Here is a 115,343-nt window from a genome sequence, read left to right on the forward strand (position 1 = left end):
AATTTTTCATTCCACGGTTTTGATTGCAGTTTGCCGGAGGGCCAATAACAGTAGTTGATTGAATAGGAGAAACCGCTTGTTTCCATTGTTGTTCATTGAGGCAGTAAGTATGGGCCATCATATGAGCAGGAGTTAATCTTAAAATATCAGAACCGAAAATAACTTCTGGCGCTGGGGCATTGAAAATAGCTAATAAATGAGTATTATCAGCTGTAGCAATTTCATAATGCCACCACGCTTGTGGAATGTTGGCAACTTGCCCCGGTTTTATCGGTAAGTTTAATATTTGATTCGTAAATGGATTAAGTAAAGAAACAACAGCAGACCCTGAAATACAATAAACAAGTTCAGCTGCATTTTGATGAATATGTGGTTCTACAACATTTCCTGTACTTAAATAAATATCTAATAAAGAAGTATTTTCTAAAGTGTTTAATTGTTTAATACCAAGTACATTTATATAATTTTGGGCATCTTTCCGAAAAAAATTACTTTTATTTACATCATAAGTAAAATTGGTTGAGGGGGAGGTATAGTCGATGTTGGCAGTCAATTGTATTACCCGCCTTTCTATAGGTAAGTTAGGTTACAAAATTAGGATATGTGTCTAGTCTTTGTTTTGTGCTGTTGTCGGTAGCTTAATAAATTCACTTATTCCATAAAGAATAAAGTATAAAGATTAAACTATATTCGTATTCCCATTCATACTTTGGATTGATGGAAAAAAGTAATGAAAATGTTAATTTAAAAGTACATCAATCATTTATAAGGAGTGAATGTTCATGTCATTTAGTGAAATGATTAGAAATGAAGTACTCAGCTGGGCGGGTGTTTCTGAAAAACCGCATCGATTTGGTGGTATTGAAATAAATTATGGTAAGAAAGAACTTGGCCATCTTCATGGTGATAAATTAGCTGATTTACCATTTCCGAAGTTAAAGCGAGATGAATTAGTGAAGCAAGGATTGGTAAAACCACATCACGTATTACCTGAATCAGGATGGATCAGTTATTATATAAAGAGTGAAGAGGATATTCCATTTGCAATTGAGTTATTTCGTATGCAATATGACCGAATTAAAAAGTAATGAAATAAAGTAGGGTAATAAAAATTTATTTTCATGTCACATCCCTCCTTAATCGTTCGTCTTGTATGTAGAACGATAAGGAGGGATTTTATTATGAATACATTTGATGTAGCAATTGTTGGCGGTGGGCTTGCTGGATTAACAGCATCTATATATTTAGCGAAAGCTGGAAAGAAAGTGATTGTATTAGAAAAATCCAGTCAATTCGGTGGCCGAGGGATGACTATAAATAAAAATGGAATCTGCATGAATCTTGGTGCACATGCTTTATATAGAGGCGGGGCAGCGTTTATAACTTTTAATGAGCTCGGTTTGAATCTTCCAGGTGGAATACCATCTACAAAAGCACATGGAATATGGAAAGGGGATATATTCACCATCCCAACAGATTTTCGCTCAATTTTATCAACACCACTACTTTCGTGGTCTGCAAAAGTACAATTCTCACGTCTTATGATTCGTTTAGGAAATTTAGATGTAGGAGAAGTTCCGAAAATGAGTCTAACTACATGGGCAGAAAATGAAATAAAAGATCCAATGGTTCGTAATATATTTTATGCGCTATGCCGGACAACAACATATACGTTTGCTCCTACAATACAATTAGCATCATCTGTACTAAAGCAAATACAGCTTTCTATAAAAGAAGGAGTGCTTTATGTAGATGGTGGTTGGGAGACGATAATAACAAAATTAAGAGATTTAGCGAATGATGTCGGGGTAAAATTTTTGGCTAAAAAGCATGTTTTGGAAATAGAGCATTATGAAGATAAACAAAGAATACATTGTGTTGATGATGAGGTTTTTGCAGTAGATACAGTCATCGTGACGACTCCGCCAAAAGAGGCTTGTAAAATAATAAAAGGTGCAGAAGGAACAAATTTGCATAGATGGAATGAACAATCGGTACCGGTTACTGTTGCTGCATTAGATATTGGCTTGAGACAATTACCCAATCCTACACATCAATTTGTATTAGGATTAGATCAACCTATATTTTTCACAAATCAATCGAGAGCAGCTAAATTAAGTGAAGATGGATCAATTGCAGTGAGTCTAATTAAGTACCATAATCCTATGCTAGAGATGAATCATATTCATGAAGATAAAGAACAGTTGGAAAGTACGATGGAGTTGTTACATCCAAATTGGAAAAGAGAAGTTGTTGCACAGCAATATTTACCGAAAATAACAGTAGTACATGATTTTCCTCATATTGACCGTGTTGAAAAGCCGGGTCCTAATATACCTGAAATGCCAGGTGTTTATGTTGCAGGAGATTGGGCAGGGCATGATGAAATATTAGCTGATGCTGCGGTAGCAAGCGGGAAACGAGCAGCGTTACACATTTTAAAGCAATATGAAAGTGAGGCAGTTCATCATGGAAACGGAGCAGTTATATGAAGCGTATCAACCATTATTATTTTCGTTAGCATACAGAATCCTTGGGAGTGTTATGGATGCTGAGGATATTGTTCAGGATGTATTTATCTCGCTAAATAATATAGAAGATCCTCAATCTATAGAAAATATGAAAGCATATTTATGTAAGATGGCGACAAATCGTTCAATTGATAAATTACGATCGGCAGCGCATAAACGTAACGTGTATGTAGGGATGTGGTTACCAGAGCCACTTGTAGACGAGAGTGATGAGCCATCAAAGTCATTTATAATGAAAGAATCCCTTTCCACCGCATATTTATTACTTTTACAACAACTATCTGAGGTAGAAAGGATTGTTTTCATATTAAGAGAGGTTTTCAGTTATGAATACGAAGAAATAGCTTCAATTGTTGATAAGAGTAGTGTGAACTGCAGGAAGATCTTTCAACGTGCAAGAAAAAGCATTTTGGAGAAACCGAAGCAATCAAAATTAAGCACGGAGAAAATGGCTTCTTATGTTGAAAAGTTTGTATCATCATTACAGTGTGGGGATGCGGAAGGTATGTTAGAAGTATTAAAAACAGATGCTATACTCAAAGCTGATGGTGGTGGTAAAGTTACGACTGCGATTAATCCGATTTATTCTGCGGATCGAATTATACGTTTGTTCTTTGGGATTGCACAACGATTGACAGAAGAGTACACTGTTGATTTCAAAATGGTAAATGGTATACCAGGAGTTATAGTTACAATAAATAATAAAGTAACGTATGTTCTTTCGTTTGCATTTGAGGATGAGAAAATTTCAAATATTTATATGATGGTTAATCCTGAAAAACTTATGCATTTAAATGTAAAAATATAAAAAAGCGCATTTCTTCAGAAATGCGTTTTTTATTATTTTTCTAACATTTCAAGAGGTACATCTTTTTCGCCCGCTACCTCAAATTTAATTTCCCCGTCTTCTTCATAAATACGTGTAATAATCGGTATAGTAATCATTAATTTTTTATGCTGCTTTCGTTTTCGAGCAGCATCTAAGCTAATCACGTTCATTTGTAAGCATCCTTTCTTCTGGAAATATATAAACAAAGAAAATGCGTCCGAAAAGGGCGCTTAATTGAATTTGAAATACCGATTCATTTAAATGGGGTTTATATAATTTAATAACTGCAATTTTAATATGAAATAATATGAATGGAATAATTGCACGTAGAAATTAACTTTACCAAAAAACGAAACAATATGCTATAAAAAATTATAAATCTTTGTCATATAACAGGAAAAAGGTTTTTGTTTCGCATATAATAAAAAGTAGACGGGCAGCAAGAGCTTTTTCATCATATTGCTTGGAAAGGCGATGAAAAGAATGGATACAGTAGATTCATTATTATTGCAACTTGAACAATATGGAGAAGAGCATGATCGAAATAAAAAAACAAGGGAAGAAAAATTACGGAATGTTTCTCGTGAGATGGGGCAATTTTTATCAATTTTAGTAAAAGGGTGTAATGCAAAAAATATCTTGGAAATTGGAACTTCTAATGGTTATTCTACATTGTGGTTAGCTAATGCGGTAGAAGAAACAAATGGAAATGTAACAACTGTAGAGCTTTCTTCAGAACGAGTTGGAGAGGCACTTGTCAATTTTGAAAAGGCAAACCTGTTACAAAGAATCGATATTCATAATCAAGAAGCCGGGGCATTTTTAGATTCGCAATTAGATCATTCATTTGATTTTATTTTCCTAGATTCAGAGCGCACGCAATACATGTGGTGGTTTGAGCATATAAAACGTATGTTACAACCAAAAGGTTTTCTTGTTGTTGATAATGCAACTTCTCATGCGAGTGAATTAGATGAGTTTATAAAAATGATTGAAGAAGATGATACGTTTGAAACGGTGTTATTAGCGTTTCAAAAGGGAGCATTTGTAGCTCGCAAAAATAAATAGAAGTGAGTGTAATAGAATTATCACATTGAAAACAGGTGAATGTCAAAAGATTGAGTGTAGCACGATTGAAAGAACGTAAATTATTTAGGAAATATATGAAGAATCCGCCTTCAGCATGTTGTTCTCTAGGTCTTAAGTCTGAGGAAAATTATGTTGATTACAGGTATACTTATAGTAAGAAACAGGGAATGACTGCATAAACAGGCATTTCTAAAAAAGTCGATTTCAAGCAGTCAGAATGTATATGAAATACGATATAATTGATGAAATATAGTGCATATAAATTCGCACATATAAATAAAGGAGCGATTTTGTTGACTGAACTCGAGAAAAAAGAACCTGTATCCATTGTGAAAGATAATAATGTAGAAGTAGTAGTTGATACAGTTATAAAAGATGCAGAATTAGAGGAACTAAATAAAGAAGCGGATCTTTATGTACAAAAGTTAAATAGCGAGCAAAATACAGATTTATCAAAAGTATTGTCTCAGCTAGGAGATTTAGGGGATAAAGAGCAACAAGCAGCAGGACAAACGTTATCAGCTTTAAAACGCCCTGTAACAGCGATGATGAATGGGAAAAATGAAGAAATTCCAAATACATTGTTAGAATTACGAAAAGTGGTATCAGAGCTTGATCCCAATTCACTTAAAGCAAGTGGTATGAAGAAAATAATGTTTAAAGTATTCAAGAAAAATCCACTTGAAACATACGTGCATAAATACCAATCTATAGATAAACAAATCGAGGAAATTATTAGATCCCTTCTAATTGGTCGTGATAACTTACAAGAGGATACAGTTGGTCTTGAAATGTTAAAAGAACAATCGCACGATAAAATTCATGCTCTTGATAAACAAGTATACTTAGGGAAAAAGCTTGCTGGCATGCTTGAAGCTGAGAAACAAAACCCAGAGCGTCAAAGGGATATTCCGTTAATTAACGATGCATTAGAAAAGATACTTGTACGTACACGTAATATGCAGCAAGCGAAAAGTGTATTATTACAATCTATAGCTTCTGTAGACATCATTAAGAAAAATAACGAAAAATTAACAGAGGCAATACGTAATGCGATTACGATGACGCAAAACGTTGTAACAGTTTCAGCTGCTATTCAGCTTGCATTAACGAATCAACGGAAAACAATTGATGCAGTAAATGCGACGAATGAAGCAATTGAATCGATGGTATTAAGTAATTCTCAAGCGTTAAAACAAAATACAGAAGAAACGACGAAATTGCTTGAAAACCCTGCTATTAGCATGGATAAATTACGTGAATCATTCCAAAATGTGTTCGCTGCAATTGAAGCATCTGAAAAATCTTCAGAACGTATTATTGAGTCAAGTAAGAAGTTCGTTATTGAACTAGACACATTTAATGATGAGATGAAGCAGAAACTCATTCAGCGTCCAAGGAAATAACTGATTATTAGAGGAGGTGAACAAATGAGTTTCATTCAAACAGTACTATTACTACTCGGTACATTGCTTTTAATAGCATTTACTGTCGTTGTTTTAGTAGTATACTTCGGGCGGAAACTGTATTTTTCATGGACGAAGCCATATAAAAGAGCGCAAGATTCTCTAGATAAGATATCAAACAAATCAATACCGTTTCTACAAGAATTTACACAACATCCACTGTTTTATCGCTGGATTCGCACCGAAGGAAAGAAAGAACAAAATACATTAAATACTCTATTTTGTACATCAGGTCAACGTACGAGAGAGCAAGTCTTCTCGATGTTACCGAAAGAAAAGCAGAAAAAAGTGCATGTAATGGCAAAAACTACGAAAAAGCTTACGAATGAAGATATTGATGTGGCTGCGATGAAAGTGAAAGATTTCTTAAGACAAGAAACGCAGCAAACTGTAAAACCGACAGACTTATCATTTTACAAATTGTATTTTTATGACCGTTATCCAGACGCATTAAATGCAATTCAAGCGTATAAACGCTCAATAAATCCTTCATTACAAAGAACGGTTGATGATATTACAATTTCAGTATTAAATGCACTTCCGTACTATCAAGAGCAACGCATGTTTGAACAACAACATAAACTTGAAACATTCTTAATGAAAGATTTAACGGCCATGTTATCGTTGGTAGTACAATTACCACCTTCACAAAGACCAGAGAAGGAAGAAGAACTGAAGATCTACTTGGAAAATTTCAAAAAAGAAATGGAAGTAGTAGAGCGAGATATTCGCGACTCGATTGATCACGATTTAAATGTGAAGATGAGAGCAGCGACTGAGAAGTTTAAGAATAAATAACAAAAAGCGCCTTAAAAGCTAAATATCACAGCTTTAAGGCGCTTTTTTTATGAGGTTTTATTTTGCTCTAACGGTAGTATGACTAGAAGCCACACTTTCATTATGCAATCGATCAACTGCAGTTACGACATACGTATACGATTCTCCAGAAATAGCGGTTTTATCTACATAAATTTCTCCAAGTTTTGTTTTTCTTACAGTAGTAAGTAAATTTTTTGGGTTTTGTATATCCACTTCATTTTTCCCATTCGCGCGGTAAATAGCGTAATAAGCAGAATCATTATCTCTATTGTCAATGATGCCAATTGCAATACCTTCATTTCTTGGAATGGCACCTTTTAAAGTCGGTTGTTTTGGTGGATTATGATCAATCCAAGGCATAGGCGGGATTAATGCAGGGTGTTTATATATGTCTTTTGAGAGTCTATCTTTAACTCCAAGTGGATTGTTATTAATATCTTTTAAGCTAAAATGCATACTACCTTTGATTTCAGGATATAGCCGGTTTAATGCAATTTGTCTTGGATATTCTTCTGGATCAGACCAAGCAGGGACGGAGTTATTATTAATTTTATAGGCCGCTTGACCAATGTATAGGTGAATCGGTTTGTTATTTGTTTCTTTAACCCACCAATCTACTAATATGTCATATGAAGCTGGGGTGAAACCTATATTCCAATATATTTGCGGTGTAATGTAGTCAATATATCCTTTTTGTATCCACTCACGTGTGTCAGCATAAAGGTCATCATAGTTTCTTTGGCCTGCGGTTGTGTTAGAGCCAGTCGGATCGTCAGCTATATTTCTCCATACGCCGAACGGACTAATGCCAAACTTTACATATGATTTTTCTTGTTTTATAGCATTATTTAAATCTTTTACAAGTTCATTTACATTGTTACGTCGCCAATCTTCTATATTTGTAAATCTACCGTTATTATATGTTTCGTACGTTTTCTGATCTGGAAATTCTTCACCGGCTACTTTATATGGATAAAAATAATCATCCATATGCAGCGCATCAATATCGTAATTTTGTACGATTTCTAAAGCACCTTCTGTTATAAATTTTTTCACTTCTGGAATACCGGGATTGTAATATAACTTTCCGCCATAAGGGACAACCCAATTGGGATGTTGCCTTGCAGGGTGATAGTTTGATAATCGATTTATATCGGTGTGATTCATCGTTATTCGGTATGGATTAATCCAAGCGTGGAATTCTATATTTCTTTTATGAGCTTCTTCAATCATAAATGCGAGCGGGTCATAACCAGGATCTTTTCCTTGTGTACCCGTAATGTATTCAGACCAAGGACCGTAATTTGAAGGATAGAAAGCATCAGCGGTTGGTTTAATTTGTACAACAACTGTATTCATACCAGTGCTTTTTACATTGTCTAATAACCTTATAAATTCTTGCTTCTGTTTTTCAATAGGTAAGCCAGTTTTTGATGGCCAATCAATATTCAGAACTGATGCGATCCATACAGCACGTAATTCATGTTTTTTGTACGTAGTATTTACTTCAGCATAAGTAGAGTGAGGGGGAATGAAAGAGAAAGGGATGAACAAGATAACGATACAACATATCATTAATAAACGTTTAACGATCATTTATACGCCTCCCTATCATATGATTATTTAAAATAATATCTGAGGCAAGGTTGACCTTGCAATAGAGAAAATTGCATATTGAAACATTAATTTAATAGGAAAAATATTTTTAATGAAATTTACTTTCATTATAACTAAATTCATTTACTACTTCATATGCTTGTTAGTAAAGTGAAACTTCCTTTCATTTGAAGGGTAATAAATTATAAGTATAGGAGGATTAATAAATGAAGGTTTTGTTCGTCTGTTCTGGAGGAATGTCCAGTGCAATTGTTGTAAACGCTTTAAAAAAAGAAGCGGAGAAAAATGGTGTGAACATGGAAGTGCATGCAATTGGAACGAATGAGGTAGAGGAAGAAGTAAAGAATGGCTGGGATGTCGTAATGGTGGCACCTCAAATAAGACACCGATTTGATTCTGTAAAAAAATTTGCAGAGGAGGAATCTATTCCGTGTGGCATCATTCCACCGCAAGCATACACGCCACTTGGAGGCCCGACTTTATTAAAAACTGTAAATGAATTAATCAGTTAGGGGGAAGCGTTATGAATAAGTTTGTCACGTTTCTTGATAAAAACTTATCTGGCCCGATGGCAAGGCTTTCTGAGCAGAGGCATCTACAAGCAATCCGTGATGGAGTTATTTCGGCGTTACCATTTATTATAGTAGGAAGCTTCTTTTTAATAGTAGCATTTCCACCACTGCCGAAAGATAGTTTCATATCGGTTTGGGCATTAAAGAATCAAACAAGTATATTGATACCATATCGTTTAACTATGTTTATTATGTCCTTATATATAGCATTTGGAATAGGATATAATTTAGCGAAAAGTTATAAATTAGATGCTTTATCAGGAGCACAGCTTGCGGTATGTTCACTACTTTTAACATTAACGCCTGAGTTAATTGATAAAAAAGGGTTCATGCTTCCGATGACAAATCTCGGAGGTCATGGATTATTTGTGACGATGATTGTTTCTATTTTATCCGTAGAGATTTTAAGATTTTGTAAGAAGAAAAATGTAATGATTAAAATGCCAGAACAAGTACCGCCATCTGTGTCGCGTTCGTTTGAAGCACTTATACCTGCTGCATTCGTTATTATTATAATGAGTCTAGTAACTGTCGTTTTTAGCATTGATTTACACCATGTTGTTGATAAATTAGCAGCACCATTAGTAAAAGCTGGGGATAGTTACTTCGGTGTAATGATTCCAGTGTTTTTAATTACGTTTTTTTGGTCATTCGGAATCCATGGTGTGTCGGTTGTTGGAACTGTTGCTCGGCCATTATGGGAAGTATACCTAGGGAAAAATGGTGAAGCAGTTGCTAGTGGAGCAGATCAGTTGCCATTTATTTCACCAGAGCCGTTATATCAATGGTTTATATGGATTGGCGGTTCTGGTACGACGTTAGGGCTTGTATTAGCTATGATTATATTTGGTCGATCGAAATATTCGAAAGCATTATCAAGAACTTGTATTGTTCCGGGTATTTTTAATATTAATGAACCAGTCATATTCGGATTACCGATTGTACTAAATCCAATTTTAATTATCCCATTTATCATTACACCACTTGTAACAGCAACTGTTGCATATTCAGCAACTGCGATGGGATTTGTAACACCAACGCATATTATGCCGCCATGGACATTACCTGCTCCAATTGGTGCATATTTAGCAACAGGTGGAGATTGGCGTGCGATTGTATTAGTATTTATAAATATAGCAATATCGTTCCTTATTTATTTACCATTCTTTAAAATGTACGACAAAAATATGCTTGAAATTGAAAAGAATGGTGACGGGGAATCTGTTAATCCTTAATCTGCACGCTGTTATTTTGAGTGATAGACTTTTTGTCTATCACTTCTTTCACATTAAAACTAGAAAGGGGGAAATAGAATGAATATAAAATTTAGTTATAAAGGCGTATTTTTATTATTATTTGGAGTGATTTGTGCAAATTTACTTTTTGTCCCTTTATTAGGCATGCTAAATCTATCACAAATGCATAGTATATGGCTCGTTACAAGTATTGCGGCAAGCGTTTTGCTTACGGTAGTTGTTTCTTTCATTGATGGATCGTTTGCATCGAAAGCTCAGTTGTTTTTTAGATTTATATTGTTTTCGATTGGTTGTACGTTCGTTACTTACATGATTGTTTTTTAGTAAATAGGAGGTCATGCACGTTATGTATATTGCAGGGGTAATGTCTGGTACTTCATTAGATGGAATAGATGTAGCGCTCGTTCATATAGAAGGAAGTGGTGTAGATTCTAAAATCGAACTCATCCATTTTACTACTGTTCCATTTTGTAATGATATGAAAAATGAGATCCAACAAGCGTTATCAATTGAAACTTCGAATGTCCAACTTATATGTAGTTTAAATTTTAAACTTGGTTTATGCTTCGCCAATGCTGTAAAGGAAGTTTGTAAAGAGGCCAATTTTCCTTTGAGACAATTAGATTTAATAGGCTCTCACGGACAAACGATTTATCATCAGCCAAAGCAAGAAGGTAATATTCTTTCTTCATCTTTGCAAATTGGGGAACCAGCAGTAATAGCGTATGAAACGAATACGACAGTTATTTCTAATTTTCGAACGATGGACATGGCAGCTGGAGGACAAGGTGCACCACTTGTACCATATTCAGAGATTATTTTATATCGTCACCAAACTAAAAATAGACTACTACAAAATATCGGCGGGATTGGTAATGTGACTGTAATACCAAGTCAACTAAGTGAGAAGAGCGTTATAGCATTTGATACAGGTCCAGGTAATATGGTAATGGATGAAGTATGCCAAAGGTTATTTCAGTTGTCATATGATCAAAATGGTAAGATTGCAAAACAGGGGGTAGTTGTAGAAGAAATTTTGACATATTGTATGAACCACCCATTTTTGAAAATAAATCCACCGAAATCAACTGGTAGAGAACAGTTTGGAGAAGCGTTTGTGACTGAATTATTGAATCGATTTGAAAAGCATAGTAGAGAAAATATATTGGCAACTGTCACGATGTTTACAGCAAGTTCAATTGTTCATCATTATCAGGAATTTATTTTTCCGTATTATGAAATCGATGAAGTAATTTTAGGCGGGGGCGGAAGTTATAATCGTACACTTGTTGAAATGATACGATTTGGATTAAAGGAAGAAAAATGCAAAATATTTATTCAAGAAAATTTAGGCTATTCCTCAGCGGCGAAAGAAGCGATCGCCTTTGCGGTTTTAGCAAACGAAACGTATTATCGTAATCCGAGTAATGTGCCGAGCGCAACAGGTGCTAAGAATTCCGTGGTTTTAGGGAATGTAACATTCCCTCCAATATGTAAATGAAAATGAGGCGAACATATGAAGTATATGATCGGAGTAGATGGCGGGGGAACGAAGACAGAGGCAATTGCATTTGATCAAAATGGAAATGAAGTTGTAAGAGGTATGAGCAGATTTGGAAATGTATTAATAGATTTTGATGAGGCACTTTTGCATATTATGGAAGCAATTGATCAATGCCAGAAGAGTTTAATAAATGGGCATTGCGTTTGTGTTTGTTTAGGGTTAGCCGGCATAAGTTGCGCGAATACAAATGAATTAACATTACGTTTAAAAAAGAAATACGGAACAGAAATTGAAATTTTTAATGATGCAATGATTGCGCATGCAGCTGCTTTAAAAGGTAAGGATGGAATATTAACTATAGGTGGTACAGGGGCAATTTGTATCGGAAAGAAAGGAGAAGTGTATGAGTATAGCGGTGGATGGGGACATATTTTAGGTGATGAGGGCAGCGGATATTGGATTGCATTACAAGCTTTAAAGAAAATGGCAATTCAATTCGATCAAGGAATCAGTCTTTGTCCATTGAGTTTGAATATTCAAAGTCAGTTTCAACTGTTGACACCGTCTCATATAAAAAGCTTAGTATATACTTCTTCTAAAGATAAAATTGCAGCAATCGCGCCATTAGTTATTCAGGCAGCGAGAAATGGCAATGATTATGCGCATGAAATTATAATGCGAGCTGGAAAGGAATTAGCAAGAATTACGGTAGATGTTTATAACAAGATGCAATTTAAGCGCTCAACTCCAATTGCAGTAAGTGGCAGTATATTGCGTTTAGTTCCTGAAATATTTGCTGCATTTAAGAAATGCTGTGAAGAAAGTATTAAAGAAATTGTATTTGTATCACAAGCAGAAATGGCAGTGAAAGGAACATATTATTTAATGAGGGATATATATTTTTAAAAATAGCGTATGAGAATTTTTGTATGATTTGTAAAAATATGATGTTAAAATGTATAAAGGGATGTATGTTAAAACGTACAATATACGTAGTAATTGAATATTGTATATGTAATCCCATGTAGAAAGTGAATGATTACATGATTAATAGTATGCAGTTTTTATATTTGATGGCTTCTTATTTAATTGGAAACATCTTGACCGCTTATATAGTAACAAAATTGAGACATAACGTTGATATTAGGGGTGAAGGAAGCGGAAATCCTGGTGCAAGAAATATGGGGCGCGTATATGGAAAAGGGTATTTCATCGCTACATTTTTAGGTGATGCGATTAAAGGGGCAATCGTTGTTACTGTTGCAAAATATCTTTTTGAAGATCCTACATTCGTAATGTTAACATTATTGGCCGTTATTATTGGACATATTTACCCAGTTTTATTTAAAGGTAAGGGCGGTAAAGGTATTTCAACATTTATTGGAGGATTAATCGCATTTGATTATTTGATAGCGCTTACCCTCATAGGCATTTTTATTGTATTTTATTTAATATTTAAAGGATTTACGAAGCCAGGACTAATTACGATTGCTTGTTTACCAATTTGTATGATTTTTTATTCTTATTCTATTGTTACGACTATTTTAAGTGGAATGATTATTGTACTTATTCTATATGTAAATCGAGAATAAAATAAATGTTTAATAAGTGGGGATAATCTCCACTTATCATTTTTTATTAAATAGATAAAGGAGATAAGGCATGGGGTTAATTTATAAAGTTGCTGATCAAGATTGGGAATTTGAAAGTATACATAAATTAAATTATAAAACTTTTGTAGAAGAGATTCCGCAACATGAAGAAACGAAAGACCGGTTTCGTATAGATCGGTTTCATGAAGAAAATACATATTTAATTTGTTTAGATGAGGATAGATTAGTAGGTATGGTCGCGGTGCGGGGAAAACGACCATTCTCGTTAGATTATAAAATTTCAAATTTAGATGTTTATTTGCAAGAGCATGGAGAAAAAGTGTATGAAATTCGTTTACTTTCAGTAGAACGTGAATATAGGAATGGAAGAGCGTTGTTAGGATTAATCCGTTTTCTACATCGTTATTTGCTTCTAAATGGATATAAATTAGCACTCATTTCTGCAACAACACGTGAACTAGCTTTATATGAGCAAATGGGATTCAAAGTTTTCCATACGTTAGTTGGTACAGAAGAAGCGGCCTTTCAGCCAATGTATGTTACCCCTGCTATGTTTGAAGAATCGAGCGTTGGGGGGATTATGACGAAAGAATATACGTTTTTACCTGGTCCAGTAGATATTGAAGAGAACGTTCGAAAGGCATTTTCTACGCGGCCTATTTCGCATCGCTCTAAGTCATTTCAAGTGATGATGGACAATGTGAAAAAACGGTTACTTTACATGACAAAAGCAAAACATGTACAGCTTATGTTAGGAACAGGGACGTTAGCAAATGATGCGATCGCTTTACAGTTACGTTCTTTAAAAGGGAAAGGACTAGTATTAACAAATGGGGAATTTGGTAATAGATTAGTTGGACATGCAAAACGAGCACAGTTACATTTTGATACTTATAAAAAGGAAATGGGAGATCCATTTATTTATACCGAATTAGAAGAAATCATGACAACTGGAAATTATGAATGGCTTTGGTTTGTTCATCATGAAACATCTACTGGAATGTTAAACGATTTAAACGAGCTAAACACTCTTTGTAATGAGAATCAAATAAAACTATGTGTAGATTGCATAAGCTCAATTGGCGCAATACCATTAGACTTAAAGGATGTGTATTTTGCAAGTGGTGTTAGCGGTAAAGCGATTAAATCATATACAGGAATTTCTTTCGTTTTTCATAACCACATTGTAAAAATAAACGAGGCTGTGCCGGCCTATATGGACATTGGTATGTATGAAGAAAATGAAAGCATTCCATACTCACAATCATGGAATTTAATTTATGCATTGCAAGAAGCGTTGAAGAGATTTGAAGATGAAAAGGTATTTGTAAAAATTAAAGAGACATACGAGTATATTGAAGAAGTTATTACTGATATGGGGTTAAAGCTTGTTTCACCTAAAGAACATGCCGCGAAAATTATATTTACAATTCAATTAAGCGAAGGTCAGTCTTCTAAAACGGTAGGTGATGCGTTAGCTTTACAAGGATATATTGTCCATTATGAATCAGCGTATTTACAAAAGAATAACTGGATCCAAATTGCATGCCTGAATCATTATAAAGAACGTGATATGAAGAGGATGTTAAATTGTTTGCAAATGTGTTTATTTCAGAGTGGGGTACATATATAGAGACTTTTTCTTTTCGTATAAAGGAGCTACGACTTACGAAAACTTAGGAATAGAACATTGGAAGAGGTGTAAGTATGATAACTAGAAAACTACCATTACATATAGACGATATTAAAAAAGCTCACAAGATTCTAGATAGAAATGCTCGTAAAACGCCATTAGTAAAATCTTTTTACTTGACTAGTAAAACGGGCGGAGAAATTCATTTGAAATTAGAAAATATGCAATTAACGGGTTCTTTTAAATTCCGTGGCGCATTTAATAAAATGTCGCGGCTCACGGATCAAGAAAAAGAAAAAGGTGTAATTGCATGTTCAGCAGGTAATCATGCACAAGGAGTTGCATTATCTGCTCATTTACTCGGTATTAAGAGTAAAATTGTTATGCCAATTTCTGCACCGCAGGCGAAAGTTGAAGCAACTAGAGGATATGGATCTGAAGTGATTTTACATGGTGAAACCTTTGATGATGCAAAGGCAAAATGTGAAGAAATTATAAGGGAAACAGGTGAGACATACTTACATCCATATGATGATGTAGAGGTAATGGCTGGTCAAGGTACAATTGGATTAGATATTCTTGATGATATGTGGGATGTAGATACTGTTATTGTACCAATAGGTGGAGGCGGAATTATTTCTGGTATTTCTGTAGCATTAAAATCTTTTAATCCATCGATTAATATAATTGGTGTCCAAGCAGATAATGTTCATGGAATGAAGGCATCTTACGATAAAGGAGCAATTGTAGAACATTATGAGGCGCCTACTATTGCAGATGGTTGCGCTGTTAAAATACCAGGGGAATTAACATTTGAAATTGTAAAAGAATTAGTAGATGATATTGTAACTGTATCAGAAAAAGAACTGGAAGTAGCGATGAAAGATTTATTACAACGTGGGAAAGCTGTTGTAGAAGGTGCAGGTGCATTAGCAACTGCTGCACTTCTTGCAGGAAAAGTTAATAGTTATATAAAAGGGAAAAAAGTAGTAGCTGTTATATCCGGTGGGAACGTGGACTTACAGCGCATATCAAGTGTATGTGAGCACTTTTTTGTCGCTAATGAAGTGAAATAGTTTTATAAAAGAAGAGCTAAGAGAAATGATCTTAGCTCTTACTTTTTGTCTACCGTTTACTGTAAGTAGCAATAAATTTGCTGTTTAATGAATTGTTTTATTTAAGCGCCAATTTTTACATATATCTTGAATGTTACAATAATTATTTCAAAATTGTCGAAACATAAGCAGAAATTTAATATAATAGTTTTAATGTGCTAATGAGCGGTGAGGAGGGCAGGTCATGAATAAAGAAGAACAGGTCATGAACGGTTTCAGGGAATTATATAATAAGCTGGTTTGGCTTAATAAAGATAAGATGGAAGAAGGTCTTAAAGGTTTTAAGTCTTCTGAAGTTCACTGCATTGAATATATTGAAAACAATGCAGATTCTAACGTGACACAACTCGCAGAGGCTTTTTATGTGACTCGCGGTGCTATAAGTAGAATGACTAAGAAGCTCATACAAAAAGGTCTTGTTGAAAGCTACCAAAAGTCAGAAAATAAGAAAGAAATTTATTTTAGGCTTACCGAACAAGGGAAAGAAATTTATAAAATCCATGAAAATCTGCACAAAGAGTTTCAAGAGCGGGATAAAGCTGTATTTGAGCAAGTAACTGAAGAAGAATTCGACAGTATAATTCGTTTCGTGGAAAAGTATAGTAGACATTTGGATGCAGAAATAAAGAAACAAGGTATACATATTAAATCGTAATACATTTTAATAATGAAATGGCAGCCTTACTCTAATGAGAATAGGCTGCTTTTTTATCATGTTTTTTGTTGACTAATCAACAAAACAGAGTTATCATTTTGTTGACGAAGCAACAAAGTATTTTAAGGAGAGAAGTTAAATGTCTATATTTAGATCACAAAATGAAAGGAAAACTGAAAAAAACATAGATAAACATGCTTTACTATTCGGACTTATTTCTGTATTTCTTTGTGGTATAGGTTTCAGTATCATCATGCCTGTAGTGCCATTCTTAGTACAGCCATATATAAGTAATCCGGAAGAACAAGCATTAGTTGTTACACTACTAACTTCCGTATATGCGGCTTGCGTGTTTTTAGCTGCCCCAGTACTCGGGGCTTTAAGCGATAAGTATGGCCGTCGTCCATTACTTTTAATATGCTTATTTGGTTCTGCAATTGGGTACTTAGTTTTTGGAATAGGAGGAGCTTTATGGGTACTATTTGCTGGACGCATAATAGAAGGAATAACAGGCGGGAGCATAAGTACTATCTTCGCATATTTTGCAGACATCATTCCAAAAGAACAGAGAACGAAATATTTTGGATGGGTGAGTGCAGTTGTAGGTGCGGGAACTATCATTGGCCCAACCATTGGGGGGATACTTGCCAAGTTTGGTGATACTGTACCTATATATTTTGGTGCAATCATAACGTTAATAAATGTTGTATATGGGATCAAATATATGCCTGAGAGCCTTGAAAAAAATAATAGGTCGAAAGAGATTACTTTTGTAAGGTTAAATCCTTTTGCACAGCTAGCAAACATACTTTCCATGAAAAATTTAAAGTGGTTACTTGTTTCAGCGTTTTTACTTTGGATACCTAACGGATCTTTACAAGCAATTTTCACGCAATTTACAATGGATACTTTCAGTTGGAAACCTGCATTAATCGGACTTATGTTTTCAATTTTGGGCTTTCAAGACATTGTTTCACAAAGTTTTATCATGCCAAAGCTTTTGATCAAGCTTAGTGATAAACAAATAGCAATTCTTGGGATGGTTTCGGAGATTATAGGATACAGTTTTATTGCGGCATCAGCTTTGTTTTCACTCTATCCACTACTTATCGTTGGGATGCTGATGTATGGTTTTGGGGATTCAATTTTCGGACCTTCATTCAACGGGATGCTTTCAAAGTCTGTTAGTTCTAGTGAACAAGGAAGGATTCAAGGTGGAAGCCAATCTATTCAAGCTTTAGCAAGAATGATTGGTCCAATTATTGGAGGGCAAATCTATGTATCGCTTGGTCATGCTGCACCTGCTTTTATGGGTGTGATCCTTATAGTCGCGGCAATAGCAGTTTTGTATAAGGGGACACATGCAACTGTATAACAGATAGAAATAAGAACAAATAAAAGGGTGCCAGAACTTAGGAACAAGTGCTGACACCCTATTTGTTTACGGTTTGAGGACTAAGAGAAATTCTTTTACTGTTTAGGAATTTATTCTGCAATGCTCTCATGGTAAATGACTAGATAGTTTAATTATGCTTGTGCTGAAGTAAATAATGACTCCATCTTTACTTTGCTCTTCTCTCGAATTTCAGCATCTGCGTGTCTCATAACGTATTTATGCGCTACAGCGATTGCTAAAACATCATCTAATAAGCCAATCCCAATAATAGCAGCTATATCTGGAATGAAATCGATTGTTAATACGTAATAAGATAAAGCGGCTAATATTATGAATTTTGCTTTAGTAGGTAATTCTTTCTTTTTCATTGTGTAGAATAAAATAATACTTTCATATACGCTGGATTTACCGAGGTTTACAGAGCTTTTTTTGAACTTTTTCCAAAGTGTCTGTTTCTCCATATAAACACTCCTTTTACAAAAACATAGATTTTTTAAAAGGATGGACAAAGAAGTGAGAGATTAATCAATTTTATTGTTTTTCTTAATTATATATTTCCATAAAAATAGGGGAATACCTGTTCAAAATAATATAATTTGGATTATGAAACGATTCACAGTGTTCCGTTACATATTATATATATTGTAAGATGTATGTGGGTGATTTAGTTATTATTATGCATTTTATAAGCGGTATGGGGGAAGAAAAATGAAAATAATAGAACTACCAATTGAATTCGAATTTAACGGGCAAAAACAATGTATTTATCCAAGTTTAATTATATTACATAATGAATTAACGTTAGTTGATACAGGATATCCAAGTTTTTTACCTTTAATTGAAAATGCAATATTAAAACATGGATATGAGATGAAAAACTTAAAGAATATAATTATTACCCATTATGATGACGATCATATAGGGGCTGTATATGATTTTAAAGTGAAATATCCAAATATTAATGTTATTGCTAGTGAAATTGAATCTAACTATATTAATGGTGATATAAAATCAGAGAGGTTAGTTCAAGCTGAAGAAATGTTAGAACGTATGCCAAATGAAGAAAAAGAATTTGGCAAATGGTTTATACAACAGTTAAAAAATATAAAAGATATTTCCGTCGATGAAAAAGTACATGATGGTCAAATGATTTTGAATAATGAATGTCAAGTAGTGGCAACGCCAGGACATACCTCGGGGCATATTTCATTATATTTTCCGAATTTAGACTGTGTAATTACAGGAGATGCAGCGGTTCAAGAGAATCGAGAATTAGTTATAGCTAATCCGAATTTTTGTTTAGATATAGAAAGGGCGGAACAGTCTTTAAATAGGATTAAAAGTCTTAAAGCAGCACAGTATTATTGCTATCATGGAGGAAAACTTACTGTATAAAATAATAAAAAACCAATCTTTTTGATATAGAAAAGATTGGTTTTTTAATTCATAGATTCTGCAATTTGAATTAAATCCTTTACGTTATATTTACCTTGTATATAGCGTTTGTTACCAATTGCAATTGTATATTGAAAACCATTCTGCTGAAAGATAAGCTCATATGCTGAATCAAAATGAGGATTATATAATGCTTTTATATTATTTTTTAAGCTGTAGAACTTAGCTCCACTAGGTACATAGAAGCCTAATTTGTTTTGAACTGGTGAAACAGTGATTTTAAAAATCCCATTAATATCTTCATTGTAGTAATGGAAGCATTAATAAAATCTGAGAAAAAGCAAAAAGAATTTGTTCATCTAGTACAGGATGAATATAAAAAAAGAAGATAAGAATTTTTTTATTTTTCATATTTGGCGAAACAAATGGTACAATGAAAGCTAATGTGAAAAATAAGGAAAAGAAGTGGTCTATTTGAAAAACTTTTTAGAATTAGGAATTAGTGAAACTTTTAATCATACATTACGTGAAAATGGAATTACAGAAGCAACACCAATTCAAGAGAAGGCAATTCCAGTTATTCTGTCAGGTAAAGATATTATTGGGCAGGCGAAAACAGGAACGGGTAAAACGTTAGCATTCGTGTTACCGATTTTAGAAAAAATTGATCCAGAGTGTAGTGATGTCCAGGCTTTAATCGTTGCGCCAACAAGGGAATTAGCCCTGCAAATTACAACTGAAATTAAAAAAATGCTTGTTCAAAGAGAAGATATTAATGTACTAGCGATATATGGTGGACAAGATGTTGCGCAACAGTTGAGAAAATTAAAAGGTAATACACATATTGTTGTAGCAACACCGGGACGATTATTAGATCATATACGCCGTGAAACAATTGATTTAAGTAATCTTTCAACAATTGTATTAGATGAAGCGGATCAAATGCTTTATTTTGGTTTCTTATATGATATTGAAGATATTTTAGATGAGACACCAGGTAGTAAACAAACGATGTTATTCTCAGCAACGATGCCAAAAGATATTAAAAAATTGGCGAAGCGTTATATGGATGAACCGCAAATGATTCAAGTACAAAGTGAAGAAGTAACGGTTGATACAATTGAGCAGCGTGTCATTGAGACGACAGACCGTGCAAAGCCAGATGCACTTCGTTTTGTTATGGATCGTGATCAGCCATTTTTAGCTGTTATTTTCTGTCGTACAAAGGTTAGAGCGAGTAAGCTTTATGATAATTTAAAAGGATTAGGTTATAATTGTGCTGAACTTCATGGTGATATACCTCAAGCGAAACGTGAAAGAGTTATGAAGAGTTTCCGCGAAGCTAAAATTCAGTACTTAATCGCAACGGATGTAGCAGCTCGTGGACTTGATGTAGATGGTGTAACGCACGTATTTAACTTTGATATCCCTGAAGATGTAGAAAGTTATATTCACCGCATTGGCCGAACAGGACGTGCAGGTGGATCAGGTCTTGCAATTACGTTCGTTGCAGCGAAAGATGAAAAACATTTAGAAGAAATTGAAAAAACGCTTGGTGCACCAATACAAAGAGAAATAATCGAACAACCGAAGATAAAACGTGTAGATGAAAATGGAAAACCGGTACCAAAGCCGGCTCCGAAGAAATCAGGTCAAAATCGTCAAAGAGATAGCCGCGAAGGTTCAAGAAGTGAATCAAGACGTGATTCGAGAAATAGCTCGAGAAGTGATTCAAGAAATAGTTCTAGAAATGAAAATAACCGATCATTTAATAAGCCAAGTAATAAAAAAGGTAGTACAAAGCAAGGTCAGCAAAGACGTGGCCGTTAGATAGTTATAATTGTAAAAGAGTCGCAAAATATTGTGGCTCTTTTTTTGTTTGTATACAACAAGGATGATGGCAAGAAAAAAACAAAAATTTCATTCACCGTATTTGAAATTTATAAAGGAAATTTTATAGTCCAAAACCATTAGAGCGAGGGTATTACTATCATTCAGCAGAACACTTTGGTTAAAAAAAGTTATTGAAGCGAGCGAGTATTTTCATTACACATTCCGCAATTATCGAAATAGAACAAGAGAAGTTTATGAAGGATTAAACTCGTATTGGTGTACGATCGTTGGAAACTGGAAAACTAATTTGTTAGTTTTGATCGATGAGGAACTCGAGAAGCAACACTGCCATCCTTATGAGGAAATTGCTTATGACGATGAAGGTAATGTAGTGATAATATGCGAAATAAGAAAAAAGGACTAGCAGTCGTACCTGCCGTCCTTTAATAGGAGAAAAAGTAATCTTGTTTAGAACTACGCATAAACAGAAAATCTGCTTGTAATTAGTTTTACCCTAAATATACGTGTCTATACAAAAAAGGGATAAGTAAAAAATACTTATCCCCGGAAGGGAAATCCCAAGCACAAAAATGGCTCGTATTGGTCTGCAGGTTCAAAAGTAGTATATGTAAAACGAAAAATCTCATACAAAAAGCAGACAACGATTTTGGTTGTCTGCCAGTGAGTTCAATGAGTTAGCTAATTGTGATAATTTGCATCCCCATTGCGAGAAGAGTGAAGCTGCTAGTTCAAACAGCTTGTTGGTATTATTTTCGATTTCTTAAAAAATATACAGAGAAAGCAGATAAGTGAAGAACCTACCTGCTTTTGCTGTAACAAAAGAAAGAGGTATTAGCCGTGGACACGGCGGCTTGAAAATAGTATGTATTTTTATTTGAAAAATATTCACGGGGTGAAGAAACGTGGAATGTTTGATAAAGGTGTTTGTGAAATTAATCGGCTAATTAGTAAAACAAAATAGTTATTTGGGAGAAAGAGAAAATGAATATGAGATGAATTGAAGCTGTTGAAGAATTACTTGAAGTGATGAAAGAATGCTTTTGGAACGGAACATCTTTAAAGGGTGAAGCTAATGATTTTAATATTGTATCTTGGCTGATTGAAGAAGCGACGCGTAAAACAAAATAAAGATTTCATCTTGTAGCAATGGGGAATAGATATGTGTACTTATTGGGGGAAAGTAGATAAAGAGTTCTTTAAGAGGCAAGAACCGGAACAAAATAAAAGAGCGGCTAGCAAAAGCTAACTGCTCAATACAAGGAGATACAGAGAAGACTACTTTAAATGAATGTTGGCATACAGCCTACATACAGTATTGACCGAATATTTATTTTAAATTCAATTTATTTAAAGTAAACATTCCAACAGATAAAATGGTTGCGCCTGCTATAGAACCTAGCCAGTCTCTCCAGCCTAATGTATTTAAAGATGCATCTGTTAAATCCGTAATTAAGAAGATAGCAAACATTAATACACCAAATGCTAAGCATCCCCAAAATGTTTGCAAATATTTAATCATTTTCTTTCGGAACTTGCTCATATAAATCACCCTTATTAATAATTTATATTTTTATAAATAAATTATCGCATGTGCAAAAATTAAAAGTACAAAATATGCAATATTACATATTGGAACTCAACAAAATACTCCATTGATAAGAACATAGATCGAACGGAGGGAAACCGTGTCGTATGAATCAATTGTCATTTTTTGAAGTCATCGATGTAAAGGAGATGCGCTGACTTGTGGTGAAGGAGCTGAAAAACTACAAAGTGTTGTGCGTCTGGATGAAGAATCGAGAAAAATAGGATCAAGCGGAGGGCATCGTTCTTTTCCTAAAATGAAAGATGACGATAAAAAACATGAGATACGTTTTAAACAAATTGAGCGTACGTTAAAAAATAAAAATTTATAAAGGAAATAGAAAGTAGGATGTTGTATATACAATAATAGGAAACTTTTTGCAAACTAAACATATAATTTTAATAGACCGACAGTCGGTCAGGTGGGAAGGAGAACTTGAATGCGAATTGTAAAGGAGTATGAGGAGCGTAGAAAGGAAATTTTAGAAACAGCTGAGCGTTTGTTTCTTACGAAAGGTTATACGAAAACAACCGTAAATGACATTTTAAAAGAAATAGGTATAGCAAAGGGGACGTTTTATCATTATTTTAAGTCGAAGGAGGAAGTAATGGATGAAATCATTATGAGGATTATTAAAGAGGATGTCACTAAGGCGAAAAGGATTGTCTCCAATCCCGATATCCCCGTTTTAGATAAGTTATTTAAAATTTTAATGGAACAATCACCAAAATCGGGAGATGTAAAAGAAAAAATGATTGAACAATTCCATCAACCAAATAATGCAGAAATGCATCAGAAAAGTTTAGTGCAGTCCATTATACATTTATCTCCTGTATTAACGGAAGTTTTAGAGCAAGGAATAGAAGAAGGCATATTTTGTACCTCATACCCACAAGAAACGATTGAACTGTTAATTTCCTCAGCGCAAGTCATATTTGATGATAGTTTATTCCAGTGGAAACCTGAAGAAATGATAAACAGAGCTAAAGCTTATATCAAAATGATGGAAGCATCTGTCGGAGCGAAAGAGGGATCTTTTGATTATATGATGGAAGTTTTAATTAAACAGAAATAGTGATTTTCTGTTTGAGTATTATCGACCGACAGTCGGTCTAGGTTAAATGAAGGATGTGACGAGGATGCCAGCAAGTATTCAATCTTCCTTGAAAGATTTTCACTTAATGGTAAGTGGTCAAATTATTACTATTTTAGGTTCAACACTATTACGTTTTGCTCTCTCACTATATGTGCTAGATATAACAGGGCGTGCAGATATATTCGCAGGGTTATATGCGGTAACGAGTATTCCGTTTCTGCTAGCACCTCTTGGCGGAGCAATAGCAGATCGTTTCAACCGCCGTAATGTAATGGTCATTTTTGATTTTATAAACGCTGCTATTGTATTAAGTTTTATAGTTTTGTTATTAACTGAATCGGTATCTATTTTAATGATTGGAACAATTATGTTTTTACTAGCAGTCGTTAGTGCAATGTACGCACCAGTTGTAATGGCGAGTATTCCTCAATTAGTTCCAGAGAAAAAGTTAGAACAAGCAAACGGTATCGTAAATGGTGTGCAAGCATTATCTAATATAGTTGCACCTGTACTAGGAGGAATATTATACGGCATAATTGGTTTGAAAATGCTCGTAATAATAAGTTGTCTCGCTTTCTTTTTATCTGCAATTTTAGAAATGTTTATTACAATACCATTTATAAAAAGAATACAGGAAGGCCATATCGTACCGATAATTGTAAAAGATATGAAAGAAGGTTTTCTTTATGTTTTAAAGCAACCTTTTATTTTGAAGGCTATGTTACTTGCAGCTTTACTAAACTTAATTTTGACACCGTTATTTGTTGTTGGAGGACCTATTATATTACGAGTAACTATGCAGAGTAGCGATACGATGTATGGAATTGGAATGGGATTAATTGATTTTGCAACTATATTAGGTGCATTGTCAATCGGTTTCTTTGCTAAAAAGTTACAGATGAAAACATTATATAATTGGATGCTTATCATAGCTTTATTAGTAATACCAGGGGCACTATCAGTTACACCGTTTACTCTTAATTTAGGATACTATCCACCATTTATCCTCTTTATACTTTCTTCTCTTCTAATCGCAATGATTATGACAATTGTATCCATCTATGTGATTACTGTAGTCCAAAAGAAAACACCAAATGAAAATCTAGGAAAAGTAATGGCAATTATAACAGCGGTATCTCAATGTATGGCACCAATTGGGCAAGTCGTATATGGTTTTATGTTTGAAGGATTCAGTGCGAAAATTTATTTACCTATATTTGCTATTAGTTTCATAATGATAATAATAGCTATATTGACGAAGAAAATATTAAGAAATGAAGGGAACTAGCTTCATATGATTAGGAGAATGTTAAAAAGAGATTTCTCTAAAAATAAAATGATAATTATTATTTTATTTATGTTTATCAAGTTATCAAGTTTTTAATGGCTAGTGCTTCAAGTAACGTTATAAATCTATGATCGATTGTTTAAAGTATCAAGCGCACCGCACGTTGTACAGATGCATGCCGGAGAAATAAATCAAAAGTCAATAGATTCATTTGTAGAAAAAACTCCTTTTGTAAAAAAGTAGCAAACGGCAGAGATGATCCAAGTACAAGTAAACGGGTATAACATTTTTATACAAAATAAAAATAAGGCGAACATAATAGTGTAATAGATATCAGTTCCGTGAAACAAAACGCTAATTTTGATTTTTTATTAGATTTAAATAATAAAGTGATACAGATTAGTAAAAGGGAAATAGGTGTACCGATTTATTTTATGCAAAAATACAATTTGCATATTGGAGATGAAATATGGATTATAAAAAATAATATGGAACAAGAATTTACAATATCAGCATGTGTTCGTGATGTTCAAATGAATCCATCAATCGTTAGTTCAAAGCGATTTGTAATAAGCAATGAAGACTTAGAAAGATTAAAACGAAATTTGGGAAAAGAGAATATCTTATTGAATTTCAGTTAACAGATGTAAATTAGATAAATGAATTTGAAGATTTATACCAGTCATCGAACTTACCTCAAAAAGGTCCCTCTATTACTTATCCTCTTTTTAAAACACTTAATTCATTAACTGATGGAAGAATACTATCGGGAAATTAGTGTTATGAAAGCTATCGGCATTACAAGTAAAGATATTCAAAAACTATATGTAACAAAATATGTTGTTATTTCAGCTGGCGGATGTATATGTGGATATATTCTTTCACGATTTGTTACAAAAGTATTCACCTCAAATATCGCTCTTTATATGGGGGCAGGAAAAAGTGATATACGGATAGATTTACAGCAATCTGAAAATATAGAGCAACGATTTAAGGGCGTTATATCAAGAATATAACATGTTAGGTCAAACAAACCTTGATATAACAATGTTTGTTTAACTTGAATTTGTAAAACATTTACATTTTATAAATGCAAGTTATCCAAATCAACGTAATTATAAACATAAACATGATTAACACCAATCGGTTTACGTGACATTCGTATATTTTAAGTCTTTGATAAATAATACAATTTAAATTTTGCAGATCAGTAGAATGAGGAAATATGCTTAGAGTATTAGCGAAACCCAACCCTAATCAATTCTTCATCATTTATTTCAATTACGAATCTATATTCTTTGTCTAATAGCCAGTAATAAAAACTGACTGCATCAACGTCAACTAGTGATTGGAATACTTTATCAAGATTTGTACTTACTACAGGGATTTCATAGTTATCCCATATTATAAAAATCTGTTCGTCAAAATCTAGTTGGTTTGCTCTAATAAGGGAAATTATTTGTTCTTTGTTCGAAGCTATGAATTGGTTATCTATCTGTTCCCAATCTATTCTTCCCGAGACAGTTATAGGAAATGAATTCATAAAAATAGTAGCAATCTGTTGGCTTTTTTCTTGGGAGAAAATGAGAGTTTCGTTTCCTAGGGATTCAAGGCATTCACTAAACAAAGGGTTTGTGTCATTGTTGTTTTTGGTTTTCAGTGCTCTTAACTTTTGTCGCAATTTCCATTGTCTTGACGATCTATCATCCATTTTTAACATTCCTTATACAATTATTTAAGAATGAGTATAGCATATAAGGGAAGTCTTTATGAAAAGGAACTTTTTAAATATAAATTAAATAAAAGCGTTATTTGAAAAAAAGCCTTTTAAGGAAAGATAAGAGGCCATCAAAAAATATAACAACATGAAAATTTTATATTATGTATATACAATTTAAAGAGTTAGTGGAAATAATAAAATGTATAAAATTCTTATAAAAAAGCCCTAAGATTAGGGGATCTAGGGCTTCCTCTGTTGGTATATCTCACACGACATTATAAAAAGAAAAGAACTTAATGAAGGTAACACATGAATGTTTCGTAAATGTATCAAAAAAGTGAACAAAAGCGTTATTTTATTAGAAAAGTATGATTGTATGAAATAACATGTATGAAAGAAGAGGCGTTAGCAAAAATATCCCTTAACGAAATCGGCTTTATTTTTCAGCAAAGTAACCTTCTTAAGTGACTCATGTTGTATAGGTAGCAGAGAAAACAAAAAGAGTTCTTTTTATGGAGGACGGAGAAGTTGTTAGTGAAATACAACTAGGCAAGTTTAGGAATGATGATTTAAAAGCGCGAGAAGAGAAATTGTTAAAATGGTTAGCTGTACTCGGATTTTAAAGACAAAAACTCCTATTGAATATAGGAGTTTTTTCTTTGTTTGAAAGTTCGAAAAGATATATAATAATTTTCTGACTATTAATTTATGGAGGGGTATTAATGAAAACTGAAACGTTACACACACAAGAAGACATTTTAAAAATGCTTGATTCATTATTAAGACCTGCAGAACCATTTTGGAATGAGTTTTATGAGAATAAAGAAAAAGATGTTCCGTTTTTTGAAAATATTCCAGATGAGAATCTAGTTTCGTATATAAAAAAAGAGAGAGTTTCAAAAGGGAAAGTATTAGAACTTGGATGTGGTCCAGGTAGAAATGCCATTTATTTAGCGACTCAAGGATTTGATGTAACAGCAGTGGATTTATCTGTAGAGGGCATTAATTGGGCTAAAGAGAGGGCATTAGAAAAAGGAATAGGAATTCATTTTATTTGTAATTCAATTTTTAATTTAGAGGTTCAAAACGAATTTGATTTTGTATACGATTCGGGCTGTTTGCATCACATTCCACCGCATAGAAGAATAAATTATGTGGATTTAATTAAAAACTCATTAAAATCGGGTGGTTATTTCGGATTAACATGTTTTGCGGCAGGCGATTTAGATGAGCGAAATGGATCAGAAATAACAGATTGGGACGTATATAGAGAATGGAGTCTACAAGGTGGTCTTGCATACTCGGAAGAAAAGTTAAGAGAGATATTTAAAGAATTTGAGGTAATTGAGATTAGAAGGATGAAACAAATGAAACAACCGAATGAAATGTTTGGAGAATCATTTCTTTGGACAGCATTATTTAAGAAGAAATAATAAAGTAGATAATTGACAAACTCATCGTTTTTATAGACAATATATTAATAGGAATATACGTTCGGTTTTTGAGTGACGTATGTTTTACATAAATACATAACAAGGGGCTGTCTCCATATGAGTAACGCAAATCAAAAAATTACTACGTTTTTAATGTTTGAGGGCAAAGCTGAAGAAGCAATGAATTTTTATACGTCGCTATTTGATCAATCGGAAATTGTAAGTATTTCTCGCTACGATGAAAATGGACCTGGTAAAGAGGGAACTGTAATTCATGCAACTTTTACGCTAAATGGCCAAGAGTTTATGTGTATTGATAGTTATGTAAATCATAATTTTACATTCACTCCAGCTATGTCTCTTTATGTAACTTGTGAGACAGAAGAAGAAATTGAAACGGTCTTTCATAAACTAGCGCAGGATGGAGCAATTCTCATGCCTTTAGGTTCTTATCCGTTTAGTAAAAAGTTTGGCTGGTTAAATGATAAGTATGGTGTATCTTGGCAGTTAACTCTTGCGGAATAAAAAAGAAAAAGCATAGCTTATTTGTTTAATGGATTTAGTTAAAAGCTTGAAAAACTAAATAACATAAAAAAGCGTTCCAACTGTCAACAGATTTGGAATGCTTTTTTTGTGTCTTTTTAGAATTTTTAGTAATTATTAGTGTTTATCTGTTAATATAAATATAGACAACTATGTATGAACTATCAGACGGGTTAATAGAAAAAGGAAAGCATAAATAGTTAATAAGTTTACACTTAAAATCCAACTAGATCGTTAGGAGGACTAATCGCAATGGATATTACACAACAAAACAGTAATGCATGGGATAAGAAGGTTGAAGAAGGTTCTAGATACACGCAACCTGTAAGTAGCGAGGTTATTGAGAAAAGCAAATCAGGTGAATGGGAGATTACAGTCACTACGGAAAAATCAGTTCCTAGAGAGTGGTTTCCAAAGTCATTAGATAGATTAAAGATACTTTGCTTAGCATCAGGTGGCGGACAACAAGCACCAGTTCTAGCTGCTGCTGGAGCAGATGTAACAGTTACTGATATATCTAAGAAGCAATTGGAACAAGATGAAAAGGTAGCAAAACGGGATGGTTTGACTTTAAAAACCGTACAAGGAGATATGTCAGACCTTGGTGATTTTGAAGATGATTATTTTGATATTGTTGTAAATCCTGTCTCTAATTTGTTTGTAAAAGATGTTCATCTTGTATGGAATGAAGTTTCTAGGGTTTTAAAGAATAAAGGTATTCTTATTGCTGGATTTACAAATCCGTTACTATGGATCTTTGATGATAACCAAGAACAAAAAGGTATTCTTGATGTTAAACATTCAATTCCTTCATCAACATTGGATTATTTACCAGAGGATGAAGTTCAAGATTACATCGATTCAAATCAAACAATAGAATATGCGCATACTTTAGAAGACCAAATTCAAGGCCAAATTGAAGCTGGTTTTGCTATAACAGGTTTTTATGAGGATGATTTTGGTGGGACAAGGATATTAGATAAGCATATTAAAACATTTATTGCGACAAAAGCTATAAAGTTAAAGATGGATTAAGAATTTTTGCTTGTCATACGGGGCGTTAGTCGAAGAATGCTCTTAAAATAGAAAAGGATGGTGCTTTCCATCCTTTTCCTTATGTATTTTGAGTGTCGAAACTATTCTCAAAACAAGTTTTACACTACCAATTGTATAATTAGGTTATGCTTTTATATTAAGAATTTTGCTGACCAAATCTTTTCCCGAGTTTAGCTAACAATTCAGGTTGATCGCTTTGGCTCATTATAACTTCAATAAAGATAAGTTGATTCTTATAAAAAGTTATATTTGTTAAGACTTCTGCTAATTCTGCTTCATTTTCTACTTTAAATGTTAGACTTTTTTCTTCTGACCCAAATACCATTGATAGTTTATTGTAATTCCACATTTGTATATCATTATAAGGTTGGTTTTGGCCGTGAATGGCACGTTCAACGGTGTATCCGTTGTTATTGATTAAAAATATAATCGGTTTTAAATTTTGACGTAGTATAGTTGATAACTCTTGGGCAGTTACTTGGAAAGAACCATCACCAATAATTAAAATGTTGCGCCGTGCTAAATTGGCGAGCTGTGTACCAAGTAGAGCGGGCAATGTATATCCGATAGATCCCCATAACGGTTGTCCTACATATGCAGTGTTTTTAGGTAGAGGGATAGCAGCACTACCAAAGAAAGGTGTTCCTTGTTCTACAATTAAGATGTCGTTTTCTTGTAAGAAATGGTACATTTGCTGCCAAAAACGTTTTTGTGTGACCATTTGTGCTTTTGGATTGAACTCTTCAGTAAAAGGTGATGGTGCTGAAATAAATGGCTTAATTTCAAGAGTATCTTTATTACGATGCGCAATTGAATCACTTAAATCTTGTAAAACATCCTGCATTACAACTGGACCGTATTTTTTATCTATAATTTTCACAGTGTAGGGATGGATTTCTATAACTTGTTCTTTTGTAAAACCTTGTGTGAAGCCGCCTGTAATAGTATCAGTTAACTTCACACCAATACTAATAATACAATCAGATTCATCAATTCTTTTTCTCAAGTACGGAGAACTTACATCACCAGTATAAATCCCTATAAATTGAGGGTGTTTTTCTGGGAATATTCCTTTTCCCATACTTAACGTCGCGATGGGAAACCCAGTTTTTTCTACAAATTGATGTAAATTTTCTTTAGCGTGAAATCGATCTACTTCAAAATCAGCTAAAATTACAGGTTTTTTGGCGTTATTTATTATTGAAGTGGCATGTAGTAGCATTTTATCCAACGCTTCTTTATTACTTAAAATCGGTTTATATAAAATTGGTTCTGTAGGTTTATTAATTGGTTTATTATACACATCAATCGGCAAATTAATATGAACAGGGCGTTTTTCATTCCAACATGCACGTAAAACACGGTCAATTTCCTCAACTGCATGCTCAGGTGTTACATTTGTTTGTGCCACAGTGATTTCTCGATACATATTGGAAAAGTGGTCGAATTTTCCATCGCCTAACGTATGATGGACGATTGCTCCATTTTCCATTACTTCCGTTGGTGGCGTACCTGTAATTTTTATAACTGGCACGTTTTCCGCATATGAGCCAGCAATACCGTTAATAGCGCTTAATTCTCCAACACCGAAAGTAGTAATAAGAGCGGCGATTCCTTTTATGCGAGCGTACCCATCTGCTGCATATGCAGCATTTAATTCATTACAATTGCCAATCCACTTTAAATTTTTATGTGCTACCACATCATCTAAAAAGGCAAGATTATAATCACCAGGAACCCCAAATATATGTTCAATTCCTAATTCGTGTAGTCTATCCAATAAATATGTACTTACAGTATATTGTTTTTTCAAATGAATCATCTCCTAATTATGCAATGAATGTTTCAATAGACTAAAGAAGTTCTAATGCGTTGATTAAAATATTCATTACTAGATTGTGGTATAATTTACATACAGGGGGAAAGTAGATGACACAACATAAAGAAGAACAGATGAATGAGGCATTAGCATTATTTTATTTTGCATATAAAACATTTACTGAAAAGCCAGATGAAATTATAAAAGAATATGGCATTCAACGAGTACATCATCGAATTTTATTTTTTATCGCACGTTTTCCAGGGATAAGTGTAAATGAGTTATTATCACTATTAGAAATAAGTAAACAAGCTCTCCACGGGCCGCTACGTCAACTTGTGGAAAAGGGCTTAATTGAGAGTAATGAAGCTATGCATGATCGACGTGTGAAACAGTTGTCTTTAACAGAAAAAGGTACAGATTTAGAGAAAAAACTGAGTGATGTACAAAGACAACAAATGGGTGCTATTTTTTCAAAATTTGGTGAATCATGTGAGGACAATTGGCACCAAGTTATGAATGAAATGGCAAATAGCCGATCAGGTTTTGATGCTTGGATATCGAAACGGGAAATACCAGTCGATCAAAAATAATGAAAAAGCTTCTGTTTTTATCGTTTGAAAAAGAACAAATTTTATCCATACATTTGGCAACTATCGATTGGTCATAGAGTGAATGGATAAAAAGATACATTACTAGATACTTTATACGTGTACGTAATGGAACAATAAAATTCACATTTCCGAAAGGGGAATTATAATGATAAAACTTGTACTTATTCGTCACGGACAAAGTTTATGGAATCTTGAAAATCGCTTTACTGGATGGACAGATGTTGATCTATCAGAGAATGGATTAAGTGAAGCGGGAGAAGCAGGAGCAATATTAAAGAAAAACGGATATACTTTTGATGTGGCTTATACATCTGTATTAAAACGCGCAATTCGGACGTTATGGATTGTACTTCATGAGATGGATCTTACTTGGGTCCCAATACATAAATCTTGGAAGCTAAATGAAAGACATTATGGTGCATTGCAAGGGTTGAATAAAGATGAAACTGCTCAAAAATATGGTGAGGAGCAAGTTCATATTTGGAGAAGAAGTGTTGATGTAAGACCACCGGCTCTTATTGAAGACGATCCTCGATATGAAGCGATCGATCCAAGATATAAAACACTCAAAAAAGGTGAATTTCCATTAACTGAATGTTTAGAGGATACGGAGAAGAGAGTACTTGCTTATTGGCATTCAGAAATTGCGCCGACATTAAAAAGTGGTAATAAAGTAATTATTTCATCACACGGTAACACAATTCGCTCGCTAGTAAAATATTTAGACAACCTTTCAAGTGATGGTGTAGTTTCATTAAATATTCCAACTAGCATTCCGCTTGTTTATGAATTAGACGAAAACTTACGTCCGATTCGTCATTATTATTTAAGTATGGATGGAGAAGTACCTGAAGGGGAAATTCCGAAACATATTTCTTTTTAATACAAAAATTTGAAATGAATGCTTGTCTACATATACAATATAGACTCATGGTAAAGTGAAATTTTAATCAGTGGGGTCTTACTGCCCACAAATAGTAGGATAAAAGACGTGGTACCTTCTAATATATATGCGATGTAGCTAATTTTAGAAGCTTGTCCACGTCTTTTGTCATAAAGAGAGCAGCTTGCGCATGTAATGATATCGTGAGTAGTTTTTGAATGGAGGGTGATGTGATTAATGATCTCTAACATTCGAATTGGCTTATTTGTTTTAGCGATTGTCTTTGTAGTCCTTGTTTTCTTTTATTGGAAAAATGAGGAGTTGTACGAGGAGAAAAAGCAACGTATTAGAAAGACTTGGTATGGTTTGTTTATCATATCTGTCACCGTGTATTTCATGATAAAAGGAATCGATTTAACCCTCTGGAAAAATCTTTTAATGTTTACTGCAATGGTTATTTTTGTTGATATTGCGTTCATTTTAACGCCTAATATTTCAGAAATATGGGGTGCGAAATTTAGCGATATTGGCAAGACAGTTCAATCCATAAAACGATCATTAATTGCGTCTAAAGCGAGAGGGGAAATATACACGACAATTATTCAAAATGTTAATCCAGCAGTATTCGGTACGATGGAATGGCATACGGAAGAGGAATATACAAAGAGCTTAAATGCATTTTTAGATTCATATGGGGAAAAGATTGGCGCGAAAATTGTTGTTTTTGAAGCTGCGAAGGAATTAAATACAAACTTTCGTGGTATTCGCTCACAATTTAGTATTATCGTCCCGTTAGAACATATCGAGCAATTGAATGAGCAGAAAGCGGTGCAAGTAGAAAATGTCGGGATTATACCAGCAAAAATAGTAAGTGACGTTTTCATTGTTATTGATGGAAAGAAAAATAACCTGCAAGATCGGGATTTTGAAAATGTATATAATTTAACAATACATCATAGTTATTTTAGTAAATAAGGACAGAATCTTTTTCTGTCCTTTTCTTCTATACATAAATTAAAAACAAAATCCGACAAAGTTGAATAAAATTGGACAATCATTCCTACACTAGCATGTAGAGGTGATTGTAGTGGTAAAAGATTATGACAATGATTTTTTTAAAGAAGATAACGAAGATACAACAGATTTCTCTTTAATAAAAGGGGATACGTTGCAGCAAGTAGAAGAATTAGAAGAAGAATTAAAAAGAAAATCATAAGTGTACACTCTTTTTACATTTGCTATATAATATAAATAAAAGGTTGTATCTTTTTGAAAAGGGGGAGAAGAGATGGCTGAAGTCAATGTACAAAAGTCTTCGTTTTTTAAAGAAAAAAAAGAAGAATCCAATACAGATTTCTCTCTTGTGAAAGGTGCATTAACTCAAAATGTAAATGGATTAGAAAAACTTATAGAGGCGATCCCATATAAGTATATAAAAGAGGGTAATTTAAAAGAGAATGCGTAAAAGCATTCTCTTTTAAATTACATCTTTATGATTTGTTTATCCGTTATTTCTTTTTTTGTTTAAAAATAATTTTATACATATAATATCCAAGAGCTGCAAAAATAAATCCAATAGCAGCACCAACTATTTCTCGCATAAACAATAAGTATAAAGAAGCAATAATTAGGGCAAATAAGATTAAAAGTAGTACATACTTTGAAATAAATTCTAACCCTTTGTACACTAGTAGAATTACACCTGAAAGAACAGTGATGATAGGTAATATCCTATTTTCGAAAAGACCTTCCTTTTTTTTGTTAGAATTCTGATGTTTATTCAATATAAATATACTCCCGTCTTAGAGGATTAATGTTTTATTAGTTTTGCTATTTCATTTTCGAAAAGATTTTTGGTTAAATAGGTTATATCAAAGGAATCATTTATTATATTTTGAGTTAATAGCCATTGAGTGTTTGGTGATTCAATAACAAAGAATCCATTGTCAGAAATAACCTCATTCTTTTCTGTTGTATCTAGACGCATAATAGTGTAAATCGACTGCGTTGTTTTTAAATCCCTTATAAAATTTTCAGCATATAAGGAATTAAATCCATTCTCGATTAACATTGTTTTCCCTTCTTGAATAGACAATGGGAATAACTTTTCGATATTTTGTACGATGTGGTTTGGGAGAGTTCCTACAATGTTACTTTCTTTTTCCTCTTCTTGAAATCCTAGCTGTAATAAATTTTTAGATTCTAAAAATAATCTATCGTCTGAAATCTCTTCGATTTCATGTATAATACCATCTAAACTCTGATATGTAACGTTTGAAGTGTTATCAATATAAATGTTAGCAGTAATCGTTGTTTCGTTTGTAAAATCGACTTTTTGAAGTAATAATGAAAGGTGCGGATTACACATAGTGCTGAATAATTTCTTTATACCCGGTTGTAATTGCATTTCTTTAGTTTGTTGATTAAAGTTTAATAATCCTCTAGCAAATAGGGAATGCGCTGCAGTTAATAATATTTTTTCGACATCTGCTTTCTCTAGTTCATCATAGATAAGACTTAGTAATTCTTTTGCATAAGGTTGATTTTCTATAGAGTTCATTAGAAATGCTAATTCCTCTATGGAAACAATTTGTTTTTTATTCATAGCTCATAAAAAGTCTAATTAGAGACTTTTTTTACCTCATTTCTTCAATTGATTTTTAATTTATTTTAAAAAATTAGTGAAGCTATCTGTAAAACTTGAAATACTCTCTTTAAACTTTTGACGAGGTACAAATTTATCTGCCAATTCATTGAATGCGGTGCCACCAACAGTAGAACCAATAATGCCACCTGCAATTGCACCAACAGCTGTACCAACTGGAGGGAAAATGAATGAGCCAGCTAATGCACCCGCTTCAGCACCCGCTACTCCACCTGCATAAGTTGAAGCTAAATTTCCAACTACCTTTCCTGTAGAATAAACTGTATCCATAGCAATATTAACACCAGCTTGAGAGCCATCATATTTTTTAAAATCACTTTGTATGGCTGATGTTAATGAATTTACTTCACCTAATGTAGTAAGGGTAATGGAAGCTATACCAAAGGGTTTCATATTTTTTATAATATGCTTAGAAATATTAGATTCTTTAATACTATTTTTAGGAAGAGATTTATCTAATTTTCCTAATGATGCAGCGGTTTTTTCTAATGTTGAAAAGTCTTTCAAGGGAATTAATTTATTCCATAATTCTCCCGCCTTACCATTAACCCATTTACGAGTGACGATATCTACTAAATCATTTCTTTTTTTGTTTGGAATAACATTTAATACACCTGCCATTATACCTAATTTAACGGTGGGAGATAATGCGGTCATCAATCCCTTTTTGAGAGAATCGAGTAAACTCCCATTATTTGTGGATAACTCAGCTCCTGTTTCATCATCTACTTTTCTGAATTTTTCGGCTGCCCTTTTTAGTTGAGTTTCAATCTGCTGAAGGTAATGAATATATTTATTCATTACTTGGATAGATTGTTGAAAATCATAATAAAACTTTTCTTTGGTAGAACCATACCAAATTGATTCAAGATATGAGATATCTTTTCGAAGGTTGGTAAATTGTACTTGTGCTTGTTCTTGAGCACTTTTGAATTTTTCGGCTGAACATTCTAATAATTCTGGAGTCACGATAATATTCAATATGGTTAACCTCCTTGTATGAAAAATTATTTTAACCAAAAATATATTAGATGATAATTCCATTAATTTACTACTTAATAATATCAAATATTATTAAGTAGTAGTAGATTAATGTTGTTAATTTTATAATAATTAACAAAAATAAAAAAGAGATAATGTGAGATAGGAGTTGAAGATACAACAGATTTCTCTTTAATAAAAGGGGATACGTTGCAGCAAGTAGAAGAATTAGAAGAAGAATTAAAAAGAAAATCATAAGTGTACACTCTTTCTACATTTGCTATATAATATAAATAAAAGGTTGTATCTTTTTGAAAAGGGGGAGAAGAGATGGCTGAAGTCAATGTACAAAAGTCTTCGTTTTTTAAAGAAAAAAAAGAAGAATCCAATACAGATTTCTCTCTTGTGAAAGGTGCATTAACGGAGAATATAAATCGGTTAGAGAAACTGATGAATAATAGTAGTTCAAAATATATACAGGTGAAAAGAAAAAAAGAAAATGCATAGAGCATTTTCTTTTGTTTTTTTATTTAATAGTAAACTTTTCTCTTATTTTTTCAGGCAAATCTGCTTTCTGAATCTCTTCATAGGACTTTACTTCAATTGATGATATTTCATTTTTATTATTATCATCTTGATCTACATAAAGGCGTAAAAACGCGTCTGCATTTAATTTATGATTGTTTTCTTTTTTTGTACTTCTAAATGTAATTTGTTTTTTGACGCCATCTTCATCATATGCGGGCAGCGTATAGTTTCGTAAGTTTCTACCATCTACCTTTTCGATAGTTCCTTCGCCTTTTATCTGCATGTAATATACATCTTTGCCAATTCTATTTAGTGACGCTCTCTCACAGCCAATAGTAAAACTAGAAAATAATAAACATAGTGTAATAATTGCTAAAAACTTTTTCATTTTCTTTATCTCCTTTAATGTGTTTCTTTAAAAAGTATACGGCTATTATTAAATGAGAAAAATCGATATAGATTACAATGCCCTTACAATGTTGTAAGAGTGTTTTACATAAAATGAACAATAAAAGTTAAAAGAAAGGTAAAATAATGAATCATGGTATAATGATAAAAGACTTACATACTATTTTTTCATTTTGAAAGGAGCTTGAAAAATGTATTCTACTTTAGAACAATTAACAAAGCACCCTGTATTTTATCATTTTGCAGAAATTTCAAAGATTCCTAGAGGATCAGGTAATGAAAAGGAAATTAGTGATTATTTAGTGGGCTTTGCAAAAGAGCGTAACTTAGAAGTCATTCAAGATGAAGCATTAAATGTCATTATTAAAAAAGAAGCAACAGCTGGTTATGAAAACGTACCAGCTATTATTATTCAAGGTCATATGGATATGGTTTGCGAAAAAAATCAAGCAACAGTACATGATTTTGAAAAAGATCCAATTGAATTAAGAATCATTGGGGATATGTTATATGCAAATCAAACAACTTTAGGTGCTGATAATGGTATTGCAGTTGCGTATGCATTAGCTTTATTAGATTCAAAAGAAATTACGCATCCAGCACTTGAAGTCGTTATCACTACTGAAGAAGAAACGACAATGGGCGGGGCTTTTGCTATTGATCCAAATCATTTTGAAGGAAAGATATTTATAAATATTGATTCTGAAGAAGATCATAAATTACTTGTAAGTAGTGCAGGTGGTGCGAAAGCTGTTGAAACAATTCCCGTAATTTGGGATGAAACGCCAGCGAATATGGATGCATACCGTCTATATGTTGGTGGTCTAAAAGGCGGACATTCTGGTATGGAAATTGATAAACAACGCGGTAATGCGAACAAAGTATTAGGACGAGTATTACGTGATTTATCAGCACATACGGAGTTTAACATAAGTGAAGTTCACGGCGGATTAAAAACGAATGCAATTCCGCGTGAAAGTGTAGCTACAATTTTAATTCGTACAGAAGATGTAGGACAAGTAGAAGAAAAACTAGAATCATGGACACGTGTATTACAAGAAGAAATGCGTGCTGTTGATCCAGATGTTCATGTTACACTGACAAAATTGGATGAAAAAGTTGAAAAAGTATTCGCTAAAGAGACACAAAAGCAGCTTATTTCATCATTATTCTTAATTCCAAATGGCATTCAAAGTATGAGCATGGATATTAAAGGTCTTGTAGAAAGCTCAACAAATTTAGGCGTTATTGAAACGTTGCAAGATGAAATTAAATTACGTAACGAAGTGCGAAGTTCTGTAAGTAGTTTAAAACAACATGTTGCAGAAGAAATCAAATATATTGCTGAATTAGTTGGTGCTACATTTGAAATAGAGTCAGAGTATCCAGAATGGCCATACAATCCAAACTCACAAATTCGTAATTTATTTGAAAAAGTGCATCAAGAAAAATACAATAAAGAAATTGAAATCTTCGCTGTGCATGCGGGGATTGAGTGTAGCGCATTCGTTCAAAAAATGCCTGAATTAGATGCAATTTCATTCGGACCAGACATTTTTAACGTCCACACTCCAGATGAACATATCAGTATCTCTTCTGTAGTGAATAACTGGGGATTCTTCATTGATTTAATGAAGGGTACAAAAGAATTAGCTAAGTAATAACGACGAAATAAAAAGGAGCCTATAAAAATTTATAGGCTCCTTTTTTGTATTGGAATTTATCCCGCTATTTGCAGAGCAGCCCGATTGGTTTAACTAACAATCAGTGGGGGATGAATAAAACCACTACTGATCAAAGTTTCACTTTATGAGAAGTCATTTTTCGTTAGTATGTAATATTAAGCTTGAACAATTAATAAGGATGAATTGTTGATGTTTTTTAGTACTGATGAAGGGGTGGAGAAATGAAGGGAAGAAAGCATTTTATTGTTTGTATGTTTTTATTGTTCTTCACATTTAGTTTTATTGGTGTTCAGAAAATAATAGCAGAGGAAGTTGAATTTACAGGAACAACAGCTCCATTGAATGTAAATGTTAGAGAGGCAAAAAGTTTGAATGCAAATATTGTAGATGTGATTCCCGGAAATACAAAAGTATCTTTTAAAGGATGGGAGTATGGTGAAGCGGTTAAAGATTACTGGACAGGAAATTTAGATAATCGTTGGTTTTATTATTTTAAAGATGGAAAAAAAGTATATGTAACGTCAGCGTATATTAATGGAAATCCTCCAAATACATCAATAGATCGTAAATTATCTGTACCTAACATATTACAAGAAAGATCAAATTGGTGTTGGGCAGGCACTTCGGTTTCAGTTTTAAATTATTTTGGGAAAACTCCTTCACAAGATCAGTACGTTAGGTATGTTAAGGGTGGATCATATAATAATCCTGCAACTTCACGTGAAATACAATATGGATTATCGGGATATGGTGTTAGCTCAGCTATAAGTTCTGGAGCAAAATCGTATGATTGGTTCAAAAGTCAAATTAATAGTAATCAGCCGATGATTGCACTCATTATGTGGCAAAATGGAGCTAACATCGGACACTTTCTAGTACTTGATGGATTTTATAAAGGGACAAATGGAACAGATTATATAACGTACATGGACCCTTGGTATGGTGATCATTATAATCATAATTTCAGTACGTTCCATAACAATAATAATTTTTGGTGGAGTGAAACTGTTTATAATATCCATGCAAACTAATAATATTAAAAGCGGGGGTTCATAAATGGGAAAACTACTTAAGCTTGTGATACCGTGCATGTGTTTAATGACCGTTATTATTTTCGCTAGTAAAATTAGTTATGCATCAAAAAATAAAAGTGAATCGGTACAATCGATCGCATTAAAAGATTATCAATATAGTAAGGGAAGTTCTTCTGAAAATTTAAGCTTTGAAAAAATAACAACATCTCCATTTTCGTTACCAATCTATGAAACAATTCCAGCACAGCAAATTTTAAATAGCTCTGAATTTAAGCATTTACTATTACCAACAAATGAAAAGTTGTGGTTTATTATGAAGGGTGAGCAGCCAGAAGGACTAATTGTTGCGAATGATATTGAACCGATTCGAACGGGCGGAGAAAATAGAAGTAAAGATTTATATGGATTATATACAGCAATAAAGAATAATACAAATGAAACAAAAGATATTAGTTATTTCGAATTTGAAGGACAAGGAATATTGGTAGTAAATCAAAATAATGATCAAGAAATATACCTTAGTAAAGGTGCCGCTGCCATATTAAAACTTCCTGCTGGTCAAAAAGTATTGAGCAGTGAAGTATTACAGAAAATGAAAGAGAGAATTGTAACTGCTTTTGAATAGTTAAATATAAACTGAATAAACAAATCAATAAATAAATGAATATGTATTTAATATGAAATTTCATGTACTGTATTATTTTCGAAAATAATACAGTACATAGTATAAAAAGAATAACATAAGAAAAGAGTGTAAGATTTTATGAAAAAATGATGATTATAGTAGAAATAGTTGATTCTTACTTGTTTTGTATAAAGTTCGATTCAAATTACACTTCACATTTAAAATATTTAAATAATTCAAACGGAAAAGCTTGACCTTCACACTATGTAAAGGTTTACAGTAAGACAGAAAAGGAGGTTAAGAAATGAAAAAAATAACGAATTTGTGTATGAGTGCTATACTAACCACATCTATTTTCAGTGGTTATGCTCTAGGGAAAGGGATTGAGAAAGTTCAGGCGAAGGAAATTGAAAAAACGCAAAGAAAAGATATGAAGAAAGTAGAGGTACGAAAACAAGTAGGAAAGTATACAATGCCAGATGAAAAAAGCAAACATGAAGGAACATGGCTACAATGGCCTCATGAATTTACATATGGGCAAAAATATCAGCAAGAAGTAGAGCCAATTTGGATTCAAATGACAAATGCTTTAAGCAAAGGCGAAAAAGTTCATATTGTTGCATATGATCAAGAAGAAAAAGAAAGAATTACTGAGGTTTTAATAGATCACGGGGTAAATATGGGGAAAATTGATTTCTTTATCGCACCTACTGACGATGTATGGGCGAGAGATACTGGACCAATTTTTGTTTATGATAATGACAAAAATCTAAAGATATTAGACCCAGGATTTAACGGATGGGGAAAGAAAACACCATATAAGAAAGATGCTCGTCTTCGTGAGAATCTTAGTAAACAGTTAGGAATTGAAAGAATTGATTGGAATAAATTTGTTCTTGAAGGTGGCGCATTTGAATTAGATGGTAATGGAACTGCTTTACTAACTAGAAGTGCTGTAACGAATAAAAATAGAAATGCAAAATTGTCAGAAAAATATATTGAAAAATATATTAGTGACCTTGGGGTAACAAATTTTATTTGGTTAGATGGAGTACCTAACTTAGATATTACTGATTTTCATATTGATGGATTTGCAAAATTCCACGATAAATCTACTATTATAACATTAAACAAAAAAGATTTAGCTGAATGGGGAACGTCTGATAAAGATATTAACAAGTTGTTGCAGGCAAAAGATGCTGAGGGTAATAAGTACAAGTATGTATATCTGCCGCTAAGCAAGAATAATGTTACATTAGAAAACGGAAAGCAACTTGATTATAAAGGTTCATATATTAATTATTATATAGCGAATCAAGTTATCTTAGTACCTAACTATAATGACCCTAATGATAAAATAGCAAATGAGACGATTCAAAAACTTTATCCTGATCGTAAAGTGGTGGGGGTTGATGTAAGAGAGCTTTATAAAAATGGTGGTATGATCCATTGTATTACTCAACAACAACCAATTAATTTAAAATAATATATTTATAGTGTTTAGGGAAGTTTTCTATTTCTTATGAGAACCTGTTTATCTATAGGATAGGTAAAGATGCGATGGCATTTTTACCTATTTTATTTTATTTTATTTTATTTTTTATCCTGCATTAACGGGCAGCTCTAATGATTAAAGTTTCAGTTTATAAGTTAAGTATACCTTTCCTATAAACTGAAGAAACCCACCCTTTTTGAAAAAGCTTAATCAAAATGGATGGATTTTCTACATTAAAAGCTATACTTGCTGTTACGGAAGAAACATTGTCTAAAGGTATGTTTTTACCTTTTAAAAGTTCCTGGTACAATTAGTCTTACTAAAATATCTAAATACAATCTATATTTTTTCTTTTAGCAAGCCATACATGCCCATTACCTTCAGAATACAGAATTACCTTAAATAATAAAAGTTCAGCGACTTTTCTGTTTTTATTTGTAAATGAACCACATTATACTTGGTCAATTATTGTGCAACCTTTTCGAATAAATGATTTTCTTTATTTGAAAATAAGGGTGCATCTATAAAACCATAATGATAAACTAAAATACCTAATTCTACTCTAGAATTAATATGCCATTTTTCTTTAATATGATTAATTATCGTTGAAATTCTTCGAGGGGTAACATATATTTTTTTTGAAATTTCTACATCTGTAAATCCTTTTGCTACATAAATAGCCACTTCTAACTCTCTTTCGGTCAACATTCTTTTCATAAAATACGCTCCTTCGAAATGATTTATATAAAAATCAAAAGAAACTATTAAAAGAAATAAAGGTGGAAAATCATATTTAGTTCTTTTAATTTCGCTATTTGCGGACAGTAAGATACCCACCTCAAAATTTAGCTGTGGCAAAGAAGTCGGACTCTCTGTAAATGCCTGCCTGGAGTGGACTAATAATCAGTGGGCATGAATAAAACTCCCATTGATTATTAGTGAACCATATTTTAATAATTTCTCGTATTGTGATACAAGTTTGTAAAAGAAACTATAAATCCATATAATTAGTAATTGTAACTATATTAATTTTTACATTACATTAAAAGTTGGAAAATATTCTTATACTCATAAAGTGTTACATTTGAGGGAGGAAAGATGGAATTCTACAATCTTGGTATTATTATTAAAGAACTTAGAAAGAAAAAAAACATGTCACAATCTGAATTATGCCATGGAATATGTTCACAAAGTCAAATTAGTAAGATAGAAAAAGGTATTATTTATCCATCTAGCATATTGTTGTATCAATTATCTGAAAGACTTGGTATTGATCCAAATTATATATTTGCACTAACCAAAAACAAAAAAATAAAATATATTGAAAATGTAAAATATGTAATGAGAGATTGTGTGAAACAAAAACAATATAATGAGCTTTACGAAATAGTGAAAAAAGAGAAAAACGAAAATAATTTCCAATCAAAAGAAGATAAACAATTTCTATTATGGCATGAAGCGATTGCTATATATTATGTAAATGGAGCAACAATTAATGCTTTTGACATTTTAAATAGAGCACTAAAACAAACCTTAAGTAGTAGTAACTTTTTATCAGAAAAAGAAATAAGCATAATGAATTCAATTGCTATAATACATGCAGAAAATAAAGAGTATGAGAAAAGTATAAATATATTAAAACAAAGTTTAATTAATTTTAATAAGATAGAATTTCCTAGAGAAAAAGAAATCAAATTAAGACTCATTCATACGTTAACAAAATGTTTACACCTTGCAAATCAATATGAAGAAGCAATAAAGTATAGTGAAATAGGCATAAAATTAGCCATAAATATGAATACTTTATACTTATTAGGTGAATTATTCTTTGAAAAAGGTGCAATTTTATTAAAAGTTCAGCACTCTAATGAAGTTGGTTTAACATACATAAAAAAGGCATTATTTATATTTGAATTAACAGAAAGAAAACAATATATAAAAATGATCAAGGATAAATATATTAAAAATCAAGAATAAACAAGAAATAATTCTAACATAAGTTATTCCTAATTGGTATTTATTCCTAAAAAAAGTGCTGTAATACGAACTATTCCTAATTGTTGTTTATTGCTAAAATAAGTACCGTAATATTAGATAAAAATAAAGGGTGGCATTTTATGAAAACAAGAGGGATTACTCGTAAAGCAGATAGCATGGGGCGTATTGTTATTCCAATGGAAATAAGACGGAGTTTAGGAATTGTAGAAAAAGATTCTCTTGAAATGTTTATAGAAGAGGATCAGATTATTTTACGAAAATATCAATCTCCAAGAGCTTGTGCACTTACAGGGGATATTTCAGACAGCAATATTTCGTTAGCGAATGGGAAGATTATTGTAAGTCCAAACGGCATGGAACTGTTAATAAAGAAGTTACAGCAATATCTTTTAAAATAAAAGGTAAGTAAGAAATTTAAAATAGAATATACTTGGAAAAAGGTCCTCTATCACCATTTAGGGGACCTTTTTATTGTTATCAATAAAATTGAGAGGCCGTAGTTGGTTCAATGAAATACGAATTAACTCATAAATAGTCTGACTATTTTTTATAAAAAAACTATTTATTTACATTTTTTGGTTTCGTGTTATATTTTTAGTGTCAATATATTTATCTTGAAAATTCTGATTTTAAACTCAGGAAAACTTTAGAAAATGAAATACTCTTACTTGAATTGAAAATCATATAAACATAGTTTGAAAGTAAAGTATGAAAATGAATCAGATTTTCAAATTAAATTTGCCAATTTAACGGAGATTCGTGGGGGAAATGTGACTAAGAAGAAATCTCTTATACTCCACGTTTTTTATCTGTAAATTGGTAGTTCTAATAGCTTTGAAGAAAAGCAAAGGAGCAAAAAAGAAGTAGGTAGTTCATTTAATAGAAGATATGGTGTGAAAAAATAAAACAACGGAGGTTTTATAATGAATAAAGGAACACTGCAGATTACAGAAATTGAAGAAATTAGCATTCCTAATGTATTGAAGGATAAAATCAAGAATCTAATAGACTATGAATTAAAAACTCATAATCCGTATACTTGTGATCAAGAAATAGCTGCAAGCTTTTCGAGAGAGTGGCTTAATTGTTTGATTGATTATTCAAAGAAAACTTCGAATTCAGACATAAAAAAACTACTACATATGATAAAAGTAGCGAATTGTGGTGGGAACGTACCACCTACTCTTATTAAAAATATTCCATGTGATCCTATGGAAACACTATTACCTGGGGAGAATCGCAAAGGTTTTAATTATGGTGAAGACGAAGACGATAGAATGAAAAAATATTTTTATGCAGAATGGGTCACATGGCTTTTTGCCACACTTTTTAATTATGATGCTTTAATTCACCCATCCGAACATGCAGGGAAAAATAGATTTCACCTCATTTCCCCTTTGAACAACGATGAAGTTTTGCGAAATGTCGGTGCAAGCACCGGTGGTGGGAATTTTTATCAACATAACGATGCCACAGTGTTTACAGATATGAAAGACCAATCAGATATTGAAGCAAGATTGAAAACATTCAATACAAATTTAGAAATTGTATCAAATAGACTTAATAAATCCGTGGAACGAATAGTGTCTGAAATTACTTGTGGAAAATTTACTAGAGTTGATGCTCTTTTATTAAAAGGAGTGTTAAATTTAAAAACTCAAACTCATATTGGAACGCCAAAATTACTTCAAAAGCATCTTGAAGAAAATCACTTCAGTAAAGATGATATATTGGCGATAAGTAAAATGCCTATTGCTCATATCGCAGGAATGGCGGATGGTGAAATATCTGGATTTGTAGGGGAAATAAACCAAATTATATTTTTGGATGATAATGGTGATATTATTGCAACTTGTTTGAATGGAGCAGAAAATAGATTGATTTATGTGGGAGAAAGTGAAGAAGAAAAATTGAAATTTGACATGTTTTTAGAACTCTTACGAACAACGCCTACTTATAAGGTTCCACTTACATCTGAAGATTTATTAATTATCCCAAATTCATACTATGGTAAACAAACAAATGTAACTCATGGTAGGGAAAGGTTATCTGAGGAAGAATATAAAATCCCGATTGGAGATAATAAGTACGGAAGAAGAATTGTTTGCAGGCAGTACGTTTCCAGCCGATTACGTGATCAGAAAGAAAGTTACTTTACAGATATCATTAACTAGTTTAAAGAGAGGAGGGGCGATGGGGAGGTTTGGGTTATAATAGCTCAAGCCTGCCCCTATTCTTTGTATGGATTTTACTATTGAATTACTCATACTACTATTTTTAGTAGCTGTATTAGCAGGATGGATAGATACAATTGCTGGGGGCGGCGGTATGATAACTATCCCGATAATGTTATTAGTAGGTATGTCTCCTTCTGTAGCGATAGCAACTAATAAACTACAAGGGAGTAGCGGAACCCTCATGGCAACAATGATTTTTATTAAGAAGAAAGAAATTAATCTCAAAGATATGCGTTTGTCCATCTTAATGACCTTTTTGGGATCCGTTTTCGGTGGATGGCTTGTTTTACAGATACGGGCAGAATATCTAATCATGATATTACCTTTTTTACTTATTATTATTGGTCTTTATTTTCTATTATCTCCAAATATAGCAAACGAAGATCGACCGAGAAAAATAAGTATGTTGTTGTTTGCGTTAACAGTGGCTCCATTCCTTGGATTTTATGATGGCTTCTTCGGCCCAGGAACAGGTAGTTTAATTGCTTTAGCATTCATTCTTTTATGTGGATATAGTGCTACAAGAGCAACTGCAAATGCTAAGATCTTGAATTTTACAAGTAATTTCGCCGCTTTGTTATATTTTATTATTTTTGGCCAAATCGATTGGACAATTGGGTTGATTATGATGCTTGGTCAAATTATAGGATCATATATTGGAGCGAAGATGGTGCTTACAAAAGGGACGTCATTAATACGACCAATAGTGGTTATTGTTTGCTTTGTCATGGCAATTAAAATTTTTTTACAAAATATGAACTAAATGTAATCAAAATATTATTTGGATCAAAGTTAGAGTGTTTTCATGTTCTTATTGCAGTATTACGCTGTTTAAGATGTGTTCAAAATTACACAATTTGACTAGTGTAATGTATTGCGTTATGCTTTTTTTAGTATAAAAGAAAGGCTTGAAGATAATGATTCGTCGTTTGAGAAAGCTAAAAAATGTAGCTGTCGTAGTAAGCTTCTAAGTAAATAGCAAAATATATAATACTTAGAAGCGAGGAATAAAGTTATGAAGTATCCATTATTTAATCATTGGTCAGAAACACAGTATATAAAAGATATAGTAACAAATCCACTCATTGAAGTGGGAGAGTACTCCTATTATTCAGGCTATTATAGTCATCAAAATTTTGAAGATGGCTGTGTAAGGTATTTGTGGGGGGATGCTAAGTCTCAAGCACTTTTCAATCCAATTGAACAGATGGGATGGCATCTTGATAAACTCATTATTGGGAATTATGTTTGCATTGCAAGTGGAGTAGTCATTTTAATGGGTGGTAACCATAATCATCACTCAGAATGGATTACAGTATATCCATTTGCTGAGCAAATTGAACAATCATATGAACCTAAGGGCGATACAGTCATAAAAAGTGATGCTTGGATTGGAATGAATGCTATAATAATGCCTGGCGTTACTATTGGTGAAGGGGCAATTGTTGCTGCGGGATCTGTCGTAAGTAAAGATGTTCCGCCGTATACAATAGTTGGTGGAAATCCTGCTAAGGAAATAAAGAAACGATTTACTGATACAGAAATAAATATGTTAATGGAAATGCGTTGGTTTGATTGGGATAGGAAATTGATTGAGAAGGCAATTCCGCTGTTATCTAGTCCATCCATCGAACCATTATTTGCTTTTTATAAAAATAAAGTGAAAAATAAATAAATCAGTTAGAAAAACTACATCCAGTATAGGGTGTAGTTTTTTTATTACAAAAAACTAATAGTTTAGACTAAAGAAAATTCATCTCTAATATAAGTCTAGCAAATAGCTGAATTGAATAATTAAAATCCTTGATAGCTAATAAAGCATTAACGGGCAGTAAGACCCCCACTGATTAAAGTTTCACTTTATTTTTTGTAAATATGGAACAAATGTAATATCTAGATTGTCTATTAATTGTAATCTTAAAAAATATGAAAGTGCGAATCATTTTGAAAAATATAAGGGGATTAAAAATAGGGATATGTGTGGGAATACAAAGTATCAGGGCATCTAAAAGTGTCGGGTGAGATGGTCTATATGAAAGCGATTCTAATGTCTTATATGTATATACAATTTGAGAACACTGTCTGTTTTTTTGAGATTATGTTAGAATAACGCTTTTTTGAGTACAAAGATATTGGAGGTAACAGAAGTGAAAGGTATGTTTTGCAAGAGATTTATTGCAATAGTAACAGTGCTTACACTATTTTTTAGCATGTTCGTTACATTTGGAAGAGCAGCAGCGGAAACAGTTTCTGCTATAGACGTTGAAGCGGGATCAGCAATTTTAATAGAAGCAAATTCCGGAAAAATTTTATATGAAAAAAATGTAGATGAATCATTGGCAATTGCTAGTATGACAAAAATGATGAGCGAATACTTAGTTCATGAAGCGGTGGATAAAGGAAAACTTAAATGGGATCAAAAAGTTAAAATCTCTGAATATGCACATAAGATTTCGCAAGATCGTTCATTATCAAACGTTCCATTAGAAAATGGTGGCTCTTATACGGTAAAAGAGTTATATGAGGCAATGGCAATTTACTCTGCAAATGGTGCAACAATTGCTTTAGTTGAACAGATTGCTGGTAAAGAAGTTAATTTTGTAAAAATGATGAACGATAAGTCGAAAGAGTTTGGAATGAAAGATTATAAATTTGTAAACTCTACAGGCTTAACAAATCAAGATTTAAAAGGATATCACCTAGAAGGGACAACTCTAGACGAGAAAAATAAAATGTCTGCAAGGGATTGTGCAATTTTAGCACAACGTCTTATTCAAGATTTCCCCCAAATATTAAATACAGCAAAAATTCCTAAAAAAACATTCCAAGAGGGTGGTAAATATCCAATTGATATGGCGAACTTTAACTGGATGTTAAAAGGTTTAATTAAGCAATATGAAGGTGTAGATGGTTTGAAAACAGGAACGACTCCAGAAGCGGGAGATTGTTTCACTGGTACAGTAGAAAGAAATGGTATGCGCCTAATTTCTGTAGTGATAAAAGCAAAATCTCATACGGCACGTTTTGATGAAACAAAGAAATTATACGATTATGGATTTGCGAATTTTGAAGTGAAGAATGTCTACGGAAAAGATTCAGTAATAAAAGGATATGAAACAGTTCGAGTGGCAAATGCAAAAGACAAAGATGTAGTAGTTCAAACGAAGCAAGCTGTTTCACTTCCAATGCCGAAGGGCAATAAAGACATTTATAAAAAAGAATTTAAAGTATTGAATAAAGAACAAGAAGCGCCTATTAAAAAAGGTGTAACAATTAGCAAAATGATTATCTCGCCTAAAGATAATACAGATCCTGGGTTCTTATCAGGTAAATCATTACAAATAGACCTTGTAACAAAATCTGATGTGGAACAAGCAAATTGGTTTACACGTTTTATACGTAAAACAGGATCTTTTTTTAGTGGTATGTGGGATAGTGCGATTGATATAGTAAAAAGCTAATTTTATAGGATACAACTAAATGTTTCACTTTATAAAAATTTAATAAAATCTTTTCTTTGTATTAAATATTTTGTTTTAAATTATGTATATAAAGAAATGGAGGTCAAATTAACTTTGTACTGCTTATATTAGGAATTTAAAGAAACAATATGTACAATTCTCCCACTACATTCTTATAGTGGCCTTTATGAACAGCAAAATTTACAATTTACAAGGAGAACATTTTATGAGTAACAGAATAAAAGAATTAGATTCCATACGAGGGTTAGCGGCACTTACTGTGGTATTTGGACATTTTTTTTTAATGCTACCATCGTTGCCTAATTCTATTAAATTTTCCCCGCTTAGGTTTTTATGGGCGGGTGGGGAAGCTGTTATCGTTTTTTATGTACTAAGTGGTTTTGTGTTATCTATGGCACTTTATCATTCAAAAACAAATTATTGGGGATATTTAATTAAGAGATTTGTAAGAATCTATATTCCTTATTATTTTTGGATAATCGTTACCTTTGTTTTATTTATTTTATTTTCGTCGTATGAAGTGGTAGGATTACGGGATTGGTTCTATGATAGGTGGCAAGGGTCTATAACAAAATTAGATATTCTAAACCACTTTGTGCTTCTTAATAACTTTTTTACGGAAAATTATAATCCAGTTATTTGGTCATTGGCTCAAGAAATGCGTATATCTATTGTGTTTCCTTTGTTATTCCTTCTTTTTTATAAACTGAATTGGAAGAAAACGATACTATTTGCTTTGAGCTTTTCATTAATTAGTGTTGTTCTTAATATGTTGCATATTGGGAAAGCTGAAGGGTTTTATAATGGTTATGCTGATACACTGCATTTTACATCTATGTTTATGGTTGGAATGTTACTTTTTAAGTATCAGGAAAAACTTATCTACTCATATAGGAATATGAAAAAAATTAAAAAAGGATTTCTTATTACATTAGGGGTTATTCTATATTTATATTCCATTTTAATTTATGGTTTTTCCCGTAATGATACAACTTTCTTAATAAAAGATTGGGGTGTCGTAATGGGGGTTAGTATATTTATTATAATGGCTATGAGTAACCTAAAAGTAAAAGCATTTTTAAATAAGAGTGTATTTGTATATTTAGGAGAAATTTCATACAGTATCTATTTATGTCATTTTCCAATCATGATGGTACTATTTAAACTTTTGTATACAAAGATACCTATCTTTTTCCTTCTTACTTTGTGCATTGCAATGACACTACTTTTTTCTATAGTTTCATATCATTTAATCGAAAAGAAATGTATCAACTGGGCAAAACAAAGAACAACAAATTTTTTGAAAAAAGTATAATTCCTAGATAGATTGTATTTCTTTAGTAAATATATGAATATGACCGATTCCTAAGTATACTTAGGAATCGGTCAATTTTAGATTCTAAATGTAAATATAGTAAAGTGGAATATAATTGAAATCGAAAACCACTTAGAAATAACAATTACGGTGTGAGCTATTGTATAGTATAGATATGGTTAATAATAAAGGGGGAATACATATGTGGAAGCGATTTGTAGCAATTGGCGATAGTTTTACAGAGGGGATAGGGGATGAAGTTGAGGGAATTGTATTAAAAAGCTGGGTAGATCATTTTGTTCAACTGTGTGAAAACGATGTAGAATATGCCAATTTTGCAAAGCGTGGGTTAGTAACTGAAGAAATTCGCTCGCAGCAATTGGAAAAGGCGCTAACTTTTAATCCAGATTTGGTTAGTCTCATTGCAGGGGCAAACGATGTTTTAAAAGGACGTTGGAATCATGATGCATATAAGAACGATATGGAATTTATGGTAGATACATTAAGTAAAGCAGGGGCTGATATTATTATAGCAAACCTTCCGGATTTTACAGTTAGGCTTCCTTTTGCTTTTGAAAAAAACAAGTAATAAAAGAACAAGTAATAAAAGAACAATTATTAGAGGCAAATGAAGTTATACGTTCATTGAGCAGAGAGTATAAGCTTCATCATGTTGATTTTTGGAATCATCATTTAGTTAATGACAATACGCTTTGGTCTAAGGATTTAATTCATCCAAACTCAAAAGGATATGTAAAAGTTGCTGAATTAATTTTTAGTAGTTTGCCTGTACAGAAGACAAAATAATAGTTTGCAATGTAACGAATATGGTATTAATTGTATTAAGCTATGTTTTTTAGTAAATGGAAAGAACTAAACATTTAGCAAACAAAGCGTATCTACGATATATTTCTACAGTAGTGCATAAATGTAGAATCACAAAGAAAGATCACTTATGGAAATAGGTGATCTTTAAACGTTTTTATAACTAAATTAAAATATATACTGTATTACTAACAATTTCGTACTACATAAAAATTAAGTTCTCTTATAGAAAAACTGATTTTATATTACCTTAAAATATAATAACATATTCAAATCATATTTTGGGTATGTATCCTAATTGTGAATAATGTGTAATTTTTTTGAAGTATAAATATCCAATAAATAAAATAGGTAGTAGGTGCAGAAGTATTAATACTATATTATTCAATTCTGTTATGAGTACATTAGTAATTGGTAGTATTATATTTTTATTATCAATTTTAGTTATTGGAATTAATTTGCATAGAAAATATGTAGGATAAGAAAAGATAAATATACTTTATTGTATATTTATCTTTTTGTTTAGTAGGATTTATAGCCTCTTTAAACTATTATGTTAATAAAATTAAAAAACTTAATTTTTGATATCCTTATGGCTAAAGCCATCTATAAAATGGCAATATAACTAAATAATTGTTTGGTATGATTTTTGGATTTGGTTTTTTTATCCGAATTTTCTGATTCAAATATTTCAACTTTATGAATATAGTAGGTGAAATATTTGTGTGATAGTATTTGAGATAGAAAAAAGCCAACTTTAAAAAGGATGTGAATTGAATGTGCAAACGACTGTAAAGGGTTATATTAAGGCAACGTTTAGCTGTTATTAGTGTAAGGGAAAGATATATTTTGTAACAGTTGATATAAAAATGAAGAAATGGGTACGCTTTATTTTATCTGACTATTTTAAAGATATAAAAAATAATAGTTTAAGTTTTGACGAAGTTAAATTTTAGGTGAGATGTCAATAATGATTAATTTGGTTTAATAAAGAGGTACCTTATACGCAAAAGCGTTTATATTAGTAACCTAAGGAGCTTGCTTTTATGAAAACTACCGATTCAAAAGGCCTATTAGGAAATAGGGTATATTTACAAGTTTTCTCTGCCTATTCATTGCTTATGCTTGGTGTTTTTATTGATATGTTAGCGATTATGACTATAGTTGGGTTTGAATGGGAAGTAGATCCTACTATGATTGGATTGATTCCTGTTGCATATGCACTTCCAGGAATTATTTTTGGCTCATGGGCAGGTGTTATTGCAGATCGTTTTAGAAAAATTCCAATTATGATGTTCTGTAATCTAATGGTTGGTCTAATAACGATTGCTCTTTTATTTGTACAAGATATCCACTGGCTCTTAGTGGCATTAATGATTCGTTCCATTTTTATTGTTTTCTATTATCCTGCACAGCAAACACTAACAAGACAGATTGTATCCCCGGATTTGCTTACTAAAGCAGTAAGTATCAACGGAATAGTAGAGCAGGGTACCAAAATAGTAGGCCCACTTATAGGGGGTATGTTGCTGAGCTGGTTTCAACCAGAGTTCTGCCTCATTATAAGAGCTATAAGTTGTTTATTAGCTACCTTAGTTCTCATACCCACAATAAAATTTAAAGAAACTATATCGAAAGAATTTGTTGAAAAGCAAAAACAAAGTACTTGGACCGCTTGGGTACAAGGGTGGGGTTATGTGTTATCTAATCGGATAATATTATCAACCATGATTTTCGTTACAATAGCCATGGCAGTATTACAATTAGTAGACTCGCAATTCCCAACTTTATTTAAGAGCCTATTCCCACATGATAAAAGTAAAATGGGATATATCATTTCTATTATTGGTCTTGGCGGGATACTTGGTGCATTACTAACTCAGAAATTAAAACAATTTCAATATGGCTGGGTAGTATGTGGAGGTATGGTTTTAATGGGAATTGGTTTTGGGGGGATTGGTTTGATAACGCCCGGTACGGTCTTCGTTTTAGCCTATTTAATTAGTTTTATCGCTGGTATCGGAAGTGGGCTGATGCTTGTATCTAATCAAGTCATATTACAAATAGAATCCGATCAAGATCAAGTAGGAAGAGTATTTGGTATTCAAAGTAGTTTAACAAACGCAGTTTTAATTATTTCTCCTGCTATGAGTGGCCCATTAGTGCATTTGTTTGGAGTAACTCAACTCTATGTTTATGGAGGGATTGGGCTTGTTATTATTGGAGTAATTGGAGTTTCAATGCAGAAATATTTATGGGGTAAACATAAACACGAACCTATAAGAGCAAATAATTTTTGAAGGGAAGATTTTTATGACCAATGAGGAATGTTATCCATTAAGCCATCCGCAGCGAAGAATATGGTATACAGAAGTTATTCATTCTGATAAAGGAATATGTAATTTAAGATTTTTATTTAAACTTCATCGAAAAATGAATTATTCAAAATTAAACCAAGTTGTGAATCGCGTTATCAGTGAAAATGACGGTCTGTGCATTAGGTTAAAAGAAAATGGGCATCAGGAACCGAAACAATATTTTATTAAACATGAAGAACAAGAATTTGAGTTTTTTGATTTCAGTAATGTGGAGAATACAAATTTGCTTGAGGAATGGATTGAGCAGAAAACAAAAGAAACGTTTACATTATTTAATTCGAATTTATACTATTTCGCTTTAATAAAATTAAACGATAATGAATGTGCAGTCTTTGGAAATGTTCATCATATTATTATGGATGGTTTATCAATTCAAATATTTACTGAGCAGATTGCAAAATATTATTATGACATGCATAACGAGAATGAAGAAGGCGAAATTAAAAATTCATATGTTCAATTTCTGACCAATGAACAAACATACTTGAATAGTAGTCGCTTTCAAAAAGATCAAAAATTCTGGTTAGAGGAATTTAAAACACTGCCATCTGCGACTGGATTGAAGCCTTATAATACGTACCAAGTTAGTACCAAAGCATCACGTGAGACGTTTATATTAACGGAGCATTTGAAGAGAAAGATAGAGAAATTTTCTGAAGATTCAAAATTTAGTTTATACACCCTTTTTGTTGCTGCTTTCTCGTTGTCCATGTATCGGTGGACCTCATCGCTTAATATTGGTTTAGGAATGGCTTACGGCAACCGTATGACTAAAATGGAACGAAAATTGATTGGAATGATGGTGAGTACAGTTCCTTTAAGAATGGATATTGATCCAGAAGAAGAAGTACTTTCATTTATTAGTAGGGTGTCCAGAAAACAAAGTAAATCATTAAGACATCAGAAATATCCATTTGATTTGTTATTAAAGCGGATTAATAAAGAGAATAACAGTAATGTGAGACTTTTCGGAACTACGATTGATTATAGGGATCGTGATGAAAGTGGTGACTCACTATGGATTCCAAACCGTGAAGAAGTACAAGATTTTGCAGTGCATATTGAAAATCTAATTGATATAGACTCTTTACATGTACATATTGATTATCGTGAGGAGCTATTTTCTAAGGAAGAGATAAAACAGTTTTTTAACGTGATGTTAGCGATAATGGAAAACACTTTTGAAAACCCAAAGCAGAAGGTGGCTGAAATAGAAATCATTTCTGAGGAAGATAAAAGAAAAAGTTTAGTTGAGTTCAACAATCCTAAACTGGATGTCCCGCCTCAAGTAACTATTCATGAAATGTTCGAACGGCAAGCGATGATTTATCCAAATGCTATTGCAGTTACGTATGAAAAAGAAAAAATTACTTATAAGGAGCTTAATGAACGTGCAAACCAGTTAGCTCATTATCTGCAGAAAAAAGGAGTAGGACCTGATACTTTAGTTGGACTGTGCGTTGAACGTTCCCACGAGATGATTGTAGGTATTTTAGGGATTTTGAAGGCTGGTGGGGCTTATGTCCCACTTGATCCAACATATCCAGAGCAACGACTTCAATATATTTTAGAAGATGCTAGCATTCAGTTATTCGTAACGCAAGAAAGTTTAAAAGAATTGAACTGGTTACCAGAAAATGTTGAGTCGATTTGCCTGGATCGTGATCAAGATGAGATTGGGAAAGAAAGTAAGACTTTGCCGGTTTCTAGTGTCGGTCCCCAAAATCTGGCATATGTAATCTATACTTCGGGATCAACGGGAAATCCAAAGGGCGTTATGATAGAGCATCACAATGTCATTCGGTTATTTAAATCGACGGATTGTTGGTATCAGTTTAATGAAAAAGATACTTGGACGCTTTTTCATTCGTATGCATTTGATTTCTCAGTATGGGAAATTTGGGGAGCATTATTATATGGTGGAAAATTAGTTGTTGTTCCGTACTGGATTAGTCGATCACCTAAGGATTTTTATCAATTATTGGTGGAGGAAGAAGTCACAGTTCTAAATCAGACACCTTCCGCATTTCGACAATTAATACGAGTGTGTGAACAAGAAGATAAGAATAAAAATTTGCAGCTGCGTTATGTCATATTTGGCGGAGAAGCGTTAGAACCTACTAGCTTGTTACCGTGGTTTCAAAGGTATGGGGAGAAAAATCCACAGTTAATTAATATGTATGGAATTACAGAAACTACAGTTCATGTTACATATTATCCAATTACTCTAGATGATGTGCAGCATGCTTCAAGAAGTAATATTGGAAAGCGGATTCCCGATTTAGAAGTGTATATACTAGACGCTTATCAACAACCTGTTCCTATAGGTGTCGATGGTGAACTTTATATTGGCGGGGCAGGGCTTGCACGTGGGTATTTAAATAGACCTGAATTAACAGCAGAGCGTTTTATATCTCATCCATTTAGTAGTGATCTGAAAGCAAGATTATACCGGACAGGAGACTTAGCGAGGTATTTGCCAGATGGGAATCTAGATTATCGTGGAAGAATTGATCATCAGGTTAAAATACGTGGTTTCCGAATTGAGATTGGGGAAATTGAGTCTACTTTACATACATATGCATATGTAAAAGAGGCAGTTGTAATTGTAAGAGAAGATCAGCCGGGCGATAAAAGATTAATAGCATATGTTGTAGGAGATGGAAATGTAGATGCGTGGAGAGAGTATCTTAAAGCGAAACTACCAAGTTATATGGTTCCTTCGGGATTTGTGGCGATGGAAGCTATTCCACTTACAGCTAACGGTAAAGTTGATCGTGAGGCCTTACCTATGCCAGAGGAAAAGCAGATTAATAGTGAATGTGTTGGCCCTCGGAATAGTAACGAACAGATACTGACTACCATTTGGAAGCGAGTATTAGGTGTTAAAAAGGTGGGAATCTATGATAATTTCTTTGAAATTGGTGGCGACTCGATTCTCAGTATTCAAATCATATCTCAAGCAAGTCAAGTGGGGTTAAAACTTACTCCAAAGCAAATGTTTGAATGCCCAACTATCGCTGAGCTGGCACAAGTGGCTATAGAAACGCAGGGAGTACAAGCGGAGCAGGGAATTGTGATAGGTGATGTGCCTCTTACTCCAATTCAGTGCTGGTTCTTCGAGCAAGAACATCCACATACAGAGCATTGGAATCAATCAATGCTTTTAAGAGTAAAAGAAAGATTGAATGTGAAATTACTAGAGGGAGCGATATTAAATTTACTGAAACATCATGATGCTTTACGTTTCCGGTACGAACAGTTACCAAACGGAACGTGGAGGCAGAGAAATGAAGGGACTGATGAGCTGTCAGTACTCCATGTTGTAAAACGTAATCAAGTTAATGAAAAAGAGTGGAATAAAATAATACAAGAAGAGATGAACATTAATCAAGCTAGTTTCAATTTAGTTAATGGTCCGTTAATGAGAGTAGTGTACTTTGAAGATAACTTGACTAGAAATGATCGAATATTCTGGGTGATTCATCATTTAGTAGTAGATGGAGTGTCATGGAGGATTCTATTGGAAGATTTACAGGTGGTATATAACCAGATGAAACAAGGTCAAGAAGTTCGCTTACCTGCGAAAAGTACATCTTTTAAAGAGTGGTCTGAACGACTCCAGACATACAGTGATTCGGGTATTTCAAAAGAAGTACAAAATTATTGGAATGAACAAGTAGAAAAAGAAACGATGAAAATTCCAATGGACTATCCAATACAAGAAACAACAGAAGAATCGATTGATCAAGTGACGAGGACTTTAGGAATAGAAGAAACACAAACATTGTTACACGAAGTTCTAGTCACTCATAAGACAAGGATTGATGAGGTACTATTAACGGCATTAGGACAAGCTATCGTCGATTGTACAAATCAGCAAACCGTTTCTATTCATCTAGAAGGACACGGAAGAGAAGAGATGATTGAAGGTATTGATTCATCAAGGACAGTGGGCTGGTTCACGAGTATTTATCCCGTTCATCTCAATTTTCAAGGAACTCAGACACCTATTGAAGGGTTAAAGGCTGTCAAAGAACAATTACGTCGAATTCCAAATCGCGGAGTTGACTATGGTATTTTACGTTACTTGAATAAAGGATTACTTCCGTTTTATCAGCAAAAGCCTTCAATAAGCTTTAACTATTTGGGCCAATTTGATCAGGTGTTTTCAAGGGACTCTTTGTTTATGCAAGAGACAGGATTTACATTTTTAGATCATGCTCCAGATTCCAAACCGTCTCATCTAATTGATGTTATCGGAATGGTGAAAGATGAAAAGTTACATTTTATTTGGATGTATAGTAGGGAACAGTTTTCTAAATTAAAAATTCAAGTGATAGCAGATGGTATGTTAAGGCATCTCCGTCAACTTATAAATAAACCAACAACAGAGTCTGCTTTTACGGTATCAGATTTTGCTGATGCAGAGGATCTTACGGAAGAAAGCTTAAGCAAAGTATTACTTAAATTAACAAAAAAGAGGGTGTAAAAATGGGAGACGTTATTGATATATATGGTTTATCACCTTTGCAAAAAGGAATACTGTTTCATACTTTATACGATCAAGATGATGAACATTCTTTTTCCTATATTGTACAAGTAGGTTTCTTGCTCGGGGGGCAATTGGATGTTGCTACTTTTGAAAAAGCTTGGGAATATGTTATTCAACGACATGAGGTTCTGCGCTCAGTATTTGTTTGGGAAGAAGTAGAAAAACCTCTACAAGCAGTTTACGAACGTCTTCCTTTTACTATTCATCAAGAGGATTGGAGTACCTATTCGCATGAGGAGAAGGAGAAGAAATTACAACAGTTTTTGACTGCAGATCGTAGGAAAGGATTTTTATTGGATGAAGCACCATTGATGAGAGTCACTGCGATTAAAGAAGCAAAAGAGGAAACGAGAATTATCTGGACACATCATCATATTTTGCTAGATGGATGGAGTGTGTCATTGGTCTTTAGTGAAGTGATGGAAGTTTATCTCAAGATGATAAAGGGAGAATTGTTGAATCTTCCTAAATCTCTTCCTTATAAAAAATATATTCAATGGATAAATAAACAAGATCAAAGTCAAGCAGAGGAATTTTGGAAAGAAGAATTAAAAGGGTTCTATGCACCCACTCCATTAGCAATGGAAAGAAAGGATCAAGGACAAGAGAAGGGTTATGGAGAGTTTGCTTATCAAGTATCTGAGGAACTTACTGAGAGTTTACAAAAGTGGGTACGAAATAGTCGATTAACGTTGAATACGTTAGTACAAGGTGCATGGGCTTATTTGCTGAGTAGGTATAGCGGTGACAGTGACGTCGTATTTGGCGTAACTAGCGCTGGACGTCCTACTGATTTAATAGGAGCAGAGAATATGGTGGGGCTATTTATTAACACATTACCTACCAGAATTCGATTAACGGATAATGCATCAGTAGTAGATTGGCTTCGTAAAATACAAATGAAAGAAATGGAACGAAGACAGTATGAGTATAATTCGTTGATAGATATTCAAGGCTGGAGTGAGGTTCCGCGAAATTGCTCCTTATTTCATACCTTGTATGTGTTTGAAAATTATCCAATTCAAGGTGAGAGAAATGATGATTTAAGATTACTAGATGTTAAAAGCACGGAACAAACAAATTATCCTTTAACACTCATTGTAATGCCCGGTAAGAAAATTACTTTAAAGTTGATGTATGATCGAAGCTATTTTAATGAAGAAGCAATAAATCGGATTCAGAATCACTTATTGCAAATATTAATTCAGATGACGAAGAGCCTAGATTCAAAACTATTTGAAATTACTCATTTAACAGAAGAAGAACAAATACAGTTACTAGAGGAATGGAATCATACTCAAGTTAATTATTCGGCTGAAGGCATGATTCATACGATGTTTGAGGAGCAAGTAAAAAAAACACCGGAAGCAATCGCGGCTAGTTACGAAAATGAACAAATTACCTATAAAGAGTTGGAGAAGCGTGCAAATCAGTTAGCTCATTATTTACAAAAGCATGGTGTAGGCCCAGAGTCTCTAGTTGGGGTATATATGGAACGTTCATTACAAATGATGATAGCGTTATTAGGTATTCTAAAATCAGGAGCAGCGTATGTTCCACTTGACCCTACTTATCCAGAGAGTCGACTTCGATATATATTAGAGGATGCTGGAATCGAAGTACTAGTGACGGAAGAGAATTCTAAAAATTTGTTTGTATCTGAAAATATAGAAACGATTTGTATGAATAAAGATTACACTGCAATTGAAAAAGAAGAAACAACCCCATGTATAAGTGGTGTAACAGGAGAAAATTTAGCGTATGTTATGTATACTTCAGGATCTACAGGGAATCCAAAGGGAGTAATGATTGAGCATCATTCAGTAATTAATTATCTAGAATGGATGCAACATAAATATCCGCTTTCTGAAAAAGATGTGGTCTTGCAGAAAACGCCATTCTCATTTGATGTCTCTGTTTGGGAATTATTTTGGGGCATTCACGTTGGTGCAAGTGTATCTTTCCTACCTCCAGGTGGAGAAAAAGATCCTTCTATTATAGCTGAAGTGATTAAACAACATCAGGTTACTATAGTTCAATTTGTACCTTCGATGTTATCTGTTTTCTTAGATTACTTCAATCATATTGAATTGAACATGAATTGTTCGTCCGTACGCCATGTATTTTCTGGTGGAGAAGAACTAAGTTCAGGGTTAGTTAGACGTTTTCAACAGAAATGGGATTATAGTGGACAAGTGAAATTAACCAACTTTTATGGGCCAACTGAAGCCACTATTTATGTGAATGCATTTGATATTCAGCCTAATCAAGAATTTGTTTCTATTGGGAAGCCAATACAGAACACGCAATTATATGTATTAGACCAAAATCAACGCTTGCAATCAATAGGAACTGAAGGTGAGTTATATATTGGTGGTGTTGGTTTAGCGCGTGGATACTTAAATCGTCAGAATCTTACTGCTGAAAAATTCATTTCGCACCCATTTCAATTGGGGGAACGACTATATCGAACAGGAGATTCAGTAAGATATCTAAATGATGGAAATATAGAATTTATAGGTAGAATGGATCATCAAGTCAAAATGCGTGGTTTTAGGATTGAACTAGGAGAAATTGAAGCAACTTTAGAAAAATGTTCGTTTATTAAAGAGGCTGTCATATTAGTTAGAGAAGATCGTCCAGGTGATCAACGATTGGTTGCATATGTAATAAGCGATGGAAATACCGAAGAGTGGAGAGAGTATTTACAAAACCAATTACCGAATCATATGATTCCAGCGCACTTTATAGAGTTAGAACATTTTCCGCTTACTCCGAATGGGAAAATTGACCGAAAGGCCTTGCCAGCACCTGATGAGCAAGCTATTGAAGATTTAAATGTGCTACCTCGGACGCCATCGGAAGAGCTTATTGCCTCGGTTTGGAGTCAAGTGTTAGGAACAGAAAATATTGGCATTCAGGATTCCTTCTTTGAACGTGGTGGGCACTCACTACTTGCTACTCAAATCGTCTCTCGATTGCAAGAACTGTTCCAAATTAAAATTCCATTACGTGAACTTTTCAAGCACGATACAGTGGAAGCATTGGCGAAACGAGTGGATCAGTTACGAAAGGAAGATAAAAAACGAAAGGTTGCTCCTCTTGTACCTATGAAACGAGAAGAAGTTATCCCACTTTCCTATGCGCAGAAACGTCTATGGTTTATTGATCAATTAATGCCAAATAGTGCTATGTACAATATTCATGCAGCGTGTCGCTTAACAGGTAAATGGTCAATTGAAGCATTGGAGGTCGGATGGAATCAATTGTTGGAGCGTCATGAATCATTAAGGACGACAATTCTAGAACAAGAGGGTGAACCTTTTCAACAGGTTCAATCTCTTGTGTTCAGGCATATTCCTCAAACGAATCTAACAGATCTTTCTTTGGAAGATAGGGAAAGAGAAATGAAACGCCTTATTCAAAACGAGGCGGAGGAACCATTTTATTTTGGACAAGGTCCTCTGATTCGAACACGAATATTGAAAGTGGACAGGGAAGAATGGGTTCTCATTTGTACGATGCATCATATTATTTCAGATGGATGGTCAATGGGAATCTTACTTGAAGAATGGATGGCTTTTTATGAAGGAGCACTAACCGGAAAACCAGTGGAATTGAAGGAGTTATCTATCCAATATGCAGATTTTGTCATGTGGCAGAAGGAATGGCAAAAAGAGGAGAGTTTGAATCAGCATCTTCAATATTGGAAGGAAGAATTATCTGGGGAACTACCGGTTTTACAATTACCGATGGATCGTCCTCGACCTGCAGTTCAAACCCATCGTGGTGCAAGTCAGTCCTTAATAGTGGCGAATTCCTTACAGGAAAAGCTCAAAGATTTAAGTTTGCAAGAAGGATGCACTTTATTTATGACATTGATGGCAGCGTATCAAAGCTTCCTTTCTCGTTATACAGGACAGGACGACATTATAGTTGGAAGCCCAATCGCTAATCGAAATGTGAAAGAGATTGAGGGATTAATAGGATTCTTTGCAAATACGTTAGTTTATCGAGCTGATTTCAGTGGAAATCCGACGTTCCAAGAACTATTGTCGCAGGTAAGAAAAAAAGCGCTAAAAGCATTCGAGTATCAGGACATCCCATTTGAGAAAGTGGTAGAATCCGTAAAACCTGAACGGAATACAAGTCATTCACCAATATTCCAAACTATGTTTACTTTACAGAATACGAAACAAGAATTTCTTCAGCTATCTGAAAGACAAATGGAACTCATGAAAAGCCATGCTTCTGTTGCCAAATTTGATTTGAGTTTATTTGCTTCTGAGACGGAAGAAGGATTATCACTAACCTTTGAATATAATACTGATTTGTTTAATGATACAACCATTGAACGTATGGCAAGTCATTTTAAACATTGGTTAAATCAAATTGTCTCTCATCCAAAATGTATACTATCAGAACTGAATATGTTATCGAAAGTAGAATATAAGCAACTACTAGAGGAATGGAATGAATCAGCCGTTATAGATATAGAAGATAGTACGATTCATACAATGTTTGAAGAACAAGTGGAAAAAACACCAGAAGCAATTGCAGTAGTGTGCGAAGATGAAGAACTAACATATCGAGAGTTGGACGAACGCTCAAATCAGTTGGCACATTATTTGCAAAAAAATGGTGTAACATGCGAATCATTAGTTGGGATTTGCGTTACACGTTCATCCGAGATGATTGTCGGTCTCTTAGGAATTATGAAGGCGGGAGGAGCATATGTCCCAATTGATCCAGCGTATCCGGAAAGTCGACTGCAGTACATTTTAGAAGATGCTCAAATAAAGGTACTGGTGACACAGGAAAAGTTACAACAAAAAATGGTTATACCTCCATTCGTCAACGTCATTTGTATTGATCGTAATCGAGCAGAAATAGAACAAGAAGTTACTACGGTATGCACGAGTGAAGTGACGGGCGATAACTTAGCCTATATTATCTATACTTCAGGTTCCACTGGAAATCCAAAGGGAGTAATGATTGAGCACAGGAATACAGTAACAATGATTCATTGGGCGCATCACACGTATTCTCGAAAGGAATTAGCGGGAGTATTAGCTTCAACTTCACTATCTTTTGATTTATCCGTTTTTGAAGTATTTGTTCCCTTAACGATGGGTGGTAAGGTGATTGTCGCTGAAAATGCTCTACATCTAGACAAGTTGTCTACCAAAGGTGTGACTTTGGTTAATACTGTGCCATCGGCAGCGAAGGAACTGGTTCGAGCAAAAACAATTCCTTCTTCAGTAAAGGTAATAAATTTGGCTGGAGAACCGTTACCATATCCGCTTGTTCAAGATTTATACGAGAGAAGTACGATTGAGAAGGTGTTCAACTTATATGGACCGTCTGAAGATACTACGTATTCCACGTATATGGAATTAGAAAAGGGTGTCATGCATAGGGTACCACCAATCGGTAAACCAATCTTCAATACAGAAGTATATGTATTGAGTGCTGAACGAAAAATGGTTCCAATTGGTGTAGTTGGTGAGCTATACATTGGTGGATCAGGGTTAGCGCGTGGATATTTAAAACGCCCTGACTTAACGGAAAATCGATTTATACCGCATCCGTTTAAAGAAGACGAGCGAGTATACCGGACTGGAGATCTAGTAAGGTATTTGCCGGATGGAAATTTGGAGTATGTTGGACGAATCGATCATCAAGTAAAAATTCGTGGGTTCCGGATTGAACTAGGAGAAATTGAAGCGACATTACAAAGGCATACATTAGTTAACGAAGCTATTGTGATGGTGCGGGAAGATTATCCTGGCGATCCACGTTTGATCGCCTATGTTGTAGGAGGCGGGGATGCTCAAAAGTGGCGTGATTATCTCAAGGATCAACTACCAAATTATATGATCCCAGCCTATTTTGTTGGATTAAATGCATTTCCACTCACTCCTAATGGGAAAATTGATAGGAAGGCCTTACCAGCACCAGAGAGACAGGAGATAGCAAGTGGTTATATTGCTCCTCGTACGTCCACGGAAAAAACAATCGTTTCGATATGGCATGAAGTTTTAGGTATGGAAAACATCGGAATTCAAGATTCGTTTTTTGAAATTGGTGGCCATTCACTACTCGCTACGCAAGCTGTTTCCAATCTTAAAGAGGCTTTTGGAATCGAGATACCATTGCATGATTTATTTATGTTTCATACGGTGCAGCAATTGGCAGAACAGATTGATCAATTGCTCGATAACAAAAATCAAGAAATGCAGAATGATAGTAAGGAGAATGTAAGTCTTCAAGACTATGTTCAAAAAGAAGCAGAAGTGAGTAATGATGAAGAATTACTGGAACTACTTAAGCAATTAGAGGAGCTATCAGAGGAAGAAGCACAAGGGATATTCGAGAGTAATTTGATTGAGGAAGGGGTAAAAAAATGAGAAGTGATTTACTTGCAAAGCTGAGTTCACTTTCTCCTGAGAAGAGAGCATGGCTTCAGAAGCAAATGCAAAAAAAGGAGAATAAAGAAGCACTCCCGTTGTCTTATGCGCAACAACGTTTGTGGTTTATGGACAGATTTAACCCAAACAGTTCTTTATATAATATTCCAACAGTATGGCATCTAAAAGGAAATTGGATACCTGAAGCATTAGAGAAGGGATTCAATCGACTCATTGAACGTCATGAATCATTACGAACTGTTTTTAAAGAAGTAGGAGAACAGCCTGTGCAACAAATTCTCGAATTTCTTCCTAGAGCATTACCTGTAAGGGATTACTCTCAACTTCCTCTAGAAGTAAAAGAAAAAGAGGTAGATAGTTTAATTGCGAGAGAAGCGCAAGAACCATTTGATTTAATGAATGGTCCTTTAATTCGTAAGCAGCTTGTTCAATTAGAGAAGGATGAATGGTTATTACTGTGTACGATGCATCATATTATTTCTGATGCTTGGTCCATTGGTATATTCATGAATGAATTACTTGCTTTCTATGAAGAAGAAACGGGCGGAAATCCTGCTAAATTAAGTTCACTATCCATTCAATATGCAGACTTTGCGAAGTGGCAAAAGGAGTGGTTGCAAGGTGATGTGCTAAATCGTCAGCTTACGTATTGGCAGGAAGAATTGTCTGGTGAACTTCCTATCTTACAACTGCCAGTGGATCGACCTCGACCGGTTAAGCAGACTTACTCTGGGGCTACGCATCATGTGATTTTTCCTTATAAATTGCTTAGTCAATTGAAGGATATAAGCCGACAAGAAGGATCTACTTTATTTATGACTTTAATGGCCGCATACCAGAGCTTTCTTGCTCGTTATACAGGACAAAAAGATATTCTAGTTGGTAGCCCGATTGCAAATCGGAACCATAAGGGAGTAGAAGGATTAATTGGTTTCTTTGTTAATACGTTGGTTTATCGATCAGATTTGAGTGGCACCCCTACCTTTCGGGAGATTTTGAACCAAACAAAGAAAAAGGCGTTAAAAGCTTACGAATATCAAGATATACCATTTGAAAAAGTGGTAGAAGCTGTGCAACCTGAACGAAGCATGAGTCATTCCCCTATATTTCAGACCATGTTTACGCTACAGAATATAAAACAAGAACGACTAGATTTGCCTGATAGAAGTATTGAAATGGTAGAAAGTAATATGTCTATTGCTAAATTTGATTTGAGCTTAACTGCCTATGAAGTGGAAGAAGGTCTATTCGTCTCATTTGAATACAACACGGATTTATTTGATAGTAGTACCATTGCACGTATGGCAGGACATTTTGAGAACTGGCTAAATGAAATCACGTATCATCCAGATGAATCATATACAAAGCTGTCAATGTTATCAGATACTGAGCAAAAACAACTCCTAGAAGAATGGAATGATACGGACGTAGTTTATGGTCATGATTGTATGATTCATGAGCTATTTGAGCAACAAGTTGCACGGACACCTGATGCAGTGGCGGTAGTTTATGAGGGTGGAAAGCTAACGTATCAAGAACTAAATGAAAAATCGAATCAATTGGCACATTTTCTACAAAAACGAGGTATCGGACCTGAATCATTGGTTGGTATATGTATTGAACGTTCTCCTGATATGATTATCGGTCTCTTTGGGATTTTGAAGGCAGGTGGGGCTTATGTCCCACTGGACCCAAGTTATCCCGAAAACCGCCTGAGATACATTTTGGAGAATTCACAAATTCAAGTGCTGTTAACAAAAGAGGCACTACAGGACTGGTTACCTAAAGATATTCAAGCAATTTGTTTAGATCGGGATCAAGTAATGATTTCTAAAGAGAGTAATTTAGCTCCGGTGAGTGGAGTAACAGCAAATAACTTAGCCTATATTATATACACTTCGGGTTCGACAGGAAATCCAAAGGGGGTAATGATTGAACATCATTCTGTTATAAATCGCCTACAGTGGATGCAGAAAAAATACCCATTGTCTGAGGAGGATACAATCCTACAAAAGACACCGTTTTCGTTTGATGTTTCTGTCTGGGAATTATTTTGGTGGTCATTTGTAGGAGCACGTGTTTGTTTACTTCCACCAGGAGGAGAGAAAGATCCTGCGGTGATTGAGGAGTATATTGAACGATACCGTGTGTCCACCATGCATTTTGTTCCGTCGATGTTATCTACTTTCTTAGATTATATGGAATTATATAATTCGAAAAGGGATGTATCGTCTTTAATTCAAGTTTTTACTAGTGGAGAAGCGTTAAACACTGAACAGGTTCGCCGGTTTAAGGGGATCTTTTACAATGCTCAGCAAACAAAGTTAATTAACTTGTATGGTCCTACTGAAGCAACTGTGGATGTGACTTATTACGATTGTGATTTAGAAAAAGAACCAATGCTTATTCCGATTGGTCGTCCGATTGATAATACAGAGTTGTATGTGTTAGATCAATATCAACAAGTGGTCCCAATTGGTGTGGCAGGGGAACTTTACCTTGGAGGAGTAGGATTAGCACGTGGCTACTTCAATCGACCGGATTTAACTACTGAACGTTTTATTCCGCATCCCTTTAAGGACGGGGAACGATTATATCGAACGGGTGACTTGGTTAGATATATAAATGATCGTAACTTAGAATATATTGGAAGAATAGATAACCAAGTTAAAATTAGAGGATTCCGAATTGAATTGGGAGAAATAGAAGCAGCTTTACATGATCACTCATCTGTAAAAGAGGCAGTCGTGTTGGTGAAGGAAGATCGACCAGGAGATAAGCAGTTAGTAGCTTATGTAGTGGGTGAAGGGGATACTGGGGAGTGGCGTGAATATCTCAAGAAGCAATTACCACATTATATGGTTCCGGCATACTTTTTCCAAATTGAAGGTATGCCACTTACTCCAAATGGTAAAGTGAATCGGAAAGCATTATTGGAATTAGAAGAACAGTTCATAAGTGAAGATATTACTTCATCACGAACACCAGTGGAGGAGCTCATCGTTTCCGTTTGGAGCCAAGTGTTAGGAATAAAAAATATTAGTGTTCAGGATTCCTTTTTTGAAATCGGTGGTCATTCACTACTAGCTACTCAAGTAGTGTCACGTTTACAGGGAATTTTTCAAATCGAATTACCAGTACGTGAACTATTTGAATATACAACGGTGGAGTCACTGGCAAAGCGATTAGAACAGTTACGTAAAGGAGATAAAAAACGAGAGATTCCGCCACTAATACCAATGAAACGAGGAGAAGCTATTCCACTATCTTATGCCCAACAACGTTTATGGTTTATTGATCAATTTACACCTAATAGTGCCCTTTACAATATGCCAATGGTATGCCGTCTTACAGGGAATTGGCTACTTGAAGCATTGGAAACGGGATGGAATCAACTAATAGAACGTCATGAATCACTGCGGACGGTCTTTCAAGAAGTGAATGGTCAACCCGTACAGCAAATTGAACCGTATGCTTTTCAATCAATTCCGAAAACGGATTTAACTATGCTTTCTTCTGAAGATCAAGAAGAAGAAGTTAAACGTTTAATTCAACAAGAAACAGAAGTGCCATTTGATTTAACAGAGGGTCCATTAATCAGGACAAGTATTTTGCACGTGGGAGAGGAAGAATGGATACTCCTTTGTACTCTACATCATATCGTTTCAGATGGATGGTCAATGGGAATCCTACTTGAAGAATGGATGGCATTTTATGAGAAAGCAACGGATGGAAAGGTAGCGGAACTTGAACCATTACCGGTTCAATATTCCGACTTTGCTCAGTGGCAAAAAGGATGGCTAAAGGAGGAGGTGCTTGATCAACAACTCCAATACTGGAGGGAAGAATTGTCTGGGGAGCTTCCTGTACTCCAACTTCCTGTGGATCGCCCGCGTCCCGCAATACAAACTCATCACGGGTCGACATACACTATGGTTCTGCCAAGCACGCTACATGATAAATTGAATGAACTTAGTCGAAAAGAAGGGGCTACGCTCTTCATGACGCTTTTAGCTGCATATCAAAGTTTTCTATCTCGTTATACGGGACAAGAAGATATTCTGGTCGGAAGCCCAATTGCGAATCGGAACTATAGAGAAATTGAAGGACTAATTGGTTTCTTCGTTAACACACTGGTTTATCGAGCTAATTTGAGTGGTAGACCGACATTTCAAGATGTACTGTATCAAGTTCGTCAAAAGGCATTGAAGGCGTATGAATATCAAGATATTCCATTTGAAAAAATTGTAGAAGTTGTGCAACCGGAGCGAAGTACAAGTCATTCGCCAATCTTCCAGACTATGTTCATCTTGCAAAATATGAAACAAGAGTTACCGGTGTTATCTAGTAGAAGTATTGAAATGATAGAAAGCCATAGTCCAATTGCAAAGTTTGATTTAAGTGTAATGGCAGTTGAGACGGAAGAGGGATTACTTTTTACTTTTGAGTACAATAAGGATTTATTCAATGCTACTACTATTGAACGGATGGCAGGACACTTTGAGAAATGGCTACATGAAGTTTCTCATCGCCCACAAAATCCGTTGCATGACCTGAGCATGCTATCAGAACCCGAACGTACTTTGTTATTAGAAACATGGAATGACACTGTAATGGAAATGTCTCATCAGGGTCTTATTTGCGACAGATTTGAGGAGCAAGTAGCAAGGCGTCCGGATGCGATTGCGGTAGTTGATCAAACAAAACAGTGGACTTATGGTGAACTGGATACACAAGCAAATCAGTTGGCAAATGTTTTACGGCGAAAGGGAGTAGCCCCAGAGTCAGTGGTAGGAGTTTATCTTCCGAGGTCAGCTGAGCTAATGGCAAGTTTACTAGGCATTTTAAAAGCTGGTGGAGCTTATGTTGTTTTAGATCCGTTATATCCAAAATCAAGGTTAGAATACATGATTGAAGATGCAGGAATTCAATTTGTAGTGACGGCGGAAGGACAAGAAGGACATTTCGCACACGTCGAAATGGTGAGGTTAGAAGAACTAACAGTGGAAAGCGTAATCGCACCTACACGTCAAATAAATCCAGAGAACTTAGCCTATATTGTTTATACCTCTGGTTCTACAGGAAAACCGAAGGGTGTCATGGTTGAAAATCGCTCATTAATGAATATGGTTTCTTGGCATCAAGAAGTTTATCATATTTCAGCAGAGGATCGTGCGACTCAGATTGCAGGGGTTGCTTTTGATTCGGCTGTCCAGGAGATTTGGCCGTATCTAACTGCTGGCGCAGCACTCTACTTGTCAACAGAGGAACTGAGAATTAATCCAGAAGCACTAAGGGACTGGCTCATTGATTCACGAATAACAGCTAGTTTTGCACCTACGCCTATTCTGGAAAGACTCTTGAAATTATCTTGGCCAGATAAAATGGATCTTCGTTTTATCATTACTGGTGGGGATCAATTAACGCAGTATCCATCTAGCGATATTCCTTTTGCGGTAATTAATCAGTATGGTCCATCGGAAAATACCGTTGTTACTACAGATTGTTACGTACCTGTAGGGGTGACAACAGGTACGCCATCGATTGGTCGACCGATTGCGAATACAGAAGTTTATGTGTTAGATTCTCATCTTCAGCTAGTACCAATTGGTGTAATTGGAGATCTCTATATTGGAGGGAAGAGTCTTGCACGTGGATATGCTAATCGTCCGGATCTTACAAAGGAAAAATTTATTCCACATCCTTTCAAGTCAGGAGAACGTCTCTATTATACAGGAGACAAAGCAAGTTATCTTTCTGATGGTAATCTCCAGTTCCATGGACGTATAGATGACCAAGTAAAAATTCGTGGTTTCCGGATTGAATTGGGAGAAATAGAAGCTGTTTTGCAGGCACATTCTTCTGTGAAAGAAGCAGTTGTATTGGTACGAGAGGATAATCAAGGTGATAAGAGATTAGTAGCTTATGTAGTTGGTGAAGGAAGTGTCCATGAATGGCGAGAACATCTACAAACACATTTACCAAATTACATGGTTCCAACAAACTTTATTGAGATGGAATTTTTACCACTTACACCGAATGGAAAGCTTGATTTGAAGGCATTGCCTATACTTAGTGAACAATCCGCTGAAAATACTGTATACCCAAGAACTCCGCTGGAAGAACTTATTGCTTCAGTGTGGAGTCAAGTGCTAGGAATAAGAGACATTGATGTTCAGGATTCATTCTTTGAGCTCGGTGGTCACTCTCTACTTGCTACACAAGTGGTCTCACGCTTACAGGAAGTCTTTCAAATCAAATTGCCAGTACGTGAACTGTTCGAATATTCAACGGTCGAAGCATTATCGAAACGAATAGATCAGTTACGTAAGGGGAGCGAAAAACGAGAAATTCCACCATTGATGCCGATGGAACGAGGGGGAAATATTCCACTGTCTTATGCCCAACAGCGCTTATGGTTTATTGATCAATTTGCACCTAATAGTGCACTTTATAATATGCCAATGGCATGCCGTCTTACAGGGAATTGGTTACCTGAGGCATTGGAGTTGGGATGGAATCAGTTGATAGAGCGTCATGAATCTTTGCGGACTGTATTTTATGAAGAGGATGGCCATCCTATGCAGCAGATTCAACCGTACGTTTTCCGTCCGCTTCTGCAAATGGACTTAACTAAGCTTTCATTAGAGGAGCGAGAAAGAAAGTTGGAGCAATGGATTCAAACTGAAGTCGAATCTCCATTTGATTTAGAAAAAGGGCCATTGTTCCGTGGGAAACTCATAAGAATTTCAGAAGAAGAATGGGTTCTTCTGTGTAATATGCATCATATTATCTCAGATGGATGGTCGATGGAAATCTTGCTTCAAGAATGGATGGCATTTTATGAGAATACGATTGGTGAAAAACAAGCAGAGCTGGAACCACTACCAGTTCAATATGCCGATTTTGCTCAGTGGCAAAGAGAATGGTTGAAAGATGAAGTACTATATCAACAACTTGCGTATTGGAAGGAAGAATTATCCGGTGAGTTACCAGTCTTAATGTTGCCAATGGATCGTCCGCGTCCGCCAGTGCAAACCCACCATGGATTAACTCATAATGTTTTGTTATCGCGCTCATTACTGGATAAATTAAACGAACTAAGTCGTCAAGAAGGGGCCACACTTTTCATGACCTTATTGGCATCGTATCAAAGTTTCCTTGCTCGTTATACGGGACAAACGGATATTATTGTTGGCAGCCCAATTGCAAATCGAAATTATCGAGAAATTGAAGGGCTGATTGGTTTCTTTGTCAATACATTGGTTTATCGCGCTGATTTAAGTAATGCACCGGCATTTCAAGAGTTGTTGTCTCAAGTGCGGATAAAAGCATTGAAGGCGTATGAGTATCAAGATGTTCCGTTTGAGAAAATTGTAGAGGTTATCCAACCTGAACGAAATACAAGCCATTCTCCGATTTTCCAAACCATGTTTACTTTGCAAAATACGGGACAGAAGCTACCAGAACTACATGGAAGAAATATAGAAGTAATGGAAAGTAATGCTCCTATCGCTAAGTTTGATTTAAGTTTAACTGCTGCAGAAGTGGAAGAGGGTTTATTACTTACTTTTGTTTATAGAACTGATTTATTTGACAGCTTAACTATTGAATCCATGGCTGAACATTTTGGGAACTGGTTGAATGTAATCGTGGAGAATCCTGATAAAGCATTAGCTAAGTTGCCTATATTGTCAGGATTACAGCAAAAACAGTTGGAGGAGTGGAATAATGATGCTGTAGCATACCCACAGGAAAGTACAATTCATCAGCTGTTTAAAGAGCAAGTAAATCGTACACCTGATGCGGTAGCAGTGGTAGATGAAAAACAGCAGTTAACGTATCGAGAGCTGAATGAAAAAGCTAATCAATTGGCCCACTATCTTCAGCAATGCGGGATTGGGAATGAATCATTGGTTGGACTTTGCTTTGAGCGTTCAGTTGAGATGATTGTTAGTATTATGGGGATTTGGAAGGCTGGAGCAGCCTATGTTCCATTAGACCCATCATATCCAGAAAGTCGTCTACGATATATTTTGGAGGACACTGGAATTCAAGTATTAGTTACGAACGAGTCATTGGAAGACTGGATACCTAAAGAAATCAAGATAGTTTGTCTAGATAGGGATCAAGCAATGATTTCACAAGAAAGCATTCTTTCACCAAAATGTGAAGTAACAGGAGAAAACTTAGCGTATGTTATCTATACTTCAGGATCAACGGGGAATCCAAAGGGTGTCTTGATACAGCATCATTCTGTACTAAACTTGTCGCATGGTTTACAAAAAGAAGTTTTCGAACATGAGATACCATCTAACATGCATGTCGGTTTAAATGCGTCAATTGCCTTTGATGCATCTATCCAGCAATTACAAATGCTGCTTTATGGTTCAAGTTTGTATATTATTCCGAATGAAGTACGAAGTGATCCGGAGCAGTTTGTAGCTTATATTAGGGAGAACAAGTTAGAAATCTTTGATATAACACCTTCATTGCTTCAATTACTTATAGATGCCGGATTGTTAGAAACGTGTGATGGCGTTCATGTTCCAAGTAAGGTACTGGTTGGTGGTGAAGCAATTATGCCGTCATTATGGGAACAGCTAGTAGAGACTGATAAAATACAGTTTTATAATGTATATGGTCCTACAGAATGTACGGTTGATGCAACATGCTATCATATCAAAAAAGATAGTAAGAGAGTAACAATTGGGCGTCCATTGCCTAACGTCCAAACTTATGTATTAGATAGTAATAGGTTGCCAGTTCCAGTTGGTGTGATGGGGGAACTTTATATCGGAGGAGTAGGTCTAGCAAAGGGGTACTTGAATCGTCCAGAGTTAGCATCCGAACGATTTATTTCTCATCCATTCAAAGAAGGCGAGAGGTTATATAGAACAGGCGATCTTGTGAGATATCTTCCTGATGGTAATATAGACTACTTAGGAAGAATGGATAATCAAGTGAAGATTAGAGGATTTCGAATCGAACTTGGGGAGATTGAGTCGACTTTACAAGAGCATGACTTGGTAAAAGAGGTAGTTGTAATAGTTAGGGAAAATCAGTCGGGAGATAAGAGGTTAGTAGCTTATGTAGTGGGCGAAGGTAGTGTAGAAGAATGGCGAGAGTATCTTAAAACAAAACTGCCAATCCATATGATACCTTCCTACTTTGTCGAAATGAAAGAATTACCGCTAACCATAAATGGAAAGGTTGATCGGAAATCGTTACCTATACCAGATTATCAAGGAATACAAGAAGGCTACGCGGCCCCAAGAAATGAACGTGAACATAAGCTTTCTATCATTTGGGAACGTGTGCTAGGTTCAAAACGTATTGGTATTTATGATAACTTTTTTGAAATTGGTGGAGATTCAATTCTTAGCATTCAGATTGTCTCTCGCGCAAAGCAAGCTGGTTTACAGTTGACACCAAAACAACTATTTGAACACCAAACGATTGCTGAGTTGGCGCAAGTAGTCAAAGAAGAACAAGGTGTACAAGCTGAACAAGGAATTATAACTGGAGAGACGATACTTACACCTATTCAGCAAAGGTTTTTTGCACAAAATCATCCTAATCCACATCATTGGAATCAATCCATGTTCTTTAGAACGAAAGAAAAATTGGACATAGGATCACTGGAAAAGGCAGCGCGTAACCTTCTACTTCATCATGATGCCCTGCGTTTAAGATATGAACGTTTACCTAATGGGACTTGGGAACAGTGGAATGAAGGAATTGAAGAACAATTGATGCTGACTGTCATTTCATTAGACGAAGTGCCGGAAGCGGATTGGCATGAAGTTATTCAAAAAGAGATTAATGTTGCACAAGAAAGATTGAATTTACATGATGGTCCTTTAATGAGAATGGTGTATTTTGATGAAGGTGAGGAGACTGGTCGATTATTTTGGACAATTCATCACTTAGCCGTGGATGGTGTTTCTTGGCGAATTTTATTGGAAGATTTGCAAACAGCATATACGCAAGCGGTCCAAGGGCAAAAAATTCAATTACCTATGAAGAGTACATCTTTTAAAGAATGGTCGGAGAAATTACAACATTACGCTCAAACTGGAATATCAAAAGAAGTGCTACATTACTGGGAGCAGCAGGTTGAACAAGACGTAGTTATACTGCCAGTAGATGGTACTATAAGTAATCCAGTAAGCGCAGTAACTGAGGAAATTACTGTGGTGTTAAACGAGAATGAGACCCGTATGTTATTGCAAGAGACTTTAAGCACTCACCGTGTCCAAATCAATGAAGTATTATTAGCAGCATTGGTACAAGCTACAGCAGCATGTACGGGGCAGCCGATATTAAGCGTAGATTTAGAGGGACATGGTCGAGAAGAGATTATTGAAGATGTTGATTTATCGAGAACCGTGGGATGGTTTACAAGTATTTACCCAGTTCATTTAAATATTACTAATGCTAATACGCCAATTGCAGCATTAAAAGCAGTTAAAGAACAAGTTCGCAAAATTCCTAATAAGGGTGTTGATTATGGGGTGTTGCGTTACATGAACACAACAATGTGTGAGCCATTAAGCTCCCAATATACACCGTCTATTAGTTTTAACTATCTTGGACAATTTGACCAAATGTTTTCTAGCGATGCAATGTTTATTCCAGAGAACAAATTTAAGCGTTTAGATCATGCTGCCGGTTCCAAGCGATCGCATGTAATTGATGTAATTGGGGTTGTAACGGATGGAAAACTTCAGTTCACTTGGGTATACAATGTTGGACAATTTGCCAAATCAACGATTCAAAGTATTGCACAGAATATGCTATATCAACTGAGTAGATTGATTCAATCTTCAGATAGAGAATCTGCACTGACCATTTCGGATTTTGCAATGGCTAATCTTAGCCAAGAAGGTTTGACAAATGTACTAAATAAAATGCATCGTGGAAAGAAAAATCAGATTACTGATTTATATCCACTATCACCTTTGCAAGAAGGTATGATCTTCCACACATTGCATGATCAAGGGGATGAACATGTTGCACCGTATATAGTGCAATTGAGTTTTATGATTCAAGGGGAAATGGATATTCCTACTTTTGAGCAGGCTTGGAAATCTGTAATTCAGCGGCATGAAATTTTTCGTACAGCATTTGTATGGGACGAAATTGAAAAACCTGTACAAGTGGTGTATGAAAATATCCCATTTAAAGTGAACAAAGAAGACTGGCGTACAATGACAAGTGAAGAGATAGCGGAAAAAAGAAAAGTCTTTTTGGCATTAGATCGAAAACAAGCCTTCCAATTTGATGAAGCACCATTGATGCGGGTAACAGTCATTCAAGAAGGTGAGGAAGAATATCGGATTGTTTGGACCCATCACCATATTTTACTGGATGGATGGAGTTTACCATTGGTCTTTAATGAATTACTTACAGTCTATCAGAAGAGAATGAATGGAGAAGCTGTGAAGTTACCTAAGTCCTCACCATATAAGAAATATATCCAATGGTTAAGAGAACAAGATAAGGAGCAGGCGGAACAATTCTGGAGAGAGAAGCTAAAAGGTTTTACTGCGCCAACTTTGCTGGGCTTAGAAAGTAAAGAGGAAGAAAAAGGTTACACAGAGAAGGTTACGTATTTATCAGAAGAGCAGACTCAAGCGTTACAAGGATGGGCGAAACGCAATAAACTTACTTTGAGTACAGTAATTCAAGGGGCATGGGCATATCTCATGAGCCGATATAGTGGAGAAAATGACATTGTTTTTGGTGTAACAAGCTCAGGGCGTTCTACGGAGATTATTGATGTTGAAAACATCGTAGGTCCTTTCATTACAACGTCACCGACGCGAATTCAATTGATGGATGATATAAAATTAATAGATTGGTTGCAGAAGATACAAGAGGAAGAGATAGAAAGAAGACAATATGAGTATGCTTCTTTGACAGAGATTCAGGGGTGGAGTGAAGTTCCTAGAGGAATACCGCTGTTCAATAGTTTATATGTGTTTGAAAATTATCCAGTGAAAGAGGAGTCTTCAGAAAATCTGGAAATTGGTGAATTGGAAGGGGTAGAACAAACCCACTACCCATTAGGGTTAGCTGTAGTTCCAGGAATCCAGTTATCGTTAAAGTTAATGTATGACCGTAGTAAGTTTAATAGAGTAACCATTGAACGAATGCTGGGTCATTTACACCAAGTGTTAATGCAAATGCTCAAAAACATTGATCAAAATCTATCGGAGCTAGTATATATTACGGAAGCTGAACAAAGAAAGCTATTGGAAGAATGGAATAATAATACTATATCCTATCCACGTCAAAATGTAATTCATCAACTATTCGAAGAGCAAGTAAATCGTACACCTGACGCGTTGGCAGTAGTAGATGAAAAACAGCAACTAACATATCGAGAGCTGAATGAAAGAGCTAATCAATTAGCCCATCATTTACAGAAATGTGGAATTGGGACAGAGTCATTAGTTGGCCTCTGCTTTGATCGATCAGTTGAGATGATTGTTGGTCTCATGGGAATTTGGAAGGCTGGAGCAGCCTATGTTCCATTGGATCCATCGAATCCAGAAAGCCGCCTGCAATATATTTTACAAGACACGGGAATTAAAGTTTTAGTTACAAATGAGGTATTACTAGGATGGATACCTAAAGACATCAAGACAGTTTGCCTAGATAGGGACCAAGCAATGCTTTCTCAAGAAAGCAAACTTTCACCAATATGTGAGGTAACAGGGGAAAACTTAGCGTATGTTATCTATACTTCTGGTTCGACAGGGAATCCAAAGGGGGCTTTAGTACAGCACCATTCTGTAATAAACCTATCCTATGGTTTACAAAAAGAAGTTTTCTCACATGACATACCTAGTAATATGCGCGTCGGTTTGAATGCGTCAATTGCCTTTGATGTATCTATTCAGCAATTACAAATGTTGCTTTATGGTTCAAGTTTATATATTATCCCAAGTGAAGTTCGCACTAATCCGGAACAATTTGTGTCCTATATTAGGGAGAATAAATTGGAAATGTTTGATATGACACCTTCATTACTTCAATTACTTATAGATGGAGGATTGCTAGAAATAAGTGCTGATGTTCATGTACCAAGTAAGATATTAGTCGGTGGTGAAGCAATTATGCCGTCATTATGGGAACAGCTAGTAGAGACAGAAAAAATTGATTTTTATAATGTATACGGTCCTACAGAATGTACGGTTGATGCAACATGCTATCATATCAAAAAAGATAGTAAGAGAGTAACAATTGGCCGTCCGTTGCCGAACGTTCAAACTTATGTATTAGATAAAAATTTGTTACCTGTTCCAGTTGGTGTAACAGGTGAGCTATATATTGGAGGTGCAGGTATAGCGAGAGGATACTTGAATCGCCCAGAATTAACAGCAGAGCGATTCATCCGTCATCCATTTAATGAAGAAGAACGTTTATATCGTACGGGAGATTTGGTTCGTTATTTACCTGATGGTAATTTAGATTACTTGAGAAGAATTGATAATCAAGTGAAAATTAGGGGCTTTCGTATTGAACTTGAAGAGATTGAAGCGAGTATAGAGAGGCATCCATTGGTAAAAGAAGCAGTAGTTTTGGTAACAGAGGATAAATTAGGAGAGCAGAGATTGGTTGCTTATGTAGTTGGAGATGTTAGTATGCATGAGTGGCGTGAGTATCTCAAGACACAAGTACCAAATTATATGGTTCCCGCTCACTTTATTAAGGTAGACGAGATTCCTCTTACAACAAATGGCAAAGTTGATCGAAAGGCATTGAACAATTTAACTATTCATAGAGAAAATAACTTCTCTACACCAATCATTCCAAGGGATGAAATTGAATATCAGTTGATTAAAATCTGGCAGGATGTGTTACAGATAGAAGATGTTTATGTAAATGATGATTTCTTTAATAGAGGAGGACACTCTCTCCTTGTAATTAAATTAGTTTCAAAAATTAGGGAGAAGTTTGGAAAAGAGATTAAGGTGTCTACATTGATTAAGAATCCAACAGTGGAAGGAATCGCATGCCTTATTCGTGATAAGCATGATATGACGAAATCAGTAGCAGCGCTAGTTTCACTACAAGAATCAGAGAAAAGACCTTTCTTCTGCGTTCATCCGTTTATGGGGAATGTATTCTGTTACATTCAACTAGCAAGATTGCTTAAGAGCCATTGTTCATTTTATGGTTTACAGAATCCTCTTATAGAAAAGAAAGAAATTGACGAGTTAACTTTGCCGGAAGTAATTCAACTTTACATCGAAGAAATAAAACGTGTTCAGCCAGAAGGTCCATATCGTCTTGGAGGATGGTCTTTAGGCGGTGCGATTGCTTATGAAATCGCAACTGTACTAAGGAGTCAAGGTGAGGAAGTTGAGTTGTTGATACTAATGGATACTAAAGTACCTTCAGAGCAGGACTATAAAACAACGGAGGATATGCTCTCATATATATATGAGCATTTCATTCCTAGAGATTTTACTGAGCAGGAAGAAGGCCTCTTCCATAAACAAGATATGCTTGTAGAGCGATTAATTATGGAAGGAGTACTCCCGCCTGATGCAGATCTTATCAATTTGAAGCAAGTTATCAATGCTCATAGGAAATGCCTGAATATAATGGCAGAGCATGATTTAATACCATACTCTGGAGAAGTTCTCTACTTTAGTGCTGAGGAAGGAAAAGAGTTGTTTACAGATTGGGGACCTTTATTAAAAGGAAGAGTAAATAAGTATTCTGTCCCTGGATCACATGAGGAAATAGTAGACTTCCCCGCAGTTGAAAAGATAGCTAAGTACCTATTAAATGAATTTGAAGAGATAAAAGAAACATCCCTTTCATTAACTGAAAAGTAGAGAGCGCAAAAGATGCAACGCAATGAACGAAAAGGGGAGACCAATACCTGCATGCATATCAAGTGTAGGGAATAATGAATATATTAAGAGCATTACTTTTTAAGGGGATAATGTAAAAAGTAATTGGTAGAGACATAGAAATCTTTGTAATAGAAGCGAATGCCTGATGATATTACTGAGGAAAGGTGCATATTTTCATTGATATGTAAATATGCACCTTTCCTATTGTATATGCAATTTAGTAATGTGAATTTGAATTTATGTAACGTTCATATATGAAGTAATTCTTTAAAAAAGGACGTGATTTATCATACAAATTCAAGCTGTGAAAATACCAAAGAATATTGAAAGTCATTTGTTTAAGCAACTTAGTAACTTAGTTTCAAATGAGAAGAAAGAACGAATGAAGCGTTTATTAAATTCATGCGACATTAATAGGACCCTGATAGGAGATTTACTAATCCGATCTCTAATCTGCCAAAAGTATAAAATTAATAATGAAGAAATTAGATTTATATATAATGAGTATGGAAAACCTTTTGTTGAAAACTTTTCTGACTTTCATTTTAATCTGTCACATTCAGGAGAATGGATGGTTTGTACTACTGCTAATTTTAATGTGGGTATTGATATAGAAAAGATTTCAGAGATAGAGGCTCTTAAATTAGCAAATGAATTTTTTTCAGAGGAAGAATTTTATGATATATCTAATATAAATTCTGATGAACAAATTAATTATTTTTATGATTTATGGACATTAAAAGAAAGTTATATAAAAACGATTGGAAAAGGGCTTTATATCCCGTTAAATTCATTCTCTATAAAAAAAGAGTCACCAACTTTAATTTCATATAAGTATATACCTCAAAACTTTTACTTTAGACAATATAACATTGAGCCAAATTATAAGGTATCTGCTTGTGCAACAAGGGATGAATTTCCGCAAGAGATAATAATTAAAGACATTTATGCAATTTTCCAAACTATATACAAATTTGAAAGTAAGGAGAAAATCAATGCAGAAGACTAAACTTTTTTGCTTTCCACATGCTGGGGGATCCGCGTTTAGTTACGCAAAATGGAAAAATTACTTTAATCCATATATTGAGGTAGTCCCGATAGAGTTAGCTGGTAGAGGATATAGAATTGAAGAAAGTTTGTACGGAAGTATGGAAGAAGCGGTAAATGATGTCTATAATAATATCGTTATGCAGATAGATGATTCGCCATATATTTTATTTGGGCATAGTATGGGAAGTTTGATTGCCTATGAAGTAGCTAGAAAAATACAAGATTCTAAAAGCGTATTGCCTAAATTTCTTGTCTTATCCGGTAGAAATCATCCAAATAGTAAAATAAAAAACATCCGACATAATCTTTCTAACGAACAATTTAAAAGAGAAGTTATTGCAATGGGAGGTACACCATCTGGGGTACTGCAATCAGAAGAATTAATGAAGATTTTTCTCCCTATTCTAAGAGCAGATTTTAAAATCGTTGAGACGTATATTCATGACAAAAATACACAACCATGTGATATTGATTTTCTTATATTTAATGGGGAAAATGATGAATTTACTACATATGATCAAGTAATAAAATGGGAACGATACACAAGTAAAACGTGTACTTTTCATTCTTTTGAAGGTAATCATTTCTTTCTAAATGAAAATATTGAAGAAATAGCAAATAGTATTATAGGAAAGTTTAATTCTAAAAGATTATCAACTAGTTTTTAGAGATTTTCTTTGATCATCAGACAGTCGTTGGATAACTGGTGAGTTAATTGATGCAATTTGTGGATCTTGCTTATAATGCTAATTGTAAGTATTATGTACTTTAAAACCAAAACTTTCCCAATTTAATGTTGAGAAAGTTTTGGTTTTTATTATTCTAGTAGTAATCACTTTTTAAAGTTATAGAAATTTAAAAATAAAGTATTGTATACATGTAAGTATGATTAAAAATAAAAAGTTGTAAATGCTAAATTTAATTAAATACGCCTTACTCTCTTTAACATTGGCCTGAATGAATAGTTTATAGGAGATTACACTGGCTAAAGATGCGATAATTGTTCCAAGCCCTCCAATATTTACTCCTAGTAATAAAGCTTTCCAATCAGAAGTAAAGTTTGATAGAAGAATTGAAGTAGGAAAATTGCTAATCAATTGACTCAAAAATATGGAACTAAAGAAGACTGAAGTATCTCCTCTTAAATTAGCGCGAGCAAATGTCTCCAGCGCATCCGAATGGGAAATGTTTCCGATAAAAATAAAAAAACCGACAAAGGTTATTAGAAGAAAGTAATCGATCTTAAATAGTAAGTTTCTATCTAACGTAAATGCTGCTATCAATGTGACTATTAGCGCAATGTAATAATCAATGACACCAAAAATAGATGCAATGATAGTGATAAGTATCAAAATCCAGATGGTAGCTTTTTTTCGATTTTTCACGGTAATTACAGGTAGTTCTATTTTTAAATCTGTTTTTTGAAGTTTTTGAGTAAATATAAATAACAAACTAATTCCAAGTACAGCTAAAAGCAGGATTGAACCTAAAAATGGGATGAGCTTAATTCCATAGTAAGAATATAGGTATAAATTTTGTGGGTTTCCCATAGGCATCAAGCTACTACCGATGTTTGCCGCAATTGTCTGCAAGATGATTGTATCCATCATGTTCATTTGTGTATTTTTACTAATGACAAGTGTTATTGGTACAAAAGTGAGGAGGGCGACATCATTTGTTACAACCATGGAGCAAATAAAGCATAACAAAATTAGAATAATAGATATTGACCTGCTGTTATTGCATTTATTTAAAATCAAAACGGCAAGTTTGTCTAATATTTTTAGCTGTTCAAAGGCCTTAATGGCCACCATTAGATTAAATAAGCTAATTAACACTTCAAAGTTAATATATTCGAACCTTGGCGAATGTATTAAGCAGCTTACAATTGCTAATATCAGTGAAATGGTAAGTATTAAATCCTTTTTTAAAAATTTGAATTTCATAAGGAGTCTTTTTTTATTTTGAACGAATACTATTTCTTTCACAATACACCACCTGTAATCTATGTTAGTAGAATGAAAAGCAAAGGAAATATACATTTAATGATAGATATTCAACAAATCCTCTTATATTGCAATAAAATTAATAGCTTTTCTTATCAATTGGTTGTTCTAAAATTTGAAACTTAAATGGAATAATATTAATAACGTTTTCAAAAAAATAATAATATGAGTAGTTTTTTATTTGTGGAGCTGTCAAAATCATATTTTTGGATAACTCGATATTGCTAGAAAAGAGGATGACATAAGGTCCTAAATAAGAGTTTTGTAATGTTTCATCCCTTCAACAAAATCCTTTTTTGCTAAGTGTCTGTAATGTTGTAAATATGTGCAATATAGAGGAATCCCACTAGGGGGATTAATTGAGAAAACAAATGTTTTTTGTATGATACCATAAATAAATTAAATGTTTTATTTTTTAAATATTCTTATAATATTTCGTTGATTCTTGATTTCAAATCCTTTATATGAACTTCTAAAAGAGAAAAGTATGCATGTTTTTATGAAGAAAATAGAGGCTTGTCAAAGGTTAGGTAGAACGGAATCTGCGACGTTTGGATACTGTATAAAATTCACAAAATCTCAGTGTTTTTTAGATGAAAAAAACTTAAAATATTTTTTGTTTTTATAAAAATCTGTACTTTTTCGTAACATTCTGTACTTTTAATTATAAATTAAAGACAAGGTTTTCTTAGTTGAATAGTGAAAGCGCTTTATAGATTTTTCGCGAAGTTTTTACCTAGCCTATTTTTGAGATTAGTAGTGAGAAAGGAGATATTTCCATGTTCTTGAGACAATTAACAAAAAAACACTTAACCACTATTGATTATTATGATTTAAATCACCGGTAAACGAAACAAACATAATAGTACAACAATGTTAGTGGATAAAAATATTAGTTTGCAGAAAGGGGTAGAGCATCCGTTTGTATAAGCGTTAAGTACTTCAAAATTTCAGTTTTACGGTTACATGTTGTGATGTTTGCTTAAACAGGCCAATCCGATTAATATAGAAAATTTTTATCCTTGTTGTATTTGAATATAAAAGAGGTATTTATACCAGGAAATATAGGTGATTTTATATAGATTATGATATACAAAATTTGGCATGGAGTGATGATATGGAAAGGCTTTTTTTAGACTTAGTCGGATCAACAAATGATTTTTTATGGTCTAAATTGTTAATTATTATGCTTGTTATTTGCGGAATTTATTTTACATTTAAATTGAATTTTGTACAGTTTCGAATGTTAAAAGAGATGGTCCGTGTATTAATGGAGGGGAAAAGTGGTTCTAAAGATCAAATCTCTCCTTTTCAAGCGTTTTGTATTGGTATGGCAGCCCGCGTTGGAACAGGGAATATCACAGGAATTGCGATTGCAATTGCATTAGGTGGTCCTGGAGCTGTATTTTGGATGTGGATTATTTCTATTATTAGCTCAGCATCCAGTTTTGTCGAAAGCACATTAGCACAGATATATAAAGTAAAAGATAAAACTGGTTTCCGTGGTGGTCCATCCTATTATATGGAAAAAGGGTTGAATAAACGTTGGATGGGAGTATTATTCTCTATTTTAATCACAATTACTTTTGGTCTTGTATTCAATTCAGTACAATCAAATACAGTTACAATTGCTTTTCAAAACTCATTTGGTACAGATCGTCTAACAGTTGGGATAATCATGGCCATTGCTTTCGCTGCGATTATTTTTGGTGGTGTACAACGTATTGCAAAGATGGCTGAATACAAGGTGGTATTTTTAGCGGTATTATACATTGGAGTTGCATTATTTGTTGTAGTTACCAACATATCAAAAATGCCGGAAGTTCTTTCTCTTATTGTTCAAAATGCATTTGGTTTTAAACAAATAGCAGGCGGTTCAATTGGTGCAGCACTTATGAATGGAGTTAAACGCGGTTTATTCTCAAATGAAGCTGGTATGGGAAGTGCACCAAACGTTGCCGCAACAGCAACAACAAGTCATCCGGTGAAACAAGGACTGATTCAAGCATTTGGTGTATTAACGGATACACTGATCATTTGTACTAGCACTGCCTTTATTATTTTGCTGTCTGATGCATATAAACAACCGGGGTTAAATGGTATTGCACTTACACAAGCAGCATTAAGTGAACACATCGGTTCTTGGGCATCGGGTTGTCTTGCTATCTTTGTTTTTTTATTTGGATTTGGTGCGTTAATTGGCAACTATTATTATGGTGAAACAAACATTCGCTTCTTACATACAAGTAAAGTGTGGTTAATGATATACAGAATAAGTGTGTTGGCTATGATTGTATTTGGTTCTGTTGCAAAGATTCAAATTGTATGGGATTTAGCGGACTTATTTATGGGCTTTATGGTTATTATTAATTTAATTGCTATTACCTTACTTTCAAAAGTAGCATTTGCGGCGTTACAAGATTATATAAACCAGAAAAAAGCTGGTAAAGATCCTATTTTTTATAAAGAAAACATTAAAGGGCTTGAAAATATTGAATGTTGGGATAGTTATGAGAAAACTTCAAAAAAGAAAAGTGTGTAATAAGAAGGATATTCAGACTGCAATATGTCTGAATATTTTTCTTGGTTCTAGTGCAAATAGTATTGATTATAGTAAAGAAAAAATCATTCTATATAAAGTTAATAGTACGGGGGAATATGATTAAATGATAAAGGAATCTAGCGTTCAAGTTGAGGGGCAAGAAAAAGTTTGCTTAGATCAATGGGTAGCTCATTATCGAGCGTATGCAGCTAAGGGACGAAGCGCCAGTTATATTCCCGCTCTGGGGGAAATAAATGTATCGCAGTTAGGTATTTGTATAGTAAAGCCAGATGGAACAATGATAAAATCAGGAGATTGGGAGATACCTTTCACATTACAAAGTATATCAAAAGTAATCGGTTTTATAGCCGCTTGTTTAAGTCGTGGTATTTCTTATGTATTAGAACGAGTTGACGTAGAGCCAACTGGAGATGCCTTTAATTCAATTATTCGTTTAGAGATACATAAACCAGGAAAACCTTTTAATCCTATGATCAATGCTGGAGCGATTACGATAGCTTCACTTTTGCCAGGGACATCGGTGCAAGAAAAATTAGAATCTCTATACGTATTAATTGAAAAAATGATAGAGAAGCGTCCCGCTATTAATGAAATAGTATTTCAATCAGAATGGGAAACCGCTCATCGTAATAGAGCATTAGCATACTATTTAAAGGAGAATGGTTTTCTAGAATCAGATGTGGAGGAGACACTAGAGGTTTACTTAAAACAATGTTCGATTGAAATAAATACTGAAGATATTGCCTTAATAGGGCTTATACTAGCACATGATGGATATCATCCTATTCGCAAAGAACAAGTGCTCCCTAAAGAAGTAGCTAGGTTAACAAAAGCTTTAATGCTTACTTGTGGAATGTACAACGCTTCTGGAAAATTTGCTGCTTTCATTGGATTACCAGCTAAGAGTGGGGTATCCGGCGGAATTATGACACTTGTTCCCTCAAAATCTAGGAAGGATTTATCGTTCCAAGATGGATGTGGTATTGGTATTTACGGACCGGCCATTGATGAATATGGGAATAGTTTACCAGGAATTATGTTGTTAGAACATATTGCAAAAGAATGGGATTTAAGTATATTTTAAAAAGGAGCACAGATATTTTGGTGTAAGAACGATTCCAAAAGTGTTCAGACCTTATATTGTGTCTGAACATTTTTGAGTTATAAAGTATCTTTCTAAAGTAGAAGGGTGTAATGAATACTCACAATCTATAATACTTTCGTTTATATCTTATTTATCAGTTTTTGAAAAAAATAGAGTAAGTATTGTATTAATGCAAATAGGTTTGTATACTGACTGTTAGGCGAAAGTGAGAAGTGATTATTTTGAATCTTAGTAATTTAGTAAAAAAAGACATCTATATTCTCGTTTTAATGATACTTACAGTACCCTTAGTAGGTGAAATAAAGTCATTTCCTTTAAATGAAACATTTAGAATGAGCTTTGGTGCACCAACATTTTTCTTTTTTTTGTTATTGTTTCGAAGAATTCCAGCATTTTTACCGGGTTTTTTAACAGCGATAGTCGTTGTAGTATTTCGTATCTCAATGGATGTCATTATAAAGGGAAATATGGATTGGCTAGCCGCTTTTCATACTCACTATCCTAGTTTTTTCTTTTATTTTACTTATTCGTATCTCTTTCATTTAGCAAAAATTAAACGTTTTTATCATCAACCACTAATGATTGGTTTTATTGGTTGCATGATTGAAATACTGTCAGACTGTGTGGAATTAATGATTCAATATTTCGTATTAAAAACATCAATCACATCCGAGGCAATAAATGAGATCATTGTTATCGCATGTTCCCATAGTTTTATAGTTCTAAGCTTTTTCAATATGATGAAATTGTATGAAGCGCAATCAAGGGAGAGACACATAAAGAAACAAAATGAACACATGCTCATGCTCATCTCTAATTTATATGAAGATGCTGTTCATTTAAAAAAAACATTACAAGATGCTGAGAATATAACAAAAAAATCCTATGATTTATATAAAACCTTAGACTCTTTTGAGCACAAACAGATGGATTTTCAGTTTGGGGATTTAAGGCAACAGGCATTACAAATTGCTGGTGAGGTCCATGACGTTAAAAAGGATAACCAACGTATTTTTGCGGGGCTTTCAAAACTAATTTCTGATGAAAGTTTTACAGATTATATGTCTGTACATGAACTAGTAAATATCATTATACGGGCAAATACGAAATATGCACGGTTGCTAGAGAAAGACATCCAATTTGTGTATAAAATTGATGGTGTGCATCCTCATTATCATATTTACACAATCTTATCTATTATAAATAATATCGTTACAAACGCTGTAGAAGCTATCCAAGGTATGGGAACCATCACAATTGACATTAATAAAGACCACCATTTTGTTGAATTTCAAATAGGCGATAATGGTCCTGGTATTTCTTCAAAATATAAAGATTCAATTTTTGAGCCTGGGTTTACTTCTAAATATGATGATTTAGGCAATCCATCGACAGGTATCGGATTATCGTATGTTAAAGAAATGGTCGAACAACTTGAAGGTGATGTTACGCTTGAGGACAGAACCGAAGGAAAAGGATCAATTTTTATAATTAGATTAGGGATTGATCATATAATTTCGAAAGGGTGATTCTATGTATTTTTATATAGTAGATGATGAAAAAGCGGTTCGCTCAATGTTGGCTCAAATTATCGAGGATGAAGATCTTGGGGAGGTTATAGGTGAAGCTGAGGATGGTTTATCTTTAGAGCAACAAATGCTAATCCTTAAAAATATAGACATTTTATTTATCGATTTGTTAATGCCGATTCAAGATGGAATAAAAACAATCCGTCAAATAAACCCTTCGTTTAAAGGGAAAATCATCATGGTCTCTCAAGTAGAATCAAAAGAATTAATTGCTGAAGCTTATTCGCTTGGTGTTGAATACTATATTATTAAGCCAATTAACCGGATTGAAGTATTAACAGTTGTTCGGAAAGTTATTGAACGAATTCGTTTGGAAAAATCAATAAAAAACATTCAAGAATCGCTTAATATGGTACTAAAATTGGATAGTAATTCAAGTGCGCAAGAAAAATACCGTAATGAAAAACATTTAAATACTTTTAATCATTTTCAAAATTCCATTCATTTTCTTTTGTCTGAATTAGGAATAGCCAGTGAAAGTGGAAGTAAAGATTTAATGGATATGCTAGATTATTTATATAAATATGAACAAGATAACACGTTGGAACAAGGCTTTCCCTCACTAAAAGAGATTTTTATGAATTTGGCTCAAAAAAAACTTGGGGATTCAGCTGAAGATGCCGAATTAAAAAGGTTCATAGAAGCTTCCAAACAACGGATTCGGAGAGCAATTTATCAATCATTAAACCATTTAGCATCCCTTGGACTTACTGATTTTTTAAACCCGAAGTTCGAAAATTATGCTTCTAGATTTTTTGATTTTACTACCGTAAGGAGAAAGATGACAGAATTGAATAATGAACCAACATTACCTGCTCGTATTGATACGAAAAAATTTATTCAAGTTCTTTATTTTGAAGCAAAACGAATACACTTGGAGTTAAGATGATAAACTCTTGCTAAGTATTATTTTCAATTGATAGATTGATAATAGTTTTTCTTTTTATTCTCCTTTATTTCATATTAGTTTTAAAATCAGAAAATTCCGTATCGATTTGGTAGAAGTGTATGAACTTAGAACAAAAGAATATGTATTTTTTATTTTTTTAAACATTAATATTCATTAAAAAAAACGAGTATTTTCACAATAAAATATAAATACATAGTAAGTTGAATTTAAAAAAAGATGCTATCTTCTAGCATCTTTTTTTCTTTAAGAGGAAATATCATTGATCCTTATATTATTTGAAATTCAAATGCGGGCATATAAATAACGGAAAAGGAGATAATATTTAACAAATTATAATTGGAAATGGTATTTTAAGTCAGAAATGTTTTTATACTAATTAGGTTATTGGTACTAAACAAGCATAATGTCTCGCTTTTCTGCTCTTTAATCTTATCGTTATTTTTTATTAAGTACATATCGTTTTTTAGAAATCTCAATCCTAGCAGAGTATATAAATTGGGTGATAAAAATGTGGAACATAATTACTTCTTATCTTCCAGATTGGAAAGTCTTTGTACAAGCTTTTATCTTGTTTTTAATTCCGTATACTATCTCAAGAGTTTTTCATTGGGTTCGTATGTCAGAGAAAGAGTGGGAAGAATGAGTTGGTGGAAGTCAAGAGACAAACAAGTGAAAAAAAATAATATTCAAAGTAAAACGAAACAAGAGCATAAACCTTCTCAAAATGCAATCGTTCATTTCACAAATGATTTTGCCTCTAACTTAGAACTTATAAAGCAACAAATCGGACATAATTCTGATGTTCGCTTTCGGAAGTTTAATATTGGACGCACAGATATTCAGGCTGGGATCGTTTTTGTTGATGGCCTATCAGATAAAGAGATAATTGACAAACATATTATGAAATTACTAATGGATGATTTTTCTGATGAATATAAAAATGAATCTTCTTATGTGGAGGGGACTGTTTCAAAAGAATATATTAAAAATAAAGTTCTTACAATTAGTGAAGTAGCAGAAGTCCATTACATAAAAGATTTAATACCCAAAGTATTGATAGGTTCAACAGCTCTTTTAATTGATGGTTTAGCAGATGTGTTTATTCTTGGTACAACAAAAGCAAATAAACGAAACATTGAAGAACCAGTATCGGAGGCATTAGTCAGAGGGCCACGGGTCGGTTTTACTGAAGTATTAAGTGATAATACCTCACTTTTGCGACGACATTGTGCGGATGAGAGTTTATCATTAGTAAAGCTACCAGTAGGAGAACGTGCAAAGAAAGAGTTAGTTGTCGCATTTATTAGAGATCTTGCTAGTACAGAATTGGTGGATGAAGTAAAAAACAGAATTCAGAAAATTGACATAGACAGTGTACTCGAATCTGGTTATATAGAGCAACTCATTGAAGATAATTATCTAAGTCCTTTTCCACAGATTCAAAATACAGAACGACCTGATCGTGTTATTAGTGCTTTAATGGAAGGTCGAGTAGCTATTTTGTTAGATGGAACACCATTTGTTTTAATTGCTCCAGTTACATTTAGTATGCTGCTGCAATCACCAGAAGATTATTATGAAAGGTGGCTTCCTGGTACGCTTCTCCGCTTATTACGCTTCATGACAGCTTTTGTTTCATTATTTGCTCCAGCACTGTATATTTCTTTTATTTCATTTCATCCAGGATTAATTCCCACTAAGCTCGCTATTTCTATTATCGGATCGCGAGAAGGAGTTCCTTTTCCCGCTTTAATAGAAGCGTTAATTATGGAAGTAGCTATCGAAGTTTTGCGAGAAGCAGGTTTACGTCTGCCTAAACCAATTGGACCTGCAATGGGAATTGTGGGCGGTTTAATAATTGGTCAGGCTGCCGTAGAAGCAGGAATTGTTAGTCCAATAATGGTTATCGTTGTTGCGGTAACAGCTATTTCTTCTTTTACTATTCCACAATATAGTGTAGGAATTACGTTACGCATTCTTCGTTTTGTAGCTATGTTTTGTGCTGCGATATTTGGTTTGTATGGAGTTATTCTCTTCTTTCTTTTACTTTGCAGTCATTTAGTGAAACTGAAAAGTTTTGGCGTTCCTTATACCAGTCCTGCTGTTCCATATCGATTCAGTGACTGGAAAGATTTTATGGTTCGCATGCCATTAAAAATAATGAGACGTCGACCAAAAATAATGCATACCAAAAAAAATATCCGCAAAAGGTAGCTGATGACGAAAGGAAGTGGCCTTCAGTGATTACTAAACTTAAAGACCGAATAACAACTTCACAGGCAGTTGTTATTATTGTAAATTACATACTTGGGACAGGAATTCTCACTCTGCCTAGAGCATCTGTGGAAAAAGTGAAAACACCAGATGTATGGATAAGTGTGATATTAGGTGGAATACTGGCAATGGTTTCAGGAGTAATTATGGTCAAATTAAGTCAGCAGTTTCCAGAAAAAACATTTTACCAATACAGTCAAGATATTGTAGGGAAATGGATAGGCAGGTTGCTTAGTTTTCTTATTATAGGGTATTTTCTTACAACTTCAGCATTTCAAATTCGTTCAATGGCAGAAGTAATAAGCTTTTTTTTGCTCGAAGGAACCCCCACATGGGCTATTGTTATGCCTTTTATGTGGATAGGTCTCTATTTGATTATGAGTGGTATTAATTCAATTGCACGGATGTTTGAAATAATATTTCCTATTACTGTTTTTATTTTTTTAATCATTTCCTTTATGAGCATCGGAATATTCGAGATAGATAATCTCCGTCCCGTATTAGGTTTGGGAATTAAACCAGTATTAGATGGGATAAAAACAACGTCTCTCGCATATACAGGTCCTGAAATTATGTTAATTCTTTTGGTATTTATGGAACAACGAAATAAAGCAGTAAAAGCTATTTTAGTTGGAATTTCTATTCCGTTAATCTTTTATGTAATAACTGTTGTAATGGTCATTGGTGCATTATCAATTGATGGGGTTGTAACAAGAACATGGCCGACAATTGACCTTATGCGCAGTTTTGAAATTTCTGGATTGATATTTGAACGTTTTGAATCTTTACTGCTTGTAATATGGATTATGCAAATATTTGCTACCTATACGATTAGTTATTATGCAGCTGCATTAGGATTAGCGCAACTCTTTAAAAAGAGTATTCATCCGTTTATTTTTGCTTTGATTCCAATCATTTACATCATTGCTATGACTTCGAAAAATATAAATGACTTGCTTAAATTGGGGGATATGCTCGGTAATGCTGCTTTATTTTTATTTGGTTTACTGCCACTGCTTCTTCTTATTATTACGCGATTAAAAGGAGGAGTAGTGTGAAAAATAAATTTAATTATATGCGGTTCTATTTTGCTTTGTTATGGACGCTTTTGCTTCTATTTTTAACAGGATGTTGGAGCAGTAAAGAAGTAGAAGAGTTGAGTTTAACTGCAGGTATAGCACTAGATAAAGGGAAGGATTCAACAATTGAGAAAGAGGATGAGGAAGGAGGTTATCCTAAAAGAAATCTTATAACAGCTACTTATCAAATTGTTAGTTCGCAAGCACAAAGTAAAGGAAATGGACAACAAAAACGTTATATTAATGTTTCTGAGACAGGTGATTCCATTCATCAAATTGTTCGTGAGTTTTCATTGAAAAGAGAGAGCACAATGTTCAGCCCACATTTAAAAAACATTGTTATTAGTGATAGTCTTGTACGTACATACAGTTTAGAACAATTACTTGAACAGTATCTCCGTGACAATGAAGTTCGGCTTAGCTGTATGCTCTTAATTAGCAAGGGGCTAGCGAAGGAGGTACTGGAATCAAACAAAAAAGGAGAAATTCCAGCATTTCGTTTGTCTGGAATTGCAGATAATAGAAATAGAACAACAAGGATTTTACCTCCTGTATCGCTCGCTAAATTGGAAGGAAAGATGCGGTCAGGGTCCAGTTTTCTTTTGCAAAATGTAATCTCGATAAAAGGGGAAACAAAATTTGCAGGAGCTGCTGTAATTAAAGGGAAGACAAAAAAGTTGATGGGCTTTTTAAATGAACAGGAATTGGAAGGAGTAGTATGGATAAACGGAAAAAGGAATGGTGGTGTGGTAAAAACTTTTGATAAAGAATCAAAGAAACTCATTATATACGAAATAAAGTCAATAAAAAGCAAAATCATACCACATGTTAACGGAAATAATATTTCCTTTGATGTAAACATTGAATCAGTAGGGCGTTTGTCTGAAAATTGGATGCAATCAGGAAAAGATTTTGAAAATGAATTTTTAAAAAAGGAAGAAAAAGCTATTGAAAAAGAAGTAAAGCACTTAGTACATCATGTTACAAAAAAAATACAAAAAGAATATCAAGTCGATATTGCGGGTTTTGGCAACCAATTAAGAATTAAACACCCGAGAACATGGGAGAAAGTCAAAAAAGATTGGGATCAAACATTTAGTAAAGTACCGATTAAATATCATATAAATGTAACTATACAAGATTATGGAGCGTCAAGTTTAAAACGATGAGATACCTTAATTGAAATTATATTTGAATCAAAACAAAAAGTTATAAAAGTTTTAATTTGAAAATTTTTGTAACTTTTTGTTTTTTTATGTCCTTCTTATTATAGATTAAAGAAATGATTTTATCCCGCTATTTGCAGGGCAGTAAGACTCACACCTCAAAATTCAGCGAAAGCAAAGAAGTTATTAGAGGTATATGTAAGCTCTATATAGGAAGGAGAATTTTGAAATTCTATTGATAAACCAAGTAATTGTAATAGCCCTTATTTAGAATAATAATTTCAAAATCAATAAAATTTAGAGTAGAAGGAGCAAGAGCAAATTATTATGAATAAACAAATAGGTTTTATCGGATGTGGAAACATGGGTATTGCTATGATAGGTAGGATGATTAAAAAAAATATAGTTTCTCCAGATCAAATAATTTGTTCAGATTTAAATGTCATTAATTTAAAAAATGCTAGTAATGAATATGGCATAACTATAACTACTAACAACAATGAAGTCGCTAACAGCGCTGACATTTTAATTTTATCAATCAAACCAGATTTATACTCATCGGTAATTAACCAAATAAAAGATCAAATAAAAAATGATGTAATCGTTGTAACTATTGCTGCAGGAAAAAGTATTAAGAGCACTGAGAATGAATTTGGTAGAAAGTTGAAAGTTGTTAGAGTAATGCCTAATACACCGGCACTTGTTGGAGAAGGAATGTCTGCGTTATGTTTTAATGAAATGGTTACAGAAAAAGATATAAAAGAGGTACTGAACATATTTAATATTTTCGGCCAGACGGAGGTCATAAATGAAAAACTAATGGATGTTGTTACATCTATTAGTGGTTCTTCTCCAGCATATGTGTATATGTTTATAGAAGCCATGGCAGATGCTGCTGTACTTGGCGGTATGCCGAGAAAACAAGCTTATAAATTTGCGGCTCAGGCTGTATTAGGTTCTGCAAAAATGGTATTGGAAACAGGAATACATCCAGGTGAATTGAAGGATATGGTTTGTTCTCCAGGTGGAACGACGATAGAAGCTGTAGTAACGCTAGAAGAAAAAGGTTTAAGAACAGCTATCATTTCAGCTATGAAACGTTGTACGCAAAAATCTATGGAAATGTCTAGTTTAACTAGTAAGTGAGAAGCGAATTTATATAATATTTCAAATCTATTTAATGTAAAAGAAATATTATGAGGCTAGTTAATAACTAAGTAAATTTATATACAACACTAACGAGAAGAACAAACCTTATTTTAAAGGGGATACAGAAAATATGAGTAATTTACTAAAAAAGAAATCCGTTACACAATTGTTAGAGCATAATCAAAGCAAGACTTTAACGAAAACATTAGGAGCATTTGATTTAATTATGTTAGGGGTAGGCTCGATAGTTGGAACGGGTGTTCTTGTGTTAACTGGATTAGTAGCAGCAAGAAATGCTGGTCCAGCAGTTGTTTTTTCATTTATACTTGCGGCAATTATATGTGGATTTATAGCATTATGTTACGCGGAAATTGCTTCTACACTCCCGGCGTCTGGTAGTGTATATACGTACTCATATGCAACAATTGGTGAGTTTGTTGCTCATCTAGTAGGTTGGTCATTGCTGTTAATATATATCGTGGCAACAGCGGCTGTCGCTGCTGGATGGACAGGCTATTTCCACAATTTAATAAAGGGATTTGGATTAGAGATACCTAAAGCTCTAGTAACGATTCCTTCGCATGGTGGTATTGTGAATCTACCAGCGGTAATCATTACATTGATATTAGCATGGATGTTATCCCGTGGTACGAGGGAAAGTAAACGAATCAATAATACAATGGTATCGATTAAAATTGGAATGATTTTGTTGTTTATTACGGTTGGTATATTCTATGTAAAACCAATGAACTGGATACCAATTGCACCATACGGTTTAAGTGGAGTCTTTACGGGTGGAGCAGCTATTTTATTCGCTTTTACGGGTTTTGATATATTAGCAACTTCAGCAGAAGAAGTAAAAGACCCGAAACGTAATCTTCCGATCGGTATTATTGCATCATTAATCATATGTACAATTATTTATGTTATGGTATGCCTTGTTATGACAGGAATGGTTTCCTATAAAGAATTAAATGTCCCTGAGGCAATGGCTTATGTAATGGAAGTTGTAGGACAAGGAAAAGTCGCTGGTGCAATTGCTGCAGGTGCTGTAATTGGCCTTATGGCTGTTATTTTTTCCAATATGTATGCGGCAACACGAGTATTCTTTGCAATGAGTCGTGATGGATTGTTACCGAAATCATTTGCGAAAGTTAATAAGAAAACTGGAGCACCCACTTTTATAACTGGATTGGCAGGAATTGGGAGCTCTATAATAGCTGGGTTTATTGATTTGAAAGAATTAGTTAATTTAGTTAATATCGGTAGTTTGGTGACGTTTGCGTTAGTTTGTCTATCAGTTATTATCCTTCGTAAATCACACCCAAATTTAAAACGTGGATTTATGGTACCTTTTGTACCTGTATTACCATGCGTTGCAATTGTATGCTGTGTGTTTTTAATGCTAAATTTACCGTTAAGGACATGGGTGTACTTTAGTATTTGGATTACTATTGGGGTAGTAATATATTTCCTTTATTCGATAAAACACAGTAATTTAAATGAGGAAACGATCTCGAAATTACATGATAAAATTGCGAGATAATAACGATCGAAAATTTTATTAATAATCATATTGATAGTTGAGTAACATAGAAACAGTTTTTTGACATTTAGCAAGAGATAAAATAAGAGATGCTAGGGCAGCTAAGTACTTTTTTAGAAACCTTGCTTGTTTTTTACGATTTAAAACCGCTAAGGAGAGAGAAGTATGAGTGAATTGCATTTTATGAGTATAGAAGAATTGGATAATAAATTGAAAAAATCTGATAGTGGTATTTATGTCATTAAAGATTATAATGACAATATTATTTATGTAGGCAAGGCTTTTAGTATAAAAAGTAGAGTATTAGCTCATTTTAATAGTTATTCCAATATTAAGGAATATGTACATTTATTTAATAAAGTAGCGTATCTCATTGAAGATAGTTTGTTAAAACGCTCATTGTTACAAGTTACTTATATGATTAAATATAAACCAGTATTAAACAAAGAAGTCCAAAAAGAATTCCCAGAGTTATATACTCAATACATTAAGCAAACAAATAAAAAATCCATGTTGTTAGAAATTAATGAAGCTAAAGAAAAAAGGGATGAGTTAAAGAATAGATTAGTAAAATTAGTAGGCGGAAAAACTATGTTTTATGACATAATTTCTCTGTTAAACAATGGATATAACTATCATGTTCTCGCAAAAGTATTGAGCATAGAGCTTCAAACTTTAATTATAATGAAAGAACACCGAAATAAATTCCCGATACCACATAATTATAAGAGGACAATAAAGCATCAAGATATAATGTATGCTTTATCTGGAAAAAAGAATTAAGTACTTCAAGCTTAAACACTTAACTTTAAAGTACTTAATTCGTTGCTTTTGTAGCTTTTATTGTTATATTGAATGCAATGTACATTTGTGTTTCAAATTTAATTGGTGGAATAAGGGGAGGGAAAGGGTTCCCATAAAAATACTAGAAGAAATTAGGTTACTCATACGTAAATAGCATAATTAGGCACATGTTATTTATAAATATTCAAAGATACGAAAGTAATACAAATGAAATTCTTATTTCTGCTACTACAAGTACTATTGAGCAAATGAAGTATGAAATTGCTTTTGAACTAAGAGTCACACTGGGACCTGATACATCACATCATCTGCAAATGGTTCGAATCGGTGGAGAGATTACAAAACGCTTAGTTTGAATGGCTGAAAAACAGTTAACAGGTCAATACAGATTACACTAAGAAAATAATCCGTATATATACGGATTATTTTTCCTTTAATTTACAAAAAAATAAATTTCGAAATTGAAAAAACCTCTCAGATTCCTTTGTAATAATCTTTTTTAGTTGTGTTAATGACATAGGTATCGAAAGGTGATAAATTCGATACGAACGATGTATAAGCCCTTAAAAGGGTTTTGATGTTATTTGTAATTTTAATTCCATAATACTTAAGCCGATATAATAAAATGTTTTATGTCTAAATCGATATAAAGGAATAGTTTTTAAGTGATATTTCTTTTTTATAGAATAAGCAAAACCTGATATTGTAGTAATTATTGATTTGAGGGCAATTTACTGTGCACCTTGGTTATTGAAGTTTTTTGTTGATTAACAACTATTGTATTTGGAAATTATTAATAAGTTTATCTCGCTATTTGCCGGGCAGTAAGACCCCACCTCAAAATTCAGCGGAAGCAAAGAAGTTAGGTGGGAGTCTTACTGCCCGTAAAAGCCCGATTGGTGTGGGCTAATAATCAGTGGGGGATGAACAAAACCCCCACTGATTAAAGTTTCACTTTATGTGATGTGGTAATAAAACTATCTAGTTTGCTATTCTTAGTATTTGTAAAGTCTCTATATTTTTTCCTCTTTTGTGGAAAGTAAAACTAATGTTACGACCAGTAATATAGTGTCATTTTTTGAATATTCCATTCGTTTTTTATTTTTATTTTTAGTTGATGAAAAGACCTTTCTCTCAATTAAATGTTTAATTGAGCACTTGAATTTCCTCCACCTTGTACTTTTCAAAACATAGTGTTTCAAAAATAGCCGTATCGCTTTCATCTTTTTCCGATTTCACGACTTCTTTATTATCTTTTTCTAAAATTTGGAGCAAAATAGTTTTTCAGTTTCATATTTAAATTAGCAGTATTTATTTTTTGAATTCAATTTGTATAAATGATTGAATTGGAACTTTGACTGTTGTTTCTTGCGGTGGTACAGTATCTCCTGTTACTTTCGCTTTATTTTAAATCTTTTTCCAGCTTGGTCCTCGCATTGACTACCACTGTATTTTGTAGTACTTCACTGTTTTCTCAAGTTCAATAATTATATCTTGTAGAATTAAGAAAAGAACTTAGCTTATTTCGTTTACTTATCTACTCTGATATTTAGATGCTAACTACAATTAAATAATATATGATTTTTATAAAAAAGATATAGTAATATTTTGTTGTGAATTGTACTAATTTGATATTTTATAGTATTATTTGTCGTGAATTATATATAACAGAATATATTTTATGGATCTATAAAGGAGAATGTAATGAATACTTCTATCGATATACAACACTTATGTGATCTTGCACATAAAGCATTTAATGCCCCTGTACATATTTTATCTGCAGACAGAAAAATTTTATATCATTCTACATCTGATAATGTTTGTAGTCCTTTTTATTCTTCAAAAGAAGAACATCTTACTGATATTTATCAAGAAAACGATCCCTTTAACTTGCCACTTTTCCGAAGTAACAACTATCTTGAAAATTTTGTTCTAATTCATATAGAAAATCATGATGATATTAAAGGGACTATTATAATCGGTCCTACTATACATCCAAAAGATTCAGATGATATGATCATAAAATTTCAGAAAGAATTTAAATCAAATGATAACATTCAAGAAAGACTTGCCTATTATCAGTGTTTATCTGAGATTAAAAAAACTACATTAATTGATATGGGAATTTTATTACATTACATGATTTTCAATGAAAAGTTAGATGTAGATATTGTCTTGGAAAAAAATAAAGTACTAGAGGAAGTTCCTAATAAAATTGTGAAACCGGATTTATATATTTTAAAACGCCGACAAAACAAACCTAAAACGCACAATATGGCATTAGTAAATGATTTCTTTTCGACTATTAAAGAAGGAAATAAAAAAAAGTTAATACAGTATATGTATGCGGTTTCACAAGAAGATGTTGAACTTATGCTAATAGAGGATCCGCTCAGGAATCAAAAAAACCTTGGAATTATTGCGATTACCTTAGCCACTCGATATGCAATAGAAGGAAACCTGCCACCAGATATTGCTTTTGCTCATAGTATTTTATATATACAAACCCTGGAACAATTAGATAATGTAGAATCTGTAAAGCGATTGTCAGGGGATGCTTTACGTACCTTTGCAGATCGTGTGAAAGAATACAATGCAAAAAAGTATTCTTACGCGGTTACTACATGTATAAAACATATTAATAAAAATGTTTACGATGGAATATCTCTGAATGAACTTGCTAATCATTTAGAAATTACGCCTACTTATCTGTCTAAACTATTTAAAAAAGAAATGGGAATTACTTTAAGCGAATATATTCAAAGGGAACGAGTGGAAGAAGCAAAGAAATTATTAACACTCACTACTTATTCGTTATCAGATATCTGTGCTTGGCTTAACTTTAATGACCAAAGTTATTTTATAAGAGTTTTCAAAAAAATCACTAGTATGACTCCTAGGCAGTACCGTGAAAAATATACAGTAATATAAGCTTGTTATCTACTGTCTCCAATGTAAAGACTTAAACATGGGTGTAAGTATCCCAAAAGATGAAAATACTGAACTTATTACGCTAGAAAGAGTTTGTGATTTGTCTAGAAAAAGAACTTGTATTCAAATAGACGTATGAGATTAACCTGATATTATCTTGTTAGCGGAACAGTTTCAATTTTTATAACAATCATGTGCTGAATTTATAGGTATAGTTTTATTTTAGATAAACACTAGTCTGACGTCAGCTCAAACAAATAGCTCTTGAAGATTTAATAAACACATATGTGAGCAAAAGCTCAATGGAAATCTTTGTACCATATTGTTAATTTGAAAAAATACACTAACCGTTATTTTGCTAAAGGAAATAAAAATACAGAAGGCTGCAAAGTGTTCCAAGGAAGTTTTGCAGCTTTTTTGTGATTTAAAACCTATGTTTATAACGATGATAAGTTTATAGACTAATATCTTCATATTAGATATTTATTAATGTTTATATTAGGATATCTCGTGAAAAAAATCAATAATATAACATATATTACTAAATATATCTACATTTTATGCAATTATACATAACTAAATAAAGGTAAAAAAGTATAAAAAAACCTATTATATTATTCTATAAGTATTTTTTCTAAAATAAAATTTCTTGGTTGAACTAAAATAGTTATTTTTAACCGTATACACATTAATTTGTAATCATTACAATTACAGAAATGAAATTTACAAATAACTATATTTATATAATTTTTTTCGGTTCATATTTTTATTTAGCAGTAAATTATCGAGCATAATCGACAAAATTTTTCTATTTACGCATTAAAAATTTAATGTTTTAATGAACAACATAACTGGTATGACCAGACAGAAAGGAGAAGGTTACGCTAATAGGAATTATAGTGAAGTTATAAGTAACATTATGTTGGGAATATTTTTCTGAATAGTCTTTTTGTTTATGAGAGGTCAAGAATCAAATTGGTAATAAACTTGTTCTAAGTTTCTGCATAACAAAAGTGAAGTTATTCCGCAATAAAAGTATAAGCAATGTACAGTATAATTTCACCTTTTGTTGTCTAGTAAGGAGTTTGCTGACAAAACTAAGAGGGATATTATCAAATTGAAATTAAACAATGTTATGACAAGATTAACTGTAAGCATTGGTTTATTGATCCTCACGATTCTGTAAGTTAAACCGCAACTTTAGGAAAGAATTAATAATTTACTACTCATAGGGTGCCTGATTCAAATATAGTTAATAAATTTTTGTTATTTATATTTTAAAAAATAGAGTATCGAAATGAGAGATAAATAAAATCCTTACATCCTATTAGAAGTAAAAAACAACGATATTAACGTATCTGAAAGATTTCTCCTTCTTCTCCAGTTTACAAAGAGAGCGGTCGTACAAGTTATATGAATTAAGTTATAAAAACAATGGTAAAGGAGTGTACGGAATGAAAACTAAAATAATGACAGGATTTTTAATAACATCCATTGTAACTGGAGCAACTATTCCTATCAATACTCTCGCAACACCAATCGTTCAAGCAGAAACTCAACAAGAAAACATGGATATTTCTTCATCATTACGAAAATTAGGTGCGCAATCTAAATTAATCCAAACGTATATTGATCAATCTTTAATGAGTCCTAATGTACAGCTAGAGGAAGTCCCAGCTTTAAATACCAATCAATTCCTAATCAAACAAGATATGAAGGAATGGTCATCGGAACTCTATCCACAGTTAATTCTATTAAATTCAAAAAGTAAAGGATTTGTAACAAAATTTAATAGTTATTACCCGACATTAAAATCGTTTGTAGACAATAAAGAAGATAGAGAAGGGTTTTCGGATAGACTTGAAGTACTTCAAGAAATGGCTATGACGAATCAAGAAAATGCGCAACGACAAATCAATGAATTAACAGATCTTAAATTACAGCTTGATAAAAAATTAAAAGATTTTGATACTAATGTGGCAACTGCGCAAGGCATACTAAGTACAGATGGAACAGGAAAAATAGATCAGTTAAAAAATGAAATATTAAATACCAAAAAAGCAATTCAAAATGATTTACAGCAAATTGCATTAATACCAGGGGCTTTAAATGAACAGGGATTTGCTATATTCAAAGAAGTTTATAGTCTTTCAAAAGAAATTATTGAACCAGCTGCTCAAGCAGGGGTGGCAGCGTATAACAAAGGAAAAGAAATTAACAACTCTATTCTAGAAGCGGAGAAAAAAGCGGCGCAAGAAGCGACAGAACAAGGTAAAACTGCTCTAGAGATTGAATCAGCAAAAAAAGCAGCTCGTGAAGCAATTGAGAAAAGCAAACAAGGTGAAATAGCAGCCGCAGCCGCAGCAAAAACACAAGAGTATGACCTGATGAAGGTCATTGATACCGAAAAGATTAAGAAAACATTTGGTGTTTTTGCTGAAGTAAATAAATTAACAGCAGAACAGCGAGCATATTTAGATGATTTAGAGAAACAAAATCAAAAAATATATGATTTAACAACGAAACTATCAATAGCTGATTTACAAAAATCAATGCTTCTTCTTACACAAAATGATTTGCATACGTTTGCAAATCAAGTAGATGTAGAACTGGATCTACTAAAGCGCTATAAAGAAGATTTAAATCTAATAAAAAATAGCATTACAAAATTATCTACTAATGTTGATACAACTAACGAGCAGTCTCAAAAAGATACATTAAGACAATTAAAAAATGTAATAAGTTACCTTGAAGAACAAGTATATAAATTTTAATATTGCGTTTTTGGGGAATTCATAAAGATTATAAGCATTTAGCGAAAGAAGGAGAATAGTCATGAAAAAATTTCCATTCAAAGTACTAACTTTAGCTACATTAGCAACTGTTATAACTGCTACTACCGGTAACACTATTCATGCATTTGCACAAGAAACGACCGCTCAAGAACAAAAAGTAGGCAATTATGCATTAGGACCCGAAGGACTGAAGAAAGCATTGGCTGAAACAGGGTCTCATATTCTAGTAATGGATTTATATGCAAAAACAATGATTAAGCAACCAAATGTAAATTTATCTAATATCGATTTAGGGTCAGAGGGGGGAGAGTTGCTCAAAAATATTCACCTTAATCAAGAGCTGTCACGAATCAATGCGAATTACTGGTTAGATACAGCGAAGCCACAGATTCAAAAAACTGCTCGTAATATTGTAAATTACGATGAACAATTTCAAAATTATTACGACACATTAGTAGAAACTGTACAAAAGAAAGATAAGGCAGGTCTAAAAGAGGGTATAAATGATTTAATTACTACAATCAATACAAATTCAAAAGAAGTTACAGATGTGATTAAGATGCTACAAGACTTCAAAGGAAAACTATATCAAAATTCTACAGATTTTAAAAATAATGTTGGTGGTCCAGATGGGAAAGGTGGATTAACTGCAATATTAGCAGGTCAACAGGCAACGATTCCACAACTTCAAGCTGAAATTGAGCAACTTCGTTCTACTCAGAAAAAACATTTTGATGATGTATTAGCATGGTCAATTGGTGGTGGATTGGGAGCAGCTATTTTAGTTATTGCAGCTATTGGAGGAGCGGTAGTTATTGTTGTAACTGGCGGTACAGCAACACCGGCTGTTGTTGGTGGACTCTCGGCTCTTGGTGCAGCTGGTATCGGTCTAGGAACTGCGGCTGGTGTCACAGCATCTAAGCATATGGACTCCTATAATGAAATTTCTAACAAAATCGGAGAATTAAGTATGAAAGCAGATCGTGCTAATCAAGCAGTTCTTTCACTTACTAACGCGAAAGAAACATTGGCATATTTATATCAGACTGTAGATCAAGCGATATTGTCTCTAACAAATATTCAAAAGCAATGGAATACAATGGGCGCAAATTATACAGATTTACTGGATAATATCGATTCTATGCAAGACCACAAATTCTCTTTAATACCAGATGATTTAAAAGCCGCTAAAGAAAGTTGGAATGATATTCATAAAGATGCAGAATTCATTTCAAAAGATATTGCTTTTAAACAGGAGTAGAACTGAAATTTAAAACCTAAATTGGAGGAAAATGAAATGATAAAAAAAATCCCTTACAAATTACTCGCTGTATCGACGCTATTAACTATTACAACTGCTAATGTAGTTTCACCAGTAACAACTTTTGCAAGTGAAATTGAACAAACGAACAATGGAGATACGGCTCTTTCTGCAAATGAAGCGAGAATGAAAGAGACCTTGCAAAAGGCTGGATTATTTGCAAAATCTATGAATGCCTATTCTTATATGTTAATTAAGAATCCTGATGTGAATTTTGAGGGAATTACCATTAATGGATATGTAGATTTACCTGGTAGAATCGTACAAGATCAAAAGAATGCAAGGGCACATGCCGTTACTTGGGATACGAAAGTAAAAAAACAGCTTTTAGATACATTGAATGGTATTGTTGAATACGATACAACATTTGATAATTATTATGAAACAATGATAGAGGCGATTAATACAGGGGATGGAGAAACTTTAAAAGAAGGGATTACAGATTTACGAGGTGAAATTCAACAAAATCAAAAGTATGCACAACAACTAATAGAAGAATTAACTAAATTAAGAGACTCTATTGGACACGATGTTAGAGCATTTGGAAGTAATAAAGAGCTCTTGCAGTCAATTTTAAAAAATCAAGGTGCAGATGTTGATGCCGATCAAAAGCGTCTAGAAGAAGTATTAGGATCAGTAAACTATTATAAACAATTAGAATCTGATGGGTTTAATGTAATGAAGGGCGCTATTTTGGGTCTACCAATAATTGGCGGTATTATAGTGGGAGTAGCAAGGGATAATTTAGGTAAGTTAGAGCCTTTATTAGCAGAATTACGTCAGACCGTGGATTATAAAGTAACCTTAAATCGTGTAGTTGGAGTTGCTTACAGTAATATTAATGAAATGCACAAGGCCCTTGATGATGCTATTAACGCTCTTACTTATATGTCCACGCAGTGGCATGATTTAGATTCTCAATATTCGGGCGTTCTAGGGCATATTGAGAATGCAGCTCAAAAAGCCGATCAAAATAAATTTAAATTCTTAAAACCTAATTTAAATGCAGCGAAAGACAGTTGGAAAACATTACGAACAGATGCTGTTACATTAAAAGAAGGAATAAAGGAATTAAAAGTGGAAACTGTTACTCCACAAAAATAGGGAAATATTAATTCTGTTGTAAAGTGAACTAAAACATAGAAAGTCTATGATTACACTGTTAAACAGAAAAGTAATAATTAATAAATCCTTATATAACAGAAAGGCGGAGTCTCATTAAAGACTTCGCCTTTCAATTATATATAAGTATGATTCGAATAAAAAATAACCTTGTAGTTTAATTGCTTTTTTTAAATTTGTAACAGAATCGGTTAATTTGAAGTAGATTATATACATTTTCTTTAATACTTAATGATTTGAAGGCTGCTAAAGAAAGTTCAAACGATATTGATAAAAGATGTAGAAATCATTTTGAAAGACATCGCTTTTTAATAAGATTAGAACTTGAAACCATGCCTTATATAGGAGGAATACGAAATGATGAAAAAAATCCCTAATAAACTACTCGCTATATCAGCGTTTTTAACTATAACAACTACTTATGCAGTCATACCACTAGAAACTTTTGCAATTGAAATTGAACAAACGAACAATGAAAATATATCTCTTTCAGCAAATGAAGAACAGATGAAAAAAGCTTTGCAAGATGCTGGTTTATTTGCAAAAGCTATGAATGAATATTCTTATTTGCTAATTAATAATCCAGATGTGAGTTTTGAAGGAATAACTATTAATGGAAATGCAGATTTACCTAGTAAAATTGTACAAGATCAAAAGAATGCAAGAGCACATGCTGTTACATGGAATACACAAGTAAAAAAACAGCTTTTTGATACATTGACAGGCATTATAGAATACGATACAAAATTTGAAAATTATTATGAAACATTAGTAGAGGCGATCAATACTGGAAATGGAGATACTTTAAAAAAAGGGATCACAGATTTACAGGGAGGAATTCAACAAAATCAAAAGTCTGCAAAAGCATTAAAAGAAGAATTAATTCAATTAAAAAATGCTATTGGAGAAGATGTTAGAACATTTGGAAGTCATAAAGAGACATTGCAATCGATTTTAAAAAACCAAGGTGCTGATGTAGAGGCTGACCAAAAGCGTCTAGAGGACCTTTTAGGACAAGTAAAATATCAGAAAGACATAGAATCTAAGGGCTTAGACATGGTGAAAATCCCCTTTATTCCAACCTTGATTGCTGGTGGCATAATGATAGGTGATGCAAGAGGTAAGTTAGGTTGGCTAGAACCTGAATTAGCAAAATTACGTCAGACTGTAGATTATAAAATAACATTGAATCGTGTAGTTGGAGTTGCATTTCATAATATTAGTGATATGCATAGTATGCTTGATAGTGCTATCACTGCTCTTACTTATATGTCTACGCAATGGGAGGATTTAGATTCTCAATATTCGGGTGTACTGGGACATATTGATAAAGCTGATCAAAAAGCTGATCAAAATAAATATAAATTCTTAACCCCCAGCTTGAATGCAGCGAAAAACAGTTGGAAAACATTAAAAACAGATGTTGTCACTTTGCAAGAAGGGATAAAAATTGCAGAGAAAAAAGAACAGGATTTTTTGAATCAGCTTCGTCCATCAAACGTTTTTTACTTTTATAAAAAAATTCATAACGCATACACTTTTGAAATAAAGACTGGAACAAATGCGCCAAATGCGTCTTATAAAGTTATGAATTTAACTAAAAACACTGTTCATAATATGTGGAGTGGAGGGGCTAATACTAACATGTGGGCTGATTGGCTTTCATTCAATCCAAATGATGAATTTGCGGTAGTAGCAGTAGTGGATGGTAAAGAATATGTTGTGTATAAAGACAAAGTACAAAATATAATGAACTGAATCTGAAAGTAACGAAGTAATTGGAGCTGGAGAATAAACTAGACACCAAGTTAATTGAAAAATCTCCTTATATCCTAGAATATTTTGCTCAAGAAAAAGAATTTGTTCAGCGAAAAAGTAAATATTGAACCAAGGAGTTAGTTGTATTATGTGTATGGTTTTACCGAAAGGTTTCAAGTACATTACTCATACAATTATGTAGTTATCCTGAAGCATCTACAGGTGTTCTTATCGACCTTGAAGAACTACTTAGCTTCCTAAGTGGAGTGACTTTATGCAAAATTAAGTGAACGTTTTTGTACATAGATTAGTTGACATTTATATAGATTTTTTTCATTTTCAAAGATAGTTTTGTTTTTTATGTTATTTTTCAAAAATTACTGTTGAAGTTTCTATATTCATGACTCAGCATATAATCATTGTTTGATGAAATGACATACCACGTCCCTTAGAATTTCATACGTATTACGATAACTTAAAGAAAAAAGATAATAGTAGTCAACGGTTACTATTATCTTTTTTGAACTATTTTTCATTAAAATATCTCATCTGCTGTGCTCCTTATTTACTTTTCCAGATTTTATCCTAGTTTAAAATTTATGCATTTGAACTGTTTATACAATTTGTAGGATTTTTAGCTTTTTTGTCGAATACACTTAATGCAAGGAGGGACATTACATGATTATTAAAGATTATTTCATCAACCTTTCTATTTTTTCTTTATTAGTTAGCGCAGCAATATTTATTCAAGTGTTTACAATTAATTCTAGTCGATATTTCGAAAAGCTCTATGGAGGGATTATTGCAGTTACGTTAATGTTCTTTTCTTTTCCATACATGGGATTTTCCTACGATCTTCGAGTTGTTCCTCTTATTCTATCTTTTATTTACTTTGGTCGTATTGCTGGTTGGATTACGTTAATTAGCATAATTGTAATGCGCATCTTTTACACTGGAGGGTATTGGGAACCTCCTGTGATTGCTTATTTAGGTATGGGGATTCTATTTTCTACTTTTAAAACTTATTTTAAAAAACTACATCCTTTTAAAAGTGCATCGTTATATTTTTCTGTTTTTATTGGAATAAAGTGGTTAGTTGGCGTATTATTTAATACTACATTACTTTACACAGGAGGCCTATTATATATAGCGTTAGGACTTTTAATTGGGCTATTTCTTATGGAAGCCTACCAGAGATTGTATCATTTAACACAGGACTTATCTAAAATGAATCGAGAATTAAAAAAATCGAAGCAAGAACTTGCAGATACCGTACATGAGCTTCAAGGAGGAATTTTTAAATTTAAAAAAGTGGGTAAGCACTTTATACACACTTTATGTGATGGACAGTTTTATTATCAAAACGGGTTTTATTCTGAACAGGTGGTAGGAAAAAGCTTACGTACTATTGATGCTTCTATTGTTCCTCCACATTTAGTTCCACAATTGATGAAGTACTATCTTCAGGCATGGGAAGGAAAAGAAATTATATTTGAATTACCTTGGCCAAATGATAAAACTATTATTCTTATTGCGCTTAGGCCGATTAAACGAAATGGACAAGTTATTGAAGTTGTTGGTTCTACAGTTGATATAACCGAAAGGAAAAAGGTAGAATCAGAATTAAGCGCTACCAAAGAATTATTGGAATCATTTATAAAGCACAATCTAGATGCTATTACCATTTCTGATCGAGAAGGGCATATTTTACAAGCGAATAAAGCTTATGAAAAGATATTTGGGTGGTCATCACAAGAAATCATAGGTAAGAGATTACCTTGTGTACCAGATTTTTTAATGGAAGAATCGCTTAGAAATATTCAGAAAATTCTAACAGGAGAATCTGTGGTTACTAGATTAGAAACTGTTAGACAAAGGAGTGATGGGAGTCTTCTTGATGTTAGTCTGACAGTTTCCCCTATACTAGATGTAAGAGGAAATGTGATAGCTTTATCAGCAATATGTAGAGACATCTCTGAAAGAAAACAAGCAGAAAGAGAACGACATCGATTACACCAGCAATTAAGAGATAGTGAAATGAAGTACCGTGCACTAATCGAACAAGCAACTGATGCGGTATATGTAGTAGAGCTGAATGAAGAGAATGCTCCAAGTCGATTTATTGAGGTAAACCCTGTTGGGTGTAGAAGGTTTGGATATAGTAGAGAAGAGTTGCTCTCATTATCATTTTCAAATATAGTACCACAAGATTCTCAAATGATCGTAAGGTTATTAGAAAAAATTAAAAAAGGACAAACTTCCTTCACTTTGCAAGATGAATATGTTTTTCCAACAGGAAAAGTAATAACAACTGAGTTTAGTGTTCGTGTTTTTAACTTAAATGGTAAAAAAGTTTTCCTAAGTATTTCTCGTGATATCACTGAACGGCTAAAAACAGAAGAATTATTACGAAAATCTGAAAAACTTGCTGTTGTAGGACAATTAGCGACTGTAATGGCTCATGAGATTAATAATCCATTAACTGCAATGAAAGGGTTCATGCAATTACTAAAATCAACGGAAAGTGAGAATAATCAGGGTTATATTAATATAGTATCATCAGAGATTGAGCGTATAGAGAGCATTACAACTGAATTTATGGCGGTAGCCAAACCACAGGTGGTAAAAATGCAACCTAATAACATTAGTGTGCTAATGGATCAAGTTTTAATGCTACTACAACCTCAAGCAATGATGCATAATATAAAATTTAGAATCGATCTTAACCCTGGTATTCCATTGATTTCATGTGAAGGAAATCAATTAAAGCAAGTATTTGTTAATATATTAAAAAATGCAATTGAATCTATGCCGATGGGAGGAGAAATTCTCATTCAATTAAATATACTTGATAATAATCAAGTAAGTATTCGTTTTATCGATCAAGGGTGTGGGATTCCAAAAGAACGTATACCATACCTCGGAGAACCTTTTTATAGTATTAAAGAAGAGGGGATTGGCTTAGGATTAATGATCTGTTATAAAATCATTGAAACACATCAGGGAAAGGTATTTATTGAGAGTGAAGTGAATAAGGGGACTATAGTTGAAGTCACGCTACCTATTTGTACACTTCAAAATTAATATATTCTTTTTACTGAAATTTTTTAAGAAACCATACAAAATGTAATGCTAATGTTACTTAATGAAATAATAAAGAGAAGAATACTGGTAAATGTACCCTATAGAATAGACACTTGAAAAAACCTGTTATAAAAACATCCTTTCTTTAGAACCAAAAGAAAGGATGTTTTTAATATTGTAATTTTTCTTGGAGACATTTCAATTTTTTACTTGTAATACATTTTTTAACTATTTTTGGTTAAGTTAGTTAAAAAGGAATTATTTTTAATGAGCATATTGACATATAAATATCCCTCATTTTTAAAATAGAAATTTCTAAAAACTATATATAGGTTCTTTTTGAAAGGAAGGGTATTATCAATTGAAACCACATGAAAAAGTACCTGTTCACTCTATAAAATCTTTGCAGGAATTAATGCAATTACTAAAAAAATCTAAAGATTTTATAACGTTGGAAATTGCTTCTAATAATTCCTCTATAGTCATTTCATATTTTAGAACATTAATCGATGTAAATATATTTCATGAAGAGGTTTTGACTTATATAAAAGAGAAGAGCTTCGATTCGTTACAAGATATTCACTCTGTCTTACCTTTTGAGAATTCAAAAATAACAAATCAAATGGAAGATATTCAGGATAGTATTTTAAATGGCTATATACTTATTCAGTTCGATACAGATAAATTAAATTGTTTGTTAGTAAATGTGTCAAAGAAAGAAAAAAGGGATATTACAAAAGCTGAAATTGAATATAATATTGTGGGTCCGCAAATCGCATTTGTCGAAGATTTAGATGTAAATTTAAATTTAGTACGTAGAAAGCTTCCAACACCTTATTTACAAATGAAAGAATTGAAAGTAGGATCTCTCTCTAACACAACTGTTGCGATTGTATTTATTGAGGGAATTGTAAATGATCAAAATCTACAAGAAATTATAAAAAGGGTAAGTCAAATAAAAACAGACCATGTTTTGGATAGTACTTATTTGATGCAGTTAATTGCAGACAACCCGAATTCTATATTCCCTCAATTTTTGAATACAGAACGTCCGGACCGTGTGGCAGCTGTATTAGCAGAAGGGAAAATTGCACTTTTTGTAGATGGCTCGCCTTATGCCATCACTCTTCCAACAACATTAATTGATTTTTTTCTACGACAGAAGATTACACCATGCCTTGGATTATAGCCTCTTTTTTTCGTCTATTAAGGCTTTTTGCTTTTATATTTTCTGTCTTAACGACGCCATTATATGTCTCGATCTTAACATATCATTACGAGCTTATCCCAAAAGAACTTCTTGAAACGTTAATCATATCGAGAAGTAAAGTACCTTTTCCTCCATTAATTGAAGCACTTTTTTTAGAAATAACAATTGAATTACTGAGAGAAGCGGGGGCACGTTTACCAACTAAAGTGGGTTTAACTGTCGGTATAGTAGGTGGTATTGTGATTGGACAAGCATCGGTAGAAGCAAGTCTTACAAGTAACGTACTTATTATCATTGTTGCACTTTCAGCTCTTAGTTCATTTACAGCACCAATATATCGTATTGGTAATACAATTCGAGTAATTCGTTTTCCTTTTATAATATCTGCACACCTATTGGGCTTATTAGGAATTGTTTTAACAAGCTCTTTGCTTTTAGCACGTTTATTACGTACAGAATCATTAAGACGTCCTTATTTGTTTCCTTTTTATCCTACACGCCCTACAGATTGGAAAGACAGTATTATACGTATGCCGATCTCAGCGATGTTTCGACGTCCTATTTTTTCAAGGTCTAAACAGCGTTTTCGCTTTAATCCAGAAGAGGTAGAGAAAAATAAAATACTATCAAGAAATGATTTTGATGATTGAATTTAACAGGGAGGAGCATTATGAAACAGATCCCAATTGAGTATCAAGTCTCTCCATATATGGTATTTTTTTTAATTATTACTATACAGATGGGAGTTGGTATGCTTGGTTTTGAAAGGATTAGTGCAAAATTAGTTGGAAATGATGCGTGGATTAGCACGCTACTTTTTGGAATATCTGTTAATCTTATGATTTGGATCATATATCAGATTTTAAATCAGGGCAATGGAGACATCATTGCAATCAATCAAAACGTACTTGGAAAATGGATTGGTGGATTGCTCAACTTCATTTTTTTATCCTATATTGTATTATTAGGTGCAACAACACTACATACTTATATCGAAGTAGTACATGTTTGGATGTTTCCTTCAATTTCATCTTGGGTTATAGCGGGGGCGTTTTTGGGTCTATGTTATTACATTGTGACTGGAGGATTTCGTGTAGTTGCCGGAATCGGCTTCTTTGGAATCGTTATCCCAAGCATTCTAATCTTCACATTTTTTTATCCTTTGCAGTATGCAGATTTCCAGAATTTATTTCCAATTGCACAGCATTCATTCCTAGAAATTATGAAAGGAATGAAAGGAAATATGTTTAGTTTTTTTGGATTTGAAATGTTATTGTTGTACTATCCATTTATTAAAAAGGCAAGAACGTCTCAAAAATATGCGCACTATGCAAATTTAGTAACGACTATTGTCTACACATACCTTATGATTTTAACTCTTGCGTTTTTTAGTGAAAAGCAACTTGCGAACGCGATATGGGCATATTTAAGCATGATTAAAATTATACAATTTCCCTTTATAGAGCGGTTTGAATACATTATTGTTTCTGTTTGGGCTTTTTTTATATTACCGAATGTTTCCTTTACATTATGGGGAGTAAGTCGTGGTATAAAAGAGGCACTGGGAATAAAGCAAAAATATGTTTTGCCAGTTATCATCCTATTCATCTTTATTTTGTCATTTTTCTTGAATAACCGTAATAAAATTAACTTATTAAATACTTGGACAGGTCAAATTGGCTTTGTATATATATATGTATACCTACCTGTACTATGGCTAATTCAAACGGCCAAAATAAAGTTAAGGAGATAAATATGAAGCGCTGGATACTTTTCCTTATATTGGGTGTCTTCTTAATAGGTTGTGCTAAAACAAAAATTGTGGATGACATTGATTTAGTTCAAGTTGCGGCATATGATACTGAAGCAGAAGGTAAGCTAAAAGGAACCTTTGCGATTTCAGCTTATAAAGGAGGCGGGGAAGGTGAAACAAAAATCTATTCAGCATCAGGCCAGACTGGTAGAGAAGTTCTTGCAAGAGCATCCGAAAAATCTTCTGGACCTCTAGAGTTGGGGCAATTGCGTGTTATTATTTTTAATGAAAAAATAATTGAAAAGGGAATGCAGGAAATTTTAGAGACTTTGAACCGCAATCCTAGTGTAGGAAATGCAATTTATTTAGCAATTACAAATGTAAAAGGGGAATCACTATTAAAGGGGAACTATTCTAAAGAAAAAGAAATTGCTTCTTATCTATCCTCTTTACTGGAGCAAAATATGAACAATGGAACGCAACCAAAAACAAACTTTTTTATGTTTTTAAATCAACTTGATGATGATGCGAGAGATTCCTATTTACCGATGATATCTAAAAAAGGGAATGTGTTGGAGTTAAATGGAATAGCACTTTTTAAAAGATGTAAAATGGTTGATAAAGTGAACCCTAAAGATTTATTTGTATTTAAATTGTTGACAGATAATTTTAAACAAGGTACATACCAATTCAAACTACCTGGTTCTTCAAACACTTATGCCACGATAGAGAATATAAAAGCTAGAACAAAATATAAGATGGAGGGGAATAGTAAGCATCCATTCGTAAATGCTCATATTCAAGTTAAAGCTGAAATTCAAGAATTTACAAAAACAAAAAATCTAGATAATCCTAAAGAAATAAAAAAATTAGAAAAAATTATGGAAAAAGAAATAGAAAAAAAAGCAACTACATTGATAAAGAGGTTTATTAAAAAAGACACAGATCCTATAGGACTTAGAAAGCTTGGTAGAACTCACGTAAGAAAATGGAACAGTCAAGAATGGGAAGAATCCTATAAACATTTACGTTTTCGTGTAACAGCTGATGTAAAAGTAACCCAATCTGGTGTTACAGAATAAATAAATCAAATAAGATATGGAAAATTTCAATAAAAAAATATAGTCTCGCAGGAGATTAGGGAGAAGAGAAACTATTAACAAAGCATTTCATAAACATTAAGATGCTTTGTTAATAGTTTTTATACTTTTATAGCCATATCA

80 protein-coding genes and 6 pseudogenes (1 of these 86 cut by a window edge) are annotated in these 115,343 nt (G+C 33.6%); 71 read left to right on the forward strand and 15 right to left on the reverse strand.

Going from position 1 to position 115,343, the window contains the following annotated elements:
• A protein-coding gene (locus ATL10_RS06020) for a cupin domain-containing protein (protein WP_000126322.1) crosses the window boundary here: on the reverse strand, window positions 1–553 show its 5' portion. Its footprint begins 80 nt before the window's first position; the window shows 553 of its 633 coding nt (coding positions 1–553); it begins with the start codon at window positions 551–553; the stop codon falls past the left edge of the window.
• A gap of 229 nt (window positions 554–782) precedes the next feature.
• On the opposite strand from ATL10_RS06020, the gene ATL10_RS06025 reads away from it, so the two are divergent.
• The 3 genes from ATL10_RS06025 to ATL10_RS06035 all read left to right on the forward strand — a co-directional run bounded on the left by ATL10_RS06025 (window position 783) and on the right by ATL10_RS06035 (window position 3,339).
• Window positions 783–1,088 carry a luciferase domain-containing protein gene (locus ATL10_RS06025; protein WP_000010317.1) on the forward strand — a complete coding sequence of 102 codons (306 nt, stop codon included), beginning with the start codon at window positions 783–785 and terminating at the stop codon, window positions 1,086–1,088.
• A 93-nt stretch (window positions 1,089–1,181) separates the two neighbouring features.
• The gene (locus ATL10_RS06030; RefSeq protein WP_090976556.1) at window positions 1,182–2,492 is read left to right on the forward strand and encodes a phytoene desaturase family protein; all 1,311 of its coding nucleotides are present in this window, start codon (window positions 1,182–1,184) and stop codon (window positions 2,490–2,492) included.
• Window positions 2,470–3,339, forward strand: a complete 870-nt coding sequence (locus ATL10_RS06035) for a sigma-70 family RNA polymerase sigma factor (protein ID WP_000447145.1) — start codon at window positions 2,470–2,472, stop codon at window positions 3,337–3,339. The genes ATL10_RS06030 and ATL10_RS06035 overlap by 23 nt, the downstream gene beginning before the upstream one ends.
• 32 nt (window positions 3,340–3,371) lie before the next feature.
• Here ATL10_RS06035 and ATL10_RS31120 read toward each other — a convergent pair whose 3' ends face one another.
• Window positions 3,372–3,530: a hypothetical protein gene (locus ATL10_RS31120; RefSeq protein WP_001100984.1), complete on the reverse strand. Its 159-nt coding sequence runs from the start codon at window positions 3,528–3,530 to the stop codon at window positions 3,372–3,374.
• 304 nt (window positions 3,531–3,834) lie between these two features.
• On the opposite strand from ATL10_RS31120, the gene ATL10_RS06050 reads away from it, so the two are divergent.
• The 3 genes from ATL10_RS06050 (at window position 3,835) to ATL10_RS06060 (ending at window position 6,713) form a co-directional block, all read left to right on the forward strand.
• The gene (locus ATL10_RS06050) at window positions 3,835–4,428 is read left to right on the forward strand and encodes an O-methyltransferase (RefSeq protein ID WP_002094007.1); all 594 of its coding nucleotides are present in this window, start codon (window positions 3,835–3,837) and stop codon (window positions 4,426–4,428) included.
• A 314-nt stretch (window positions 4,429–4,742) separates the two neighbouring features.
• Window positions 4,743–5,855, forward strand: a complete 1,113-nt coding sequence (locus tag ATL10_RS06055) for a toxic anion resistance protein (RefSeq protein ID WP_000137396.1) — start codon at window positions 4,743–4,745, stop codon at window positions 5,853–5,855.
• A gap of 24 nt (window positions 5,856–5,879) precedes the next feature.
• Entirely contained in the window at window positions 5,880–6,713 is an 834-nt protein-coding gene (locus tag ATL10_RS06060; protein ID WP_000008373.1) for a DUF3974 domain-containing protein, read from the forward strand.
• Window positions 6,714–6,770: 57 nt separating this feature from the next.
• On the opposite strand, the gene ATL10_RS06065 is transcribed toward ATL10_RS06060, so the two are convergent.
• Window positions 6,771–8,330 carry a glycoside hydrolase family 10-like protein gene (locus tag ATL10_RS06065; protein WP_098353005.1) on the reverse strand — a complete coding sequence of 520 codons (1,560 nt, stop codon included), beginning with the start codon at window positions 8,328–8,330 and terminating at the stop codon, window positions 6,771–6,773.
• A 227-nt stretch (window positions 8,331–8,557) separates the two neighbouring features.
• On the opposite strand from ATL10_RS06065, the gene ATL10_RS06070 reads away from it, so the two are divergent.
• The 10 genes from ATL10_RS06070 to ATL10_RS06115 all read left to right on the forward strand — a co-directional run bounded on the left by ATL10_RS06070 (window position 8,558) and on the right by ATL10_RS06115 (window position 18,074).
• Window positions 8,558–8,863 (forward strand): PTS sugar transporter subunit IIB, encoded by a 306-nt coding sequence (locus ATL10_RS06070; protein ID WP_000865907.1) that lies wholly within the window; start codon window positions 8,558–8,560, stop codon window positions 8,861–8,863.
• Window positions 8,864–8,874: 11 nt separating this feature from the next.
• A complete protein-coding gene (locus tag ATL10_RS06075) occupies window positions 8,875–10,158 on the forward strand; it encodes a PTS sugar transporter subunit IIC (protein ID WP_110496576.1) in 1,284 nt (427 codons plus the stop codon).
• Between the two features lie 78 nt (window positions 10,159–10,236).
• Window positions 10,237–10,503 carry a hypothetical protein gene (locus ATL10_RS06080; RefSeq protein WP_001021963.1) on the forward strand — a complete coding sequence of 89 codons (267 nt, stop codon included), beginning with the start codon at window positions 10,237–10,239 and terminating at the stop codon, window positions 10,501–10,503.
• Between the two features lie 22 nt (window positions 10,504–10,525).
• Window positions 10,526–11,680, forward strand: a complete 1,155-nt coding sequence (gene anmK, locus ATL10_RS06085) for an anhydro-N-acetylmuramic acid kinase AnmK (protein WP_100910272.1) — start codon at window positions 10,526–10,528, stop codon at window positions 11,678–11,680.
• Between the two features lie 15 nt (window positions 11,681–11,695).
• A complete protein-coding gene (locus ATL10_RS06090; protein ID WP_100910271.1) occupies window positions 11,696–12,589 on the forward strand; it encodes a BadF/BadG/BcrA/BcrD ATPase family protein in 894 nt (297 codons plus the stop codon).
• Window positions 12,590–12,726: 137 nt separating this feature from the next.
• The gene (plsY, locus tag ATL10_RS06095; protein ID WP_000610838.1) at window positions 12,727–13,275 is read left to right on the forward strand and encodes a glycerol-3-phosphate 1-O-acyltransferase PlsY; all 549 of its coding nucleotides are present in this window, start codon (window positions 12,727–12,729) and stop codon (window positions 13,273–13,275) included.
• Between the two features lie 70 nt (window positions 13,276–13,345).
• Entirely contained in the window at window positions 13,346–14,929 is a 1,584-nt protein-coding gene (locus tag ATL10_RS06100; RefSeq protein WP_097846633.1) for an aminotransferase class V-fold PLP-dependent enzyme, read from the forward strand.
• Between the two features lie 74 nt (window positions 14,930–15,003).
• Entirely contained in the window at window positions 15,004–16,005 is a 1,002-nt protein-coding gene (gene tdcB / locus ATL10_RS06105) for a bifunctional threonine ammonia-lyase/L-serine ammonia-lyase TdcB (RefSeq protein ID WP_098211219.1), read from the forward strand.
• Between the two features lie 223 nt (window positions 16,006–16,228).
• Complete coding sequence (locus ATL10_RS06110) at window positions 16,229–16,699, forward strand: MarR family transcriptional regulator (protein WP_110496578.1); 471 nt, start codon at window positions 16,229–16,231, stop codon at window positions 16,697–16,699.
• Between the two features lie 139 nt (window positions 16,700–16,838).
• Window positions 16,839–18,074, forward strand: coding sequence for an MFS transporter (locus ATL10_RS06115; RefSeq protein ID WP_110496580.1), 1,236 nt, complete (start codon window positions 16,839–16,841; stop codon window positions 18,072–18,074).
• Between the two features lie 152 nt (window positions 18,075–18,226).
• Here ATL10_RS06115 and ATL10_RS06120 read toward each other — a convergent pair whose 3' ends face one another.
• Window positions 18,227–18,556: a YkvA family protein gene (locus tag ATL10_RS06120; protein WP_000415089.1), complete on the reverse strand. Its 330-nt coding sequence runs from the start codon at window positions 18,554–18,556 to the stop codon at window positions 18,227–18,229.
• Window positions 18,557–18,803: 247 nt separating this feature from the next.
• Here ATL10_RS06120 and ATL10_RS06125 point away from each other — a divergent pair, with 247 nt between their 5' ends.
• Window positions 18,804–19,490 carry an MBL fold metallo-hydrolase gene (locus ATL10_RS06125; protein WP_098014486.1) on the forward strand — a complete coding sequence of 229 codons (687 nt, stop codon included), beginning with the start codon at window positions 18,804–18,806 and terminating at the stop codon, window positions 19,488–19,490.
• Between the two features lie 44 nt (window positions 19,491–19,534).
• On the opposite strand, the pseudogene ATL10_RS31750 reads toward ATL10_RS06125, so the two are convergent.
• A pseudogene (locus ATL10_RS31750) lies at window positions 19,535–19,801 on the reverse strand (hypothetical protein); the annotation flags it as partial.
• Window positions 19,802–19,955: 154 nt separating this feature from the next.
• Here ATL10_RS31750 and ATL10_RS06135 point away from each other — a divergent pair.
• Complete coding sequence (locus ATL10_RS06135; protein WP_002182751.1) at window positions 19,956–21,320, forward strand: DEAD/DEAH box helicase; 1,365 nt, start codon at window positions 19,956–19,958, stop codon at window positions 21,318–21,320.
• Window positions 21,321–22,671: 1,351 nt separating this feature from the next.
• Here the strand turns inward: ATL10_RS06135 and ATL10_RS06140 are convergent.
• Window positions 22,672–22,884 carry a hypothetical protein gene (locus tag ATL10_RS06140; RefSeq protein ID WP_098251385.1) on the reverse strand — a complete coding sequence of 71 codons (213 nt, stop codon included), beginning with the start codon at window positions 22,882–22,884 and terminating at the stop codon, window positions 22,672–22,674.
• Between the two features lie 238 nt (window positions 22,885–23,122).
• Between ATL10_RS06140 and ATL10_RS31125 the strand changes: the two genes are divergently transcribed.
• The 4 genes and pseudogenes from ATL10_RS31125 to ATL10_RS31755 all read left to right on the forward strand — a co-directional run.
• The gene (locus ATL10_RS31125) at window positions 23,123–23,260 is read left to right on the forward strand and encodes a hypothetical protein (RefSeq protein WP_002041130.1); all 138 of its coding nucleotides are present in this window, start codon (window positions 23,123–23,125) and stop codon (window positions 23,258–23,260) included.
• Window positions 23,261–23,368: 108 nt separating this feature from the next.
• Complete coding sequence (locus ATL10_RS06145) at window positions 23,369–24,004, forward strand: TetR/AcrR family transcriptional regulator (RefSeq protein ID WP_048558446.1); 636 nt, start codon at window positions 23,369–23,371, stop codon at window positions 24,002–24,004.
• A 64-nt stretch (window positions 24,005–24,068) separates the two neighbouring features.
• Window positions 24,069–25,313, forward strand: a complete 1,245-nt coding sequence (locus ATL10_RS06150; RefSeq protein ID WP_142669938.1) for an MFS transporter — start codon at window positions 24,069–24,071, stop codon at window positions 25,311–25,313.
• Window positions 25,314–25,319: 6 nt separating this feature from the next.
• Window positions 25,320–26,263: pseudogene (locus tag ATL10_RS31755) on the forward strand (ABC transporter permease); the annotation flags it as partial.
• A 287-nt stretch (window positions 26,264–26,550) separates the two neighbouring features.
• Here ATL10_RS31755 and ATL10_RS06170 read toward each other — a convergent pair.
• Window positions 26,551–27,024 carry a CDI toxin immunity protein gene (locus ATL10_RS06170; protein ID WP_142669939.1) on the reverse strand — a complete coding sequence of 158 codons (474 nt, stop codon included), beginning with the start codon at window positions 27,022–27,024 and terminating at the stop codon, window positions 26,551–26,553.
• Window positions 27,025–27,515: 491 nt separating this feature from the next.
• Between ATL10_RS06170 and ATL10_RS32300 the strand changes: the two are divergent.
• From ATL10_RS32300 to ATL10_RS06190, 4 genes and pseudogenes are all read left to right on the forward strand, one after another.
• Window positions 27,516–27,656: pseudogene (locus ATL10_RS32300) on the forward strand (ABC transporter ATP-binding protein); the annotation flags it as partial.
• Window positions 27,657–27,755: 99 nt separating this feature from the next.
• Complete coding sequence (locus tag ATL10_RS06180; RefSeq protein WP_110496586.1) at window positions 27,756–28,466, forward strand: class I SAM-dependent methyltransferase; 711 nt, start codon at window positions 27,756–27,758, stop codon at window positions 28,464–28,466.
• A 117-nt stretch (window positions 28,467–28,583) separates the two neighbouring features.
• Window positions 28,584–28,991 (forward strand): VOC family protein, encoded by a 408-nt coding sequence (locus ATL10_RS06185; RefSeq protein WP_000063589.1) that lies wholly within the window; start codon window positions 28,584–28,586, stop codon window positions 28,989–28,991.
• Between the two features lie 270 nt (window positions 28,992–29,261).
• Window positions 29,262–30,044, forward strand: a complete 783-nt coding sequence (locus tag ATL10_RS06190; RefSeq protein ID WP_110496588.1) for a class I SAM-dependent methyltransferase — start codon at window positions 29,262–29,264, stop codon at window positions 30,042–30,044.
• Between the two features lie 157 nt (window positions 30,045–30,201).
• Here the strand turns inward: ATL10_RS06190 and ATL10_RS06195 are convergent, their stop codons facing one another.
• Complete coding sequence (locus tag ATL10_RS06195) at window positions 30,202–31,887, reverse strand: alpha-keto acid decarboxylase family protein (protein ID WP_110496590.1); 1,686 nt, start codon at window positions 31,885–31,887, stop codon at window positions 30,202–30,204.
• 107 nt (window positions 31,888–31,994) lie between these two features.
• Between ATL10_RS06195 and ATL10_RS06200 the strand changes: the two genes are divergently transcribed.
• From ATL10_RS06200 to spoIISB (ATL10_RS31130), 5 genes are all read left to right on the forward strand, one after another.
• Window positions 31,995–32,477: a MarR family winged helix-turn-helix transcriptional regulator gene (locus ATL10_RS06200; protein WP_000191888.1), complete on the forward strand. Its 483-nt coding sequence runs from the start codon at window positions 31,995–31,997 to the stop codon at window positions 32,475–32,477.
• A gap of 166 nt (window positions 32,478–32,643) precedes the next feature.
• The gene (gpmA, locus tag ATL10_RS06205) at window positions 32,644–33,381 is read left to right on the forward strand and encodes a 2,3-diphosphoglycerate-dependent phosphoglycerate mutase (RefSeq protein WP_098289801.1); all 738 of its coding nucleotides are present in this window, start codon (window positions 32,644–32,646) and stop codon (window positions 33,379–33,381) included.
• 237 nt (window positions 33,382–33,618) lie between these two features.
• A complete protein-coding gene (locus ATL10_RS06215) occupies window positions 33,619–34,356 on the forward strand; it encodes a type II toxin-antitoxin system SpoIISA family toxin (RefSeq protein ID WP_000624977.1) in 738 nt (245 codons plus the stop codon).
• A 112-nt stretch (window positions 34,357–34,468) separates the two neighbouring features.
• On the forward strand, window positions 34,469–34,597 hold the full coding sequence (locus ATL10_RS06220) for a hypothetical protein (RefSeq protein WP_000237818.1): 129 nt from the start codon (window positions 34,469–34,471) through the stop codon (window positions 34,595–34,597).
• A gap of 72 nt (window positions 34,598–34,669) precedes the next feature.
• Window positions 34,670–34,846: a stage II sporulation protein SB gene (spoIISB, locus tag ATL10_RS31130; protein WP_090976585.1), complete on the forward strand. Its 177-nt coding sequence runs from the start codon at window positions 34,670–34,672 to the stop codon at window positions 34,844–34,846.
• Between the two features lie 43 nt (window positions 34,847–34,889).
• Here the strand turns inward: spoIISB (ATL10_RS31130) and ATL10_RS06230 are convergent, their stop codons facing one another.
• From ATL10_RS06230 to ATL10_RS06240, 3 genes are read right to left on the reverse strand one after another with little or no spacing between them, the layout of a single operon-like run.
• On the reverse strand, window positions 34,890–35,165 hold the full coding sequence (locus ATL10_RS06230) for a hypothetical protein (RefSeq protein ID WP_063547286.1): 276 nt from the start codon (window positions 35,163–35,165) through the stop codon (window positions 34,890–34,892).
• A gap of 26 nt (window positions 35,166–35,191) precedes the next feature.
• Window positions 35,192–35,986, reverse strand: a complete 795-nt coding sequence (locus ATL10_RS31135; protein ID WP_176518896.1) for a hypothetical protein — start codon at window positions 35,984–35,986, stop codon at window positions 35,192–35,194.
• Window positions 35,987–36,046: 60 nt separating this feature from the next.
• Window positions 36,047–37,027 carry a WXG100 family type VII secretion target gene (locus ATL10_RS06240; RefSeq protein WP_090976589.1) on the reverse strand — a complete coding sequence of 327 codons (981 nt, stop codon included), beginning with the start codon at window positions 37,025–37,027 and terminating at the stop codon, window positions 36,047–36,049.
• Window positions 37,028–37,357: 330 nt separating this feature from the next.
• Here ATL10_RS06240 and spoIISB (ATL10_RS06245) point away from each other — a divergent pair, with 330 nt between their 5' ends.
• Entirely contained in the window at window positions 37,358–37,534 is a 177-nt protein-coding gene (gene spoIISB, locus ATL10_RS06245; protein WP_088024060.1) for a stage II sporulation protein SB, read from the forward strand.
• A 19-nt stretch (window positions 37,535–37,553) separates the two neighbouring features.
• Here the strand turns inward: spoIISB (ATL10_RS06245) and ATL10_RS06250 are convergent, their stop codons facing one another.
• On the reverse strand, window positions 37,554–37,943 hold the full coding sequence (locus tag ATL10_RS06250) for a YxeA family protein (RefSeq protein ID WP_000713869.1): 390 nt from the start codon (window positions 37,941–37,943) through the stop codon (window positions 37,554–37,556).
• Window positions 37,944–38,154: 211 nt separating this feature from the next.
• On the opposite strand from ATL10_RS06250, the gene pepD reads away from it, so the two are divergent.
• The 4 genes from pepD to ATL10_RS06270 all read left to right on the forward strand — a co-directional run bounded on the left by pepD (window position 38,155) and on the right by ATL10_RS06270 (window position 42,793).
• Entirely contained in the window at window positions 38,155–39,624 is a 1,470-nt protein-coding gene (pepD, locus tag ATL10_RS06255) for a beta-Ala-His dipeptidase (RefSeq protein ID WP_110496592.1), read from the forward strand.
• A 245-nt stretch (window positions 39,625–39,869) separates the two neighbouring features.
• Window positions 39,870–40,679: a papain-like cysteine protease family protein gene (locus ATL10_RS06260; protein ID WP_086404181.1), complete on the forward strand. Its 810-nt coding sequence runs from the start codon at window positions 39,870–39,872 to the stop codon at window positions 40,677–40,679.
• Window positions 40,680–40,704: 25 nt separating this feature from the next.
• Window positions 40,705–41,307, forward strand: coding sequence for a hypothetical protein (locus ATL10_RS06265; RefSeq protein WP_071729953.1), 603 nt, complete (start codon window positions 40,705–40,707; stop codon window positions 41,305–41,307).
• 304 nt (window positions 41,308–41,611) lie between these two features.
• Window positions 41,612–42,793: an agmatine deiminase family protein gene (locus tag ATL10_RS06270; RefSeq protein WP_061661054.1), complete on the forward strand. Its 1,182-nt coding sequence runs from the start codon at window positions 41,612–41,614 to the stop codon at window positions 42,791–42,793.
• Window positions 42,794–43,267: 474 nt separating this feature from the next.
• Here ATL10_RS06270 and ATL10_RS06275 read toward each other — a convergent pair whose 3' ends face one another.
• Window positions 43,268–43,519: a response regulator transcription factor gene (locus ATL10_RS06275; protein WP_000827555.1), complete on the reverse strand. Its 252-nt coding sequence runs from the start codon at window positions 43,517–43,519 to the stop codon at window positions 43,268–43,270.
• Between the two features lie 381 nt (window positions 43,520–43,900).
• On the opposite strand from ATL10_RS06275, the gene ATL10_RS06280 reads away from it, so the two are divergent.
• From ATL10_RS06280 to ATL10_RS06345, 14 genes and pseudogenes are all read left to right on the forward strand, one after another.
• Window positions 43,901–44,779, forward strand: a complete 879-nt coding sequence (locus tag ATL10_RS06280; RefSeq protein WP_016512835.1) for a helix-turn-helix domain-containing protein — start codon at window positions 43,901–43,903, stop codon at window positions 44,777–44,779.
• 140 nt (window positions 44,780–44,919) lie between these two features.
• Window positions 44,920–45,198 (forward strand): AbrB/MazE/SpoVT family DNA-binding domain-containing protein, encoded by a 279-nt coding sequence (locus tag ATL10_RS06285; protein WP_016512834.1) that lies wholly within the window; start codon window positions 44,920–44,922, stop codon window positions 45,196–45,198.
• A gap of 525 nt (window positions 45,199–45,723) precedes the next feature.
• Window positions 45,724–46,974 (forward strand): hypothetical protein, encoded by a 1,251-nt coding sequence (locus ATL10_RS06290; RefSeq protein ID WP_090976595.1) that lies wholly within the window; start codon window positions 45,724–45,726, stop codon window positions 46,972–46,974.
• A gap of 67 nt (window positions 46,975–47,041) precedes the next feature.
• Complete coding sequence (locus ATL10_RS06295; RefSeq protein ID WP_000347984.1) at window positions 47,042–47,800, forward strand: TSUP family transporter; 759 nt, start codon at window positions 47,042–47,044, stop codon at window positions 47,798–47,800.
• A 252-nt stretch (window positions 47,801–48,052) separates the two neighbouring features.
• Entirely contained in the window at window positions 48,053–48,712 is a 660-nt protein-coding gene (locus ATL10_RS06300) for a CatB-related O-acetyltransferase (RefSeq protein WP_000876940.1), read from the forward strand.
• 472 nt (window positions 48,713–49,184) lie between these two features.
• Window positions 49,185–50,498 (forward strand): D-alanyl-D-alanine carboxypeptidase family protein, encoded by a 1,314-nt coding sequence (locus tag ATL10_RS06305; protein WP_000677652.1) that lies wholly within the window; start codon window positions 49,185–49,187, stop codon window positions 50,496–50,498.
• 187 nt (window positions 50,499–50,685) lie between these two features.
• Complete coding sequence (locus ATL10_RS06310) at window positions 50,686–51,834, forward strand: acyltransferase family protein (protein WP_110496594.1); 1,149 nt, start codon at window positions 50,686–50,688, stop codon at window positions 51,832–51,834.
• Between the two features lie 202 nt (window positions 51,835–52,036).
• Window positions 52,037–52,641, forward strand: a pseudogene (locus ATL10_RS06315) (SGNH/GDSL hydrolase family protein).
• Between the two features lie 1,064 nt (window positions 52,642–53,705).
• A complete protein-coding gene (locus tag ATL10_RS06320; RefSeq protein WP_000858616.1) occupies window positions 53,706–54,959 on the forward strand; it encodes an MFS transporter in 1,254 nt (417 codons plus the stop codon).
• A gap of 13 nt (window positions 54,960–54,972) precedes the next feature.
• Complete coding sequence (locus ATL10_RS06325) at window positions 54,973–59,529, forward strand: non-ribosomal peptide synthetase (protein WP_098235909.1); 4,557 nt, start codon at window positions 54,973–54,975, stop codon at window positions 59,527–59,529.
• 2 nt (window positions 59,530–59,531) lie between these two features.
• Window positions 59,532–66,002, forward strand: a complete 6,471-nt coding sequence (locus tag ATL10_RS06330; protein WP_110496596.1) for a non-ribosomal peptide synthetase — start codon at window positions 59,532–59,534, stop codon at window positions 66,000–66,002.
• A gap of 65 nt (window positions 66,003–66,067) precedes the next feature.
• Entirely contained in the window at window positions 66,068–80,881 is a 14,814-nt protein-coding gene (locus ATL10_RS06335) for a non-ribosomal peptide synthetase (RefSeq protein WP_481747226.1), read from the forward strand.
• A 325-nt stretch (window positions 80,882–81,206) separates the two neighbouring features.
• Window positions 81,207–81,911 carry a 4'-phosphopantetheinyl transferase family protein gene (locus ATL10_RS06340; protein ID WP_110496600.1) on the forward strand — a complete coding sequence of 235 codons (705 nt, stop codon included), beginning with the start codon at window positions 81,207–81,209 and terminating at the stop codon, window positions 81,909–81,911.
• Entirely contained in the window at window positions 81,898–82,620 is a 723-nt protein-coding gene (locus tag ATL10_RS06345) for a thioesterase II family protein (protein ID WP_090976614.1), read from the forward strand. The genes ATL10_RS06340 and ATL10_RS06345 overlap by 14 nt, the downstream gene beginning before the upstream one ends.
• 177 nt (window positions 82,621–82,797) lie before the next feature.
• On the opposite strand, the gene ATL10_RS06355 is transcribed toward ATL10_RS06345, so the two are convergent.
• The gene (locus ATL10_RS06355; protein WP_110496602.1) at window positions 82,798–83,940 is read right to left on the reverse strand and encodes an anion transporter; all 1,143 of its coding nucleotides are present in this window, start codon (window positions 83,938–83,940) and stop codon (window positions 82,798–82,800) included.
• Between the two features lie 1,135 nt (window positions 83,941–85,075).
• On the opposite strand from ATL10_RS06355, the gene ATL10_RS06360 reads away from it, so the two are divergent.
• From ATL10_RS06360 to ATL10_RS06415, 11 genes are all read left to right on the forward strand, one after another.
• A complete protein-coding gene (locus ATL10_RS06360; RefSeq protein WP_090976616.1) occupies window positions 85,076–86,500 on the forward strand; it encodes an alanine/glycine:cation symporter family protein in 1,425 nt (474 codons plus the stop codon).
• Between the two features lie 124 nt (window positions 86,501–86,624).
• A complete protein-coding gene (gene glsA / locus ATL10_RS06365; protein WP_000588988.1) occupies window positions 86,625–87,605 on the forward strand; it encodes a glutaminase GlsA in 981 nt (326 codons plus the stop codon).
• A 233-nt stretch (window positions 87,606–87,838) separates the two neighbouring features.
• Window positions 87,839–89,155 carry a sensor histidine kinase gene (locus ATL10_RS06370; RefSeq protein WP_000584793.1) on the forward strand — a complete coding sequence of 439 codons (1,317 nt, stop codon included), beginning with the start codon at window positions 87,839–87,841 and terminating at the stop codon, window positions 89,153–89,155.
• 4 nt (window positions 89,156–89,159) lie between these two features.
• Window positions 89,160–90,104 carry a response regulator gene (locus ATL10_RS06375; RefSeq protein WP_000274080.1) on the forward strand — a complete coding sequence of 315 codons (945 nt, stop codon included), beginning with the start codon at window positions 89,160–89,162 and terminating at the stop codon, window positions 90,102–90,104.
• Window positions 90,105–90,764: 660 nt separating this feature from the next.
• Window positions 90,765–92,339, forward strand: coding sequence for a spore germination protein (locus ATL10_RS06385; protein WP_000119223.1), 1,575 nt, complete (start codon window positions 90,765–90,767; stop codon window positions 92,337–92,339).
• A gap of 26 nt (window positions 92,340–92,365) precedes the next feature.
• Window positions 92,366–93,457: a spore germination protein gene (locus ATL10_RS06390; RefSeq protein WP_000628928.1), complete on the forward strand. Its 1,092-nt coding sequence runs from the start codon at window positions 92,366–92,368 to the stop codon at window positions 93,455–93,457.
• Complete coding sequence (locus ATL10_RS06395; protein ID WP_000790793.1) at window positions 93,454–94,647, forward strand: Ger(x)C family spore germination protein; 1,194 nt, start codon at window positions 93,454–93,456, stop codon at window positions 94,645–94,647. Before ATL10_RS06390 ends, ATL10_RS06395 begins: the two co-directional genes overlap by 4 nt.
• A 324-nt stretch (window positions 94,648–94,971) precedes the next feature.
• The gene (gene proC, locus ATL10_RS06400; RefSeq protein WP_001041313.1) at window positions 94,972–95,790 is read left to right on the forward strand and encodes a pyrroline-5-carboxylate reductase; all 819 of its coding nucleotides are present in this window, start codon (window positions 94,972–94,974) and stop codon (window positions 95,788–95,790) included.
• A gap of 133 nt (window positions 95,791–95,923) precedes the next feature.
• Window positions 95,924–97,339 (forward strand): amino acid permease, encoded by a 1,416-nt coding sequence (locus ATL10_RS06405; protein ID WP_000067460.1) that lies wholly within the window; start codon window positions 95,924–95,926, stop codon window positions 97,337–97,339.
• Window positions 97,340–97,504: 165 nt separating this feature from the next.
• The gene (locus ATL10_RS06410; protein WP_110496604.1) at window positions 97,505–98,122 is read left to right on the forward strand and encodes a GIY-YIG nuclease family protein; all 618 of its coding nucleotides are present in this window, start codon (window positions 97,505–97,507) and stop codon (window positions 98,120–98,122) included.
• A 188-nt stretch (window positions 98,123–98,310) separates the two neighbouring features.
• Window positions 98,311–98,499, forward strand: coding sequence for an alpha/beta-type small acid-soluble spore protein (locus tag ATL10_RS06415; protein WP_000897404.1), 189 nt, complete (start codon window positions 98,311–98,313; stop codon window positions 98,497–98,499).
• A gap of 790 nt (window positions 98,500–99,289) precedes the next feature.
• Here the strand turns inward: ATL10_RS06415 and ATL10_RS06420 are convergent.
• Window positions 99,290–99,418 (reverse strand): peptidase, encoded by a 129-nt coding sequence (locus ATL10_RS06420; RefSeq protein ID WP_071714849.1) that lies wholly within the window; start codon window positions 99,416–99,418, stop codon window positions 99,290–99,292.
• Window positions 99,419–99,847: 429 nt separating this feature from the next.
• On the opposite strand from ATL10_RS06420, the gene ATL10_RS06430 reads away from it, so the two are divergent.
• The 10 genes and pseudogenes from ATL10_RS06430 to ATL10_RS06470 all read left to right on the forward strand — a co-directional run bounded on the left by ATL10_RS06430 (window position 99,848) and on the right by ATL10_RS06470 (window position 115,202).
• Window positions 99,848–101,077, forward strand: a complete 1,230-nt coding sequence (locus ATL10_RS06430; RefSeq protein ID WP_001097913.1) for a helix-turn-helix domain-containing protein — start codon at window positions 99,848–99,850, stop codon at window positions 101,075–101,077.
• 1,454 nt (window positions 101,078–102,531) lie between these two features.
• Window positions 102,532–103,851 carry a hemolytic enterotoxin HBL lytic component L2 gene (hblC, locus tag ATL10_RS06435; RefSeq protein WP_000850229.1) on the forward strand — a complete coding sequence of 440 codons (1,320 nt, stop codon included), beginning with the start codon at window positions 102,532–102,534 and terminating at the stop codon, window positions 103,849–103,851.
• Between the two features lie 61 nt (window positions 103,852–103,912).
• A complete protein-coding gene (hblD, locus tag ATL10_RS06440) occupies window positions 103,913–105,133 on the forward strand; it encodes a hemolytic enterotoxin HBL lytic component L1 (RefSeq protein WP_000714435.1) in 1,221 nt (406 codons plus the stop codon).
• A 36-nt stretch (window positions 105,134–105,169) separates the two neighbouring features.
• Window positions 105,170–106,297 carry a hemolysin BL binding component B gene (gene hblA / locus ATL10_RS06445; RefSeq protein ID WP_000591969.1) on the forward strand — a complete coding sequence of 376 codons (1,128 nt, stop codon included), beginning with the start codon at window positions 105,170–105,172 and terminating at the stop codon, window positions 106,295–106,297.
• A gap of 375 nt (window positions 106,298–106,672) precedes the next feature.
• A complete protein-coding gene (hblB, locus tag ATL10_RS06450) occupies window positions 106,673–108,073 on the forward strand; it encodes a hemolysin BL regulatory component HblB (RefSeq protein ID WP_000976148.1) in 1,401 nt (466 codons plus the stop codon).
• A gap of 20 nt (window positions 108,074–108,093) precedes the next feature.
• Window positions 108,094–108,321: pseudogene (locus ATL10_RS31765) on the forward strand (hypothetical protein); the annotation flags it as partial.
• Between the two features lie 430 nt (window positions 108,322–108,751).
• On the forward strand, window positions 108,752–111,157 hold the full coding sequence (locus tag ATL10_RS06455; protein ID WP_000584292.1) for a PAS domain S-box protein: 2,406 nt from the start codon (window positions 108,752–108,754) through the stop codon (window positions 111,155–111,157).
• Window positions 111,158–111,518: 361 nt separating this feature from the next.
• Window positions 111,519–113,017, forward strand: a pseudogene (locus ATL10_RS06460) (spore germination protein).
• A gap of 20 nt (window positions 113,018–113,037) precedes the next feature.
• Window positions 113,038–114,120, forward strand: a complete 1,083-nt coding sequence (locus ATL10_RS06465; RefSeq protein ID WP_000809705.1) for a GerAB/ArcD/ProY family transporter — start codon at window positions 113,038–113,040, stop codon at window positions 114,118–114,120.
• A 2-nt stretch (window positions 114,121–114,122) separates the two neighbouring features.
• Window positions 114,123–115,202 (forward strand): Ger(x)C family spore germination protein, encoded by a 1,080-nt coding sequence (locus tag ATL10_RS06470; RefSeq protein WP_000832858.1) that lies wholly within the window; start codon window positions 114,123–114,125, stop codon window positions 115,200–115,202.
• Window positions 115,203–115,343: the final 141 nt, after the last annotated feature.

Origin of the sequence: Bacillus sp. 196mf (genome assembly GCF_003217275.1) — a bacterium.
Classification (GTDB): domain Bacteria; phylum Bacillota; class Bacilli; order Bacillales; family Bacillaceae_G; genus Bacillus_A; species Bacillus_A thuringiensis_S.

Bases quoted from the DNA above. Each gene is read 5' to 3' on its own strand.
- ATL10_RS06035 (WP_000447145.1), top strand. From the start codon at position 2,470: ATGGAAACGGAGCAGTTATATGAAGCGTATCAACCATTATTATTTTCG.
- spoIISB (WP_088024060.1), top strand. From the start codon at position 37,358: ATGGCTGAAGTCAATGTACAAAAGTCTTCGTTTTTTAAAGAAAAAAAA.
- ATL10_RS06185 (WP_000063589.1), top strand. From the start codon at position 28,584: ATGAGTAACGCAAATCAAAAAATTACTACGTTTTTAATGTTTGAGGGC.
- ATL10_RS06200 (WP_000191888.1), top strand. From the start codon at position 31,995: ATGACACAACATAAAGAAGAACAGATGAATGAGGCATTAGCATTATTT.
- spoIISB (WP_090976585.1), top strand. From the start codon at position 34,670: ATGGCTGAAGTCAATGTACAAAAGTCTTCGTTTTTTAAAGAAAAAAAA.
- proC (WP_001041313.1), top strand. From the start codon at position 94,972: ATGAATAAACAAATAGGTTTTATCGGATGTGGAAACATGGGTATTGCT.
- ATL10_RS06250 (WP_000713869.1), bottom strand. From the start codon at position 37,943: ATGAAAAAGTTTTTAGCAATTATTACACTATGTTTATTATTTTCTAGT.
- ATL10_RS06345 (WP_090976614.1), top strand. From the start codon at position 81,898: ATGCAGAAGACTAAACTTTTTTGCTTTCCACATGCTGGGGGATCCGCG.
- anmK (WP_100910272.1), top strand. From the start codon at position 10,526: ATGTATATTGCAGGGGTAATGTCTGGTACTTCATTAGATGGAATAGAT.
- ATL10_RS06030 (WP_090976556.1), top strand. From the start codon at position 1,182: ATGAATACATTTGATGTAGCAATTGTTGGCGGTGGGCTTGCTGGATTA.
- pepD (WP_110496592.1), top strand. From the start codon at position 38,155: ATGTATTCTACTTTAGAACAATTAACAAAGCACCCTGTATTTTATCAT.
- ATL10_RS06455 (WP_000584292.1), top strand. From the start codon at position 108,752: ATGATTATTAAAGATTATTTCATCAACCTTTCTATTTTTTCTTTATTA.
- ATL10_RS06260 (WP_086404181.1), top strand. From the start codon at position 39,870: ATGAAGGGAAGAAAGCATTTTATTGTTTGTATGTTTTTATTGTTCTTC.
- ATL10_RS06145 (WP_048558446.1), top strand. From the start codon at position 23,369: ATGCGAATTGTAAAGGAGTATGAGGAGCGTAGAAAGGAAATTTTAGAA.
- ATL10_RS06285 (WP_016512834.1), top strand. From the start codon at position 44,920: ATGAAAACAAGAGGGATTACTCGTAAAGCAGATAGCATGGGGCGTATT.
- ATL10_RS06120 (WP_000415089.1), bottom strand. From the start codon at position 18,556: ATGGAGAAACAGACACTTTGGAAAAAGTTCAAAAAAAGCTCTGTAAAC.
- ATL10_RS06335 (WP_481747226.1), top strand. From the start codon at position 66,068: ATGCAAAAAAAGGAGAATAAAGAAGCACTCCCGTTGTCTTATGCGCAA.
- ATL10_RS06190 (WP_110496588.1), top strand. From the start codon at position 29,262: ATGGATATTACACAACAAAACAGTAATGCATGGGATAAGAAGGTTGAA.
- tdcB (WP_098211219.1), top strand. From the start codon at position 15,004: ATGATAACTAGAAAACTACCATTACATATAGACGATATTAAAAAAGCT.
- ATL10_RS06325 (WP_098235909.1), top strand. From the start codon at position 54,973: ATGACCAATGAGGAATGTTATCCATTAAGCCATCCGCAGCGAAGAATA.
- hblA (WP_000591969.1), top strand. From the start codon at position 105,170: ATGATAAAAAAAATCCCTTACAAATTACTCGCTGTATCGACGCTATTA.
- ATL10_RS06215 (WP_000624977.1), top strand. From the start codon at position 33,619: ATGATCTCTAACATTCGAATTGGCTTATTTGTTTTAGCGATTGTCTTT.
- ATL10_RS06265 (WP_071729953.1), top strand. From the start codon at position 40,705: ATGGGAAAACTACTTAAGCTTGTGATACCGTGCATGTGTTTAATGACC.
- ATL10_RS06195 (WP_110496590.1), bottom strand. From the start codon at position 31,887: ATGATTCATTTGAAAAAACAATATACTGTAAGTACATATTTATTGGAT.
- ATL10_RS06075 (WP_110496576.1), top strand. From the start codon at position 8,875: ATGAATAAGTTTGTCACGTTTCTTGATAAAAACTTATCTGGCCCGATG.
- ATL10_RS06300 (WP_000876940.1), top strand. From the start codon at position 48,053: ATGAAGTATCCATTATTTAATCATTGGTCAGAAACACAGTATATAAAA.
- hblB (WP_000976148.1), top strand. From the start codon at position 106,673: ATGATGAAAAAAATCCCTAATAAACTACTCGCTATATCAGCGTTTTTA.
- ATL10_RS06330 (WP_110496596.1), top strand. From the start codon at position 59,532: ATGGGAGACGTTATTGATATATATGGTTTATCACCTTTGCAAAAAGGA.
- ATL10_RS06430 (WP_001097913.1), top strand. From the start codon at position 99,848: ATGAATACTTCTATCGATATACAACACTTATGTGATCTTGCACATAAA.
- ATL10_RS06295 (WP_000347984.1), top strand. From the start codon at position 47,042: ATGGATTTTACTATTGAATTACTCATACTACTATTTTTAGTAGCTGTA.
- hblC (WP_000850229.1), top strand. From the start codon at position 102,532: ATGAAAACTAAAATAATGACAGGATTTTTAATAACATCCATTGTAACT.
- ATL10_RS06470 (WP_000832858.1), top strand. From the start codon at position 114,123: ATGAAGCGCTGGATACTTTTCCTTATATTGGGTGTCTTCTTAATAGGT.
- ATL10_RS06050 (WP_002094007.1), top strand. From the start codon at position 3,835: ATGAAAAGAATGGATACAGTAGATTCATTATTATTGCAACTTGAACAA.
- ATL10_RS06140 (WP_098251385.1), bottom strand. From the start codon at position 22,884: ATGAGCAAGTTCCGAAAGAAAATGATTAAATATTTGCAAACATTTTGG.
- hblD (WP_000714435.1), top strand. From the start codon at position 103,913: ATGAAAAAATTTCCATTCAAAGTACTAACTTTAGCTACATTAGCAACT.
- ATL10_RS06100 (WP_097846633.1), top strand. From the start codon at position 13,346: ATGGGGTTAATTTATAAAGTTGCTGATCAAGATTGGGAATTTGAAAGT.
- ATL10_RS06115 (WP_110496580.1), top strand. From the start codon at position 16,839: ATGTCTATATTTAGATCACAAAATGAAAGGAAAACTGAAAAAAACATA.
- ATL10_RS06385 (WP_000119223.1), top strand. From the start codon at position 90,765: ATGAGTTGGTGGAAGTCAAGAGACAAACAAGTGAAAAAAAATAATATT.
- ATL10_RS06465 (WP_000809705.1), top strand. From the start codon at position 113,038: ATGAAACAGATCCCAATTGAGTATCAAGTCTCTCCATATATGGTATTT.
- ATL10_RS06290 (WP_090976595.1), top strand. From the start codon at position 45,724: ATGAATAAAGGAACACTGCAGATTACAGAAATTGAAGAAATTAGCATT.
- gpmA (WP_098289801.1), top strand. From the start codon at position 32,644: ATGATAAAACTTGTACTTATTCGTCACGGACAAAGTTTATGGAATCTT.
- ATL10_RS06125 (WP_098014486.1), top strand. From the start codon at position 18,804: ATGAAAATAATAGAACTACCAATTGAATTCGAATTTAACGGGCAAAAA.
- plsY (WP_000610838.1), top strand. From the start codon at position 12,727: ATGATTAATAGTATGCAGTTTTTATATTTGATGGCTTCTTATTTAATT.
- ATL10_RS06270 (WP_061661054.1), top strand. From the start codon at position 41,612: ATGAAAAAAATAACGAATTTGTGTATGAGTGCTATACTAACCACATCT.
- ATL10_RS06025 (WP_000010317.1), top strand. From the start codon at position 783: ATGTCATTTAGTGAAATGATTAGAAATGAAGTACTCAGCTGGGCGGGT.
- ATL10_RS06415 (WP_000897404.1), top strand. From the start codon at position 98,311: ATGTTATTTATAAATATTCAAAGATACGAAAGTAATACAAATGAAATT.
- ATL10_RS06065 (WP_098353005.1), bottom strand. From the start codon at position 8,330: ATGATCGTTAAACGTTTATTAATGATATGTTGTATCGTTATCTTGTTC.
- ATL10_RS06375 (WP_000274080.1), top strand. From the start codon at position 89,160: ATGTATTTTTATATAGTAGATGATGAAAAAGCGGTTCGCTCAATGTTG.
- ATL10_RS06150 (WP_142669938.1), top strand. From the start codon at position 24,069: ATGCCAGCAAGTATTCAATCTTCCTTGAAAGATTTTCACTTAATGGTA.
- ATL10_RS06275 (WP_000827555.1), bottom strand. From the start codon at position 43,519: ATGAAAAGAATGTTGACCGAAAGAGAGTTAGAAGTGGCTATTTATGTA.
- ATL10_RS06090 (WP_100910271.1), top strand. From the start codon at position 11,696: ATGAAGTATATGATCGGAGTAGATGGCGGGGGAACGAAGACAGAGGCA.
- ATL10_RS06320 (WP_000858616.1), top strand. From the start codon at position 53,706: ATGAAAACTACCGATTCAAAAGGCCTATTAGGAAATAGGGTATATTTA.
- ATL10_RS06310 (WP_110496594.1), top strand. From the start codon at position 50,686: ATGAACAGCAAAATTTACAATTTACAAGGAGAACATTTTATGAGTAAC.
- ATL10_RS06280 (WP_016512835.1), top strand. From the start codon at position 43,901: ATGGAATTCTACAATCTTGGTATTATTATTAAAGAACTTAGAAAGAAA.
- ATL10_RS06080 (WP_001021963.1), top strand. From the start codon at position 10,237: ATGAATATAAAATTTAGTTATAAAGGCGTATTTTTATTATTATTTGGA.
- ATL10_RS31120 (WP_001100984.1), bottom strand. From the start codon at position 3,530: ATGAACGTGATTAGCTTAGATGCTGCTCGAAAACGAAAGCAGCATAAA.
- ATL10_RS06070 (WP_000865907.1), top strand. From the start codon at position 8,558: ATGAAGGTTTTGTTCGTCTGTTCTGGAGGAATGTCCAGTGCAATTGTT.
- ATL10_RS06110 (WP_110496578.1), top strand. From the start codon at position 16,229: ATGAATAAAGAAGAACAGGTCATGAACGGTTTCAGGGAATTATATAAT.
- ATL10_RS06170 (WP_142669939.1), bottom strand. From the start codon at position 27,024: ATGGATGATAGATCGTCAAGACAATGGAAATTGCGACAAAAGTTAAGA.
- glsA (WP_000588988.1), top strand. From the start codon at position 86,625: ATGATAAAGGAATCTAGCGTTCAAGTTGAGGGGCAAGAAAAAGTTTGC.
- ATL10_RS06360 (WP_090976616.1), top strand. From the start codon at position 85,076: ATGGAAAGGCTTTTTTTAGACTTAGTCGGATCAACAAATGATTTTTTA.
- ATL10_RS31135 (WP_176518896.1), bottom strand. From the start codon at position 35,986: ATGAATAAAAAACAAATTGTTTCCATAGAGGAATTAGCATTTCTAATG.
- ATL10_RS06410 (WP_110496604.1), top strand. From the start codon at position 97,505: ATGAGTGAATTGCATTTTATGAGTATAGAAGAATTGGATAATAAATTG.
- ATL10_RS06060 (WP_000008373.1), top strand. From the start codon at position 5,880: ATGAGTTTCATTCAAACAGTACTATTACTACTCGGTACATTGCTTTTA.
- ATL10_RS06180 (WP_110496586.1), top strand. From the start codon at position 27,756: ATGAAAACTGAAACGTTACACACACAAGAAGACATTTTAAAAATGCTT.
- ATL10_RS06405 (WP_000067460.1), top strand. From the start codon at position 95,924: ATGAGTAATTTACTAAAAAAGAAATCCGTTACACAATTGTTAGAGCAT.